Below are 82,137 nucleotides of genomic sequence, written 5' to 3'. Positions count from 1 at the left end.
CGCGCCGGGCCGTCGTGCCGCCCGCGCCGGGCCGTCGTGCCGCCCGCGCCGGGCCGTCGTGCCGCCCGCGCCGGGCCGTCGTACCGCCCGCGCCGGGCCGTCGCGCCGCGTCCCGCCGACCGGACGGGCGACGTCCGCCAGGGCCCTGTCCGGGCCGCCCCCGTCACGAGATATCTTGATGTCGAGCAATGTTGCAGACGTGGAGCGGAGCACCCGGTGACTGACTCGACCATCATCTACACGCACACTGACGAGGCCCCCGCCCTCGCGACGCATTCCTTCCTGCCCGTGATCCAGGCGTACGCCTCGACGGCCGGTGTGAGCGTCGAGACCCGTGACATCTCCCTGGCGGGCCGGATCATCGCGAGCTTCCCCGAGCGCCTGGAGGAGGGGCAGCGCATCGACGACGCCCTCGCCGAGCTGGGCGAGCTGGCCAAGACCCCGCAGGCCAACATCATCAAGCTGCCGAACATCTCGGCGTCCATCCCGCAGCTCAAGGCCGCCGTCGCCGAGCTCCAGGAGCAGGGCTACGCGCTGCCGGACTACCCGGACGACCCCAAGACCGACGAGGAGCGCGACATCCGCGCCCGCTACGACAAGGTCAAGGGCTCCGCCGTCAACCCGGTCCTGCGCGAGGGCAACTCCGACCGCCGCGCCCCCGCCTCGGTGAAGAACTACGCCAAGGCGCACCCGCACCGCATGGGCGCCTGGACCGGCGAGTCGAAGACGAACGTCGCGACCATGGGCCAGAACGACTTCCGCTCGACGGAGAAGTCCGTCGTGATCGAGAAGGACGGCGCCCTCAGGATCGAGCTGGTCGGCGACGACGGCTCCACCACCGTTCTGCGCGAGTCCGTGCCGGTCCTCGCCGGTGAGGTCGTCGACGCCTCCGTGATGCGCGTCGCCGCCCTGCGCGAGTTCCTGACCGCGCAGGTCGCCAAGGCCAAGGCCGACGGCGTGCTGTTCTCGGTGCACCTCAAGGCGACGATGATGAAGGTCTCCGACCCGATCGTCTTCGGCCATGTCGTCCGCGCCTTCTTCCCGAAGACGTTCGCGGCCTTCGGCGCCGACTTGGCCGCGGCCGGTCTGACCCCGAACGACGGCCTCGGCGGTATCTACAAGGGCCTGGAGTCGCTCCCGAACGGCGCCGAGATCAAGGCGTCCTTCGAGGCCGAGCTGGGCGAGGGCCCGGACCTGGCGATGGTCGACTCCGACCGTGGCATCACCAACCTGCACGTGCCGTCCGACGTCATCGTCGACGCCTCCATGCCGGCCATGATCCGCACCTCCGGCCACATGTGGGACAAGGACGGCGGCGAGGCCGACACCCTCGCGGTCATCCCGGACTCCTCGTACGCGGGTGTCTACCAGGTCGTCATCGACGACTGCCGGGCCAACGGCGCCTTCGACCCGTCCACGATGGGCTCGGTCCCGAACGTCGGTTTGATGGCGCAGAAGGCCGAGGAGTACGGCTCCCACGACAAGACCTTCGAGATCCCCACCACCGGCACGGTCCGCCTCGTCGACGCCGAGGGCAACGCCCTCATCGAGCAGACGGTCTCCGAGGGCGACATCTTCCGCGCCTGCCAGACCAAGGACGCCCCGATCAAGGACTGGGTGAAGCTGGCCGTCAGCCGCGCCCGCGCCACCGGCGACCCGGCCGTCTTCTGGCTGGACGCGACCCGCGCCCACGACGCCAACCTGATCGCGAAGGTCGAGGCGTATCTGCCGGAGTTCGACACCGAGGGCCTGGACATCAAGATCCTTTCCCCGGTCGAGGCCACCAAGCTGTCCGTGGAGCGCATCCGCGAGGGCCTCAACACGATCTCCGTCACCGGCAACGTCCTGCGTGACTACCTGACCGACCTGTTCCCGATCCTGGAGCTCGGCACCAGCGCCAAGATGCTCTCGGTCGTCCCGCTGATGAACGGCGGCGGTCTGTTCGAGACGGGCGCCGGCGGCTCCGCGCCCAAGCACGTGCAGCAGCTTGTCAAGGAGGACTACCTGCGCTGGGACAGCCTCGGCGAGTTCCTCGCGCTCGCGGTGTCCTTCGAGCACCTCGCGCAGACCACCGGCAACGCGCGCGCCCAGGTCCTCGCGGACACCCTGGACCGCGCGACGGCGACCTTCCTGGAGGAGAACAAGTCGCCGAGCCGCAAGCTGGGCGGCATCGACAACCGCGGCAGCCACTTCTACCTGTCTCTGTACTGGGCCCAGGAGCTGGCCAAGCAGACCGACGACGCCCAGCTCGCCGAGGCGTTCGGCCCGCTCGCCAAGACGCTGACCGAGCAGGAGCAGACGATCGTCGGCGAGCTGATCGCCGCCCAGGGCAAGCCGGCCGACATCGGCGGCTACTACCAGCCCGACCCGGCGAAGGCGTCGGCGGTCATGCGCCCGTCGGCCACGTTCAACCAGGCGATCGCCTCGCTCGCCTGACACACCCCGGCACACCCCGTGCGGGCCCCGGCGCCCGCACACCCCTCCGCCCCGGTCGGCAGCCGCCGACCGGGGCGGTCGTGCGCCGTGGGCGGCGGAACACCGCGCACCGGTCGTTCAGGCTGCTGAACGGTCAGCCGTCGCTGCCGGTCCGGGCGGCCCCGGTGCCATGATGGGCCGAGCGCCGATCGCCGCGGGGGACGGGATCGAGCCCGGTTCCGCGGGCTCCGGCGACTCCTCGCCAATGGCCTTCGTCCGGGGACGAGCCCACCCCTCATTGCATAAAAGTGCGGCGCAATGTATATTCATGCCATCCACGCAGGAGGAATCCATGACGGTACGCGCAGCGGTAGCAGGGGCCAGCGGGTACGCGGGCGGCGAGCTGCTCAGGCTCCTGGCCGTGCACCCCGAGGTGGAGATCGGCACCCTCACCGCCCACTCGAACGCGGGTGAGCGCCTCGGCGCCCTCCAGCCGCATCTCGCCCCGCTCGCCGACCGCGTCCTCGCGCCGACCACCGCCGAGAGCCTGGCCGGACATGACGTCGTCTTCCTCGCCCTGCCGCACGGCCAGTCCGCGGCCGTCGCCGAGCAGCTCGGCCCGGACGTGCTCGTCGTCGACATGGGCGCCGACTTCCGGCTGAAGGACGCGGCGGACTGGGAGAAGTTCTACGGCAGCGCGCACGCGGGCACCTGGCCCTACGGCCTGCCGGAGCTGCCCGGCGCCCGCGCCGCCCTCGCGGGCACCAAGCGCATCGCGGTTCCCGGCTGCTATCCGACGGCCGTCTCGCTCGCCCTCTTCCCCGCGTACGCCGCCGGGCTCGTCGAGGACGAAGCGGTGGTCGTCGCGGCGTCCGGCACCTCCGGCGCGGGCAAGGCGGCCAAGCCGCACCTGCTCGGCTCCGAGGTCATGGGCTCCATGTCGCCGTACGGCGTGGGCGGTTCGCACCGGCACACGCCCGAGATGATCCAGAACCTGAGCGCCGCCGCCGGGAACCGGATCACGGTCTCCTTCACTCCCACCCTCGCGCCGATGCCCCGCGGCATCCTCGCCACGTGCAGCGCCAAGGCCCGGCCCGACGTGACCGCGGAGAGCGTGCGCGCCACGTACGAGAAGGCCTTCGCCGACGAGCCGTTCGTGCACCTCCTCCCGGAGGGCCGGTGGCCCGCGACGGCGTCGGTGTACGGCTCCAACGCCGTGCACGTCCAGGCCGCCCACGACCCGGCGTCCGGCCGCGTCGTCGTGATCAGCGCCATCGACAACCTCACCAAGGGCACCGCGGGCGGCGCGGTGCAGAGCATGAACATCGCCCTGGGGCTCCCGGAGGAGCTGGGGCTTTCCACGATCGGTGTCGCGCCGTGAGTGCCATGACCGCGACCAGCAAGGAGACGCAGTGAGTGTCACGGCAGCCAAGGGGTTCCGGGCGGCGGGCATCGCCGCAGGGATCAAGGAGAGCGGCAACCCCGACCTGGCCCTCGTGGTCAACGACGGGCCCCGCGCGGCCGCCGCGGGAGTCTTCACGTCCAACCGTGTGAAGGCCGCGCCGGTGCTCTGGTCCGAGCAGGTCCTCAAGGGCGGACAGGTCACGGCCGTCGTCCTCAACTCCGGTGGCGCCAACGCCTGCACGGGCCCGCAGGGCTTCCAGGACACGCACGCCACCGCCGAGCGCGTCGCCGCGACCCTCGGCCTGAACGCGGGGGAGGTGGCCGTCGCGTCGACCGGGCTCATCGGTGTCACGCTCCCCATGGACAAGCTGCTGCCCGGCGTCGACACCGCGGCCGGGGCCCTGTCCACGCACGGCGGCGAGAAGGCCGCCATCGCCATCAAGACCACCGACAGCGTGCACAAGACGGCGGTGGCCGAGGGCGAGGGCTGGGCCGTCGGCGGCATGGCCAAGGGCGCGGGCATGCTCGCCCCCGGCCTCGCCACGATGCTGGTGGTCCTCACCACCGACGCCGACGTCCCCGCCGCCGACCTGGACCGGGCGCTGCGCGATGCCACCCGCCTCACCTTCGACCGGGTCGACTCCGACGGCTGCATGTCCACCAACGACACGGTGCTCCTGCTGGCCTCCGGCGCCGCCGGGGTGACCCCCGCCTACGCGGAGTTCGCCGACGCCGTCCGCACGGTCTGCGACGACCTCGCCCGGCAGCTCATCGGTGACGCCGAGGGCGCCAGCAAGGACATCCGCATCGAGGTCGTCGGCGCCGCCAGCGAGGACGACGCCGTCGAGGTGGGCCGCTCCATCGCCCGCAACAACCTCCTCAAATGCGCCATCCACGGCGAGGACCCCAACTGGGGCCGGGTGCTCTCCGCCATCGGCACCACGAGCGCCGCCTTCGAGCCCGACCAGCTGAACGTCGCCATCAACGGCGTCTGGGTCTGCAAGAACGGCTCCGTCGGCGAGGACCGCGACCTCGTCGACATGCGCTACCGGGAAGTGAAGATCACCGCCGACCTCGCGGCCGGCTCCGCGTCGGCCGTGATCTGGGCGAACGACCTCACCGCCGACTACGTGCACGAGAACAGCGCGTACTCGTCGTAAGCCGTCCCGCAGGCAGCGGTACGACCGTCTCCACCTGGAAAGCTCATGAGCACCCGCAAGCACACCGCACTGCCCAAGGCGCAGATCCTGATCGAAGCGCTGCCCTGGCTGACCCGCCACCGCGGCAAGACCGTCGTCATCAAGTTCGGCGGCAACGCGATGGTGGACCAGGACCTGAAGGCCGCCTTCGCCCAGGACGTCGTGTTCCTGCACCACGCGGGCCTCAAGCCCGTCGTGGTGCACGGCGGCGGCCCGCAGATCAGTGCCCAGCTCGACAAGCAGGGCCTGGTCAGCGAGTTCAAAGCGGGCCTTCGCGTGACGACGCCCGAAGCCATGGACGTCGTCCGCATGGTCCTCGCCGGACAGGTGCAGCGCGACCTCGTGGGCCTGCTCAACGAGCACGGACCGCTCGCCGTCGGCCTCACCGGGGAGGACGCGCACACCATCACCGCGACCCGGCACCGGCCGCTGATCGGCGGCGAACCGGTCGACATCGGCCAGGTCGGCGAGGTCACCGAGATCGACACCGGCGCCATCGAGGCGCTGCTCGCGGACGGCCGCATCCCGGTCGTCTCCTCCATCGCCCGCTCCCAGGACGAAGGTGACACGGGCCATGTCTACAACGTCAATGCTGATACGGCGGCTGCGGCTCTCGCTGCGGCGCTTGGTGCCGAGACGCTGATGGTGCTCACCGACGTCGAGGGCCTGTACGAGGACTGGCCCGACAACGACGACGTCATCAGCCGGCTGACGGCCACCCAGCTGGAGAAGCTCATCCCCGACCTCTCCAGCGGCATGGTGCCGAAGATGCAGGGCTGTCTGCACGCCGTGCGCAACGGCGTGAACACCGCGCGCGTCATCGACGGGCGCGTCCAGCACTCGATCCTCCTCGAGATCTTCACCGACGAAGGAATCGGCACGATGGTCGTGCCGGACGAGCCGAACCAGGGGGCATCGGCATGACCACCAACCACGACCTGACCCGGCGCTGGCAGGGCGCGCTGATGGACAACTACGGCACGCCCCGCATTCCGCTGGTGCGCGGCGCGGGCAGCACCCTGTGGGACGCGGACGGCACGCGGTACACCGACTTCGTCGGCGGCATCGCGGTGAACGCACTCGGCCACGCCCACCCCGCCGTGGTGGAGGCCGTGACCCGGCAGATCGGCGCGCTCGGCCATGTCTCCAACCTGTTCGTCGCCGAGCCGCCCGTCGCCCTCGCCGAGCGCCTCATCGACCTCTTCGGCCGCGACGGACGAGTGTACTTCTGCAACTCCGGCGCGGAGGCCAACGAGGGCGCCTTCAAGATCGGCAGGCGCACCGGGCGCACACATATGGTCGCCACCGACGGCGGTTTCCACGGCCGCACCATGGGCGCGCTCGCCCTCACCGGCCAGCCCGGCAAGCAGGAGCCGTTCCGGCCCCTGCCCGGCGACGTCACGCACGTCCCGTACGGCGACGTGGAGGCCCTGCGCGCCGCGGTCACCGAGGACACCGCCTTCGTGATCATCGAGCCGATCCAGGGCGAGAACGGCGTCGTCGTGCCGCCCTCCGGTTATCTGCGGGCGGCCCGCGAGATCACCCGCGCCACCGGCACCCTGCTCGTCCTGGACGAGGTGCAGACCGGGGTGGGCCGCACCGGCCACTGGTTCGCCCACCTCGCACAGGAGGGCGTGGACCCCGACGTCGTCACGCTCGCGAAGGGGCTCGGCGGCGGCCTGCCCCTCGGCGCGACCGTGGCCTTCGGCGCGGCGGCCGAACTCCTCACCCCCGGCCAGCACGGCACCACCTTCGGCGGCAACCCGGTGGCCTGCGCCGCCGGGCTCGCCGTCATCGACACGATCGTCGCCGAGGGACTCCTGGAGAACACCAAGCGCGCGAGCGAGAAGCTCCGTGACGGAATCGAGTCAGCCGGGCACGCGTTGGTCGACCATGTCAGGGGTGCGGGACTGCTGCTGGGTATCGTGCTCACCGAGCCACTCGCACCACAGGTGCAGCAGGCGGCTCAGGACGCCGGCTTCCTGGTCAACGCGCCCGCCCCCGATGTCGTACGGCTCATGCCGCCGTTGAACGTGCGCGACACCGAGGTGGACGCCTTCCTCCGGGCCCTGCCCGTCGTCCTCGACCAGGCCGTCACGGCCAACGCGGCCGACGGGGAAGGACGATCCGGGGAATGAGACGACGATGAGTCACGCGCAGGACAACGGGCCGGCCGAGCACGCGGGCCCCGCCGTGCCCCAGACCCGCACCGCACGGCACCGCCGGATCGTGGACATCCTCAACCGGCAGCCGGTGCGCTCCCAGAGCCAGCTGGCGAAACTGCTCGCCGACGACGGTCTGACGGTCACTCAGGCAACCCTCTCCCGCGACCTCGACGAGCTCAACGCCGTCAAGATCCGCAACACCGAGGGCGACCTCATCTACGCCGTGCCGAGCGAGGGCGGCTTCCGCACCCCGCGCGCCCCGCTCGGCGAGTCGGCCAAGGAGCAGCGGATGCGCCGCCTCTCCGTGGAACTCCTGATCTCCGCGGAGGCCTCCGCCAACCTGGTCGTCCTGCGCACCCCGCCGGGCGCCGCGCAGTTCCTCGCCTCCGCCATCGACCAGGCCGAACTGCACGACATCCTCGGCACGATCGCCGGTGACGACACGGTGATGCTGATCAGCAGGGAGCCGAGCGGGGGCCAGGCACTCGCCGACCATCTGCTGCGCCTCGCCTCCAACGAGCACTAGGGTCCAGCCGCCGGCGTTGCGGCGGGCAGCTCCAGACCGAACAGCGCCGCGTAGCGCCCGATACGGTCGGCGACCCACTCCTCGCTCTCGCCCACGGCGTCGGCGGCGAACCGGAGCTGCTCCCGCGTGACGGTCCCGCTCAGCGCCGGGAGGGCGCCGTCGGCGTGCACCGAGAGCACGATCAGGTCCTGCCAGCGGGGCAGTTCGTCCGGGACGGCGGCGGGGTCGATGTCCGGAGGCGCCGCCTCCAGGGGCAGATACGGGACGATGCGCCGCCAGGTGGCGGCGACCGGTTCGCCCAGGCGTCCGGCGAGGCTCAGCAGGTCGAGGGGGCAGAGCGGGGCGTCGGGCGCGGAGACGCGGTGGTCCGCGCCGAGAGCGACGACATCCCGCGCGGCGGGCTCGTCGGCGGGCAGGTTCGCGATGTCGGCCGGGGCCAGCTCGGGGATCTGCGCGCCCAGCTCCCGGAGGGGCGAGAGGTGTTGATACGCCGACCGGGCGCCGAAGTGGCGGCTGCGGGCGTACGTGACGAGCCGCTCCGCGGTCAGCGCGGTCCAGCACGGGGACTCGAACCACTCGTCGTACTGCTCGTCGTCGCCCCAGTCGAGCAGTGCTCGGCCCTCCTCGGGCTCGGGGCGGAATCCGGCCAGCGCGGCAGGAAGCTCGGGCACCGACAAGCCCACACGCTTCGCCTCGCGGCGGGCCGTCTTCCACATGGACGACAGAGGCGTCTTCAGGTTGACGCACGAAGCGAAGAGGACGTCGGCCGTCGGCAGGACGGGGTAGTCGGCGGCATCCCACGTGGGGTCGGTGCCGGAGAACGCGTACCGGCTCGGCACCGGCAGCTCATCCCAGGCCCGAAGAAGCTCGCTGGCCGCGGGCACGTCCGCCCCGGCCTCCCGCAGATCCTCCACCACGGCGGCGAGGTCGTCCCAGGACACCTTGTGCCGCCGGACGAACGCGAGGTCGCGCAGCGTCAGACCGGCTTCGAGGGAGAGCCCCTCCGTGTGCGCGACGCCGAGCACGTTCGCGGTCTCCGCAACCGGGATCACCCGGCCCGCCGCCGACTTCTCCCGATGGTGCCGGGTATGGGCGATGCCGAGGTACCCGGCCCAGCGTGCGAGCGCTTTCTCCGCCTTGCGCAGCGGCACCTCCCACTCCGCAGCGAGCGCGAACGTGGCCGCCCACGGCAGCGTGAGCCGACCGTCCCGGCCTGGCACGCAGTAGGCTTGCAGCACCACGAAGATGTCCCACGGCACACCAGTCCACCGCCGTACGGCATCCGCATCCGGGGTTGACCAGCCGAGCCACCCGAACTGGGCGACCCGTTCGCACACCTCCAGCGGCGAGAGCTGTTGCCTGTCCGCGACTTCGATGACGTCCCACGGCCACCGGACGGGACGCCAGCCCTGGGGCCCCTCCCGGTACAGCAGCGCGAGGTCCGTCTCGTCGCACACGTGGTCCGCGTGGTGGTCGGGCGCCACCGGCGGCGGAGCGGACAGGAACGGCGCGAACCTGGCGCACCGCTCGGCGAGGCGGCCGAGCGGCTGCCCTGTCGCCCGGGAGGCCCGGACGAGGCCGCCGAGGTCGTCCGGGACGTGCTCGTAGTTGTTCTCGTTCTTCAGCTCGCCCGCACGCTGCCAACCGTGGTGTGTGTCCCGCGCGAGCAGCCCCTCGACGATGCACGCGTCGGTCCAGTCGGGTGTCCAGTCCAGGTCGCCCCCGTCCTCGCTCGCAGCGGCGGAACGGCGCAGCACTGAGGGAGGCTTCAGGACCGGATGGACGATCCGCAGGCCGCGCGCGGCCCTGACCACCTCACGGACCGTCATGCCAGCGCCTTTCGCGAGGGCCACGGCCACCCGCCAGTCGAGCGGCTCCCGGTCGACCCTGGCCCGGGTGTCCTGGTCCGCCGGACCACCATCGGCGACGCGTGCCCAGCCCGGTGCGGGCACCGGGTGCCCCGCAATCGAGTCCGGCAGCGCCTGCTGAGCGGAGCGCGCGCCGCCGAGCACCACGGCCCGCCATGGCGCCGCGACCTCGGGCCAGACTTGATGGACGCCGCGTCGGGATCTCATCCGCTCGACCTGGTCGTCCCAGTGGAACCACCCCGTGGTGTCGAGGTCGAGGGCCGCACCGCCCCACGAGTCCTGGTCGCGCACCCGCACACCCCGCCCGCGCCACTGCTCCCACACCGTGCGCGCCGCGGCCAGGTTGCGCGCCTCCAGGCGCCACAGCCACGCCATGTCCAGGCTCTGCCAGTCGGCGAGCGCCGCTGCGCCGCGCGCCCACTGCTCCTTCTCCCAACTCCTGTCGTACGACTGGAGCTTCTTGCGGTTGAGGCTGAGCGTGCCCGCTTGCGGGCCGGTCAGGTTCAGTATGTAGCCGAAGGGCTTACGGTCGGTCCCGATGCCGTCGCACAGGATCGCGCCCGGCCCGGCCACCCACCACAGCACCCCCGGAACGGCCTCTACGCACGTCGGTCGTCCGTCGTCCGCGTGCTCGTAGCGCAGTACCCCCGGCGCCCATTCCCGCCCCCGACCTGCCGCGTCGCGCACCTTCAGCGCAAACTCGCTCACCACGACGAGGCGATCCAGTGTCTCCACCGCCGAGACCGCGGACACGGCCGCCGAGTTCCGCAGATACAGCCGCACCCGCGTGCCCCCTTCGAGCAGCCCGTCGCCCTCGGCCGCGAAGGAGTCGTCGTACTCCTGGATACGGAACAGATTCGCGCTGCCCGGAATATCCACACGCAGGGCCTTCCGCGCCGGAATGCCGTCCGTGCCGACGGGCCGGGTCACCACCGTCATCTCCTCGGCCAGCATGAAGTAGCTGAACACCCCGATCCCGAAACGGCTGTTGGGGTAGAGGCGCAACGCCGGGTCGTGGCGGTGCCAGGTCGCCTGTTCCTGGCGGAAGGCGCGGGACTGCTCGAAGCGGCGGCCCGCCTTGGTGAAGGTGTTCCTGAGCCGGTCGAGCCCCATGCCGACGCCGTTGTCCCGGCACTCGACGTAGCGGCCCCGCTCGTCCTCGCCCTCGGTGAGGACGATCCGGCCGGACCAGGGCGCGGGGTGTCCGCCCCTGCTCTCCAGGTAGCGGTGGCGCATCGCGCGGTGGCGGCAGGCGTCCATCGCGTTCTGGTACAGCTCCCGCAGCGCCAGGTCCGGTTCGCCGTCGTAGATGCGCTCGCCCATGAGCAGGTCGCGGACCTCGGTCTGGGCGAGCTGGAAACGCAGCAGCGGTACGTCGTACGCGCGCTGGCCGCGGTCCTGGGCCGGGCGGAGGCCGCGGTCGGTGACGCGGGCGGGCAGCCCGGAGAGGAGCGCGGCCCGGGGCGCGGGGAGTCCCCTGGCCGTGTCCCGCAGCGTGCCGGTGAGTTCGTCCGCCTGCTCCACGACGCCCGCGAACGTGGCGTGCAGGGCGGGGTGCGGGCAGGCCGCGTCGAGGTGGAGGCCACCGTCCGCCACCTGCCAGTCCGCGTCGCGCACGGCGTTGACGGCGTCCTGCGGCAGGATCGCGTCGCGTACGGCCAGGTGTTCGGCGAGCACCTCGGGCAGCACCCGGACGTCGAGGGCGAGCAGGCAGGCCAGGTGCAGCACCCCGGCAAGGTCGTCGGACCGCAAGCCCTGCCGGGCGCCGCCGAGCACGGGGAAGGCCAGATCCTGGCGCCGGGCACGGTCCGGTGCGGGCGGGCCGAGCGCGATGCCCGCGGCGAGGTGGGACAGCGCGGCGGACAGCTCACGGGCGCGCGGGCCGGGGCACAGCGCCTCCGCGAACGCCGCAGACTCCACCTCCGGCACCGCCGCCTCGTCCGTCACGAACCGCTCCGCGATCCACCGGTGGACCAGCCACAGGGCGATGCCGCGCGCTTCGTCGGGGCGGTCGCCCGGCAGGCAGTCCGTGAGCTTCTTCCTGATGTGCGGGTGGTGTTCGGCGACCTGCTCGTAGTGGCGGCGCCACGCGTCGCCGTCCTTCTGGTGCCGGGCGGTGTACGGCCTGATGTCGCGCGCGTGGCTGAGCCGCCGCGCCCACGCGGCCTCGTGCAGCAGCGGGGCGGCGATCAGGGCGGCGGCCTCCAGGGCCGACAGTGTCTGCGTCTTGCCGAGCAGGAGAGGCAGCCGGTCCCTTACGACCCGGACCAGGAAGTCGTCGTCGGTCCACGGGTCGGGCATCCGCTCCTGGGCGAGGTGCACGACCTGCGCGCACGTCTCGACGAGGTCCCCGAGGCACTCCCGCAGCCGGGGGACGCTCTCCGCGTCGTCCTCGGCGACGCGCTCCCACAGCGCGGTGCCGGACACCGCGTCACGCCAGGCCTCAAGGAGCCGGCGGCCCTCGCAGACGACCGCCGAGCGCGCCTGCGCCTCGCGTTCCGTGCCGTAGCGGACCTGGGGCTCCTGCTGCGCGGCGCCGTGCAGACGGGCGGCGCGCACCGTGTGCTGCCGTGCCGTCTCGAAGACCTCCTGCACCGTCCGCGCCTGCGTCAGCGGCCGGAAGGCCTCCGCGAGACCGAGGGTGAAGAAGCTGCCGCTCGCCGAGTACCCCGACCGCTGCCCGGCCGCGCAGGCCGTCATCAGCGCGAACCGGCCCGACGGCGGCCCCTTGAGGACACTGCTGCCGAACATCCCGTCGGCCGGCTCGCCGCGGCAGGCGTCGATCAGCCACAGCACGGTGCCCGCACGGCAGTGGGTGAGGTACGGGCTGATGTCGGCGGGGAGGAGCGTGTCCAGGTACGGCTGGGTCCACTCGGTGCCGTCGCCGTGCGGGGCGCGGGCGTCGGCCGGGACGAGGTGGTCGGTGTCGCCGACCCGGATGCCGTGCCCGGTGAAGTGGATCAGCAGGGTGCCGTCCTCGGGAACACCCCGCGCCACCTCGTCCACGGTCGTGATGATCTCGGCGCGGGACGCCCCCGGCACCGTGCGCACCTCGTACCCCGCGGCCCGCAACGAGGCACCGAACGCCCGCAGATCGGCCGCGACCGGCGTCTCCAGCGAGTCGAACCGGTGGGCGGCGTCCGGAGTACCACCGACACCGATGAGCAGTGCTGTACGTGCTGCCAATGCCGCCGCCCTCCCGTGTGCGAGGCCTCATCGTCGCACTCATGGGAGACGCCGGACGACGCGACCAGGGCCTGTCGTCACCTGGCAGGAGGGAGTTCGACGCCAGGCCCTGGGCGGGCGGCCGAGCGGACCGCGCCCGGTGGGACATCCACGCGGCGACCACCGCCCCGGACACGTTGTGCCACACGGAGAACACGGCGGCGGGCAGCGCCGCGAGCGGGCTGAAGTGGGCGGTCGCGAGGGACGCGGCGAGGCCCGAGTTCTGCATGCCGACCTCGAAGGCCATGGCACGGGACGCGGGCGGGCCGAGCCGGGCCGCCTTCCCCGCGCCGTAGCCGAGCGTGAGACCGAGGCCGTTGTGCAGGACGACCGCGACGAACACCAGGCCCGCCGCCGACTTGATGGCCTCCGCGCTGCCCGCCACGACCACCGCGACGATCACGGAGACGGTCCCCGCCGACAGCCAGGGCAGCGCGCCGAGCACCCGGTCCACGTACGCCCCGAAGCACAGCCGCACCACGAGCCCGGCGACGACCGGCAGCAGCACCGTCTTGAGGATGTCCGTCACCATCGAACCCGCGTCCACCGGCAGGTACTCGCCCGCGAGCAGCAGGGTCAGGGGCGGGGTCACGAGCGGTGCGAGGACCGTGGAGACGGTGGCCACGGACACCGAGAGGGCGACGTCGCCGCGCGCCAGATACGTGACGACGTTCGACGCGGTGCCGCTCGGCGCGCAGCCGACCAGGATCACGCCCGCCGCCAACTGCGGCGACAGGTCGAGCGCGTGGGCGATGAGCCAGCCGAGGCCCGGCATGATCACGTAGTGCGCCACCAGGCCGAGCGCCACGGCCCAGGGCCGCCGCGCGACGCCCTTGAAGTCCCGCGGCGTCATCGTCAGACCCATGCAGAACATGACCACGCCCAGCAGGTACGGCACGCTCTCCCGCCACCCCGCGAAGGCCGTGGGAGCGGCAAGCCCGAGCCCGCCGGCGGCGAGGACGAGCAGCGGGAAGACGGTGACGGCGCGGCGGGCCGCGCGGTCGGCGGCACCGGGCGCCTGCGCGTCGGGGGCGGGGTGATCGGTCTGCACGCGGCGATGCAACGTCGCGACGTGCCGCGCACGCAAGCCCGTCTCGGTACGTGGTCAGTACACGCACCCGTGCGTATGCCTGTATGCGTACAGGTGCCGACGTACGCGTACAGGTATATGTGCGGGTACGGGTCGGGCTGCCGCCCGGGGTTGTCGTGCAGGTCAGCCCGGAGCGTCGCAACTGGCGACAGGGGCGACCGAGTCGACGTCCCGCGCGGGCAGCGTGACCTGTCGCGGCGCGTCCCCCTCGCCGCCCTCCTCCACCTTCACCACGTACCCGCCGCGGCCCGCGCGGACCAGCTCTCCGCACAGCTCACCGGTGGGCGTGCCGACGCGGACCAGGTGGTCCTTGGCCTTCTCGGTGGTGCTCCAGGCGACCCCGACCCCGCCGCCCGCGAGCAGGACTCCCAGGAGACAGCACAGGGCGGCCCGGCGCAGGGTGCGGGAGACCCCCTTCACCTCCTTCTCGGTCCACTGGCGGAGGGCGTGTCCGGTGATGAGCATCTGCTTGTCCGAGTCCCTCGGCGAGCCGTGCGCGGCCCGCGTGGCGAGGACGGATCCGATGACGAGCAGCACGAACGCGCCGGCGATCAGCCCCATCGCCGTGTTCCGGGCGGCCGTGGGAAGGCCCGCGAGGTCGTCGCGGCCCTTGAGGACGACGAGGACCGCGAGCAGGGTGCTGAGCCCGGTGAGACCGGCGCGCCAGCCCTCGGCCCGCTGTCGCAGTTCGGGCAGCTCGCTGAACTCCAGTTCGCGGGCCAGCTCGGCCCAGCGGCGGTCCCGGCCGTTCACGGCGCACCCTCGACGATCAGGCTCCGCACCTGCCAGCTCGCGCCGCAGCCCACGAACACCGCGTTCCCGGGCAGCTGCGGATGCGGATGCCCGCACTCGCAGAAGTACGTCTCCTGGCGCAGCGTCTCGGTGACGGAGCCCGGATCCGGCTCCGTCCGCGCGGTGCCGGTCAGCTTGGACCACAGGCCCTTGGTCCCGGTGCCGGGCAGGCCGTACCGGTACTCCGAGGCCGTGCTGCCGTGACAGCGCGGGCAGTCGCCCGTCACGACGACACCGAGTCCGTCGGCCGACGCGCGGCCGGTGAAGGAAACCGTCGCGGCGTCCACGTCCTGCTCGGCGTAGACGATCTCGAAGTCATGGGACACGGTGCGTGCTCCGGTCATCGGCGGTGTCCCGCGTCGGGGTGTCCGTACGCAGGCCGAACAGGGAGGAGTAGAGGCGCAGCCTGCTGCCGATCCAGGCCTCGGACGCACCGGTCCCGCGGGCGGCGTGGGCGATGTGCCGGCGCGTCACCTCGCCCTCGACGGCCGGGAGCCGGCCGTCGAGGTGCTCCGTGAGCAGCGCCAGGTCCTGCCAGAGCGGCACGGTGTCCGGCGGGTCCGGCAGGGGCCGGGAGGAGGGCCACAGCGGGAGGTAGGGGGCGAGGCGCCCGAGGGTCACGGGAACCGGCTCGCCGAGGCGGGCGGCGACGCTGACGAGGTCCAGGGGCCCCGGGGCCTCGTCCGGGGGAGACAGCCGGTGCTCCTCGGAGAGCGCGACGAGGTCGCGCTCGTCGGGGACGCACGTGCGCAGTGCCTCCAGGTCCGGGGGCGCGAGCTCGGGCACGAGGGCGCCGATGCGGCGCAGGGAGGCGAGGCGCTCCAGGGCGGTGGCGGCGTCGGTGCCGAGGTTGTGGGCGTAGCGGGCCAGGGCGTGGGGCGTGAGGGACTTCCAGACGTGCGCGCTGTAGTTGCCGTACGAGTCGCTCGGCTGCGTGGTGAGGATGCCGTCGTGGACGGTCGGCCGGTAGCCGGACAGCGGGTCCGGCAGGTCGGGAACGGTGAGACCGAAGCGCAGGCCGTCGCGTTCGGCGATGTCCCACACCTCGCTCAGCGGCTCCTGAAGGGCGACCGCGGCACTGAACAGCGACGCGGTGGTGAGCTCGGCCGTCGGGAGGTTCTCCTCGTCGGACAGGACGTCCTTGCCGCCGGACAGCACATAGCGGCTGCGCAGGGCGAGGTCCTCCCACTCGGAGATGATGCTCGTGTCGCCCGGCGAGGAGACCCCGGCCAGCCGCAGCTCCGCGACCACGGCCGCCAGGTCCTCGTGGCCGACATGCGCCTTCTGGGAGTAGGCCAGGGCAAGACCCTCGAAGTCGAGCCCCGTCTCCAGATGGCGCCCGACGGAGGCCAGGTCGCGCAGGAATTGTGCCGTCTTGAGGGACGGCACGAGCGTCCCGGTGTCGGAACCCCCGGCGTAGCGGGTCTCGTAGACCAGGTCCAGTTCGGCCGCCACCGGGCCCAGCTCCCGCTCGGCCTCTTCGAGTGCGATGTCCCAGGTGTCCGCCAAGTCGAGCGTGGCGGCCCAGTGCAGCATCAGCCGCCCGTCGGGCAGCGGAGAGGTGAACAGGGTCAGGACCTCGTGGATCTCCTCGTCGAGCGCGAGCCACTTCGCGACCTCGTCGACCGGGGGAGCCGTCCAGCCCAGCCAGCTGAAGTCGTCGATCAGGCGGAGGAGTGCCGCGGGATCGGTCCCGGTGGCCAGGCAGACCTGCCGGATGCCCCGGAGTGCGCCGACGCGGTTGAGTCGCTGGGTGTACGCGCGCTTCGAGCCGAAGAGGCGCGTCATGTCCTCCTCCGTGCACACATGATCCTCGTGGTGCGCGGGGGCGAGGGGGATCGGGTGCGGAAGCAGCGGTGCGAAGCGGGCGCAGCGCCGGGCCAGGACGCCCAGCGGGACCGCGAGGAGATGGGATCCCACGACCAGACCGCCGAGGTCCCTGCTGTCGGCCGCTCCCTGCACGGTGGCCACGGGCCGACCGCGGAACGTTCCGCTCAGCAGCCCCGCCAGTTCGCCGTCCAGCTCGTCGGGGACCCAGTCGAGGTCGCCCTCGGCCACGGCTGGCGGGCCCTCGAAGGGGTGGACGATCCGCAGCGCACGCTTGCGTCGGAGCACCTCGGCGACGGTCATGCGGTGCTTGGCCGCGTACGCGACGACGCTGCGCCACGAGCGTTCGACCTTGTCGGACAGCTCCGCGTCGCCGGGCTGGGCCAGCGGATGCCCCACCAGGCTCGCCGGTGGCGCGAGGGCGGGAACGCCGTGGGTCTGCCGCAGCGCGGCCACCCGCCAGGGGAAGAGCCGCCGCTCGGGTGAGTGCGGTCGGTGAGAGGTGTTTCTGACGACGGTCCCGTCCAGGTGGAACACCCCGGTGTCGTCGAGCGCGTGGGTCTCCCGCACCTCACGCCTTCCTACCCTGACCCCCGTCCCGCGCCACTCCTCCCAGAGCACACGCGCCACGTCCCGCTCGACCCGGTCGAGGCTCCACAGCCACTCCATGGTCAGCCCCGGCCACTCGGTGAGCGCCTTCGCCCCCTTGCGCCAGTTCTCCTCGGCCCAGGTCCGGTCGAAGCCCTGGAGCTCCTTGCGGCTGACGCTGAGCCGCCCCGCGTGCGGCCCGGTCAGGTTGAGCACGTACCCGAAGGGCTTCTCGTCGGTCGTGATGCCGTCGGCGAGCACGGCCCCCTCGTCGCTCACCCACCACAGCACGCCCGGCACGGCCTCCAGGGGCGCCACGGCGTCGGTTCCGGGAGCCGACTGAAGGGCGCCCGCGGGCCACCGGTGCGCGTGCCCGGACGCGTCCCGCACATCGAGGTCGAACTCGCTGATCCGGACCAGGCCGCGCAGGGTGTTCACACAGGAGAGACCGTCCGCGAGGGCGCCCTCGCGCAGATAGAGCCGTACGCGCGTGCCGCCCTCGGGCAGGCCGTCGTCCGTGCCGTCGTGGCGCTGGATGCGGAACAGGCTGCCGCTGCTCGGGATGTCGACGCGCAGCGCGTGCTCGGCGGGGAAGCCCTCGGGGCTCACCTGCCGCGTGACGATCGTCATCTCCTCGGCGAGCATGAAGTAGCTGAACACGCCGATCCCGAACCGGCTGTTGGGGTAGAGGCGCAGCCCGGGGTCGTGCCGCAGCCAGCGCGACTGCTCGCGCCGGAACGCCTTGGACTGCTCGAAGCGGCTGCCGGCCCGCGTGAAGGTGTACTTCAGGTGCTCGGCGCTCATCCCCACGCCGTTGTCCCGGCACTCCACGTACCGGCCGCGCGCGTCCTCGCCCTGGATGAGGGAGATGCCTCCGGTCCACGGGGCGGGACCGGCGCCGCTGCTGTGCAGATAGGCCCACCGCATCGCGCGGTAGCGGCACGCGTCCATGGCGTTCTGGTACAGCTCGCGCAGCGCCAGATGCGGCTCGCCGCCGTACAGCTGCTCGCCCATGAGGAGTTCGCGCACCTCGGTCTGGGCCAGGTGGAAGCGCAGCAGCGGCACTTCGTACGACGGGTGGGCGCCGGCCCTGCTGGGACGCAGGCCCCGCGCGGTCACCCGGGTCGGCACGGCCGCGAGCAGGGCGGCCTCGGCCTCCGGGAGGCCCGCCGCCAGGCCCGTCGCCTCCTCGGCGAGGCGGTCGGCCTGGTCGGTGATCTCGGTGAGCGCGGCGTGCACGGCCTGGTGCGGGCAGACCGCGTCCAGGTGGAGGGTGTCGCCGTCGTGCTCCCAGCTCATGCTGTGCGCGATGCCGACGACGTGCTGCGGGAGCACGGGGTCGGTGACCGCGAGATGCTCCGCGACGACCTCGGGGAAGGTGCGGGCGTCCACGGCGAGCACGGCCCCGAGCCGCAGCAGGGCGGCCAGCGGGCGCACGCGCAGCGCCTGGTGCCCCTCCGGAAGGAGCACCTTGCCCGGGGCGAGGGCGTGGAGGTCGTCGGGGACCTCGTCGAGGCCGATCGCGGCCGCCGCCGTGCACAGCAGGCCGGACAGTTCACGGACGCGGTCCGGCGTGGCGAGGCGGCTGCCGAGGAGGGCCGCCGCGAGGGCGTCGGCGGCCGAGGCGGGCACCGCCGTGTCGTCGGTGTCGAAGCGGTCCGCGATCCAGCGGTGCACCAGCCACATGGTGACGGCCACCGTGTCCTCGGCGCGGTCGTGCGCGCGGCACTGGGCCAGCTTCCGCGCCACGCGGGCGTGCTGGTCCGCGATCTGTTCGTAGTGCCTGCGGTGCGCGTCGCCCCCCGCGCGCCGGTCCAGGACGTACGGGTCGATCTCGGCGGCCTGGCTCAGCCGGGCGGCCCAGGCGGCCTCGTGGAGGAACGGGGCCGCCACGAGGGTCGCCGCCTCCACCGCGGACAGCCGGGCCGACGGCGCGACGAGCAGCGGCAGCCGGTCGCGGAGGAGCCGGACCGCGAAGGCGTCGTCGGCCCAGGGGTCGGCGTGCGGCAGCCGCCCCTGGGCGAGGTGCAGGGTGCGCGCGCACTCCTCGACGAAGGCGCCGAGGCACTCCTGGAACCGCGGGACGCTCGCGGCGTCCCGCTCCTCGACGCGCTCCCAGAGGGGGGTGTCGCGGACGGCGTCCCGCCAGGCGTCGAGGAGCGGGCGCCCCTCGCAGATCTCCGTCTCCCTGGTCCGGGACTCCTCGTGGGTGCCGTAGCGGATGTCGGCGTTCTGGGACCGGCCGTGCCTGCGTGCCGCCCGCAGTGCCTTGGCGTGGGCCGCGGCGAAGACCTCGTGGACGCTGCGCGCCGGTGTCAGCGGGCCGAGCGCCTCGGCGAGGCCGCGGGTGAAGAAGCTGCCCTCGTCGGTGTATCCGCTGCGCTCCCCGGCGGAGCAGCCCGTCATGACGGCGTAGCCGCCGGCGGGCGGCCCGTTGTCGGTGCTGGCGCCGAAGGCGGCACCGCCGCCGGACAGATCCGTGCGGCAGGCGTCGATCACCCACAGGACGGTGCCCGCCGTGCAGGTCTCAAGCATGGGGCTGATGGCCGCGGGCAGCAGCGAGTCCACGTAGGGGCCCTGCCAGTCGCCGTCGCCGGGCGGCGTCGCGTCGTACGGCACGAGGTAGTCGGTGGTGCCGACGCGCACGCCGTGGCCGCTGAAGTAGAGCAGCAGCGTGCCGTCGGCGGGAACGCCGCGGGCGACCTCGAAGATCCGGGTGCGGATCTGGCTGCGCCCCGCGTTGTGCAGCGTCTCCACGGCGTACCCGGCGGCGTCGAGGGCCGAGCTGAGCAGCCGGAGATCGGCCTCGACCACCGTGTCGAGCGGCTCGAAGACCCCGTCCGCCGCAGGCACGTGCCCGATACCGATCAGCAGTGCCGTGCGCACCTGTCCCATCGCCCCTCCCACCTGCCGGAGGAACATGATGACACCGCAGGGGACGCCGCGTTGCGTGGAGTTGACGTTCACGAAGGGGTGCACGAGGGGAGTGCACGAGGGGTCCGCGTCCCCCGGGTGGCGGATTGACGAAACATACGGAGCAATGCATACTCATGCATGTCAGTGAATGAATGCACTGAGCGAGCGAATGCACTGTGAGGAGAAACCCCGTGACCGAGCGCGTCGTACTCGCCTACTCGGGCGGCCTGGACACCTCCGTCGCCATCGGCTGGATCGCCGAGGAGACGGGCGCCGAGGTCATCGCCGTCGCCGTGGACGTCGGCCAGGGCGGCGAGGACCTGGACGTCATCCGCAAGCGCGCGCTCGCCTGCGGTGCCGTGGAGGCGGAGGTCGCCGACGCCAAGGACGAGTTCGCCGAGGGCTACTGCCTCCCGGCGATCAAGGCCAACGCCCTGTACATGGACCGGTATCCGCTGGTCTCGGCCCTGTCCAGGCCCACGATCGTCAAGCACCTCGTCGCCGCCGCGAACAAGCACGGCGCCGGCGTCGTCGCCCACGGCTGCACCGGCAAGGGCAACGACCAGGTGCGTTTCGAGGCCGGCATCCAGGCCCTCGGCCCCGACCTCAAGTGCATCGCCCCCGTCCGGGACTACGCGATGACCCGGGACAAGGCCATCGCCTTCTGCGAGGACAAGGGCCTGCCGATCGCGACCACCAAGAAGTCGCCGTACTCCATCGACCAGAACGTCTTCGGACGCGCCGTCGAGACGGGCTTCCTGGAGGACATCTGGAACGCGCCCATCGAGGACGTGTACGAGTACACCTCGAACCCCGCGACCCCGCGCGAGGCCGACGAGGTCGTCATCTCCTTCAAGGAGGGCGTGCCGGTCGCCGTCGACGGCAGGCCCGTCACGGTCCTCCAGGCCATCCAGCAGCTCAACGAGCGCGCCGGGGCGCAGGGCATCGGCCGGATCGACATGGTCGAGGACCGGCTCGTGGGCATCAAGTCCCGTGAGGTGTACGAGGCTCCGGGCGCCATCGCCCTGATCACCGCCCACCAGGAGCTGGAGAACGTCACGGTCGAGCGCGAACTGGCCCGCTACAAGCGGCAGGTCGAGCAGCGCTGGGGCGAGCTGGTCTACGACGGCCTGTGGTTCTCCCCGCTCAAGCGGGCCCTGGACGGCTTCATCAACGAGGCGAACCAGCACGTCACCGGCGACATCCGGATGACCCTGCACGGAGGCCGCGCCGTCGTCACCGGCCGGAGGTCCGACCAGTCCCTGTACGACTTCAACCTCGCGACCTACGACTCGGGCGACACCTTCGACCAGTCCAAGGCGCAGGGCTTCATCGACATCTTCGGCCTGTCGTCGAAGATCGCCGCGAAGCGCGACCTGGCCTGAGGCCGCGAGCAGTACCTTGAGTTCCGCCTCCCCGAAGCGCACGGCGCGGGGGAGGCGGACGCACATCCCCCCTTCTCCAAGGAGCACGTGCAGTGAGCAGCAACACCGGCGACGTCCGCCTCTGGGGCGGCCGGTTCGCCGACGGCCCGGCCGAGGCGCTGGCGCAACTGTCCGCATCGGTGCACTTCGACTGGCGCCTGGCGCCGTACGACATCGCGGGGTCCCGCGCCCACGCGCGCGTGCTCCACACCGCCGGGCTGCTCACCGCCGACGAACTGGAACGCATGCTCGCCGGCCTCGACCGGCTCGCGGCCGACGTCGCCGACGGGTCCTTCACCGGCACCGTCGCCGACGAGGACGTGCACACCGCCCTGGAGCGGGGCCTCCTGGAGCGGCTCGGCCCGGACCTCGGCGGCAAGCTGCGCGCGGGCCGGTCCCGCAACGACCAGGTCGCCACCCTCTTCAAGATGTACCTGCGCGACCACGCCCGGATCATCGGCGGCCTGATCGCCGAGCTCCAGGAAGCCCTCGTCGGCCTCGCGGAGGCGCACCCGGACGTCGCCATGCCGGGCCGCACCCACCTCCAGCACGCGCAGCCGGTGCTCTTCGCCCACCATGTGCTCGCCCACGTCCAGTCCCTGTCGCGGGACGCCGAGCGGCTGCGGCAGTGGGACGCGCGGACCGCCGTGTCGCCGTACGGGTCCGGGGCGCTCGCGGGCTCCTCGCTCGGGCTCGACCCGCAGGCGGTGGCCGCCGACCTCGGCTTCGAGCACGGCTCCGCCGCCAACTCCATCGACGGCACGGCCTCCCGGGACTTCGCCGCCGAGTTCGCCTTCATCACCGCCATGATCGGCGTGAACCTCTCCCGGATCGCCGAAGAGGTCATCATCTGGAACACGAAGGAGTTCTCCTTCGTCACCCTGCACGACGCGTTCTCGACCGGCTCGTCGATCATGCCGCAGAAGAAGAACCCCGACATCGCGGAGCTCGCCCGTGGCAAGTCGGGCCGCCTCATCGGCAACCTGACCGGCCTCATGGCGACGCTCAAGGCCCTGCCCCTCGCCTACAACCGCGACCTCCAGGAGGACAAGGAGCCGGTCTTCGACTCCTGCGACCAGCTGGAGGTCCTGCTGCCCGCCTTCACCGGCATGATGGCCACCCTCACCGTCCACCGCGAGCGCATGGAGGAACTGGCGCCCGCCGGCTTCTCCCTCGCCACGGACATCGCCGAATGGCTGGTCAAGCAGGGTGTGCCGTTCCGCGTCGCCCACGAGGTCGCGGGCGAGTGCGTCAAGGAGTGCGAGGCACACGGCATCGAACTCGACCAGCTCACCGACGAGCAGTTCGCAAAGATCAGCCCGCACCTGACACCGGACGTCCGCACGGTCCTGAACGTCCCCGGCGCCCTGGCCTCCCGGGACGGCAGGGGCGGCACGGCTCCGTCGGCGGTGGCCGCGCAGCTGGCGGAGATCAAGACGGACGTGGCGGAGCAGCGCCGGTGGGCGGGCATCAGCCCGTCCGGCGTGTGAGGGCGAGCGCGAAGCGCGTTTCCAGCCCGTCTGGTGTCTGAGGAGGGGGCGTGGGGCGCGTTTCCAGTCTGTCTGGTGTCTGAGGAGGGGGCGTGGGGCGCGTTTCCAGCCTGTCCGGTGTCTGAGGACGAGGCGTGGGGCGCGTTTCCAGCCCGTCCGGTGTCCGAGGACGAGCACGGAGCGCAATCCCAGCCCGTCCGGCGCTTGAGGACCAGCGCGAAGCGCGTTTCCAGCCCGTCCGGCGCTTGAGGACGAGCGCGAAGCGCGTTTCCAGCCCGTCCGGCGTTTGAGGACGAGGCGCGGAGCGCCGATACGGGGTCTGGGGCGGAGCCCCAGGATCGCCGCGGGGGCGGGGCCCGGGACGCACCGTGAGCCCCCACCCCGCCCCCACCGCCCGCCGGGAGTTACGTTGAGGGAGTGCACGCGACCCGAGTGCACCCCTTCGCAGCGTGGAGCCCCCATGTCCTTCGCCCGCCTGGCCACAGCGACCACCCCCACCGCCCACCTGGGCGTGGGCCTCGCAGCCGTGGGCAGGCCCGGCTACATCACCCTGGGCAGGGAGGACGACCTCCCGCCCACCCGCAGCGTCGAGGCCCTCAGGGACCGCACCCTGGAACTCCTGGACGCCGCGTACGCCCTCGGGGTGCGCTACGTCGACGCGGCCCGCTCCTACGGCCGTTCGGAGGAGTTCCTCGCCGACTGGCTGCGCGTGCGGCCCGACGTCCGCGACGTGGTCGTGGGCAGCAAGTGGGGCTACACGTACACGGCCGACTGGCGCACCGACGCCGACGCGCACGAGGTCAAGGACCACAGCGTCGCCGCGTACGACCGCCAGCGCGCGGAGAGCGCCGCACTCCTCGGCGACCGCCTCGACCTCTACCAGATCCACTCGGTGACCCCGCAGAGCCCGGCGCTCACCGACAAGGAGCTGCACGCCAGGCTGGCCGACCTCGCGGACAGTGGCGTCACCGTCGGCCTCTCCGTGAGCGGTCCCGAGCAGGCCGCCGCGATCCGCGCGGCCCTCGACGTCACCGTGGGCGGCGAGTGCCTCTTCCGTACCGTCCAGGCCACCTACAACGCCCTGGAGACCTCGGCGGGCCCCGCCCTCGCGGAGGCACACGACGCCGGTCTCACCGTCCTGGTCAAGGAGGGCATGGCCAACGGCCGCCTCGCCGGGCCGCAGGCGCCCGAGGCCGTGCGCGCCGCCGCCGAGGCCACCGGGAGCGCCCCCGACGCCGTCGCGCTCGCCCTGGTCCTGCGGCAGCCGTGGGCGGGTGTCGTCCTCTCCGGGGCCGCCACCTCCGTACAGCTCGTGTCGAACCTGCACGCGGCGGCGGTCGACCTGGACGAGGAGCACACGGCCCGCCTCGCGGTGCTCGCGGAGGAGCCCACGGCGTACTGGGCCACACGCTCGGCCCTGCCCTGGCACTGATCAAGACCGCACGCGCTGCCCTGGCACCGACAGGGCCCCGCCCTCTCCCGTACCTGCCGTGAGACCCCGAGACCTCTCTTGAGACGAAAATGTCTCAAGTGGTCTATGGTTGTCTCATGTCAGTCGATCGCGACCAGGTGCTGCGCCGTGCCGCCGCCCAGCTCACCCGCAAGGGCTCCTCGACCATGGACGAGGTCGCCAGGGCCGCCCGCATCAGCCGCGCCACGCTGCACCGCCACTTCGCGGGGCGCGACGCGCTCATCCGCGCCCTGGAGGAGCTCGGCATCCAGGAGTGCGAGGCGGCCATGGGCGCGGCCCGGCTAGGCGAGGACAGCGCGCAGGACGCGCTGCGGCGCCTGATCAGGGAGATCGAGCCCGCGGCGGGCCTGCTCGCGTTCCTCGTCACGGAGAACCAGCTCTTCGAGGGCGACGCCCAGCACGAGGGCTGGGCCCGGCTCGACGTCCGGATCGCGGAGCTGTTCCGGCGCGGACAGGAGAGCGGCGAGTTCCGCATCGACCTGAGTGCCGCCTGGCTCACGGAGGCGCTGTACGGACTCGTCGGCTCCGGCGCCTGGGCCGTGCTCGACGGCCGCGTGGCGGCCAAGGACATCTCATACATGATCGCCGAGCTGCTGATCGGCGGCGCACAACGGAGAGTGGAATCATGACAGGCACCGAACAGCGCATACGGCCCCCGGAGGTGGCGCCGCACCCCGGCCGCTGGCTCGCCCTGGCCGTGCTCGTGCTGGCCGTGCTGCTCGTCGCGGTGGACGCGACCGTCCTCGGTCTGGCGACGCCGTACATCAGTGAGGACCTGAAGCCGTCCGGCACCCAGCTGCTGTGGATCGGTGACGTCTATTCGTTCGTGATCGCGGGCCTGCTCGTCTCGATGGGCAGCCTCGGCGACCGCATCGGCCGCAAGAAGCTGCTGCTCACCGGAGCCGTGGCGTTCGGCGCGGTGTCGGTGCTCAACGCCTACGCCACCACGCCCGAGCTGATGATCCTGGCGCGTGCGCTGCTCGGTGTGGCGGGCGCGACCCTGATGCCGTCCACCCTCGCGCTGATCCGGAACATCTTCCACGACCCGCGCGAGCGCAGCATCGCCGTCGGCGTGTGGGGCGCGATGGCGTCGGCGGGCGCGGCGGTCGGCCCGGTCGTCGGCGGCTTCCTGCTCGAGCACTTCTGGTGGGGCTCGGTCTTCCTGATCAACCTGCCCGTGATGGCGGTCCTCGTGCTCGTCGGCAGCAAGCTGCTGCCCGAGTCGAAGAACCCGGCGCCCGGTCCCTGGGACCTGATCAGCGTGGTGCTCTCGCTCATCGGCATGATCGCGGTCGTGTACGCCATCAAGGAGGCGGCGGCGCACGGCCTGCGCTGGGACGCCGTGGCGTCCGGCGTCATCGGCGCGGCCGCCCTGACCTGGTTCGGGCGCCGACAGCTCACGCTGCCCGCGCCGCTGTTGGACATGCGCCTCTTCCGCAACCGCGGGTTCTCGGCGGCCGTGCTCGCCGACCTGCTGACCATCCTCGGCCTGTCCGGGCTGATCTTCTTCCTCTCCCAGTTCCTGCAACTGGTGCAGGGCAGGGAGCCGTTCGAGGCCGGTCTCGCCGAACTGCCCGCGGCCGTGGGCGCGGTCACGGCGGGCCTGATCGCGGGCACGGTGGCGCGCCGGTACTCGGTGCGGGCGGTGGTCGCGGGCGGTCTCGCGGCGGTGGGCCTCGCGCTCGCCTCGCTGACCGTGCTGAGCCAGGAGACCGGCTATCCGCTGCTCGGCACGGCCCTGCTGGTCGTCGGTGCCGGCGCGGGCTTCGCCTTCACGGTGACCGCCGACGTGATCCTGTCCAGCGTGCCGAAGGAGCAGGCGGGCGCGGCGTCGGCCGTCTCGGAGACGGCGTACGAACTCGGCGCGGCCCTCGGTATCGCCCTGCTCGGCTCCGTCGTGACCGGCGTGTACCGCGACTTCACCGCACCGGCGGGCACCCCGGCCGACGCGGCGTCAGCGGCCCACGACTCCCTCGGCGGCGCCGTCGAGGCGGGCACGGGCCTCCCGGCCCACCAGGCCGAGCCTCTGCTCGCCGCAGCCCAGGACGCCTTCGTGGACGGCCTCCGCCTGGCGGCGGGCGCGGGCGCCGCGGTCCTCCTGGCGACGGCGGCAGCGGCCTGGTACCTCCTGAAGGGCCAGAAACTGGAAGACACCATCGAACACTGACACTCAGCCGGGGAACACCTGCTCGCGGCCGCCCCCGGCTGAGCCACAGCCGCCCCTCGCCGGCGGCAGCCACCCCCCCGCTGTGGGCAGGCGTTCCGCACGGCGGAACGGGTGGGCACAGCCCCCCGACGCCGGGTGCCGACAATGGAAGCGCCCGCCCCGGCGCCGGGGAAAACCCTCAACGCCGGTGCGGGCGAGCACACCGGGAAAAAACCCGGGCGGAGCCTACGCGGCCTTGGCCTTGGTGGCGTACATGTCCACGTACTCCTGCCCGGAGAGCAGCATGACCTCGGTCATCACCGAGTCGGTCACGGCCCGCAGCACATAGCGGTCACGCCCCATCCCGTCGTACCGGGAGAACTCCATGGCGGCGCCGAACCGCACGGTCACCTTCCCCGGACGGGGCAACCCCTTGCCCCCGGGCTGCAACTTGTCCGTGCCGATCATCGCGAACGGCACCACCGGCGCCCCGGTCATCAGGGTCAGCCGGGCGATCCCCGTACGGCCGCGGTACAGCCGCCCGTCGGGGGAGCGGGTGCCTTCCGGATAGATGCCGAAGACCTTGCCGTCGTCGAGGATGCGGCGCCCGGTCATCAGGGCGGCCACCCCGCCGCGACCCCCGTCGCGGTCCACGGGAATCATGCCGACGCCGGTGAAGAACCAGGCCATGAGGCGGCCCTTGAGGCCCTTGCCGGTGACGTACTCGTCCTTGCCGATGAAGTACACGGGCCGGTCGCAGACCAGCGGCATGATCATCGAGTCGATGAACGTCAGATGGTTTCCGGCCAGAATGACGGGGCCGTCACCGGGGATGTTCTCTGCGCCTTCGACCCGCGGGCGGAACATCAGGCGCAAGATCGGTCCAAGCACTGCCTTGATGAGCGCTAGACGGGACAACAGGTCCTCCGGTGTCAACGGGTCGACGACGAGTCTGTGCAGGTGAGGACCATACTCGCGGGCCCCCGTCGATTGCACATCGGGTTCATGCGACCGATACGCAGAGTTGACCTGTTTTTGCTCGCTGCTGCCCCCGCGAGGACCTCACAGTGACGACGTTATCGCTGTGCGAACTGCGTGGCTTGTCCGAGTGGTGCTTCTCACTCCGGGTTCCCCTTACGGCTGGAAGTCCGCTGGCGTTCCCGAGCCGGGGCGTACGCGCCGTCCGCACCGCCGCCGCGGGCGGGTGAGCCCGCGGGGTCACGGGTGCCCCCTGCCGCGAGACGTACACACGGCTCCGCCGCCCCCGAACGTGAGCGCGCTCGACACGCGGCGTCAGCCTTGCGTTCCGCCCCCGGCCTCCCTTTCGTCACATGATCACACCTACGATCGTGCCGCTTTGTCAGGTGCAAGGCGGCACACGGCAGTACCCGCGGTACACAGGGAGGAGCGCGCAATGGCGACGCAGGAATCGGGGCGACGGGGGACGGGCACGAGTCCGGGGCGGCGCGCGGTGCTCGGGGCCGCGGTCCTCGGGGCGGGCGCGGCGGCCATGGGGGCGCCCGGCGTGGCGAGAGCCGGTGAGCGGCACGGTCACGGCCACGGCGGACACCGGGACCTGCCGGTGCCGACCGTCGTCGCGCACCGCGGCGCGAGCGGCTACCGGCCCGAGCACACCATCGGCTCGTACCAACTCGCCCTGGACATGGGCGCGCACGTCATCGAGCAGGACGTGGTCCCCACCAAGGACGGCCATCTCGTATGCCGTCACGAGAACGACATCACCGGTACGACGGACGTGGCCGCGCACCCCGAGTTCGCGGGCCGCAAGACCACCAAGACCGTCGACGGGGCCAAGCTCACCGGCTGGTTCACCGAGGACTTCACGCTCGCCGAGCTGAAGACGCTGCGCGCCAAGGAGCGCATCCCCGGGACCCGTCAGCACAACACCCTCTACGACGGCCGCTGGCAGGTGCCCACCCTCGAAGAGGTGTTCCGCTGGGCGGAGAAGGAGGGGCGCCGCCGCGGCAAGCGCGTCTGGCTGCACATCGAGACCAAGCACCCCACCTACTTCCGGAAGCTCGGCCTGGGTCTCGAGGAGCCGCTGGCCAAGCTGCTCCGCCGCTACGACCGGCACCACAGGAACTCCCCGAACTTCCTTCAGTCCTTCGAGCCGAGCAGCATCCAGCGCCTGCACAAGCTCGTCGGCGCGCCCGGCGTCGTCCTGCTGTCCTCGGCCTCCTCGCGCCCGTGGGACTTCGTGGAGGCGGGCGACCCGCGCACCGTCGCCGACCTCGTCACGCCCAAGGGCCTCAGCTGGATAGCCTCCTACGCCAAGGGCATCGGCCCCACCCTCGACCTGGTCATCCCCAAGGGCCCCGACGGCAAGCTGCAGAAGCCGACCACCCTGGTCCGCGACGCGCACGCCAAGGGCCTGCTCCTGCACCCCTACACGATGCGGAACGAGAACACCTTCCTGCCCGCCGACTTCAAGAAGGGCACGGACCCGAACGCGTACGGCGACGCCTTCGGCGCGTTCAAGGCGTACTTCGCCACCGGCATCGACGGGATCTTCTCCGACAACCCGGACACGGCGCTGCTCGCCGCCGCGGACTTCGCCGGCCACTGACCCGCCCGTCCGGTCCGGCGCCGTCCTGTCAACAGGGGCGCGCCGGGTCCCGGTTGGGGTGAGGCGCGGCCGTTCCGGAAACCCGTACCGGAACGGCCGCGTCCACGTCGGCATGACCCCTTCGCTCTCCTTCGACCCGGTCGTCGCGGACCTCGTCGTCGCCCTGCGGCCGCTGCTCACGGCCGAGGTCTCCGCCGAGGCGCTCGGCAGCGGCACCGACCCCGGCGACATCGAGCAGGCGGTCTGGCTGCGCCTGCTCGAACACCTCGACGCATCGGGGCCGCCGGCCGACCCGCCGGCCTGGCTCCGCGCCGCCGTCCGCGACGAGGCGCGCCGCACCCGCGGCACCGCCCGCCGGGAGCGGCCCTATGCCACCGAGCCCGCCGACCCCCGCGGCGGCCCGGAGCAACGGGCGCTGCGCGCCGACCGGGACCGTTCGTTGTACGCCGCCGTGCGCAGACTGCCCGGCCGCTGCCCGCGTCTCATGTTTGCGCTTCTGTCGCCCAAGGACCTCACTTACCGCGAAATCGCAGGGGAGTTGGGAATGTCACAAGGATCCTTGGGACCGGAACGTTCCCGTTGCCTGGGATGCCTGCGCAGAATGCTCGCGCAAGAGGTTGCGACTCCTGACCCTTGGGGAAAGGAGTGAGGGACAACCGGCGGAGCAGGTGAGCGGGAGGCATGCACACATGGGCATGAGCGTGACCATCTCGGAGGCGGCGGCCGACGGCCGGACCGCCGAACAGATCCTCAAACTGCAGTACCTCTGCTACCAGAGCGAGGCCGAGCTGTACGGCGACTACTCCATCGAGCCGCTGACGCAGAGCCTGGACTCCATCAGGGCCGAGCTGGAGGCGGGCAGCGTCCTGGTGGCGCGCCTCGGCGAGGAGGTGGTGGCGTCCGTGCGCGGCACGGTCGACGCGGAGGGCACCGCCCGCATCGGCAAGCTCATCGTGCACCCGCGGATGCAGCGGCACGGCCTGGGCGGCCGGCTCCTGAACGCCATCGAGCTGCGGCTCGGCGGGGACGGCTCCGCCAAGCGCTTCGAGCTGTTCTCCGGCCACCGCAGCGAGAGCAATCTCCAGCTCTACCGCAAGCACGGCTACGCGCCGGTGTCCACCCGGCGCGTGGACGACCGGCTCACGGTCGTCACCCTCTCCAAGGACGCGGCGGCGGGCGCCTACGTGACCAGCGCCTAGTCCCGCGCCGGGCCCTCGGACTCCGGCGGGCCGCCCTGGCTGCGCGACGTGCGCAGCCAGAACACCGCGGTCACCGGCAGCAGCACCGGGATGAACAGATAGCCCATGCCGAAGTCCGACCAGACCGTGGCGTCGGGGAACGCGGAGGGCTCCGCGAGGGTCCAGGTCCCGACGGCGAGCACCCCGACCAGCTCGGCGGCGCAGCACACCAGCGCCGCCTTGCGGGCCGTCTCCCCGCCGCGTACGAGCGAGTACGTGATGAAGCCGTAGACCACACCGGCGATCGCGGACAGCGTGTACGCGAGCGGGGCCTTGTGGAAGTCCGTCGAGATCTGCACGGCCGAGCGCGACACGGCGCCGACGACCATCACGCCGTACAGCCACACGAGCAGGATGCCGGGACCGCGGATCAGCTTCTGCCGGGAGCGGGGTCCGTCGTCCGTCACCGTCACCTCAGCCTCCCCAGATGTCGTAGAGCCGTACTTCGAGGACGGCGAGGACCACGCCGCCCGCGGCGACGGTCCCCGAGCCCCAGCGGCTGCGCTCGGCGAGCGACATGAAGCCGGCCGCCGGCACGCACGCGAACGAGCCGACGAGATACGCCACGAAGATCGTCGTGCCCTGCTCGGGGTCCTCGCCCCGCGCGAGCTGGACGATGCCGACGATCAGCTGCACGAGCGCGAGCAGGGTGACCACACCCATGCCGATGAAGTGCCAGTCCTTCGTCGGCTGGTCCCGGTACGCGGCGAATCCGCACCAGGCCGCGAGCGCGAGCGCGGCCACGGAGGTCGCGACGGTCAGGGCAACGAGCATGCCGAGACCCTATTACGGGCCAAAAGGCCCGGTGTGCTCGGCCCCGGGGGCCCGGCATCCACAGGTGGACGCCACCGTGGCGTTGACCACAACGCGCCCGGCGTCCGAGCTGTCCGCCGACGTCGTGGTGCCGCTCCTCTCGGCGGTGTCCGCGCAGGCCACGGCGGGTGGAGCGGAGATCGTCGCGGGTCCCTGAGCGAGGGCGAGAAGGGGTGGGACCGCGCCTTTCGACGCCCTGTGGTGTCCACTCCTTGTCCGCTATACGGACAGCGGTGGTGGGACGCGAGCGCACGCGTGTTTTACTGGTCCGCATGACCACGACGAGCAGCCGCACCCTTGCGACCGAGGCGATCACGACGCCCGGTGCTCGTTGTATGTGTCGAATGTGCGCCTTCTGAGGGCCCCCGCACCACTGAGAGCCTCGCGCCCCGAAGCGAAGCCGCTGTGCCCCGCCACTACGCCACGTACGCCACAGAAGTCACGTACGCACCGTAGGAAGCGAGCCCGCCCCGCGCACACGTCCTCCGGTTCCTCCCGACATCGCGAGAACCGTGCCGCGTTCCGAACGAATGCCCCGTGCCCCGGCGACACCCCGCCGCGCACTCGACAGTGACGGAAACCCCAGTGATCACCACTTCCGGCCTTACCAAGGTCTACCGCTCACGCGGTCGTGAAGTAACCGCCCTCGACGGAGTCGATCTCCATGTGCGCGAAGGCGAGGTGTACGGCGTCATCGGCCAGTCCGGTGCCGGCAAGTCCTCGCTGATCCGCTGCGTGAACCTGCTCGAGCGCCCCACCTCCGGCACCGTGACCGTGGCCGGCCAGGACCTCACCGCCCTCGCGGGCCGCGGCCCGCGCGCCGGCAAGGAACTGCGCACCGCCCGCAACCGCATCGGCATGGTCTTCCAGCACTTCAACCTGCTGTCCTCGCGCACCGTCCAGGCCAATATCGAGCTGCCGCTTGAGATCCTCGGCCTGTCCGGCAAGGAACGCTCCCGCAAGGCCCTCGAACTGCTCGACCTCGTCGGCCTCGCCGACAAGGCGGGGTCCTACCCGGCCCAGCTCTCCGGCGGCCAGAAGCAGCGCGTCGGCATCGCCCGCGCCCTGGCGGGCGAGCCGAAGGTGCTGCTCTCCGACGAGGCGACCAGCGCCCTCGACCCCGAGACCACCCGCTCCATCCTGGGGCTCCTGCGCGACCTCAACCGCGAGCTGGGTCTCACCGTGCTGCTGATCACGCACGAGATGGAGGTCGTCAAGTCGGTCTGCGACTCGGCCGCGCTGATGGAGCGGGGCCGGATCGTGGAGTCCGGGACCGTCACCGAACTGCTCGCCACCCCCGGCTCGCAGCTCGCCGCGGCGCTCTTCCCGGTCAGCGGCGACGCCACCGGCGCCGACCGCACCGTCGTCGACGTGACCTTCCACGGCGACGCCGCCACCCAGCCGGTCATCTCCCAGCTCTCGCGCACGTACAACATCGACATCTCGATCCTCGGCGCCGCGATGGACACCGTCGCGGGCAGGCAGGTCGGCCGCATGCGCATCGAGCTGCCCGGCCGCTTCGAGGAGAACGTCGTCCCCATCGGCTTCCTGCGCGAGCAGGGCCTCCAGGTCGACGTCGCCGGTGACACGCCCGCCGGGATCCCCGCGCAGGACGGCCCGGCCGCCGGCGCGAGTGCCGCCACGCTGGTGAAGGAAGGTGCCAAGTGACCTGGTCGGAGATGCAGCCCCTGCTGGAGCAGGCCTGTTGGGACACCCTCTACATGGTCGGCTGGTCGGCACTCGTCGCCGTCGCCGCCGGGCTGCCGCTCGGTCTGCTCCTGGTCCTCACCGACCGCGGCGGACTGCTGCAGAACACGGTCGTGAACAAGGTGATCGGGCAGGTCGTGAACATCGGCCGCTCGATGCCCTTCATCATCCTCATGGTCGCCCTGATGGGCTTCACCCGCTCCATCGTCGGCACCACCATCGGCCGCGAGGCCGCGATCGTGCCACTGGCGATCAGCGCCATCCCGTTCTTTGCGCGCCTGGTCGAGACGGCCGTGCGCGAGGTCGACCACGGCCTGGTCGAGGCCGTGCAGTCGATGGGCGGCAACACCTGGACGATCGTCCGCAAGGTCCTCGTACCCGAGTCCCTGCCGTCGCTGATCTCGTCCACCACGACCACGATCGTCGCCCTCATCGGCTACTCGGCGATCACCGGCACCGTCGGCGCCGGCGGCCTCGGCGACCTCGCGGTCCGCTACGGCTACCAGCGCTTCGAGACCGAGCTGATGTGGATCACCGTCGGCATCCTCGCCGTGGTCATCTCGATCATCCAGTTCGCCGGGGACTACGCCGCCCGGAGGCTGCACCGGCGCGGCGGCCACTCCGGCGCCGCGCCCCGGCTCAAGCTGCTCCGTGCCAAGCCCGCCGCGGAGACCACCCCGGAGTCCGCCGCGCCGGTGAAGACCGCTTCCTGAGTTCCCCTTCCTGCGGCGCTCCTCCCGAGTTCCCAGGCACCACCCCGCACCACCACCGCGGGGGTGTACCACCCATGGAGAAAGGCACTTTTCGTGCGTAACACCATCAAGATCACCGCCGCTGTCCTGGCCACCGGAGCCCTCACCCTCGGGCTCACCGCCTGCTCCGACAAGGGCTCCGACAAGGACGGCCCGCTCGTCGTCGCCGCCACCCCGACGCCCCAGGGCCAGATCCTCGACTACGTCAAGAAGAACCTGGCGAAGAAGGCGGGCCTGGACCTGGAGGTGAAGGAGTTCACCGACTACGTCACGCCCAACACCGCCACGCAGCAGGGCGAGGTCTTCGCGAACTACTTCCAGCACAAGCCCTACCTGGACGACTTCAACAAGAAGAACAAGACGGATATCGTTCCCGTCCCGGGCGCCACGGTGCACCTGGAGCCGCTCGGCGTCTACTCCAAGAAGATCAAGAAGCTCGACGAGCTGAAGAAGGGCGCCACGGTCGCCGTCCCGAACGACACGACCAACGAGGCCCGCGCCCTGAAGCTGCTCGCCGACAACGGCCTCCTGAAGCTCAAGGAGGGCGTCGGCTTCGCGGCCACGCCGAAGGACATCGTCGACAACCCGCGCGGCCTGAAGTTCAAGGAGCTGGAGGCCGCCGCCCTGCCGCGCACCATCAAGGACGTCGACGCCGCGGTGATCAACGGCAACTACGCCCTGGAGGCCGACCTCAGCCCGGCGAAGAACGCCCTCGCCGCCGAGAAGGCCGAGGGCAACCCGTACGGCAACTTCCTCGCCGTGAAGAAGGGCGACGAGGACGACCCGCGCGTCAAGAAGCTCGTCAAGCTCCTCACCTCGCCCGAGGTCAAGAAGTTCATCGACGACAAGTACGACGGTGCCGTCGTCGCGGCGTTCTGACATGCGCCGCAGCGTCGCCGCGGCGGCCGGGGCCCTTGCCCTGTCGCTCGGTCTGACCGCCTGCGGTTCGGGCTCCGGCTCCGACGGCGACACGCTCGTCGTCGGAGCCACCCCGACCCCGGCCGGCGAAGTCCTCGCCCACATCCAGCAGAACCTGGCGAAGAAGGAGGGCCTGGACCTCCAGGTGCGGGAGTTCACGGACTATGTGACGCCCAACACCGCGCTCCAGGAGGGCTCCCTCGACGCCAACCTCTACCAGCACAAGCCCTACCTCGACGACTTCAACAAGTCCAAGAAGACGGACCTGGTACCGGTCACCGAGGTGTACCTGCCCCCGATGGGCGTGTACGCGGACAGCGGCAAGAAGCTGAAGGACGTGGCGGAGCTGCGCTCCGGTGCGACCGTCGCCGTACCCAACGACACCACCAACGAGGGCAGGGCACTCGAACTGCTCGCCTCCAAGGGCGTGATCGAGCTGAAGAAGGGCACGGGCGCGAACGCCACCCCCGAGGACATCGCGGCCAACCCCAAGAAGCTCACCATCAAACCCCTGGAGCCCGCGCAGCTCCCGCGTTCCCTCAAGGACGTCGACGCGGCCGTCATCAACAACAACTTCGCGCTCGACGCGGGCCTCAGCCCGAAGCAGGACGCAGTCCTCCTCGAGTCCGTGAGGAACAACCCGTACAACAACGTCCTCGCCGTCAAGAAGGGCCACGAGGACGACCCGAAGGTCCGCAAGCTGGTCAAGCTGCTGCGATCGCCCGAGGTCAGGCAGTTCATCGAGGACAAGTACAAGGGGTCGGTCCTGCCGGTCACGGCGGGCTGACCCACCCTCGTGCGCCGTCCCCGCCCCCGGGGTCCGCTCCGCGCGCCGGAGCGGACCCCGTGGTGCGTCTTCGCGCCGTCATGCTGCATGCTATGCACTTCAGCAGGCCTGGAGGTCCATGAGGCCCTTGACGACTCACGGAACGACAGGCCCATGAAGGTTATGGAGCGGCGCATGACTACAGCCTCGGGGTTCCCCGACATCTCCCTCAGTACGGAGCGGTTGGTGCTGCGCCCGTTCGAGGACGCCGACGTCACCGCCTACGCGGAAATGATGAACGACGAGCTCGTCACCGCCTGGACCGCCGCGCCCCAGCCCTACACCGAGGCCGACGCCCGCGACTGGATCACCCGCCTCGCCCCCGCCGAACGCGCCGAGGGCCGCGGAATCGTTCTGGCGGTGACCGAGTTCCTCACCCAGCGCCTGGTGGGCACCGTACGCGTGGGCCGCACCGACTGGCGGGTGCGCTCCGGCGAGCTCAGCTACGTCACCGCCCCCTGGGCCCGCGGCGAGGGCTACGCCTCCGAAGCCGCCCTCGCCACCGCTCAGTGGCTCTTCCACGATCAGAAGTTCGAACGTGTCGAGCTGCGTACGGCCGCCGACAACACCGCCGCCCAGCAGGTGGCCCAGAAGATCGGCTGCATCAGCGAGGGCGTCCTGCGCGGCGCCTGGATAGCACGTGTCAGGAACGGCGGCGACCCGCTCGGCGGCTGGATCGACCTGCGCACCGACCTCATCGTCTGGAGCCTGCTCCCCGAGGACCTGGAGGGCGTGACGGACCCGCTCGCGGAGAGCGGGTACACGGCGTTCTCCGACTGGAACTGACGTCGGCGGAAAGGGAACACAGCCCGTCCGGCGTTTGAGGACGAGGCCCGAAGGGCCGACAGGGGGAAAGGGGCGAAGCCCCATGGTGTCGGCACCAGGTACGCTCCGTCTGGCCGCACGCGGCCATCCCGCACCGTACGACCCAACCTCCACCCCGACCTCCAGGAGACAGACGACCATGGCCGACCGGGTCACGGTGATCGGCTGGGACGGCTCGCCGCTGACGTCCGCGGCGCGCGCGGCCCTCGGCGCCGCGACGCTGGTGGCGGGCGCCGCCCACCACCTCGCCCTGCCCGAGGTCCCCCGGACCGCCGAACGCGTCCGGCTCGGCAGCGTCGGCCTCGCCGCCCGCCGCATCGCCGCCCACCGGGGCACCGCGGTCGTCCTCGCGGACGGCGACCCCGGCTTCTTCGGCGTCGTACGCACGCTGCGCGCCCCCGAGTTCGGCCTGGAGGTCGAGGTGGTGCCCGCCGTCTCCGCCGTCGCCCAGGCCTTCGCCCGCGCCGGAATGCCCTGGGACGACGCCCAGGTCGTCGTCGCCCACCGCCGCACCCTGCGCCGCGCCGTGAACGTGTGCCGCGCCTACAGCAAGGTCGCCGTGCTCACCTCGCCCGGCGCCGGGCCCGCCGAACTCGGCCTGCTCCTCGAAGGCGTCCTCCGCACCTTCGTCATCTGCGAGGAACTCGGCACCGAGCGCGAACGGGTCAGCGTCGTCACCTCCGACAAGGCCGCCGACCACACCTGGCGCGACCCGAACGTCGTCATCGTCATCGGAGGCACCGGGACGCGTGGTGGCCCCGGTGGCCCCGGAACTCCGGGCGGTCCCGGCGGCCCCGGTGGTCCCGGAAACGGCGGCGGCGCCGGGGGATCCGGCGGCACCGGCCCCCACGACGGCTGGATCGCCGGCCGCGAGCCCGCCACGGAGCCCCGCGGCTGGGCGCTGCCCGCGGCGAGCTACGGCGGCGAACAGGAACTCGGCGAGGGCGAGACCGACCGCATCCGCTCCGCCCAACTCGCACGGCTCGGCCCGCGCGTGGGCGACCTCGTCTGGGACATCGGCTGCGGCACCGGCGCCTTCGCCGCTGAGGCCGCCCGCTTCGGCGCCGCCGTCATCGCCGTCGACCGCGACCCGGACGCCTGCGCCCGTACGACCGCCGCCGTGCGCCGCTTCGGCGTGCACGCCCAGATCGTGCACGGCTCCGCGCCCCACGTCCTGGAGAACCTGCCCGAGCCGGACGTCGTCCGCGTCGGCGGCGGGGGAGTGGCCGTGGTGTCCGCCGTCGCCGACCGCCGCCCCGAGCGCATCGTCACGCACGCCGCCACCCGCGACGACGCCGAACTCCTCGGCCGTGACCTCTCCGAGCATGGGTACGCCGTCGAGTGCGCCCTGCTGCAGTCCGTCGAGCTCGACACCCGCGCCTGGACGGAGCGGAAGCGGACCGTCGCCTTCCTGGTCTCGGCCCTGCTTCTCGACCGCACGCCCTGACCCTCACGAGCCCCCCGCCGCGCCGTGCGCGGTAGGCTGGCCGATCGTTGTGCCGCACGTGGGCGCCCGGCGATTCATCAGTCCGTGTCAGTCAAAGTCCGGAAAGCTCGCCCGCTTTGGGGGGTGCGTGTGGTACGGCGGACCGCGAGGCGCGCGACGTGGCGCAGTCCACAGCGGACCGTGGCCGATCAAGCTGCCACGGCGGCGGTGCTACCGCGACAATGCCTGTGGTCCGTACGCGGTGCGTGCCGCGCGGCACGTGCGCTCGTTGTGGATGACGGGCGGTCAAAGAAGGACTAACCGATGGGCGAGGGGTACGCATGACCGACACCGGCCAGGTCCCGGGTGAGGGACTGCCGGAGAGCGCAGGCAGGGTGGAGCAGCCGGGCGTCCCCGCGCCGGCCGCGTACACCTTCCTCGACCCTTCCGACAACCCCGCCGAGGACGACGACCTGCTGCTGATGCCGGGTGCCCAGGGCGCGTGGAGCGAGGCGCAGGTGCCGCAGGTGCCGCAGGGGCCGCAGGGGCGGCAGGGTGCGCCCGTGCGGGCTGGCGCCGGGGCGGCTCGGCCCGCTGGCGGTGCCGCTGGCGCTGGCGCTGTCGGTGCCGGTGCGGCTGGCGCTGCCGGTGCCGCTGGCGCGCAGGCCGGGCAGCAGCCGGGCGCCGCCCACCCGAACGCCGGGGCGGCTGCCGTCGGGCGGGCTCTCGCTGCCGACGGGCAGGGGGGGCGGTCGGGGTTTGCCCAGGTCCAGGGTGGTTCCGCGCAGCAGGGTGGTTCCGCGCAGCAGGGTGGCTCCGAGCAGCAGGTGCGGGACGCCGGGGCGCAGGTTGGTGACCCCGGTCAGCAGGCCGAGGGTGTCGCGCAGCAAGCGGGTGGCTCCGGGCAGGTTGCGGTCGGAGTTGCGCAGCAGGTGGGTGGTCCCGCGCACCAAGCTGCCAAGGCCGTGCAGCAGGCAGCCGGGTCCGCGCAGGATGTGGCCGGAGCCGCGCCGCAGGTGGGCGGTCCCGCGCACCAAGCTGCCAAGGCCGCGCAGCAGGCAGCCGCCTCCGCGCAGCAGACGCCCGCGCCCGAGCATGCGGTGGTCGGTCAGGAGCAGGCCGTGCATCAGCCCGGCCCCCACGAGACCTCCGGTCGAGACAGCGGCTCCGTCGACCTCACCGGGATGAACCTGCCCGGCGGCCACGGCACCAGGCCCGCGTCGCACGACAACGGCGCCGCCCCCGCCACGCACCAGAACCCCGTCCGGCGCCCGCTGCACCGCGGCCCGGCCGCGCCCGCGGTCCCCGACGGCTCCGCGAGCCCCGTCCGCTCCCTGGCCGACCGGGGCCCCGCGAGCGGCGCACCGCACCCCATGCCCGTACGGCACGCGGGCCCGCCTACGAGCGGCCCGGAGTACCTCGACGTCCCGCGCGACGACGCGGCCGCCGTCCTGCCGGGGCCCCAGCTCGGCGAGATCCCGCCGCAGGGCGCCGCCCCGTGGTCACCGCAGCCGCAGGAACCCCAGCGTCTACCAGCAGAAACGGTCGTCCCGGCAGGCGCAGAGGGCTCGCTGGTCACAGCGGCCACACCCGTATCGGAGGCTGCGGTCGACGGCGCTGTCGTGACGGAAGCCACGGCTCCGGCGGACGGCTCCGCTCCGGGCACCCCGGTGGACGGCTCCGCTCCGGGCACCCCGGAGGCATCGGAAGCACCCGCCGCCGAGGACACCCCGCACACGCCCCCGGGAGCAGAGGGCTCCGCCCCGGCGTACGAGGAGCCGACCGCGCACGCCCCGCAGGACCTCGCCACGGCAGTGGACGGTGCCGAGGCGAGCGCAAGCGCGGGCGTGGGCGCGAACACCGGCCCCGGTGTGACCGAACCCGGTGCTGCCACCACGGCTGATGTTCCTGACGCCGCAGGTCAGGGCGCCGTGGTGCCCTCCTCAGCCGCGGAGCCCTCAGCCGCGGAGCCCGCGGCGACGGCCACGCCCGAGCCCGCCCCGGAAGGCGCCGCTCCGCTCCCGCACGAGGCACCCGCAGTCCACCAGGCTTCCGCAGCCCACGAAGCACCCGCAGTCACGGCCCCCGCAGCCGCCGACCCCGCGCCCGCCGCGACCGCAGCCGCCGACCCGGTCGACCCGGCCACCCCGGTGGCAGCAGCAGCCCCGAGCACGCCCGCAACCGTCCCCACCCCGCCTGGCCCGCCCGTCGCGCCCGGCCCGCCCGGCGCGCAAGCCGACGGACAGAGCGCTCGGGCCGCCCACACCCCTCCGCAGCACGCCGTCGCGCCGCAGGCCCCCGACGCCGCGCAGCCGTGGCCCGACGCGTACACCGCGCAGGGACCGCACCTCGCGGGCGCCGGACTGCCGGACGCCGCAGGGCAGGCCTTCGCGGCCCAGGCCCCCGCGCCCCTCGGCCAGTTCGTGCCGGTCGAGGGCTCGGTGCCGACCACACCGCACCTCGCGCCGACACCGCCGAGCCCCCTCTCCGTACCGCCGGAGTACTTCACGCCGGAGCCGGAGGCCGCAGGCGACGGCCCCGACGCCCCGGCACAGCAGACCGCCGACGCCGACCGGGACCCCGCAGCCGTACCGGCGGGCGGGCTCCCGGAGCAGGCCGAGGCCGCGCCGGACACCCGGCCGGGAGCGGACTCCGCACCCGATGCCACCCCCGACGCCGGGCAGCAGCCCGCAGCCACCGTGCCCGCACCCCGCGACGGAGACCGGCCCACGGCCGGACCCGCAGGGGCGGCACCCGCACCCGTCGACGCGGCGGAGGACGGTTCGCCGTTCCCGTCCGCCCCGGCGACGACCGACCCCGACGAGCCGATGCACGCACCTCACCCGGCCGGACCCACCGACCCCGCGCACCAGTCCGGACAGCAGCCCGCTCCGGCCGTCCTCATCGAGGACGGACCCGAGGACCTGACGGACCTGACGGCGCCCGCCGCCCCGGCGGACACGGACGGCGGCCCCGAGCCCCTGCCGCTCACCACCGACACGGTGGATCCAGCAGTCCCGGCAGACGCCGCAGCCGCGACGGACGCGAACGCGACAGACGTAAACGCGACAGACGCGAACGCACCAGCGGACGCGGCAGACGCAACACACGCAACACACGCAACACACGCACCAGACACCACAAAAGCAGCGGGCGCAGCGGACACAGCAGCCGCCAGCGCGACCGACGCCGCAGCCCCGGACACCGCCGAGGCCGAGACCGAGACCGAGGCCGAGGACGCCGCAAGCGTGGCGAACACGGCGGTGGCGGCCGGTGCCCTGCGCGAAGCGGGCGAGGAGCCCGCCGCAGACACCCCGGAGCAGGCAGCGCAAGCAGCGCAGGCAGCGCAGGCCGAGCAGGCAGCAGCGCAGGCAGCGCCGGCAGCGCAGACCGAGCAGGCAGCCCAGGCAGCGCAGGCCGAGCCCCCTGCCCCTGACTCCCTCGCGGCCGACCCCGACGAGGCCGAGCCCCTCCCCGCCGACGGCTCCGTGGAACCCCTCGCCGACGGCTCCGTGGAACCCCCCGCTCCGGGCTACGCCGACGCCGAGCGCGAGGCCGTGCTCCGTGTGATGCGCGAGCGCCGCGACATCCGCAACGGCTTCCGCGGCGACCCGATCCCGCACGAGGTCCTGCTCCGCGTCCTGGAGGCCGCCCACACGGCACCCTCCGTCGGGCACTCCCAGCCGTGGGACTTCGTGGTCATCAAGTCCGCCGAGACCCGGCGCACCATGCACGAACTGGCCCAGCGGCAGCGCGAGGCGTACGCCAAGTCGCTGCCCAAGGGCCGCGCCAAGCAGTTCAAGGAACTGAAGATCGAGGCCATCCTCGACACCCCGGTGAACATCGTCGTCACCGCCGACCCCACCCGCGGCGGCCGCCACACCCTCGGCCGGCACACCCAGCCGCAGATGGCCCCGTACTCCTCGGCGCTGGCCGTCGAGAACCTGTGGCTCGCCGCCCGCGCCGAGGGCCTCGGCGTCGGCTGGGTCAGCTTCTTCGACGAGCGCGAGATGGTGCGCGCCCTCGGCCTGCCGGAGCACCTGGAGGTCGTCGCGTACCTGTGTGTCGGGTACGTGGACGAGTTCCCGGAGGAGCCGGAGCTGATGCAGGCGGGCTGGTCCAAGCGGCGCCCGCTGTCCTGGGTCGTGCACGAGGAGACGTACGGCCGCCGCGCGCTGCCCGGCGAGGACCCGCACGACCTGCTCGCCGAGACCGTGAGCAACATCCGTCCGCTGGACGCCAAGGCGCTCGGCGAGGCGTGGGAGCGGCAGAAGCGGATGACGAAGCCCGCGGGCGCCCTCGGCATGCTGGAGATCATCTCCGCGCAGCTGTCCGGCCTGTCCCGGATGTGCCCGCCGCCGATTCCGGAGCCCGCCGCCGTAGCGATCTTCGCGGGCGACCACGGCGTGCACGCCCAGGGCGTGACCTCCTGGCCCCAGGAGGTTACCGGCCAGATGGTCGCCAACTTCCTCGGCGGCGGCGCGGTCTGCAACGCCTTCGCCAACCAGGTCGGCGCCGAGGTCTGCGTCATCGACGTGGGCGTGGCCGGTGAACTCCCCGCGACGCCCGGCCTGCTGCCGCGCAAGATCCGGCCCGGCACGGCCGACATGACGACCGGCCCCGCCCTCACCCGCGAGGAGGTGAAGGCCGCCATCGAGGTGGGCATCGAGACCGCCCGCGACCTGGTCGCGGCCGGGAACAAGGCGCTGCTCACCGGCGAGATGGGCATCGCCAACACCACGGCGTCCGCGGCCCTCATCTCCGTCTACACCGACACCGACCCCGTCGAGGTCACCGGACGCGGCACGGGCATCAACGACGAGATGCACGCCCGCAAGGTCGAGGTCGTCCGCCGCGCCCTGGACCTGCACCAGCCGGACCCGGCCGACCCCGTCGGCGTGCTCGCGGCCATCGGCGGCCTGGAGCACGCCGCGATGGTGGGGCTGCTCCTCGGCGGTGCCTCGCTGCGCACCCCCGTCATCCTGGACGGTGTGAGCGCGGGCGCCGCGGCCCTGGTCGCCCGCGCCATCGCCCCCGAGGTCCTCGCGGCCTGCATCGCGGGCCACCGCAGCGCCGAGCCCGGCCACGTCGCCGCCCTGAACAAGCTGGGCCTGCGCCCCCTGGTCGACCTGGACCTGCGTCTCGGCGAGGGCACGGGCGCGCTGCTCGCCCTGCCGGTCGTCCAGAGCGCCGCCCGTGCCATGCACGAGGTCGCGACGTTCGACTCGGCGGGCGTCACCGAGAAGTAGCCCTCGGCCGGGCGGGAGTGGGGCCGGTGCGCCTCGGGCCCTGCCGTGGGACCCCCTCCGGGTGACGGAGGGGGTCCCGCGGTGGGACCGAGCACCGGCCCCACTCCCGCCCTACGCTGAAGCAACCTCTAAAATCCGCACGTCAGGGCCGCTCCAGAGCCGTAGCGCCCATCGCCCCGCGCCGACGAGGAGCCGCACCGTCATGGCCGAACACCCCGCCTATCCCGTAGGCCTCCGCCTCGCCGGCCGCCGTGTCGTCGTCCTCGGCGGCGGCCAGGTCGCCCAGCGCCGCCTCCCGGCGCTCGTCGCCGCGGGTGCCGACGTCCTCCTCGTGTCCCCGTCCGCGACCCCGTCCGTGGAGGCGATGGCCGACGCGGGCGAGATCACCTGGGAGCGCCGCCGCTACGCCGACGGCGACCTCGCCGACACCTGGTACGCCCTGGTCGCCACCAGCGACCACGCCGCCAACGAGGCCGCGTCCGCCGAGGCCGAGCGGTCCCGCGTGTGGTGCGTACGCTCCGACGACGCCGACGCGGCGACGGCCTGGACCCCCGCCACCGGCCGCAGCGAGGGCGTCACCGTCGCCGTCCTCACCGCCGAGGCCAAGGACCGCGACCCCCGCCGCACCGCCGCCATCCGGGACGCCCTGGTGGAGGGCCTGCGCGACGGCAGCCTGGTGGCCCCGCAGCACCGCACCCGGCACCCCGGCGTCGCCCTCGTCGGCGGCGGCCCCGGCGACCCGGACCTGATCACGGTGCGCGGGCGCAGGCTGCTCGCCGAGGCCGACGTGGTGATCGCCGACCGGCTCGGCCCGCGCGACCTCCTCGACGAGCTGCCGCCGCACGTCGAGGTGATCGACGCGGCGAAGATCCCCTACGGCCGCTTCATGGCCCAGGAGGCCATCAACAACGCGCTGATCGAGCACGCCGCGCAGGGCAAGGCGGTGGTCCGCCTCAAGGGCGGCGACCCCTACGTCTACGGCCGCGGCATGGAGGAGGTGCAGGCACTGGCCGATGCGGGCATCGCGTGCACGGTGGTGCCGGGCATCTCCAGCTCCATCTCGGTGCCGGGCGCCGCGGGCATCCCGGTGACGCACCGGGGTGTGGCGCACGAGTTCACGGTGGTCAGCGGCCACGTCGCCCCCGACGACGAGCGCTCCCTCGTCGACTGGCAGGCACTCGCCCGGCTGCGCGGCACGCTGGTGATCCTGATGGGCGTGGACAAGATCGGCCGCATCGCCGAGGCCCTGATCGCCCACGGCAAGTCGGCCGACACCCCGCTGGCCCTCGTCCAGGAAGGCACGACGGCCGCCCAGCGCCGCGTCGACGCCACCCTGGGCACGGTCGCCGAGGCGGTGCGTACCCACGGCGTGAAGCCCCCGGCGGTCATCGTGATCGGCCCGGTCGCCGCGATGAACCCCACCACACCCGACCGTACGTAACCATCGGTAACGGAACCGCTCCGCAGCCGTTGGCACCCTCTCCAGGACAAGGCAGTATCACCCTGTGGCCGATCTCCTCACCATCGACGACCCCGACGACCCGCGCCTGAGCGACTACACGGGCCTGACCGACGTCGAGCTGCGCCGCAAGCGCGAGCCCGCCGAGGGCCTGTTCATCGCCGAGGGCGAGAAGGTGATCAGGCGCGCCAAGCTCGCGGGCTACGAGATGCGCTCGATGCTCCTCTCCGCGAAGTGGGTCGACGTCATGCGCGACGTCATCGACGAGGTCCCGGCGCCCGTGTACGCGGTCAGCCCCGACCTCGCCGAACGGGTCACCGGCTACCACGTGCACCGCGGTGCCCTCGCCTCGATGCAGCGCAAGCCGCTGCCCACGGCCGAGGAGCTCCTCCAGCGGCACCGCCGCGTCGTGGTCATGGAGGCGGTCAACGACCACACGAATATCGGCGCGATCTTCCGCTCCGCCGCCGCCCTCGGCATGGACGCGGTACTGCTCTCGCCGGACTGCGCGGATCCCCTCTACCGCCGCTCGGTGAAGGTCTCCATGGGCGCCGTCTTCTCCGTGCCCTACGCGCGCCTCGGCTCCTGGCCGCGCGGCCTCGACGGGGTCAGGGAGGCCGGCTTCAACCTGCTGGCCCTCACTCCCGACGAGAAGGCCAGGACCCTCGACGAGGCGGCTCCGCACCGCATGGACCGCGTCGCCCTGATGCTCGGCGCCGAGGGCGAGGGGCTCTCCAGGCAGGCCCTGGTCGCGGCCGACGAGTGGGTCCGCATCCCGATGGCGCACGGCGTGGACTCGCTCAACGTGGGCGCGGCGGCGGCGGTCGCGTTCTACGCGGTGGCGACGGGCCGTCCGCAGGCCTGACTGGCGACCGGCCGCGCGCGGACCTGAGCACGGCGGTCGGGACAGCGTCGGCCCCGTCGGCCCCGTCGGCCTGTCCGTCGGCCGCGTCAAGCCACCGGTCCCGTCAGCCCGCCGGTCCTGTCAGCCCGTCAGTCCCGTGGGCCCGTCGGCCACGTGGCCCTGACCGGTGACCCGTACGGGGTCCTGCCCGGCCCCGAACCCGCGCGCGGGCCCCTGACACCCCTGGGCGGCGGCGATCCCCAGGGCGACGAGCAGCGTCACGACGACGAAGACGAACAGCCGCTGCCGCAGCAGCTTCGGATTGGCGGGCCGCCGTCCGGTGCCCGTGGTGCGCGGCCCGCCCTTGCGTCCGGCGCCGCTGCGGGGCCCGGACCTGCCGCCCGGACGTGAGCCGTCACGCGGGGCGCCTGGCCGCGCACCGGACTGCGCGCCCCCTGTGCGCGACCCGCCGCCGGTACGGGATCCGCCGGTGCGCGAGCCCCCGGTGCGGGATCCGCCCGTACGGGATCCCCCTGTGCGGGATCCGCCCGTACGGGGATCCCCGCCACGCGGGTCCCCGGTACGCGCGTCCCCGCCACGGGAGTCGCCGGTCCGGGGATTCCCCGTACGGGAGTCCCCGGGGCGGGACGAGCCCGTGCGGGAGGGTCCGGGGCGCGGCAGGGGAGTGCCGGGAGCCGTGCGCCGTTGCGTGCGCTGGTCGTCGTACGTGTCGTACGCCTCCGCGAGCCGGCCGGTCGGGCGGTCCTGGTCCTTGCGGGGCGCGGGCGGCCGTACGTCGCTGAGGCCCTGGGCCTCGCGGGCCGCGATCTCCTTGAGCCGCAGCGACAGTTGCAGCGTGCTGGGACGTTCCTCCGGGTCCTTGGCGAGACAGGCCCGCAGCAGCGGCGCGAGGGCGTCCGGCACGCTGTGCAGCTGGGCCTCCTCGTGCACGACGCGGTACAGCATCACTTCGGAACTGCCGTGCCCGAAGGGCGAGTCGGCCATGGAGGAGTAAGCGAGCGTGGCACCGAGCGCGAACACGTCGGTGGCGGGCGTGACGGCGGCCCCGCGCACCTGCTCGGGCGCGAGGAAGCCCGGGGAGCCGACGGCCGTGCCCACATGCGTCAGGGTCGAGGCGCCGGTCGCCCACGCGATGCCGAAGTCGATGATCCGCGGCCCCTTGGGGGACAGCAGGATGTTCGACGGCTTGAGGTCGCGGTGGACGACACCGGCCTCGTGCACCGCGACGAGCCCCTCGGAGAGCGCGGCGCCGATGACGGCGACCTCGGCCGCGGACAGCGGACCCTCGGTGGCGACCTTGTCGTGCAGCGAGGGCCCCGGGACGTACTGGGTGGCGAACCAGGGCCGGTCCGCCTCCAGGTCGGCGGCGACGAGCCGGGCCGTGCAGCCGCCCCGGATGCGCCGGGCCGCCGACACCTCGCGGGCGAAGCGCGAACGGAACTCCTGGTCCTCCGCCAGGTCCGGCCGGATGACCTTCAGGGCGACGCGCTGACCCCGGCGGTCGGAGCCCAGATAGACCACGCCCATCCCGCCGGCGCCCAGCCGCCTGTGCAGCCTGAACGAGCCGACGACACGCGGGTCCTCGCGCCTCAGGCGCATCATCGCCATGTTCATCCCCGCTGCCCGGTCCGTCTGACGAGCCACAGCTTACGTTTCCGCGGCCGGGCACGTGCAGAGGCCGCGCCCTCGCGGGCCGACGGATTGTCAGTGCCGGGTGGGAGACTCGAAGAGTGGTCAGGAGCCGCGGGAGACCGGGCATTTCCCGTCTCCGGGCCTGTCAACCGCCCGTCGCCGAAGGGGGATTGATCACGTGAAGGGTGACCGCGTGGAGATAGTGGTGGACGCCGGGGACACGACACGGACGTACGAAGTGGTGGCGAGCCGGGCCGGCCGCCGGGTGGAGACGGCCGTCCGCAGGGGGGTGGTGGAAGTGAGCGAAGTCACCCGCAGCGGCTCCGTGGTCCGCACCGCGCGGTTCATGTCGACCCGGGTCCTGGCCCTGGTGGAGCAGCCCGTCCCGCGCGAGGACAGCTCCGAGCGGCCAGGACGTCCCCTCCGGGAAGACCCCGAGACCTAGGTCCTCGTCTCCACCCACGGGAGTACTTGTGTGACGAGCGGTCATCCTCCGGGAGGCCCGCCAATCGGTACGAGGGCATGACGACCTCCGACCGCGATCGGCCTAAGTTTGAAGTCAAGCGGCGGGTGCAGCACTCGTCCCCCGAGGTCAGGCACTCGCCGCTACCCGATCGTGGGGTGCTCGCACCCCGCCTTCGCACCGATCCAACGCAGTAAGCGACAAGGTCAGGAAGGGAGCGAACCATGGCGGACACCGCGCCGCGGACGATGATCCGCACACAGGGACGCAAGCTCTCCACCCTGGGCGTCCGGCCGTCCGGAACGCGCCACCCGCTGGTGGCCACGCTCATGGTCCTCCCCCTGGCAGCCCTGCTCACGGTCGCCTTCGGCGGCTGGGAGGCAGTGGTCACACAAGCGTCGTCCGTGGGCGTGATGCTGGGGCGCTGAGCGGCGCCCCGGGCCCGGAAGAGCGGTCCGGGCGGGGACATCCGGCCATGAAACCCCGTGGGGACGGGGGTGCGGCGGACGGCACGACAGCCCGCGCAGCTGGGGAGCTGCGCGGGCTGTTTCTTTTCCCGTACGGCCCGGTGCTGCGGTCCGGTGCGGCCCCGTGAGACGTCGCGTGGTCCTGTGAGGTGTCGGTCGTACGGTCCTGTGAGGTGCCGTCCGGCACTGTGTGGCCCCGTGTGATTCTGTGCGATTTCGTGCGGCGTGAGCGGCTCCGACTTCTGGAAGCGCACGGATCCGGTCTCGAAGGGCGCGGCCCCGACTCCCGGAAGCGCACGGATCCGCCGCCCAGGACGGGACCGCTTCTCCGAGGTGGGCCAGGAGGGCCCGCGTGACCCCGTACGCTCAGCGCACACTTCGAGTACTCCGGGACCGATCCACGTGACCACCCTCATCCCCGCCCTGACCGCACAGGCCAGACTCAGGGCACGCCACAGCGAGGGCTGCGCCTGCAGCGAACCGCACGCCGTCCTGGCCGACCGCTCCGACGCCACGGTCGTCCGGCACGCCCAGGTCGTGGCGAAGGCGCACGCGCCCGGCACGCCCGAGTCCGACCTGACGGCACGCCTCGCGGCGGCCGCCCACCCCGGCCTCGCCGACGCACTCCTCGCCCCGCTGTCCGCACGGCCGACCCGCCTGGACGACCGCCTGGTCACGTTCTGGCCGTACGGCACCCCGGTCGACCGGGACGACCCGGACGCGGCCCCCTGGGAGGCCGCGGCCACCCTCCTGGCCCGGTTGCACCGCACCCCGCCCGCCTTGCTCCCGTACCCGCTGCCGCCGATGCGCGGCCCGGAGAAGGCGGCCCGCGCCGTGGCCCGGCTGCGGGCCGCCGCCCCGCACCCCGCCGCCTCCCCGGTGGAGCGCGCGTGGGCGGTGCTGCCCGCCTGGGCCCGCGACGAGGCGCCCTGGCCGGGCCCCCCGCTCCTGTGCCACGGGGACCTGCACCTGGGCCAGCTCGTCCGCGCCCCGCAGGACCCGCGCCTCGGCCGCCGCCTGCCGCACCCGCGCACGGACCCGCACCTGGACCGCCCCGCGGCCGCCGACCGCTGGCTGCTCATCGACGTCGACGACCTCGGCACCGGCGACCCGGCCTGGGACCTGGCCCGCCCCGCTGCCTGGTACGCCTGCGGTCTGCTCCTCGGGGAGGAGTGGACGCGGTTCCTGAACGCCTACCGCGCGGCGGGAGGCCCGGCCGTGCCCGCGGACGGCGCGGATCCCTGGCCGGTGCTCGACGTCCCGGCCCGCGCGCTGACCGTGCAGACCGCCGCCCTCGCGATCGCCAAGGCGGTGGCCGCGGGGCGCCCGCTCGACGAGGTCGAGGAGACGTTCGTGGACGCCTGCCGCCGGATGGCCGCCGTCCCGCCGGACTTGGCGCCGACGTGCACGAAGTAGGGTGCTCTGCACCGTAGCCGGGCAGACATCCGGCGAAGCAGTAGCGACCGGCGAGGAGTTGAGCCGACCATGCAGTGCCCCAAGTGTCACGCACCGATGCACACGTACAACCGCAATGGCGTCCAGATCGAGCAGTGCAGTGGCTGCCGCGGCATATTCCTCGACTACGGCGAGCTGGAGGCCCTGACCCGTCTGGAGAGCCAGTGGAGCGGGCACCAGGCACCACCCGCCCCGCCGGCGGCCCCGGCCTACCCGGCGGCGCCCGCGCCCGCGTGGGGCGCCCCGCACCACTCGGGCCACCACCACGAGCACCACGGCCACCACGGCCACAAGCGGCACAAGAGCTTCGGGCACATGCTCTTCTCGTCCTGACCCGGCGCACCGGCCGACGCGCCGACCGGGGTGTCTGCCGGTGCGCCGGCCCGTGCACAAGAAGAAGCCCCCGGCCGTGGAGACGGCCGGGGGCTTCTTGTGGCTGGTGCGCGATACTGGGATTGAACCAGTGACCTCTTCCGTGTCAGGGAAGCGCTCTCCCGCTGAGCTAATCGCGCGGGTCAACCTGCGACGCGGCCCCCTGAGGGGACCTGTGCGTGCGCGATACTGGGATTGAACCAGTGACCTCTTCCGTGTCAGGGAAGCGCTCTCCCGCTGAGCTAATCGCGCGGGGAAACCTCTACATGATCAAGAACTCATGATCAGAGATTCCAGTGGACGATACTGGGATTGAACCAGTGACCTCTTCCGTGTCAGGGAAGCGCTCTCCCGCTGAGCTAATCGTCCTTGGAGGTGGAGACGGGATTTGAACCCGTGTAGACGGCTTTGCAGGCCGTTGCCTCGCCTCTCGGCCACTCCACCAGGAGTCACGGGAGTTCGGGAAGATCCCCCGCGGTTCCTGCGAGCGGACGACCAGGTTCGAACTGGCGACCTCAACCTTGGCAAGGTTGCGCTCTACCAACTGAGCTACGTCCGCTTGTCTTTCCCGGTCCGCTTCCGCGTCCCGGCGACGTGTTGAACTCTAGCGGATTCCTGGGCCAGTACAAAAACGCGTTTGCGCAGCGTGCTGGGTTGTCGCCTCTCCGGTGGAGGCCCGGGGCGCCCTCGGGACGCCGGTCATAGACTCGCAGACGTGCACGACCTGTCTCCCATGGCGCGCTTCGGCGGCCTCCTCGCGACCGATCTCCGGGACGTGACCAGCGACCCTTCCGCCCTGGAGTCCGCCGGCTTCTGGGCGGTGTCCGCCGACTTCGAGGGCCGGTTCGTGTGCGCCCGCTTCGGGCGGGTGCGCGCGGAACCGGTGCCCGCGCCGGTGCCGGGCGCCTGGCGCGGCCCGGCTGCCGGTGACTGGAAGTCGTCGCTCGACCGCGCCGCGTACACGGAGGGCGTGTGCCGCATACGCGAGCACATAGCCGCCGGCGACGTCTATCAGGCGAACCTCTGCCGAATCCTCTCCGCGCCGCTCCGCGAGGACACCGCCCCCGCCGCCCCCGCCGACGTGGACGCCCTCACCGCGCTCCTGGCCCGCGGCAACCCCGCCCCGTACGCGGGCACCATACGGCTGCCGGCGCACGGCGTGGAGATAGCCACCGCGTCGCCCGAGCTGTTTTTGCGCCGTGCGGGCGACGTCGTGGAGTCCGGGCCCATCAAGGGCACCGGACGCACCGAGGCGGACCTCCTGGAGAAGGACCACGCCGAGAACGTCATGATCGTCGACCTCGTCCGCAACGACCTGGGACGGGTCTGCGCGCCGGGCACGGTGACCGTGCCCGACCTGTGCGTGGTGGAGAAGCACCCCGGTCTGGTGCACCTCGTCTCCACCGTCCGCGGCGAGCTGCGCACCGCCGCCGGCTGGCCGGAGCTCCTGGCCACCGCCTTCCCGCCGGGCTCGGTCACCGGAGCCCCGAAGTCCAGCGCCCTGCGCATCATCGACTCCCTGGAGACCGCGCCCCGCGGCCCGTACTGCGGCGGCATCGGCTGGGTCGACGCCGACCGGCGCACGGCAGAGCTCGCCGTCGGCATCCGCACGTTCTGGGTGGACCGCACCGCCGGGAACGACGGCGGGGGCGGTGCCGTGCTGCGGTTCGGTACGGGGGCGGGGATCACCTGGGGCTCGGACCCCGAGGGGGAGTGGCGCGAGACGGAGCTGAAGGCGGCCCGGCTGCTGGCGGTAGCCTCGGGCACCTACGTACCGGGCGCATGATCCGCCTCGCGCCTTATGCCCAGTACCTCATGCCTCGTACGTCATGCCCAGTACCGCATGGCTCGTACGTCACGCCTCGTACCTCGTACCTCCTGTGCGGACCGACATCTCAAGGTGAGACTCAGTGAAGATATGGCTCAACGGCGGGCTGCGGGACCTGGATTCCGCGCGCGTCTCCGTGCTCGACCACGGACTGACCGTCGGTGACGGCGTCTTCGAGACCGTGAAGACGGTCGCGGGACGGCCGTTCGCACTCACCCGGCACCTGGACCGCCTCGTCCGCTCCGCCCGGGGACTCGGCCTGCCCGAGCCGGACACGGACGAGGTCCGCCGCGCCTGCGCCGCCGTCGTCGACGCCAACCCGACGGCCCTCGGGCGGCTGCGCATCACCTGCACCGGAGGCGTCTCGCCGCTCGGCTCGGACCGCGGCGACCAGGGCGCCACGCTCGTCGTCGCCCTCGACGAGGCCGCGCGCAGGCCCGACTCCACCGCCGTGATCACCGTCCCCTGGACCCGCAACGAACGCTCCGCGCTGGCCGGCCTGAAGACCACCTCGTACGCCGAGAACGTCGTCGCCCTCGCCCGTGCCAAGGAGCGGGGCGCCACCGAGGCGCTGTTCGCCAACACGGCGGGGCAGCTCTGCGAGGGGACCGGCACGAACGTCTTCGTCGTCATCGACGGCGAGATCCACACGCCGCCGCTCGCCTCGGGGTGCCTGGCAGGCATCACCCGCGAACTCACCGTCCAGTGGACCGGCGCGCGCGAGACCGACCTGCCGCTCGACGTCCTCGACCGCGCCGACGAGGTCTTCCTCACCTCGACGCTGCGCGACGTGCAGGCCGTGCACCGCGTCGACGAACGCCGGCTTCCGGACGCCCCCGGCCCGGTGACGGCCAAGGCGATGCAGATCTTCGACGAGCGTGCGGGGAACGACCTCGACCCTTGAGGGACGGCATCGGGGCGCCCAGGGGGCGGCTTCGGGGCGCGGGGGGCGCAAAACCGGATGACGCCGGGGGCGCCCAGTGGGTAGAACTCCCGTGATGACGACGACTCTGCGGCCGTCCGGGCCGCTCCACGAGAGCACCGAGGGCGCCAAGTCGCGCGACTACGACGTCTGCGTGAACAGCCGCCCCGTCGGCCGGATCCGACTGGCCACCCACGCGCGCCTCGGCCCCCGCGTCGCGGAGATCCAGGACCTGCGCATCGACGAGCCGGACCGCAGGCGGGGCCGCGCGACCGTGGCGGCGCTCGCCGCCGAGGAGGTGGCCCGCGGCTGGGGCTGCGCCCAGATCGTGGCGGTCGTGCCGGTCACGGCCTCCGGCGGCCGCACCCTCGCCGCGGCGCTCGGCTATGTGGAACGCAGCCGCCGGATGGCGAAGACGCTGCCTCCCGCACCGCCCGCGCTGCCGCTGGGCGTGCGGGCGCGGGCGATGACACCCGAGGAGTTCACGCCCTGGGCCGAGCACTCCGTGCGGAGCTACGCCAAGGACTGGGCCGATCGCGGCGTCCCGGAGGAGCAGGCTCGGGCCAAGGCCGCGGCCGACTACGAAACGCTCCTCGCGGAGGGCCTGGCCACGCCCGGCAACCGGCTCAGCGTCCTGCTCCACGACGGCACGGCCGTCGGCACGCTGTGGCTCGCCGAGAGCGACGGCCACGCCTTCGTGTACGACGTCGAGGTCGGCCCCGAACACCGCGGCCGGGGCCACGGCCGCTCCCTGATGCTCCTCGCCGAACAGCAGTGCCTCGAGGCGGGCAAGGACCGCATCGGCCTGCACGTCTTCGCGGGGAACACCCCGGCGCTGCGCCTGTACGAGTCCCTGGGCTACGAGACGACCGAGTACGCGCTGTACAAGCCGCTGCTGTGACCGGCCTCGCCGGACGCGCCGGCCCCCCTGGACGCGTCGGCCTCCCTGGGCGCGCCGGACCGTGGCGGGCCCGTCCGGGCGGGACCTAATCCCGGTCTCTCGCGAGCAGCCGGTCCGCGATCTCCTCGATGCGGTCGCGCAGGCCCTCCTGGCTCTTGCCGCCGTCCAGGCGCTCGTCGCCGACGACGTACGTGGGCGTCCCGGTGACGCCGATCGCCTTGCCCTCGGCCTGGTCGGCGTCGACGATCAGGATGTGCCGGCCGTCCACCAGGGCGGTGTCGAACTCCTCCGCGTCGAGGCCGAGTTCGCGAGCCACCTCGATCAGGAAGGGTTCTCCCGTACGGTCGAGCTGCTCGACCCGGCCGAGGACGGCCTCCACGTACTCCCAGCCCTTGCCCTGTTCGAGAGCCTCCTCCGCGGCCTGGGCGGCGGCGAAGGCGTGCTTGTGCTTCTCCAGGGGGAAGTGCCGCAGCCGCAGCTCGACGCGGTCGCCGTAGCGGGCGCGCAGGGCGCGCACGTCGTCCAGGGCGGTGCGGCAGTCCGGACACTGCAGCTCGCACCAGACGTCGATGACCAGGGGCGCGGCGGGCCCGGCGGGGCCGGAGGGGGCAGAAGGAGGGGAGTCGTTCATGGTGCACAGTCTTCCAGGACCTCGGGGCGCGCCCCAGCCGGGACCTGGCGCGCCCCCCCGGTCGGTGCCGCCGACCGGGACCTGGGGAGGAGCCGCTACCCGGATATCTCCCTGATGTCCGCTGGGGCCGTGGCCTACGGCGCCGCACCCGGTGCAGGATGGAAGGGACACAAGCGACACTGCACCGTGCCCGTACGCCTGGAGGACCGGGATGATTGCCGAGACCATCTGCTCCGCCGTAGCCGCGGCCGGCCTCGGCATCGCGGCCGTCACGGCGTACCGCAAGCGTTTCCTCGCCGCGGCCCGTCTCGCCGCGTATGCGCTGGTCCCGATCGGCCTGGTGATGACCGGGGCGGTGGAGTGGGCGGCCGAGACGGCCTTCAGCCCCGTCGCCTGGGCCGGCTTCGGTGTGCTCGGCGCGGCCTGGCTGCTGTTCCTGGCCACGCGCGCGGTGGAGCGCCGCTCCGGCGGCACCCGCAAGGAGCGCAGGGCCGCGGCGAAGGCCGCCCGCCGCGAGGCCGTCGCCCCTGCCGCGTCCGCGCCGTCCCTCGGCTCGGCGGCCCGGCCGGGGGCCAAGCCCGCGGCCGGGCAGAAGGCCGCGCCCGCGGAGGACTTCAGCGACATCGAGGCCATCTTGAAGAAGCACGGGATCTGACCCGGGGCCCACGCCCGGCCCAGGGAACCGAACCCGCCCCCGGCCGCGGCCCCGCCCGGCGGAGCCACAGCCCCGCATTCCACATGTCGGGACTGCGTTCGAGCGTATCCACGGACTCCGCTCGCAGGTGCGCCGCACCGGACCCGCAAGGTCACGGAATGCGGCGAACTACCCCTCAGAACGTCCGTGTTGGTAAAGAGCGGGGTCCGCTCTGCGCCATCATCACCGCGAGATGCCGGACATCACCACACAGAGCGATCCCGCCCCGCCCGACGGCCGGGGCACCGCCGACAAGGGGCGCGGGACCGCCGACGAACCGCGAGGCTGCCTCTTCGCCCTCTCGCAACCCCCGCTGATGATCTTTCTGGCGGTGATCGGCACCTTGCTCCTCATGGCATCACTGCACGATCTGCTGCTGCTCTAGCCGCGGCTGCGCCGTGTGCCTCACGGGAACCGCGCGCCTCGTGGGTGCCGCGTGTGTCGTGGGTGCCGCGTGCGTCGTGTGCCTCGTGTGTGTCCCCTTCGAGGCCCGCAGCCTCCCTGCGGCGGGCCCGGTACGCGGCGACGTGCAGCCGGTTCCCGCAGGTGCGGCTGTCGCAGTAGCGGCGGGAGCGGTTGCGGGACAGGTCGATGAAGGCCCGCCGGCAGTCCGGCGCCTCGCACCGGCGCAGCCGCTCCTGCTCGCCCGCGACGACGAAGAAGGCGAGGGCCATCCCGCAGTCGGCGGCCAGGTGATCGGCGACGGAGGCGCCGGGCGCGAAGTAGTGCACGTGCCAGTCGTAGCCGTCGTGGTCGGTCAGCCGCGGCGTGGTGCCTGCGGCGGCGACCAGGTCGTTGATCAGGGCGACGGCCCGGTGCGGCTCCCGGGCCGCGAAGACCTCGGCGAACCGGGCGCGGATCTCGTGCACCCCCGCCAGATCCTTCTCCGAGAGCACGCCGACATCACTGATCGCGTGCCGCTGCACGAAGCCGTGCAGTGCCGCCAGGTCCGTGAGCCCGTCGGCGCTGTCGCCGTTCTCTTCGTCTGGCGCGGAGTTCACCAGATCGACCACGGCGTCGAGCGCACACCGGGTGTCGTGGGTGATCAGCACGATTCGCTCCCTGGCCTGGGGGTAGTGGGCTGCCTCCCCGCCCGTCGCATGCCCGTCGAAGGCCCGGGGAAGGTCGCCCGCCGATGCTGGCCGATGCTAGCGGCTCGTGCCGTGCACGCCACGGCGCCGGTGCCTGTTGCCTGCCGTTATGGCGTTGTGTGTCGCTTCCTGCTCGTTCGCGCGCGTACCCGCGCCGTCGCCCCGAGTCGGACGGCGCACTGCGGCTCCCGGACGTGGCCGGACTAGCTTTCGGCCAAAATGTGCGAGAGCTCCGTGTCGAGATCGAAGTGGCGGTGCTCCGTGCCGGGTGGCACGGCCGCGTCGGTACGCTTCAGGAACGATTCCAGGGCCCGCGCCGGGGCCTCGAGCAGAGCCTCACCCTCGGGGGAGCTCAGGGCGATGCAGACGACGCCCTGACCGTGGCTGCGGGACGGCCAGACGCGGACGTCGCCGGTGCCGGTGGGCCTGTGCAGGCCCTCGGCGAGGAGATCGCGGGCGAATACCCACTCGACGGTCTCCTCGGCTCCGGTGTGGAAGGTGGCGTGCACGGCATAGGGATCGGCCGTGTCATACCGCAGTCCTGCGGGTACAGGCAGTGAGGACTCGCTCGACACAACGAGGCGCAGGTGCAGCTCGCAGCTGACCGTGGTGTTCATAAGCGCCAGGGCCTTTCGCTCAGTGTGCGCTCGGGGATTCGCACGTCGGCGAAATCGACATGCCACCTACGGTGCCGTTGTAAACCCCTCTGAGAGTTTTGGGTGGCTTTAGGTGGCTCGTATGGCGGACTGTCCGTTTGCTTCGTACGCCCATTCCGGTGACGGGTTTCCGTCCGGTAAGGTTTGGCTGCATGAATACGGGGAGTGACGAGTCGAAGGCGGCGGCGGCCGTCGACGACGTGGCCGAGCAGGTCAAAGCCGAGAAGCCCTTCGGGTCCAGGGCGCCGGAGTTCATCAAGGCCCGGCGCACGCTGCACCTGAGCTGGCAGGTCGGCGTGTTCATCGTGGGTCTCGCCGTGGTCGTCGCCGGCATCATCATGCTGCCCCTGCCGGGGCCGGGCTGGGTGGTGATCTTCGGCGGCATGGCGATCTGGGCGACCGAGTTCGTCTGGGCGCAGCTGGTCCTGCGCTGGACGAAACGGAAGGTCACGGAGGCCGCACAGCGTGCACTCGACCCGCGGGTCCGCCGCCGCAACATCATCCTCACGGTGATCGGCCTGGTGATCGTCGCCGCGCTCGTCGGGATCTACCTGTGGAAGTTCGGCATCGAGATGCCGTGGAAGATCAACGATCAGTGACCCGAGCGCGGACCGTCCCGGCAGGGATGGTCGGGGGCACCCTCTGACATGGGGTAATGTTCTCTCTGCGCCCGGGGCGATTAGCTCAGTGGGAGAGCGCTTCGTTCACACCGAAGAGGTCACTGGTTCGAACCCAGTATCGCCCACCCGGGATTGTGGCCCGGAGACCGGAAACGGTCTCCGGGCCACAGTCGTGTCAACGCGGAGTGACCGCCGTGTCCGGAACTGTATGCGGGGCATGCCGGAACCATATGTGGCGCGTATGTGACGCCCATTCACGGAATTTCACACCCCACGCGAACCCTTGCGGAATAACTCGTTCCTATTTCTTCGAGTTGACGACCCGTCCGTTCTGTCGCGCGGTCGGCGCAGGGATATCGAACCGGCCGCACACTGTGGGCCATGGACTGGTGCCATTACCGTTTCCGCAGCGTCTGGAATCTGCCCGCCCCGCCCGCGACGGTGTACGACACCCTGGAGCGGGCCGAGGACTACGCGCGATGGTGGCCGCAGGTTCGCGAGGTGACCGCGATCGGCGAACGCGACGGCACCGTCCGGCTGCGCTCACTGCTCCCGTACGACCTCGTGATCACCGCTGCCGAACGCCGCCGCGACCCCGGCCGCGGCATCCTGGAGATCTCCATGACGGGCGACCTCGAAGGCTGGGCACGCTGGACCGTCACCGCCGCGGGCGGCGGCGCCCGCGCGGTGTACGACCAGGAAGTCGACGTGCACAAGCCCCTGATGCGGCGGCTCGCGGTGCCCGGCCGGCCGCTGTTCCTGCTGAACCACGCCCTGATGATGCGCACGGGCCGCCGGGGTCTCGCCGCGTACCTGCGAAGCGGTTTGAACGAACGCCGCCCGGACCTGTAATGTTCTCTCTGCGTCCGGGGCGATTAGCTCAGTGGGAGAGCGCTTCGTTCACACCGAAGAGGTCACTGGTTCGAACCCAGTATCGCCCACCCGGAGAATGCCGGTCCGTCCTTCCGACGGACCGGTTTTTTCATGCCCCCGGCTGCCCGAGGGCGTTGGAGCCACCCGCGCCCGCGGCTGCGCGCGGCAACGCTCAGGCCGCCGCGGGCAGTTCCGGCCGCAGCGGCCACGCCGGATCCACCGCCTCGGGCGAACCGCTGCGTGCGAACCAGGCCTCGAGCCCGCGCGCCTGGGACGCGTGCCACACCGCCTGCAACGTGTGCAGCTCCGCCGGGGACAGACGCTCCATACGACCCGAGAAACGGCGCCCCACCGCTCGTACGACATCCAGTGCGGCCTGCGCGTCGGCCGCCGCGTCATGCGCGCCCGACAACTCCACGCCGTAGTGCGCGCACAGATCCGTCAGTGTCCGCCGGCCCTTGCGGTACCGGTCCAGTTGCCGGTCCAGGACGCGAGGGTCGAGCACGCACAGCGGATGGCTCTCCAGATAGCGGGCGAGCGACGACGCGCGATGCCTGCGCAACTCCCGGTCGAACAGCGTCAGGTCGAACGGCGCGTTCATCACGACGAGCGGCCGGCCCGCCGCGCCCTGCTCGGCCAGCTCGCGCCCGATCTCCTCCATCACCGGGGCGGGCCAGCGGCCCGTCCGCTCCAGGTGCTCCTGCGTGAGCCCGTGAACCGCGGTGGCGCCCGCGGGCACGGGAATGCCCGGATTCACCAGCCAGCGGGTGACACGGGGCCGGGCCCCCGCGCCGTTCTGCACGACGACGGCGGCCGACACGATGCGGTCGGTCTCGACGTCGACACCCGTGGTCTCCGTGTCGAATGCGGCCAATGGTCCCTCGTACCAGCACGTCATCCTGACGCAACTCCTCGTTCCGCGTCGGCAGTTGACCTGCGTAACTGCCCACGCTGGTGATACCCGGGCCGTTTGCGCCGAACCCGGCCCGGAGACAACACAGTTACAGGGCGCGGTCGTCGACCCGCCCGAACGGGAACGTCCGGTTCGGAAGGCTTCTGGAACATGGCGCTCGCGCAGCCCGAACAGGGCGGGCTGCTGCCCGAGCGGATCGCACCGCCGCGCGGCAATCTCGCCACCACCGCCTGCATGGAGACCCTTCAGGTGGGCTATCTGCACGCCGTCGCCGCGGCGGCGGGGTGCTCGCTCTCCCAGCCGTTCCCGGACAACGGCATCGACTGGCACGTCAGCCACAGCGCTCCCGGGCACACCGTGGACGACGAAGTCACCATCAAGGTGCAGCTCAAGTGCACCTACCAGCTCCCGCCCCGCCCGGCCGGGCCCGCCTTCTCCTTCACCCTGGACAACGCGCACCTGGTGAAGCTCGCCCGCACCCCGGTGTCGGTGCACAAGATCCTCGTGGTGATGATCGTGCCCCGCTCGCGCGACGACTGGCTGCGGGCCGGGCACGACCGGCTCGACCTGCGGCACTGCTGCTACTGGACCAACCTCGCCGGACACCCGGTGACGGGCCGCCGAAGGACCACCGTCCGTGTCCCGACCACGCGGATCTTCGACGACTGGGCGCTCTGCGAGATCATGACGCGCGTCGGGACGGGAGGGAGACCCTGATGCACCGCCCGATCGACGAACCCGCGCCACCGCGCGCTCCGCGCCCCCATCCCGCCGACGCCCCGGCCCTCTGGTCGGACCCGCCCGAACCCGGGCGGGTCGACCCCGCCGTGCTCTGCGCGCTGCTCGCCCGGCACGGCTGGCACCGCCGCGGCGGCGCCCCGGGGCGCTACTCCCGCTGGACCCCGCCGGGGCCCGGCACGGGCGGCACCAGCCTGCTCGTGCCGGAGAGCGGCTCCTTCCCCGACAGCGAGGACCTGCTCGGCGAGGCCCTGACCGCGCTCGCCCGCAGCGCGTCCCCCTCCGCCCGCGACGTGCTCGTCGCCCTCGCCGTCCCGAGCGACGAGATCTCCTGGTGGCGGGACGTGCCGAGCGGCCCCGCGGGCACCGCGTCCTGGACGGCCGAGGAACAACTGCGCACCGCCGCGCGCCGGCTGTTGCTCGCCGGCGCGCTCGCCGTCCGCGCCCGAGCGGGGTACTACGGCGCACGGCACCGCCGCCCCGCCGCGGCCTCGCTGGAGGGCGTCCTCGTCGGCCCGGCCCACGGCGGCCACCGGCTCACCGCCCATCTGCCCGTGCCCACCGGACGGCCGCTCGCCGTACGCCTGCACCAGGCGCTGTACGCCGCCAGGGAAGCGGTGGACTACCAGCGGGCCACCGGCGGCATGGACGCCTTCGACGGCGCCGTCGGCGCGGGCGTCAGCCACGAACTGGTCGAGGCCGTCATCACCCTCGTCCGCGGCACCGAGGGCGCGAGGGTCGGCGTGCAGTGGTCACCCGCCGCAGGCGTCCCTCAGGGGTGCGCCGCGTCCGCCGAGCCCGTCGAGTTCTCGCCCGGCGACCTGCCCGTGCTGCGCGAGGCCGGCGCCCGCTATCTGCGCGCCGAGCCCGCGGTGCCGGTGCGGATCACCGGGACCGTGGTGCGCATGCGGCGCTCCGGACCGCGGGGTGCGGGCACCGTACGGGTACGGGTGCTCGCCGGGGCGGAGGTCCCGCACGTCAGGATGTCCCTGGACGAGGAGGACTACCGCATCGCCGGGCACGCGCACCTGGTCGGCCTGCCGATCCGGGTGCACGGCCGCCTGGAGAGCCGGGGCGGCTTCCGCAGGCTCACCGATGCCGCCGATGTGGTGCCCGTCCAGGTGGACGAGGCCGAGCGGGACCGCCTGATGAAGGCGATGCAGGAGAACCTGGACTTCTTCGAGGAGGCGTGCAGCGGGGACTGAGCCGGCCGCTCCGGACAACCGTTTCGCTCTGGGCCCCCCTGGCTCGGTACGATTCGTTGCGCGCGCAGGAGCAGATCTGCCGCAGGCCCCGTACCAGCAGGGCAGCCCCCTTCAGGCAGGAGAGACCGGTGTCAGACGTCCGTGTGATCATCCAACGCGATTCCGAGCGGGAAGAGCGCGTGGTGACGACGGGCACTACGGCCGCCGAGCTCTTCGACGGCGAGCGCACCATTGTGGCCGCCCGCGTGGGCGACGAGCTGAAGGACCTGGCGTACGCACCGGCCGACGGCGAGGTCGTCGAGCCCGTCGAGATCTCCTCCGAGGACGGCCTGGACATCCTGCGCCACTCCACCGCGCACGTGATGGCGCAGGCCGTGCAGGAGCTGTTCCCCGACGCCAAGCTCGGCATCGGCCCGCCCATCCGGGACGGCTTCTACTACGACTTCGACGTCGCCGAGCCGTTCACGCCCGAGGACCTCAAGCGCATCGAGAAGAAGATGCAGGAGATCCAGAAGCGGGGCCAGCGCTTCTCGCGCCGCGTCACCAACGACGACGACGCCCGCGTCGAGCTCGCCGACGAGCCGTACAAGCTGGAGCTCATCGGCCTCAAGGGCAACGCCGCGAACGCCGCCGACGGCGCGGACGCCGAGGTGGGCGCCGGCGAGCTGACCATCTACGACAACCTCGACGCCAAGACCGGCGAACTGTGCTGGAAGGACCTCTGCCGCGGCCCGCACCTGCCCAGCACCCGGAACATCCCGGCGTTCAAGCTGATGCGCTCCGCCGCCGCCTACTGGCGCGGCAGCGAGAAGAACCCGCAGCTCCAGCGCATCTACGGCACCGCGTGGCCGTCCAAGGACGAGCTGAAGGCGCATCTGGAGTTCCTCGCCGAGGCCGAGAAGCGCGACCACCGCAAGCTCGGCTCGGAGCTCGACCTGTTCTCCTTCCCCGAGGAGCTCGGCCCGGGTCTCGCGGTCTTCCACCCCAAGGGCGGAGTGATCCGCAAGGTGATGGAGGACTACTCGCGGCGCCGCCACGAGGTCTCCGGCTACGAGTTCGTGAACACCCCGCACCTCTCGAAGGAGAAGCTCTTCGAGATCTCGGGTCACCTGCCGCACTACGCGGACGGCATGTTCCCGCCCATCGAGTTCGACGAGCAGAACTACCGCCTCAAGGCGATGAACTGCCCGATGCACAACCTGATCTTCAAGTCGCGCGGTCGCTCCTACCGTGAGCTGCCGCTGCGCCTCTTCGAGTTCGGCACCGTGTACCGGTACGAGAAGTCGGGCGTCGTGCACGGACTGACCCGTTCGCGCGGCTTCACCCAGGACGACGCGCACATCTACTGCACCAAGGAGCAGATGGCCGAGGAGCTCGACAACCTCCTCACCTTCGTGCTCGACCTGCTGCGCGACTACGGCCTGACCGAGTTCGAGCTCGAGCTGTCCACCCGTGACGACTCCGACAAGTTCATCGGCGAGGACGAGGACTGGGCGGAGGCCACCGAGGCGCTCCGGCAGGCCGCGGAGAAGCAGGACCTGCCGCTGGTGCCGGACCCGGGCGGCGCCGCGTACTACGGCCCGAAGATCTCCGTCCAGGTCAAGGACGCGATCGGCCGGTCCTGGCAGATGTCGACCCTCCAGGTCGACTTCAACCAGCCGAAGCGCTTCGGCCTGGAGTACACCGCGGCGGACGGCTCGCGTCAGCAGCCCGTGATGCTGCACCGGGCCCTGTTCGGCTCCATCGAGCGGTTCTTCGGCGTGCTCCTGGAGCACTACGCGGGCGCGTTCCCCGCCTGGCTCGCCCCGGTGCAGGCCGTCGGCATCCCGATCGGTGACGCCCACATCCCCTACCTGCGGGAGTTCGCCGAGAAGGCACGCGCCCAGGGGCTGCGGGTCGAGGTGGACGCCTCCTCCGACCGCATGCAGAAGAAGATCAGGAACCAGCAGAAGGCCAAGGTGCCCTTCATGGTCATCGCGGGCGACGAGGACATGGAGAACGGCGCCGTGTCCTTCCGCTACCGCGACGGCTCGCAGGAGAACGGCATCCCCGTCGACGACGCCATCGCGAAGATCGCGAAGGTCGTCGAGGAGCGCGTCCAGGTCTGACGGGCGCGTACGCGCCAGTGCCGCCGGGGCCCACCGCCCCGGCGGCACGTTCCGGACGGGCGAAGTCATATGCTGCACAGCATGACGACTGAGCCGGAGCAGCAGATCGGAGTGGGGACTCAGGACGCGTTCCAGCGCCTGTGGACGCCTCACCGGATGGCGTACATCCAGGGCGAGAACAAGCCCAGTGGTCCCGGAGCGGACGACGGCTGCCCCTTCTGCTCGATCCCGGCCAAATCGGACGAGGACGGGCTCGTCATCGCACGCGGTGAGCACGTGTACGCGGTCCTGAACCTGTACCCGTACAACGGCGGGCACCTCATGGTCGTGCCCTACCGCCACGTCGCCGACTACACGGAGCTGACCGGGCCGGAGACCGCCGAGCTCGGTGAGCTGACCAAGCAGGCGATGACGGCGCTGCGCACCGCGTCCGGGGCGCACGGCTTCAACATCGGCATGAACCAGGGCACCGTCGCGGGCGCGGGCATCGCCGCGCATCTGCACCAGCACATCGTGCCGCGCTGGGGCGGGGACACGAACTTCATGCCGGTCGTCGGGCACACCAAGGTGCTGCCGCAACTGCTCGCGGACACCCGCAAGATGCTGGCGGAGGCCTGGCCGAAGGGCTAGGGCCTGTCGTCAAACTCCCTCCGTTGCCCGGAGGGCGGCCACGTGGCGTCAGGTGCGTGCTCTCGGCGTGCCGGGCACAGGCCCTCGTACTGGACGTACTTGGGTCTGGGCCCGGTGCGGCGAAAGTGCGTGCATGGCGTCACGTGGCAGGAGGGAGTTTGACGACAGGCCCTAGCCCCCGGGCGGTGCGGTACGCACGCTGTGCGCCGCACCGCCCGGGCTCTGCTCTGCGCCGGACCGGCGGTGAGCCCTACGCGTTGTACACGTCCGCCTGCTTCGGGGCCGGGTCCTGCACGGCGCCGCTGAGGAACGTGGCGCGGGCGCCGAAGCGGTCGGTGTTGACGCCGTTCTCCTCCAGGACCTTCAGTGCCGCCGAGTGCACCACGCGCAGCACCGGGGTGGCGGCGCGCAGCGCGTCGTCGGCCATGAAGCGGTGCCGCCAGGGCTTGTCCGCCCAGGCGTGCCGCAGGCCGAACGGCTCGGGCAGGACCAGCTTGCCGCCCAGGTAGTCGAGGATCGGCGGATACCAGGTGAAGGGGGCGCGGACCGCGAGACGCACCACTTCCTGGGCGTCGACGAGGGGCAGTTGCTGGGTCTTGGTCTCCCAGAACCTGATCGTCTTGCTGACCGTCTTCGTCTTGGGTGACGGCTTGCTCGTGAACAGGGAGTGGACCGGGCCGAGCGCGTGTCCGGTGACCTCGATGCGCAGCGTCTCGTGCAGCACCGTCACCGTGATCAGCATCGTGATCACGAGCTGGCCGTCCCAGAGCGTGAACTGCACGCCCAGGTAGTGGCGGTCGCCGCTGCCGAACTGCTGCTCGTTGCAGATCCGCTGTATCTCGTGGCCCTTGATCTGGAAGGCGTCGACGTCCGTACCGGAGGGGCGGGACACCGAGCCCGCGTTCTCCCCGATGGGGGTGACGATCCAGTGCCTTATCGAGGGCTTGGGGAAGCCTCCGGTGTGCAGGGGGCCGCGCTCCAGCATGCGGAGCTGGTCGTGCACCGCGCGCACCACGTCCCAGCTGCGGAACGGGTTGATCTCTTTGTCCTCGTCGCGGGCGGTGAGCTCCTCGGCGAGCTGCCAGCTTCCCCAGCGGGTGCCCATGCCCAGTATGCCCTTGGGGCCGGCGTAGAAGACCGAGTTGGACTGCTGCTCCGCGGACAGGCGGGCCAGGCCCTGGCGCAGACGTTCGGCAGCCGTCTCGCCGGGGCTGCCGGGGACCGCCTCGGGGATCTTCGCGCCGACGCCGCCGCCGGCGAGCAGGCTGTCCCAGCGCGCCCGCAGGTCCTTGGCGGTGCCCTCCGCCACGTGCTTGGCCCAGAACCAGCCGAGCACGGGCACGACGGCGCACAGCCGCAGATACCAGGCCCAGAAGCCGCCGAAGGGCAGCTTGATGAGCACCAGGGCGACCACGACGCCGAGGGCCACGAGCAGGGCCGTGGCGATGGCGTGGGTGCGCTTGTCCTTCTGCTTGGTGATCCATCGGCGGATCGTGAACACCAGGAGCCAGGCCAGGAGGCCGGGCAGGAAGAGCAGCCCGCACAGGGCCATGACCGCCGTCAGCCAGCTGTCGCGCTGTCTGCGGATCCGATTGGCCGCGAGGCAGTGCTCGACGATCACCTGGGGCTCCGTGCCGAAGGACTGGATGAGCGGCGCCCTGGCGCCGCCGAGCATCCGCACCTGCACGGTCCGTGAGAAGGCCTCACCCAGGTTGGGCTTGCACAGCGACCACAGACCGGGCTTCACCACGGATTTGTGCCAGTCGCTGTTGGCCTTGAGGATGTCGTCGACCTCGCCGTCGCGATACGCCGCCGACGCCAGGGCCTGCGTCGCCGCTGTCTGCCCCGCGGCGCCCGCCAGGGGCACCTGGGCCCCCGGCCTGAAGTCGAATACGTCGTCCGCCACCTGCCGCCCCCATCGCCGCACCGCGCTCGGCGCGGCGGCTCGTCCCGACTGCGTTGTCTCCAGAAATTCCCGACGCCTTCAGAAATTCCCGACTGCGTGGCCCGGCACACCTGTTGACCTGGCGGGCACGGCCATTGATCAGGTCATCAGCGTATCGGTGCGCACTGACATACGGCAGTGGGTCGCCGAATGCCGCCCGTCCGACGGGGGCGGAAGGGCGGCATCCGGCGGGTTCAGGCCGGTTCAGGCCGGTTCAGGTCACCTGTGCGCCGGTCATGAGGAGCCCTGGGCCTGTTCGCGGATCTTCTGGGACAGCTGCGGCGGCATCGGCTCGTGCCGTGCGTAGTTCCGGCTGAACCGGGCGGTGCCCTGCGACAGGGACCGCAGGTCGACGGCGTACCTGCCGATCTCGATCTCGGGGACCTCGGCCCGTATCACGGTGCGTCCGCCCGGGGCCTGTTCGGTGCCGACGACCCGGCCGCGCCGCCCCGAGAGGTCGCTCATCACCGAGCCGACGTGCTCGTCGGCGACGAGGACCTGCACCTCGGCGACCGGTTCGAGCAGATGGATCGTGGCGTCCGCGGCGGCTTCCCGCAGCGCGAGGGCGCCCGCCGTCTGGAAGGCGGCGTCGGAGGAGTCCACGGAGTGCGCCTTGCCGTCGAGCAGCGTGACACGGATGTCGATCAGCTGATAGCCGGCCGCGACGCCCTTGGCAGCCTGGGCACGGACGCCCTTCTCGACGGACGGGATGAACTGCCGCGGCACCGCGCCGCCCACGACCTTGTCGACGAACTGGATGCCGCTGCCGCCGGGCAGCGGCTCCACCGCGATCTCGCAGATGGCGAACTGGCCGTGGCCACCGGACTGCTTCACGTGCCGGCCGCGGCCCGCCGACTTGTTCGCGAACGTCTCGCGCAGGGACACCTTGTGCGGCACCAGGTCGACCTGCACCCCGTAGCGGTTGCGCAGCCGTTCGAGGGCGACGTCCGCGTGCGCCTCGCCGAGGCACCACAGGACCACCTGGTGGGTGTTCTGGTTCTGTTCGAGCCGCATGGTGGGGTCCTCGGCCACGAGCCGGGAGAGCCCCTGCGACAGCTTGTCCTCGTCCGCCTTGCTGTGCGCCTGGATGGCGAGCGGCAGCAGCGGGTCGGGCATGTCCCAGGGCTCCATCAGGAGCGGGTCGTCCTTGGCGGACAGGGTGTCGCCGGTCTCCGCGCGGCTGAGTTTGGCCACACAGGCCAGGTCGCCGGCGATGCACCGGCCGAGCGTGCGCTGCTGCTTGCCGAAGGGCGAGGACAGGGCGCCGACGCGCTCGTCGGCTTCGTGGAGGGCGCGGCCCTCGTGGCCGCGGTCGGCGAGGCCGTGCCCGGAGACGTGCACCGTCTCGTCGGGACGCAGGGTCCCGGAGAACACACGGACCAGCGAGATGCGGCCGACGTACGGGTCGGACGCCGTCTTCACGACCTCCGCGGCCAACGGGCCCTGGGGGTCGCAGGTGAGGGCGGGGCGTGCCGTGCCCGCGGGGGTGGTGACGGCCGGGGCGGGGTGTTCGAGCGGGGTCGGGAAGCCACCGGTGATCAGATCGAGCAGCTCGACGGTGCCGATGCCCTGGCGGGCCCCCTCGACGGCGGGCGCGGCGGCGAGCACCGGGTGGAAGATGCCGCGCGCGACGGCGCGCTCCAGGTCCTGCACGAGCGTTCCGTAGTCGATGTCCTCGCCGTCGAGGTAGCGGTCCATCAGGGACTCGTCCTCGCTCTCGGCGATGATCCCCTCGATGAGCTTGTTGCGCGCTTCCTGGATGACGGGCAGTTGGTCGGCGCCCGGTTCGGACTCCTTGCGTTCGCCCGACGCGTAGTCGAAGATCCGCTGCGAGAGCAGCCCGATCAGGCCGGTCACGGGCGCGTGCCCGTCGGGTCCCTGTTCGCCGTGCAGCGGCAGGTACAGCGGAAGGACGGCGTCGGGGTCGTCGGCCCCGAACGCCTCGGCGCAGGAGCGCGTCATCTCCGCGAAGTCGGAGCGCGCGGTCTCCAGGTGCGTGATCACGATGGCCCGCGGCATGCCGACGGCCGCGCACTCCTCCCACACCATGCGGGTCGCGCCGCCGATGCCCTCGGCGCCCTCGGCCGCCGAGACCACGAAAAGGGCCGCGTCCGCGGCGCGCAGACCGGCCCTCAGCTCACCGACGAAGTCGGCGTATCCCGGGGTGTCCAGGACATTGATCTTGCAGCCACCCCACTCGACGGGCACGAGGGACAGCTGCACCGATCGTTGCTGGCGGTGCTCGATGTCGTCGTAGTCGGACACCGAGGTGCCGTCCTCCACCCGGCCCGCCCGGTTCACCGCCCCCGCGGTCAGCGCGAGGGCTTCCACGAGGGTCGTCTTGCCCGATCCGCTGTGGCCGACCAGCACCACATTCCGTACGGACGCGGGGTGGTCGGCCGTCGCCGCCCTGCCGGCGGCTCCGGGGTGTGCGTTCGCCTTGTCGCCCATGCCTTGGCCTCCCGGTTGTGCGCATGGCTGAGGAGGCGCAGCCCCCTCAGGGATGCTGGCTGTGCGCGGACGCACGGGACCCGCGTGCGGGGGCGGCTCCGGCGACGCCCGCGGTGCTTTCGAGCTTTGCACTCGTGTCACGGTGCGTCCATACGTCGTACGCGATCGTGAGGGGGCGAGCCGGGGTGCCGCGGGCGTGACTACGATGGGCCAGCCGGTGGCCAACGGGGCCGCCACGGCACCGACCCTCGGGAAGGCCATGCTGAACAAGTACGCGCGTGCATTCTTCACGCGTGTCCTCACACCGTTCGCCGCGTTTCTCATCCGCCGCGGGGTCAGCCCCGACACGGTCACGTTCATCGGTACGGCCGGTGTGGTCGCGGGAGCGCTGGTCTTCTACCCCCGGGGGGAGTTCTTCTGGGGCACGGTCGTCATCACGTTGTTCGTGTTCTCGGACCTGGTCGACGGCAACATGGCGCGCCAGCTCGGCCGGTCTAGCCGGTGGGGCGCGTTCCTGGACTCGACCCTGGACCGGGTCGCCGACGGTGCGATCTTCGGTGGCTTCGCGCTCTGGTACGCGGGCCGCGGCGACGACAACGTGCTGTGCGCGGTGACGCTCTTCTGCCTGGCCAGCGGCCAGGTCGTGTCGTACACGAAGGCGCGCGGCGAGGCCATCGGCCTGCCTGTGGCCGTCAACGGCCTGGTGGAGCGCGCCGAGCGCCTGGTGATCTCGCTGGTCGCCGCGGGCTTCGCCGGGCTGCACAAGTTCGGGGTGCCCGGCATCGACGTGCTGCTGCCCATCGCGCTGTGGATCGTCGCCGTCGGCAGCCTCGTCACGCTCGTCCAGCGTGTGGTGACCGTGCGCAGGGAGTCCGAGGAAGCGGACCAGGAGGCCGCACGGGAGGCGCCCCAGCAGAGCGAGACGGCTTCATGAGCCCGGCCACGGAGAAGCTCACGGACGCGCTGTACGGCGTCGGCTGGAGCACGGTCAAGAAGCTGCCCGAGTCCGCCGCGGTGCGCCTCGGCCGGACCATCGCCGACCTGGCGTGGAAGCGGCGCGGCAAGGGCGTGCTGCGCCTTGAGGCGAACTACGCGCGCGTGGTGCCCGACGCGAGCCCCGCGCGCCTCGCCGCGCTCTCCAAGGCGGGCATGCGCTCGTACATGCGGTACTGGATGGAGTCCTTCCGGCTGCCCGCCTGGAGCCGGGACCGCATCCGCGACGGCTTCACGCCGCAGGACCTGCACCACCTCACCGACGGCCTGGCGTCGGGCAGGGGCGTCATCATCGCGCTCCCGCACCTGGGCAACTGGGATCTGGCGGGCGCCTGGGTGACCACGAAGCTGGAGATCCCCTTCACGACGGTGCAGGAGCGGCAGAAGCCCGAGTCGCTGTACGACCGCTTCGTCGCCTACCGCAGCGGCCTCGGCATGGAGGTCCTGCCGCACACCGGCGGCTCCGCCTTCGGGACGCTGGCCCGCCGCCTGCGCGCCGGAGGCCTGGTCTGCCTGGTCGCGGACCGCGACCTGTCGGCGTCCGGCGTCGAGGTGAAGTTCTTCGGGGAGACCGCGCGCATGCCGGCGGGCCCCGCCGCGCTCGCCCAGCAGACCGGCGCGCTGCTGCTGCCCGTGACGCTCTGGTACGACGATTCGCCGGTCATGCGGGGCCGTGTGCACCCGCCGGTCGAGGTGCCCGAGACGGGAACGCGTACGGAGAAGACGGCCGCCATGACGCAGGCCCTCGCCGACGCCTTCGCCACGGGCATCGCCGAGCACCCCGAGGACTGGCACATGCTCCAGCGCCTGTGGCTCGCCGACCTGGACCCGTCGAAGGCGCCCGCTCCGGAGGCCGCCTCTTCGAAGGGGCCTGCCACGGAGGACGCCTCTTCGAAGGCGACGCCGCCCGAACCGGCGTCCCCCAAGGCGCCGCCCGCATCGACGTCTCCGGAGACGACGGCCGAGGGGCCACCGTGAAGGTAGGCATCGTCTGCCCCTACTCGTGGGACGTCCCGGGCGGCGTCCAGTTCCACATCCGCGATCTGGCGGAGCACCTCATCCGCCTCGGACACGAGGTCTCCGTCCTCGCCCCCGCCGACGACGAGACCCCCCTGCCGCCGTACGTGGTGTCGGCGGGACGGGCCGTTCCGGTTCCGTACAACGGCTCGGTGGCGCGGCTGAACTTCGGATTCATCTCGGCCGCGCGCGTCCGCCGCTGGCTGCACGACGGCACCTTCGACGTGATCCACATCCATGAGCCGACGTCGCCGTCGCTCGGCCTGCTCACGTGCTGGGCGGCGCAGGGACCGATCGTCGCCACGTTCCACACCTCCAACCCGCGCTCGCGGGCCATGATCGCGGCGTATCCGATCCTCCAGCCCGCCCTGGAGAAGATCAGCGCGCGGATCGCGGTCAGCGAGTACGCGCGCCGCACCCTCGTGGAGCACCTCGGCGGCGACGCGGTGGTCATCCCGAACGGCGTCGACGTCGACTTCTTCGCCCGCGCCGAGCCCAAGCCCGAGTGGCAGGGCCAGACCATCGGCTTCATAGGGCGCATCGACGAGCCCCGCAAGGGCCTGCCCGTCCTGATGCGCGCCCTGCCGCGGATCTTCGAGGAGCGGCCCGGGGCCCGCCTCCTGGTCGCGGGGCGCGGCGACGAGGAGGAGGCCGTCGCCTCCCTGCCCGCCGAGCTGCGCTCCCGGGTGGAGTTCCTCGGCATGGTCACCGACGAGGACAAGGCGCGCCTGCTGCGCAGCGTCGACGTGTACGTCGCCCCGAACACCGGCGGCGAGAGCTTCGGGATCATCCTGGTCGAGGCGATGTCCGCGGGCGCCCCCGTGCTCGCGAGCGACCTCGACGCCTTCGCCCAGGTCCTCGACCAGGGCGCGGCCGGCGACCTGTTCGCCAACGAGGACGCGGACTCCCTGGCCGGCGCGGCCGTCCGGCTGCTGCGCGACACCGACCGCCGCACCGAACTCCGCGAACGCGGCAGCAAGCACGTACGCCGCTTCGACTGGTCGACGGTCGGCGCCGACATCCTCTCCGTGTACGAGACGGTGGCGGACGGCGCGGCAGCGGTCGCCACGGACGAACGCACGGGCTTGCGCGCCCGCTTCGGCCTGGCGAAGGACAAGCTGTAGCCCGCTGGACGCGCTGCCGCGGAGAACTCCTGCCGGACGGCCCGCCCGGTACCAACAGCCCGTCCGACGCCGCAGGGCGACGACAGCCGGTCCGGCGTTTGAGGATGAGCCCGGAGGGCGGCAACAGCCGGTCCGGCGTTTGAGGATGAGCCCGGAGGGCGGCAACAGCCGGTCCGGCGTTTGAGGATGAGCCCGGAGGGCGGCAACAGCCGGTCCGGCGTTTGAGGACGAGCCCGGAGGGCGACAACAGCTCGTCCGGCGTTTGAGGACAAGGCCGAAGGCCGACAAACGGCACCCCGCCGAACCCGAGGGAACCAGGGCGGGGGGCACAACCCCGCACCGCCCAAGGCGCCCCCGCCAGATACGGTGCGGGGGTGATTCCCACGTTGATCTGGATCGCCGCCGCACTCCTCGCGATCGGCCTCTACCTGAGCTGGACCGCGGGCCGCCTGGACCGGCTGCACGCACGCATCGACGCGGCACGCGCCGCCCTCGACGCGCAGTTGCTGCGCCGCGCGTCCGTCACCCAGGAGCTGGCCACCTCGGGGGTGCTCGACCCGGCGGCGTCCATCGTCCTGTACGAGGCGGCGCACGCGGCACGGCAGGCGGAGGAGGAACACCGCGAGGTCGCGGAGAGCGAGCTGAGCCAGGCGCTGCGTGCCGTCTTCGAGGACGCGGGGCAGGTCGACGCGGTCCGGGAGGCCCCGGGCGGCGAAGGGGCCGCGGCCGAGCTCGGCCAGGCGGTCCGCCGGGTCCCCATGGCCCGCCGGTTCCACAACGACGCCGTGCGCGCGGCCCGCGCCCTGCGCCGCCACCGCAAGGTCCGCTGGTTCCGGCTCGCGGGGCACGCGCCGTTCCCGATGGCCTTCGAGATGGACGACATGGCACCGGCGGCGCTGGCGGACCGCCCGGGAACGTAGCGGGCGGCGGCCTCAGCCGCCCCGCCGGAGCCGCCGCGCCAGGCGCACGACCTCCGTACCCCACATCACGAGGGCCGCGGCACCGATCAGCAGCACCGGGACCAACCACCACCGGAACCAGAATCGCGTGGCCAGCGAGGCCACGAAGATCAGGAAGACCAGATCCGTGAGCGCCCGGTGGGTGTCCCACCACCGGTTCGCCCGCTTCGCCGCACCGACGACGGGGGCCTTGGCCACCCGCAGCGTTCCCCACACCGCACGCATGGGCCCAGGATGAGGCACGCCGCGCCCCCTGGGGAGAGGTCGGCGCGCTCGGTGGCCCACGTACCGAAAACGATCCACAGCCTCACCATTGGCCCTTGCAGTGGCCTGGTCCCGGAACGTTTCCTCTGTACTGCGGAAACACAACGGAAGCCGAACGCAGGATGTCCCCCGTTCGTCCCGGTCCCGGTTCCCGCGGCCCCAGCCTTCGTCACCGAGTGAGGTCACCCGTGTCCAGCACGCCCCCCAGCACCCCCAAGACCGCCGAGGACACCGCCGTCGGCACCGCCCGCGTGAAGCGCGGCATGGCCGAACAGCTCAAGGGCGGCGTGATCATGGACGTCGTGACGCCGGAGCAGGCGAAGATCGCCGAGGACGCCGGTGCTGTCGCCGTCATGGCCCTGGAGCGGGTTCCCGCCGACATCCGCAAGGACGGCGGCGTGGCCCGGATGTCCGACCCGGACATGATCGAGGGCATCATCGAGGCCGTGTCGATCCCCGTCATGGCCAAGTCGCGGATCGGCCACTTCGTGGAGGCCCAGGTCCTGCAGTCCCTCGGCGTCGACTACATCGACGAGTCGGAGGTCCTGACCCCGGCCGACGAGGTCAACCACTCCGACAAGTTCGCCTTCACCACGCCGTTCGTCTGTGGCGCCACCAACCTCGGCGAGGCCCTGCGCCGCATCGCCGAGGGCGCCGCGATGATCCGCTCCAAGGGCGAGGCCGGCACCGGCAACGTCGTCGAGGCCGTCCGCCACCTGCGCCAGATCAAGAACGAGATCGCCAGGCTGCGCGGCTTCGACAACAACGAGCTGTACGCCGCCGCCAAGGACCTGCGCGCCCCCTACGAGCTGGTCAAGGAGGTCGCCGAGCTCGGCAAGCTGCCGGTGGTCCTGTTCTCCGCCGGCGGTGTCGCCACCCCCGCCGACGCCGCCCTGATGCGTCAGCTGGGCGCCGAGGGCGTGTTCGTCGGCTCCGGCATCTTCAAGTCCGGCGACCCCGCCAAGCGCGCCGCAGCCATCGTGAAGGCGACCACCTTCTACGACGACCCCAAGATCGTCGCGGACGCCTCCCGCAACCTGGGCGAGGCCATGGTCGGCATCAACTGCGACACCCTGCCCGAGTCCGAGCGCTACGCGAACCGCGGCTGGTAAGGCACTCCGAAGATGACGGACACCCCCGTGATAGGCGTCCTGGCCCTCCAGGGCGACGTGCGGGAGCACCTCGTCGCCCTGGCCGCGGCGGGCGCCGCGGCCAGGCCGGTGCGGCGCCCCGAGGAGCTCGACGACATCGACGGCCTGGTCGTGCCGGGCGGCGAGTCGACCACCATCTCCAAGCTCGCGGTCCTCTTCGGCCTGCTCGCACCCCTTCGCGCGCGCGTGCGTGACGGTCTGCCGGTGTACGGCACCTGCGCGGGCATGATCCTGCTGGCCGACAAGATCCTCGACCCCCGTTCGGGACAGGAGACGATCGGCGGCATCGACATGATCGTGCGCCGCAACGCCTTCGGGCGGCAGAACGAGTCCTTCGAGTCGGCGGTGGACGTCAAGGGGATCGGGGGCGACCCTGTGGAGGGTGTCTTCATCCGCGCACCCTGGGTGGAGTCGGTCGGTGCCGCCGTCGACGTGCTCGCCGAGCACGAGGGACACATCGTCGCCGTGCGCCAGGGCGATGTGCTCGCCACGTCCTTCCACCCCGAGCTCACGGGGGACCACAGGGTGCACGCCCTGTTCGTGGACATGGTCCGGGCGAAGCAGGCACCGCGATCCTTGTAGGATCTCTGGCGTTCGTACTGAGGTGGGTTACGCGAAGGAGACAGGCAGATGTCCGGCCACTCTAAATGGGCTACGACGAAGCACAAGAAGGCCGTGATCGACGCCAAGCGCGGCAAGCTCTTCGCGAAGCTGATCAAGAACATCGAGGTCGCGGCGCGGACCGGCGGCGCTGACGTCGAAGGAAACCCGACGCTCTTCGACGCCATCCAGAAGGCGAAGAAGCAGTCCGTCCCGAACAAGAACATCGACTCCGCGGTCAAGCGCGGTGCCGGTCTCGAAGCCGGTGGCGCCGACTACGAGACGATCATGTACGAGGGCTACGGCCCGAACGGTGTCGCGGTGCTCATCGAGTGCCTGACGGACAACCGCAACCGCGCGGCCTCCGACGTGCGCGTCGCGATGACCCGCAACGGCGGCTCGATGGCCGACCCGGGCTCCGTGTCGTACCTGTTCAACCGCAAGGGCGTCGTGATCGTCCCCAAGGGTGAGCTGTCCGAGGACGACGTCCTCGGCGCCGTCCTGGACGCCGGTGCCGAGGAGGTCAACGACCTCGGTGAGTCCTTCGAGGTGCTGAGCGAGGCCACCGACCTGGTCGCGGTGCGCACCGGGCTCCAGGAGGCCGGCATCGACTACGACTCGGCCGACGCCAACTTCGTCCCGACCATGCAGGTCGAGCTGGACGAGGAGGGCGCCCGCAAGATCTTCAAGCTCATCGACGCCCTGGAGGACAGCGACGACGTGCAGAACGTCTTCGCCAACTTCGACGTGTCCGACGACGTCATGGCCAAGGTCGACGCGTAGGCGCTCCGCCGGGCTTCCAGGGTGCCGCCGCGGGCCGCCCGTGGTCGCCCGCGCAGTTCCCCGCGCCCCTGTGGGGCGCGCTCGGGCCGACGGGACACACCCCGTCGGCCCCTCGCGTTGTCAGAGGGACCCGATAACCTGCACGGACAGGCGATTGGAGGGGCCACGTGCGCGTGCTGGGGGTCGACCCGGGGCTGACCCGGTGTGGTGTGGGGGTCGTCGACGGCGTCGCGGGACGCCCCCTGACCATGCGCGGCGTAGGGGTCGTGCGCACCCCGGCCGACGCGGAGCTCGGCCACCGCCTCGTCGCCATCGAGCAGGGCATCGAGGAGTGGCTGGAGGAGCACCGGCCCGAAGTCCTCGCCGTCGAGCGCGTGTTCAGCCAGCACAACGTCCGCACGGTGATGGGCACAGCCCAGGCAAGCGCCGTAGCCATGCTGTGTGCGTCCCGCCGCGGCATCCCCGTCGCCCTGCACACCCCGAGCGAGGTCAAGGCCGCCGTCACCGGCAGCGGCCGCGCGGACAAGGCGCAGGTCGGCGCGATGGTGACCCGCCTGCTCCGCCTGGACGCACCGCCGAGACCCGCCGACGCCGCCGACGCCCTCGCCCTCGCCATCTGCCACATCTGGCGCGCCCCCGCGCAGAGCCGCCTCCAGCAGGCGGTCGCCCGAAACCGCCTGGAGCAGGCCGTGGCCAAGCACGCATCGAAAGGCCGTACCGCATGATCGCCTTTGTCAGCGGCCCCGTCGCCGCCCTCGCGCCGGACACCGCGGTGATCGAGGTCGGCGGTGTCGGCATGGCCGTCCAGTGCACGCCGAACACCCTCTCCACGCTCCGCGTAGGCCAGCAGGCCAAGCTCGCCACCTCGCTGGTCGTCAGGGAGGACAGCCTGACGCTGTACGGCTTCGCGGACGACGACGAGCGCCAGACCTTCGAGCTGCTGCAGACCGCGAGCGGCGTCGGCCCGCGCCTGGCCCAGGCCATGCTCGCCGTGCACAGCCCCGACGCCCTGCGCCGCGCGGTCTCCACCGGCGACGAGAAGGCGCTCACGGCCGTGCCCGGCATCGGCAAGAAGGGCGCCCAGAAGCTCCTCCTGGAGTACAAGGACCGCCTCGGCGAGCCCCTCGGCACCGGCGGCCCCGCCATCGGGACGTCCGTCACCGCGGGCTGGCGGGACCAACTGCACGCCGCCCTGATCGGCCTCGGGTACGCGACACGCGAGGCCGACGAAGCCGTCGCCGCCGTGACCCCGCAGGCCGAGGCCGCCGAGGGCACCCCCCAGGTGGGACAGCTCCTGAAGGCCGCCCTCCAGACCCTGAACCGCACGCGCTGAGCCCCCCGGCCGCCCGCCGCCGCCCCAGGCACGGCACGGCGATCGCCACGACACAGCCGCAACAGAGCCACGACAGACCGCAGACCCCCGTACGGACGCGAGGCACACACCGCATGAACGAGGCACACACCGCATGAACTGGGACGACACGACCGACGAGGCCGCCTCCGGGCAGGAGGCGGCCGACGCGGCCGAGCGGCTCGGCGTGCCCGAGGCGGAGCGGCTCGTGGGCGCTGTCGCCGACGGCGAGGACCAGGCGGTCGAGGCCGCCCTGCGCCCCAAGGACCTCGGCGAGTTCATCGGCCAGGAAAAGGTCAGGGTCCAGCTCGACCTGGTCCTGCGCGCCGCCCGCGCCCGCGGCGCCACCGCCGACCACGTGCTGCTCTCCGGCGCCCCCGGCCTCGGCAAGACCACCCTCTCGATGATCATCGCCGCCGAGATGGGCGCCCCCATCCGCATCACCAGCGGCCCCGCCATCCAGCACGCGGGCGACCTCGCCGCGATCCTGTCCTCCCTCCAGGAGGGCGAGGTCCTCTTCCTCGACGAGATCCACCGCATGTCGCGGCCCGCCGAGGAGATGCTGTACATGGCCATGGAGGACTTCCGGGTCGACGTGATCGTCGGCAAGGGTCCCGGCGCCACCGCCATCCCGCTGGAGCTGCCCCCGTTCACGCTCGTCGGTGCCACCACGCGCGCGGGGCTGCTGCCGCCGCCGCTGCGCGACCGCTTCGGCTTCACCGCCCACATGGAGTTCTACGAACCGGCGGAGCTGGAGCGCGTGGTGCACCGCTCCGCGCTCCTGCTCGACGTGGGCATCGACGCCGAGGGCGCCGCCGAGATCGCGGGCCGGTCCCGTGGCACCCCGCGTATCGCCAACCGCCTGCTGCGCCGCGTACGCGACTATGCGCAGGTCAAAGCGGACGGCGCGATCAACCGTGAGATCGCGGGCGCGGCCCTCAAGGTCTACGAGGTCGACGGCAGGGGCCTCGACCGCCTCGACCGGGCCGTGCTCGAAGCCCTCCTGAAGCTGTTCGGCGGCGGCCCTGTCGGCCTGTCGACCCTCGCTGTCGCGGTGGGGGAGGAGCGTGAGACGGTCGAGGAGGTCGCCGAGCCCTTCCTCGTCCGGGAGGGGCTGCTCGCCCGCACCCCGAGGGGGCGGGTCGCGACGCCCGCGGCCTGGGCCCATCTGGGTCTCGTACCGCCCCGGCAGGGAGCGGGAACTGGACAACAGGACTTGTTCGGGTCGTGACGTGGCGCGTGGCGGCGCGGGGAGTCGCTCCATCAGGAACTGCGGTGCCATGCTGAGCGTTGTTCGTAAGGTGCGGACTCGCTTAGACTCCGCCGATGCCGCCCTTGTGGGCGGCGCCGCCCACCCCCATCCATCAGGCCGCTCCCTTACGCGGTCGTGCGAAGGAAACTCCGTCCCGTGAATATCGTGACCCTCCTCCCCTTCATCGTGCTCATCGGGGCCATGTTCCTGATGACCCGGTCCGCCAAGAAGAAGCAGCAGGCGGCTGCCCAGATGCGCAATGACATGACGCCTGGCACCGGCATCCGCACGATCGGAGGCATGTACGCCACCGTCAAGGAGGTCCACGACGACGCGGTCCTCCTCGAGGTGGCCCCCGGCGTCCACGCGGTCTACGCGAAGAACGCCATCGGCGCCGTCCTCGACGACGACGAGTACAACCGCATCGTGCACGGTGCGGAGGACGAGCTGACGTCCGACGACACCCCCGTGGTCCCGGACGACGCCTCCTCCCTCACCGAGACCGACGAGCGCGCCGCCGCCGCGGACTCTTCGGACGACTCCCGCATCGACCTCGGCAAGGACCTCGGCAAGAAGGACACGGCCGACGAGGCCCCCGAGGCAGCTGACGCAGAGCCGAAGAAGACCGACGGCGAGTCCGGCGCGAAGTAGTCACGGCCGGGGGACCGGCGTGCGCCCGCTCGCGCACCACCACCCCCGCCCAGGTGATTTCGCGCCGCGTCTCGACACAACTTCATGGCCGCCCGCCCGGGTCCCCTCCACGCAGGCCTCCGCTCAGCGCAGGTGATGGGGAGGCACTCCGCAGGCCGGACGGTTGGACAGGGAGAACGAGAAGGTGGCAGCACCCAAGAAGGGCCGCAAGCAGGCCGCCCAGGGGAAACCGGGCCGCACCCTGGTCCTGATCATGATCGCCCTGGTGGCGCTCACCGGAGGGATGTTCCTCTCCGGTCACACCACGCCCCGTCTCGGCATCGACCTCGCCGGCGGTACGAGCATCACGCTCGAGGCGAAGAACGAGCCGGGCCAGAAGAACGCGATCAATCAGACCAACCTGAACACGGCTGTCGACATCATCAACAACCGTGTCAACGGTCTGGGTGTTTCCGAAGCCGAGGTGCAGACCCAGGGCGACCGGAACATCATCGTCAACATTCCCAAGGGCACCAACGCCAAACAGGCGCGTGAGCAGGTCGGCACGACCGCACAGCTCTACTTCCGGCCCGTCCTGGCCCAGCAGCCGAGCACCGGCGCAGGCGAGAAGCCGACGCCCAAGCCGACGGACTCCGGCAAGGACAAGTCCGGCGACAAGTCGAAGGACAAGTCCGGCGACGGGTCCGAGGACAAGTCCAAGGACGGCGACAAGTCCAAGGAGAGCGACAAGACCAAGGAAGAGGCGACCTCGCCGAGCGCGACGCCCACGACCCAGGGCCGCTCCGTCACCGAGGGCCTGAAGGCCGACGCGAAGGACGACCCGGCCAAGGACAAGAAGGACGACGGCAAGAAGGACCCGTCGCCCACTCCCTCCGGCGACCCCACCGCGCAGCTCCAGGAGCAGTTCGCCAAGCTGGACTGCACCGACAAGAAGGCCCGCGCCAAGGTCAAGACGGGCGTCAAGGCCACCGACCCGGTCGTAGCCTGCGGTGAGAACAAGAACGGCTGGGACAAGTTCATCCTCGGCCCCTCCGAGGTCAACGGCAAGGAGGTCGATGACGCGAAGGCCGTCTACGACACCCAGGGTGCCGCTGGCTGGAAGGTCACGATGAACTTCTCCAAGAAGGGCACGAAGCAGTTCGCGGACATCACCGGCAAGCTCGCCAGCAAGCAGCCGCCGCAGAACGAGTTCGGCATCGTCATGGACGGCGAGGTCGTCTCCGCCCCGTACGTCAGCCAGGCGCTGACCACCGGTGACGCCGAGATCTCCGGCAGCTTCTCCCAGGACGAGGCCAAGGACCTGGCCAACATCCTGTCGTACGGCGCGCTCCCGCTGACCTTCAAGGAGCAGAGCGTCACCACGGTCAGCGCGGCCCTGGGCGGCGAGCAGCTGCGGGCCGGCATGATCGCCGGTGCCATCGGCCTCGCGCTCGTCATCATCTACCTCGTGGCGTACTACCGCGGTCTCGCGCTCATCGCCATCGCGTCCCTCTTCGTCTCCGCGGCGCTGACGTACACGATCATGACGCTGCTCGGCCCGACGATTAAGTTTGCGCTGAACCTGCCCGCGGTCTGCGGCGCCATCGTCGCCATCGGTATCACCGCCGACTCTTTCATCGTCTACTTCGAGCGCATAAGGGACGAGGTCCGTGAGGGCCGTACGCTGCGACCGGCCGTCGAGCGCGCCTGGCCGCGCGCGCGGCGCACCATCCTGGTCTCCGACTTCGTGTCGTTCCTCGCGGCCGCGGTGCTCTTCATCGTCACCGTCGGCAAGGTCCAGGGCTTCGCGTTCACGCTCGGCCTGACGACGCTCCTCGACGTCGTGGTGGTGTTCTTCTTCACCAAGCCACTGATGACGATCATGGCTCGCAAGAAGTTCTTCGCGAGCGGTGGCAAGTGGTCCGGCCTCGACCCGAAGCGTCTCGGTGCCAAGCCGCCGCTGCGCCGCGCGCGGAGCACCGGCCCGGCCGCCCCCGTCGACTCGACCCCGAAGGAGGCGTGAGATGTCGAAACTGGGAGATCTCGGCGCCAAGCTCTACCGCGGCGAGGTCGGCTACGACTTCGTCGGCAAGCGCAAGATCTGGTACGGCATCTCGATCCTGATCACCATCACGGCCATCGTCGGCCTGGCGGTGCGCGGCCTGAACATGGGCATCGAGTTCGAGGGCGGCGCCGTCTTCAACACGCCGAAGACCAGCGTGTCCGTCTCCAAGGCCGACGAGATCGCCGAGGAGGCCTCCGGGCACGACGCGATCGTGCAGAAGCTCGGCAACGACACCCTGCGCATCCAGATCGCCGGCGTGGACACGGACAAGTCCGACCGCATCAAGGCCGAGCTCGCCAAGGAGCTCGACATAAACGCGGACGACATCAACGCCGACCTGGTGGGTCCGAGCTGGGGTGAACAGATCGCCAACAAGGCCTGGCAGGGCCTGGCGATCTTCATGATCCTGGTGGTGATCTATCTGGCGATCGCCTTCGAGTGGCGGATGGCCGTGGCCGCCCTCATCGCGCTCATCCACGACATCACCATCACCGTGGGTGTGTACGCCCTCGTCGGCTTCGAGGTCACACCGGGCACGGTGATCGGTCTGCTGACCATCCTCGGTTATTCGCTGTACGACACGGTCGTGGTCTTCGACAGCCTCAAGGAACAGTCGAAGGACCTCGCCAAGCAGACCCGCTTCACGTACAGCGAGGTCGCCAACCGCTCGATCAACAGCACCCTGGTGCGGTCCATCAACACCACGGTCGTGGCGCTGCTGCCGGTCGCGGGCCTGCTGTTCATCGGCGGCGGCTTCCTCGGCGCGGGCATGCTGAACGACATCTCGCTGTCGCTGTTCGTCGGCCTCGCCGCGGGCGCGTACTCCTCGATCTTCATCGCGACCCCGCTGGTCGCGGATCTCAAGGAGACCGAGCCGCAGATGAAGGCGCTCAAGAAGCGGGTCCTCGCCAAGCGCAGGGCCGCCGCGGCCAAGGGCGAGTCCGCGGAGGCCGCGACGGAGCCGGTGGGCGACGACCCGCAGGACGACGACTCCGAGGACGCGGCGCCCGCCGTGGTGGGACCGCGCTCGGGACCGCGTTCCCAGCCCACCCGCAACCGCGGCCGCGGCCGCCCGTCGGGGAAGCGCCGATGACCGAGCTCGCCGACACCAGCGCGCTGCTGCTCAGCCGCATCCGGGACGTCGCGGACTACCCCGAGCCCGGTGTGATGTTCAAGGACATCACGCCGCTGCTCGCGGACCCGGTGGCGTTCGCGGCCCTGACCGACGCGCTCGCCGAGCTGTGCGTGCGCTCGGGGGCCACGAAGGTCGTCGGTCTGGAGGCGCGCGGCTTCATCCTGGCGGCGCCGGTCGCCGTGCGCGCCGGGCTCGGCTTCATCCCCGTACGCAAGGCGGGCAAGCTCCCCGGAGCGACCCTCAGCCAGGCGTACGAGCTGGAGTACGGCAGCGCGGAGATCGAGGTGCACGCCGAGGACCTCGCCGCCGGTGACCGTGTCATGGTCATCGACGACGTCCTGGCCACCGGCGGCACCGCGGAGGCCTCGCTGCGGCTCATCCGGCGTGCCGGGGCCGAGGTCGCCGGAGTCGCCGTGCTGATGGAGCTCGGCTTCCTCGGCGGCCGGGAGCGGCTGGTTCCCGCCCTGGACGGCGCCCCTCTGGAGGCGCTGCTCACGGTCTGAGGAGCACACGGAGACGGTGGGACGGTCCGGGTGCCGCGCGAGCGGCACCCGGCACCTCAAGAGCACACGGAGGCGGGTCCGGCGGAATCCGGCGCCCGCCTCCGGTGTTTCTCCAGTACAGGCACTCGCCTCCGGTGTTTCTCCAGTACAGAGGCGTCTCACCGGCCGGGGGCGAGCCGTTGGCCCAGGATCGATACCATGGACACTTCGGGGCCTGACCGGAGGACCCGATCGCGCACAGGGAGCGCTCTTGCCAGACGAGTCCCAGCCACTTGCCGCCGCCAAGTCCGCCCAGCAGGCCGAGCGGGCCGCCGCGCCCGCCTCCGCGCCCGTGCAGAAGACGCCGGGCGCGCCCGGCGGGACGTCCGCGCGGGGCGAGCAGGCGGCTCCGTCGGCCAAGGAGCCCCGCCCCGCTTCGGGAGCCGAGCCCCAGCAGGCCGCGCAGAGCCGCGCCACGCCCGCGGCCGACCCGGCGCCGCCGGTCCGCCAGACCCCGCCGGTCCG

At 72.1% G+C, this 82,137-nt stretch carries 69 protein-coding genes, 7 tRNA genes and 2 pseudogenes (1 of these 78 only partly in view); 55 read left to right on the top strand and 23 right to left on the bottom strand.

Annotation, left to right across the window (positions count from 1 at the left end; translation table 11 throughout):
• On the bottom strand, window positions 1-213 hold a 213-nt coding region (locus GPA10_RS42075; RefSeq protein WP_214660350.1), incomplete at its 3' end, for a hypothetical protein.
• Window positions 214-216: 3 nt separating this feature from the next.
• Here GPA10_RS42075 and GPA10_RS23245 point away from each other — a divergent pair.
• From GPA10_RS23245 to GPA10_RS23220, 6 genes are all read left to right on the top strand, one after another.
• Complete coding sequence (locus tag GPA10_RS23245) at window positions 217-2,436, top strand: NADP-dependent isocitrate dehydrogenase (protein WP_343041240.1); 2,220 nt, start codon at window positions 217-219, stop codon at window positions 2,434-2,436.
• Window positions 2,437-2,767: 331 nt separating this feature from the next.
• The gene (gene argC / locus GPA10_RS23240; protein ID WP_157167144.1) at window positions 2,768-3,796 is read left to right on the top strand and encodes an N-acetyl-gamma-glutamyl-phosphate reductase; all 1,029 of its coding nucleotides are present in this window, start codon (window positions 2,768-2,770) and stop codon (window positions 3,794-3,796) included.
• 31 nt (window positions 3,797-3,827) lie between these two features.
• On the top strand, window positions 3,828-4,979 hold the full coding sequence (gene argJ / locus GPA10_RS23235; RefSeq protein WP_343041239.1) for a bifunctional glutamate N-acetyltransferase/amino-acid acetyltransferase ArgJ: 1,152 nt from the start codon (window positions 3,828-3,830) through the stop codon (window positions 4,977-4,979).
• A gap of 45 nt (window positions 4,980-5,024) precedes the next feature.
• On the top strand, window positions 5,025-5,942 hold the full coding sequence (argB, locus tag GPA10_RS23230) for an acetylglutamate kinase (RefSeq protein ID WP_058851818.1): 918 nt from the start codon (window positions 5,025-5,027) through the stop codon (window positions 5,940-5,942).
• Window positions 5,939-7,156 carry an acetylornithine transaminase gene (locus tag GPA10_RS23225; protein WP_157167143.1) on the top strand — a complete coding sequence of 406 codons (1,218 nt, stop codon included), beginning with the start codon at window positions 5,939-5,941 and terminating at the stop codon, window positions 7,154-7,156. Before argB ends, GPA10_RS23225 begins: the two co-directional genes overlap by 4 nt.
• A 7-nt stretch (window positions 7,157-7,163) precedes the next feature.
• A complete protein-coding gene (locus GPA10_RS23220) occupies window positions 7,164-7,709 on the top strand; it encodes an arginine repressor (RefSeq protein ID WP_030356315.1) in 546 nt (181 codons plus the stop codon).
• Here GPA10_RS23220 and GPA10_RS23215 read toward each other — a convergent pair.
• From GPA10_RS23215 to GPA10_RS23195, 5 genes and pseudogenes are all read right to left on the bottom strand, one after another.
• Window positions 7,706-12,763 carry an HD domain-containing protein gene (locus GPA10_RS23215; RefSeq protein ID WP_157167142.1) on the bottom strand — a complete coding sequence of 1,686 codons (5,058 nt, stop codon included), beginning with the start codon at window positions 12,761-12,763 and terminating at the stop codon, window positions 7,706-7,708. The genes GPA10_RS23220 and GPA10_RS23215 overlap by 4 nt on opposite strands.
• 130 nt (window positions 12,764-12,893) lie before the next feature.
• Window positions 12,894-13,865, bottom strand: a pseudogene (locus GPA10_RS23210) (bile acid:sodium symporter family protein); the annotation flags it as partial.
• Between the two features lie 150 nt (window positions 13,866-14,015).
• On the bottom strand, window positions 14,016-14,645 hold the full coding sequence (locus tag GPA10_RS23205; protein WP_343041238.1) for a hypothetical protein: 630 nt from the start codon (window positions 14,643-14,645) through the stop codon (window positions 14,016-14,018).
• Complete coding sequence (locus tag GPA10_RS23200; RefSeq protein ID WP_157167141.1) at window positions 14,642-15,028, bottom strand: hypothetical protein; 387 nt, start codon at window positions 15,026-15,028, stop codon at window positions 14,642-14,644. Before GPA10_RS23200 ends, GPA10_RS23205 begins: the two co-directional genes overlap by 4 nt.
• Complete coding sequence (locus GPA10_RS23195) at window positions 15,000-19,994, bottom strand: HD domain-containing protein (protein WP_157167201.1); 4,995 nt, start codon at window positions 19,992-19,994, stop codon at window positions 15,000-15,002. The genes GPA10_RS23200 and GPA10_RS23195 overlap by 29 nt, the downstream gene beginning before the upstream one ends.
• A gap of 212 nt (window positions 19,995-20,206) precedes the next feature.
• Here GPA10_RS23195 and GPA10_RS23190 point away from each other — a divergent pair, with 212 nt between their 5' ends.
• The 5 genes from GPA10_RS23190 to GPA10_RS23170 all read left to right on the top strand — a co-directional run bounded on the left by GPA10_RS23190 (window position 20,207) and on the right by GPA10_RS23170 (window position 26,567).
• On the top strand, window positions 20,207-21,400 hold the full coding sequence (locus tag GPA10_RS23190; protein WP_058851823.1) for an argininosuccinate synthase: 1,194 nt from the start codon (window positions 20,207-20,209) through the stop codon (window positions 21,398-21,400).
• A 92-nt stretch (window positions 21,401-21,492) separates the two neighbouring features.
• Complete coding sequence (gene argH / locus GPA10_RS23185; RefSeq protein WP_058851824.1) at window positions 21,493-22,929, top strand: argininosuccinate lyase; 1,437 nt, start codon at window positions 21,493-21,495, stop codon at window positions 22,927-22,929.
• Window positions 22,930-23,389: 460 nt separating this feature from the next.
• Window positions 23,390-24,361, top strand: a complete 972-nt coding sequence (locus tag GPA10_RS23180) for an aldo/keto reductase (protein WP_157167140.1) — start codon at window positions 23,390-23,392, stop codon at window positions 24,359-24,361.
• Window positions 24,362-24,477: 116 nt separating this feature from the next.
• Window positions 24,478-25,029, top strand: coding sequence for a TetR/AcrR family transcriptional regulator (locus tag GPA10_RS23175; RefSeq protein WP_246259573.1), 552 nt, complete (start codon window positions 24,478-24,480; stop codon window positions 25,027-25,029).
• On the top strand, window positions 25,026-26,567 hold the full coding sequence (locus GPA10_RS23170) for an MFS transporter (RefSeq protein WP_058851827.1): 1,542 nt from the start codon (window positions 25,026-25,028) through the stop codon (window positions 26,565-26,567). The genes GPA10_RS23175 and GPA10_RS23170 overlap by 4 nt, the downstream gene beginning before the upstream one ends.
• A gap of 225 nt (window positions 26,568-26,792) precedes the next feature.
• On the opposite strand, the gene GPA10_RS23165 is transcribed toward GPA10_RS23170, so the two are convergent.
• Entirely contained in the window at window positions 26,793-27,482 is a 690-nt protein-coding gene (locus GPA10_RS23165) for a lysophospholipid acyltransferase family protein (RefSeq protein WP_079087009.1), read from the bottom strand.
• Window positions 27,483-27,960: 478 nt separating this feature from the next.
• Here GPA10_RS23165 and GPA10_RS23160 point away from each other — a divergent pair, with 478 nt between their 5' ends.
• From GPA10_RS23160 to GPA10_RS23150, 3 genes are all read left to right on the top strand, one after another.
• Window positions 27,961-29,133, top strand: a complete 1,173-nt coding sequence (locus GPA10_RS23160; protein ID WP_157167138.1) for a glycerophosphodiester phosphodiesterase — start codon at window positions 27,961-27,963, stop codon at window positions 29,131-29,133.
• A gap of 112 nt (window positions 29,134-29,245) precedes the next feature.
• Window positions 29,246-29,782 (top strand): RNA polymerase sigma factor, encoded by a 537-nt coding sequence (locus tag GPA10_RS23155; protein WP_157167137.1) that lies wholly within the window; start codon window positions 29,246-29,248, stop codon window positions 29,780-29,782.
• Between the two features lie 40 nt (window positions 29,783-29,822).
• The gene (locus tag GPA10_RS23150) at window positions 29,823-30,332 is read left to right on the top strand and encodes a GNAT family N-acetyltransferase (RefSeq protein ID WP_058851831.1); all 510 of its coding nucleotides are present in this window, start codon (window positions 29,823-29,825) and stop codon (window positions 30,330-30,332) included.
• Here GPA10_RS23150 and GPA10_RS23145 read toward each other — a convergent pair.
• Together GPA10_RS23145 and GPA10_RS23140 are read right to left on the bottom strand one after the other, a co-directional pair.
• Complete coding sequence (locus tag GPA10_RS23145; protein WP_058851832.1) at window positions 30,329-30,784, bottom strand: hypothetical protein; 456 nt, start codon at window positions 30,782-30,784, stop codon at window positions 30,329-30,331. The genes GPA10_RS23150 and GPA10_RS23145 overlap by 4 nt on opposite strands.
• A 1-nt stretch (window position 30,785) precedes the next feature.
• Window positions 30,786-31,145, bottom strand: coding sequence for a hypothetical protein (locus GPA10_RS23140; protein WP_058851833.1), 360 nt, complete (start codon window positions 31,143-31,145; stop codon window positions 30,786-30,788).
• A gap of 624 nt (window positions 31,146-31,769) precedes the next feature.
• Here GPA10_RS23140 and GPA10_RS23130 point away from each other — a divergent pair.
• The 6 genes from GPA10_RS23130 (at window position 31,770) to cbiE (ending at window position 37,659) form a co-directional block, all read left to right on the top strand.
• Complete coding sequence (locus tag GPA10_RS23130) at window positions 31,770-32,852, top strand: methionine ABC transporter ATP-binding protein (RefSeq protein ID WP_058851834.1); 1,083 nt, start codon at window positions 31,770-31,772, stop codon at window positions 32,850-32,852.
• On the top strand, window positions 32,849-33,604 hold the full coding sequence (locus tag GPA10_RS23125; protein ID WP_343041237.1) for a methionine ABC transporter permease: 756 nt from the start codon (window positions 32,849-32,851) through the stop codon (window positions 33,602-33,604). The genes GPA10_RS23130 and GPA10_RS23125 overlap by 4 nt, the downstream gene beginning before the upstream one ends.
• Window positions 33,605-33,697: 93 nt before the next feature.
• On the top strand, window positions 33,698-34,522 hold the full coding sequence (locus tag GPA10_RS23120) for a MetQ/NlpA family ABC transporter substrate-binding protein (RefSeq protein WP_058851836.1): 825 nt from the start codon (window positions 33,698-33,700) through the stop codon (window positions 34,520-34,522).
• Between the two features lies 1 nt (window position 34,523).
• Window positions 34,524-35,348 (top strand): MetQ/NlpA family ABC transporter substrate-binding protein, encoded by an 825-nt coding sequence (locus GPA10_RS23115; protein WP_157167136.1) that lies wholly within the window; start codon window positions 34,524-34,526, stop codon window positions 35,346-35,348.
• A 162-nt stretch (window positions 35,349-35,510) separates the two neighbouring features.
• Window positions 35,511-36,173 carry a GNAT family N-acetyltransferase gene (locus GPA10_RS23110; RefSeq protein ID WP_058851838.1) on the top strand — a complete coding sequence of 221 codons (663 nt, stop codon included), beginning with the start codon at window positions 35,511-35,513 and terminating at the stop codon, window positions 36,171-36,173.
• A gap of 178 nt (window positions 36,174-36,351) precedes the next feature.
• Window positions 36,352-37,659, top strand: a complete 1,308-nt coding sequence (cbiE, locus tag GPA10_RS23105) for a precorrin-6y C5,15-methyltransferase (decarboxylating) subunit CbiE (RefSeq protein ID WP_157167135.1) — start codon at window positions 36,352-36,354, stop codon at window positions 37,657-37,659.
• 296 nt (window positions 37,660-37,955) lie between these two features.
• Here cbiE and GPA10_RS43765 read toward each other — a convergent pair whose 3' ends face one another.
• Window positions 37,956-38,780 carry a hypothetical protein gene (locus tag GPA10_RS43765; RefSeq protein WP_343041236.1) on the bottom strand — a complete coding sequence of 275 codons (825 nt, stop codon included), beginning with the start codon at window positions 38,778-38,780 and terminating at the stop codon, window positions 37,956-37,958.
• On the opposite strand from GPA10_RS43765, the gene cobT reads away from it, so the two are divergent.
• The 3 genes from cobT (at window position 38,760) to GPA10_RS23090 (ending at window position 45,211) form a co-directional block, all read left to right on the top strand.
• The gene (gene cobT / locus GPA10_RS23100; RefSeq protein WP_425505802.1) at window positions 38,760-42,887 is read left to right on the top strand and encodes a nicotinate-nucleotide--dimethylbenzimidazole phosphoribosyltransferase; all 4,128 of its coding nucleotides are present in this window, start codon (window positions 38,760-38,762) and stop codon (window positions 42,885-42,887) included. The two genes, GPA10_RS43765 and cobT, sit on opposite strands and share 21 nt — an antisense overlap.
• A 202-nt stretch (window positions 42,888-43,089) precedes the next feature.
• Window positions 43,090-44,328: a uroporphyrinogen-III C-methyltransferase gene (gene cobA / locus GPA10_RS23095; RefSeq protein ID WP_058851841.1), complete on the top strand. Its 1,239-nt coding sequence runs from the start codon at window positions 43,090-43,092 to the stop codon at window positions 44,326-44,328.
• A 64-nt stretch (window positions 44,329-44,392) separates the two neighbouring features.
• A complete protein-coding gene (locus GPA10_RS23090) occupies window positions 44,393-45,211 on the top strand; it encodes a TrmH family RNA methyltransferase (RefSeq protein WP_058851842.1) in 819 nt (272 codons plus the stop codon).
• Window positions 45,212-45,331: 120 nt separating this feature from the next.
• Here GPA10_RS23090 and GPA10_RS23085 read toward each other — a convergent pair whose 3' ends face one another.
• On the bottom strand, window positions 45,332-46,825 hold the full coding sequence (locus tag GPA10_RS23085) for a serine/threonine-protein kinase (protein WP_157167195.1): 1,494 nt from the start codon (window positions 46,823-46,825) through the stop codon (window positions 45,332-45,334).
• 196 nt (window positions 46,826-47,021) lie between these two features.
• Here GPA10_RS23085 and GPA10_RS23080 point away from each other — a divergent pair, with 196 nt between their 5' ends.
• The 4 genes from GPA10_RS23080 (at window position 47,022) to GPA10_RS23065 (ending at window position 49,561) form a co-directional block, all read left to right on the top strand.
• On the top strand, window positions 47,022-47,288 hold the full coding sequence (locus tag GPA10_RS23080; protein ID WP_058851844.1) for a hypothetical protein: 267 nt from the start codon (window positions 47,022-47,024) through the stop codon (window positions 47,286-47,288).
• A gap of 242 nt (window positions 47,289-47,530) precedes the next feature.
• Window positions 47,531-47,734, top strand: coding sequence for a hypothetical protein (locus GPA10_RS23075; protein ID WP_016644343.1), 204 nt, complete (start codon window positions 47,531-47,533; stop codon window positions 47,732-47,734).
• A gap of 435 nt (window positions 47,735-48,169) precedes the next feature.
• Complete coding sequence (locus GPA10_RS23070) at window positions 48,170-49,189, top strand: phosphotransferase family protein (RefSeq protein ID WP_343041242.1); 1,020 nt, start codon at window positions 48,170-48,172, stop codon at window positions 49,187-49,189.
• Window positions 49,190-49,258: 69 nt separating this feature from the next.
• Entirely contained in the window at window positions 49,259-49,561 is a 303-nt protein-coding gene (locus GPA10_RS23065; protein ID WP_079086980.1) for a TFIIB-type zinc ribbon-containing protein, read from the top strand.
• 104 nt (window positions 49,562-49,665) lie between these two features.
• On the opposite strand, the gene GPA10_RS23060 is transcribed toward GPA10_RS23065, so the two are convergent.
• The 5 genes from GPA10_RS23060 to GPA10_RS23040 form a co-directional block, all read right to left on the bottom strand.
• Window positions 49,666-49,740: transfer RNA gene (locus GPA10_RS23060), tRNA-Val, on the bottom strand.
• 40 nt (window positions 49,741-49,780) lie between these two features.
• A tRNA-Val gene (locus GPA10_RS23055) sits at window positions 49,781-49,852 on the bottom strand.
• 45 nt (window positions 49,853-49,897) lie between these two features.
• Window positions 49,898-49,969 (bottom strand) — tRNA-Val (locus GPA10_RS23050).
• Between the two features lies 1 nt (window position 49,970).
• Window positions 49,971-50,044 (bottom strand) — tRNA-Cys (locus GPA10_RS23045).
• 42 nt (window positions 50,045-50,086) lie between these two features.
• Window positions 50,087-50,159 (bottom strand) — tRNA-Gly (locus tag GPA10_RS23040).
• 156 nt (window positions 50,160-50,315) lie between these two features.
• On the opposite strand from GPA10_RS23040, the gene GPA10_RS23035 reads away from it, so the two are divergent.
• The 3 genes from GPA10_RS23035 (at window position 50,316) to GPA10_RS23025 (ending at window position 53,251) form a co-directional block, all read left to right on the top strand.
• On the top strand, window positions 50,316-51,386 hold the full coding sequence (locus tag GPA10_RS23035) for a chorismate-binding protein (protein ID WP_343041235.1): 1,071 nt from the start codon (window positions 50,316-50,318) through the stop codon (window positions 51,384-51,386).
• 124 nt (window positions 51,387-51,510) lie between these two features.
• Entirely contained in the window at window positions 51,511-52,332 is an 822-nt protein-coding gene (locus GPA10_RS23030) for an aminotransferase class IV (RefSeq protein WP_343041234.1), read from the top strand.
• Window positions 52,333-52,426: 94 nt separating this feature from the next.
• Window positions 52,427-53,251, top strand: coding sequence for a GNAT family N-acetyltransferase (locus GPA10_RS23025; RefSeq protein ID WP_058851848.1), 825 nt, complete (start codon window positions 52,427-52,429; stop codon window positions 53,249-53,251).
• 85 nt (window positions 53,252-53,336) lie between these two features.
• Here the strand turns inward: GPA10_RS23025 and GPA10_RS23020 are convergent, their stop codons facing one another.
• A complete protein-coding gene (locus GPA10_RS23020; protein WP_157167133.1) occupies window positions 53,337-53,882 on the bottom strand; it encodes a DsbA family protein in 546 nt (181 codons plus the stop codon).
• Between the two features lie 211 nt (window positions 53,883-54,093).
• Between GPA10_RS23020 and GPA10_RS23015 the strand changes: the two genes are divergently transcribed.
• Both GPA10_RS23015 and GPA10_RS23010 read left to right on the top strand, forming a co-directional pair.
• A complete protein-coding gene (locus GPA10_RS23015) occupies window positions 54,094-54,537 on the top strand; it encodes a hypothetical protein (RefSeq protein ID WP_058851850.1) in 444 nt (147 codons plus the stop codon).
• 232 nt (window positions 54,538-54,769) lie between these two features.
• Window positions 54,770-54,961 carry a hypothetical protein gene (locus GPA10_RS23010; protein ID WP_058851851.1) on the top strand — a complete coding sequence of 64 codons (192 nt, stop codon included), beginning with the start codon at window positions 54,770-54,772 and terminating at the stop codon, window positions 54,959-54,961.
• Window positions 54,962-55,064: 103 nt separating this feature from the next.
• Here the strand turns inward: GPA10_RS23010 and GPA10_RS23005 are convergent.
• Together GPA10_RS23005 and GPA10_RS23000 are read right to left on the bottom strand one after the other, a co-directional pair.
• A pseudogene (locus tag GPA10_RS23005) lies at window positions 55,065-55,628 on the bottom strand (CGNR zinc finger domain-containing protein); the annotation flags it as partial.
• A gap of 242 nt (window positions 55,629-55,870) precedes the next feature.
• Entirely contained in the window at window positions 55,871-56,284 is a 414-nt protein-coding gene (locus GPA10_RS23000; protein WP_003959770.1) for an SsgA family sporulation/cell division regulator, read from the bottom strand.
• A gap of 191 nt (window positions 56,285-56,475) precedes the next feature.
• On the opposite strand from GPA10_RS23000, the gene GPA10_RS22995 reads away from it, so the two are divergent.
• The 4 genes from GPA10_RS22995 (at window position 56,476) to GPA10_RS22980 (ending at window position 57,884) form a co-directional block, all read left to right on the top strand.
• A complete protein-coding gene (locus tag GPA10_RS22995) occupies window positions 56,476-56,922 on the top strand; it encodes a TIGR02611 family protein (RefSeq protein ID WP_058851852.1) in 447 nt (148 codons plus the stop codon).
• A gap of 74 nt (window positions 56,923-56,996) precedes the next feature.
• Window positions 56,997-57,068, top strand: a tRNA-Val gene (locus GPA10_RS22990).
• A 256-nt stretch (window positions 57,069-57,324) separates the two neighbouring features.
• Complete coding sequence (locus tag GPA10_RS22985) at window positions 57,325-57,795, top strand: SRPBCC family protein (RefSeq protein ID WP_157167132.1); 471 nt, start codon at window positions 57,325-57,327, stop codon at window positions 57,793-57,795.
• A 17-nt stretch (window positions 57,796-57,812) separates the two neighbouring features.
• Window positions 57,813-57,884, top strand: a tRNA-Val gene (locus tag GPA10_RS22980).
• A 104-nt stretch (window positions 57,885-57,988) separates the two neighbouring features.
• Here GPA10_RS22980 and GPA10_RS22975 read toward each other — a convergent pair.
• Complete coding sequence (locus tag GPA10_RS22975; protein WP_058851854.1) at window positions 57,989-58,714, bottom strand: 3'-5' exonuclease; 726 nt, start codon at window positions 58,712-58,714, stop codon at window positions 57,989-57,991.
• Between the two features lie 165 nt (window positions 58,715-58,879).
• On the opposite strand from GPA10_RS22975, the gene GPA10_RS22970 reads away from it, so the two are divergent.
• The 4 genes from GPA10_RS22970 (at window position 58,880) to GPA10_RS22955 (ending at window position 63,410) form a co-directional block, all read left to right on the top strand.
• Window positions 58,880-59,446: a DUF4365 domain-containing protein gene (locus GPA10_RS22970; RefSeq protein WP_157167131.1), complete on the top strand. Its 567-nt coding sequence runs from the start codon at window positions 58,880-58,882 to the stop codon at window positions 59,444-59,446.
• Window positions 59,443-60,672, top strand: a complete 1,230-nt coding sequence (locus GPA10_RS22965; RefSeq protein WP_157167189.1) for a serine/threonine-protein kinase — start codon at window positions 59,443-59,445, stop codon at window positions 60,670-60,672. Before GPA10_RS22970 ends, GPA10_RS22965 begins: the two co-directional genes overlap by 4 nt.
• 128 nt (window positions 60,673-60,800) lie before the next feature.
• Entirely contained in the window at window positions 60,801-62,780 is a 1,980-nt protein-coding gene (gene thrS / locus GPA10_RS22960) for a threonine--tRNA ligase (RefSeq protein WP_343041232.1), read from the top strand.
• Window positions 62,781-62,849: 69 nt separating this feature from the next.
• The gene (locus GPA10_RS22955; RefSeq protein WP_058851856.1) at window positions 62,850-63,410 is read left to right on the top strand and encodes an HIT family protein; all 561 of its coding nucleotides are present in this window, start codon (window positions 62,850-62,852) and stop codon (window positions 63,408-63,410) included.
• Window positions 63,411-63,660: 250 nt separating this feature from the next.
• On the opposite strand, the gene GPA10_RS22950 is transcribed toward GPA10_RS22955, so the two are convergent.
• Both GPA10_RS22950 and GPA10_RS22945 read right to left on the bottom strand, forming a co-directional pair.
• Window positions 63,661-65,316: a hypothetical protein gene (locus GPA10_RS22950; RefSeq protein WP_058851857.1), complete on the bottom strand. Its 1,656-nt coding sequence runs from the start codon at window positions 65,314-65,316 to the stop codon at window positions 63,661-63,663.
• A 273-nt stretch (window positions 65,317-65,589) separates the two neighbouring features.
• Complete coding sequence (locus GPA10_RS22945; protein ID WP_058851858.1) at window positions 65,590-67,806, bottom strand: elongation factor G-like protein EF-G2; 2,217 nt, start codon at window positions 67,804-67,806, stop codon at window positions 65,590-65,592.
• A gap of 205 nt (window positions 67,807-68,011) precedes the next feature.
• Here GPA10_RS22945 and pgsA point away from each other — a divergent pair, with 205 nt between their 5' ends.
• From pgsA to GPA10_RS22925, 4 genes are all read left to right on the top strand, one after another.
• Window positions 68,012-68,740: a phosphatidylinositol phosphate synthase gene (gene pgsA / locus GPA10_RS22940; protein WP_058851859.1), complete on the top strand. Its 729-nt coding sequence runs from the start codon at window positions 68,012-68,014 to the stop codon at window positions 68,738-68,740.
• On the top strand, window positions 68,737-69,777 hold the full coding sequence (locus GPA10_RS22935; RefSeq protein ID WP_246259571.1) for a phosphatidylinositol mannoside acyltransferase: 1,041 nt from the start codon (window positions 68,737-68,739) through the stop codon (window positions 69,775-69,777). The genes pgsA and GPA10_RS22935 overlap by 4 nt, the downstream gene beginning before the upstream one ends.
• Complete coding sequence (locus tag GPA10_RS22930; protein WP_058851860.1) at window positions 69,774-70,940, top strand: glycosyltransferase family 4 protein; 1,167 nt, start codon at window positions 69,774-69,776, stop codon at window positions 70,938-70,940. Before GPA10_RS22935 ends, GPA10_RS22930 begins: the two co-directional genes overlap by 4 nt.
• A 374-nt stretch (window positions 70,941-71,314) precedes the next feature.
• Window positions 71,315-71,860 carry a hypothetical protein gene (locus GPA10_RS22925; RefSeq protein WP_343041231.1) on the top strand — a complete coding sequence of 182 codons (546 nt, stop codon included), beginning with the start codon at window positions 71,315-71,317 and terminating at the stop codon, window positions 71,858-71,860.
• Window positions 71,861-71,872: 12 nt separating this feature from the next.
• Here GPA10_RS22925 and GPA10_RS22920 read toward each other — a convergent pair whose 3' ends face one another.
• Complete coding sequence (locus GPA10_RS22920; RefSeq protein WP_157167130.1) at window positions 71,873-72,124, bottom strand: hypothetical protein; 252 nt, start codon at window positions 72,122-72,124, stop codon at window positions 71,873-71,875.
• Window positions 72,125-72,285: 161 nt separating this feature from the next.
• Between GPA10_RS22920 and pdxS the strand changes: the two genes are divergently transcribed.
• From pdxS to GPA10_RS22865, 11 genes are all read left to right on the top strand, one after another.
• Entirely contained in the window at window positions 72,286-73,275 is a 990-nt protein-coding gene (pdxS, locus tag GPA10_RS22915; RefSeq protein WP_157167129.1) for a pyridoxal 5'-phosphate synthase lyase subunit PdxS, read from the top strand.
• A gap of 12 nt (window positions 73,276-73,287) precedes the next feature.
• Window positions 73,288-73,896, top strand: coding sequence for a pyridoxal 5'-phosphate synthase glutaminase subunit PdxT (gene pdxT / locus GPA10_RS22910; protein WP_157167128.1), 609 nt, complete (start codon window positions 73,288-73,290; stop codon window positions 73,894-73,896).
• Between the two features lie 48 nt (window positions 73,897-73,944).
• Window positions 73,945-74,697, top strand: coding sequence for a YebC/PmpR family DNA-binding transcriptional regulator (locus GPA10_RS22905; protein WP_058851865.1), 753 nt, complete (start codon window positions 73,945-73,947; stop codon window positions 74,695-74,697).
• A gap of 167 nt (window positions 74,698-74,864) precedes the next feature.
• Entirely contained in the window at window positions 74,865-75,422 is a 558-nt protein-coding gene (gene ruvC, locus GPA10_RS22900; protein ID WP_058851866.1) for a crossover junction endodeoxyribonuclease RuvC, read from the top strand.
• Window positions 75,419-76,030, top strand: a complete 612-nt coding sequence (gene ruvA / locus GPA10_RS22895) for a Holliday junction branch migration protein RuvA (RefSeq protein WP_058851867.1) — start codon at window positions 75,419-75,421, stop codon at window positions 76,028-76,030. Before ruvC ends, ruvA begins: the two co-directional genes overlap by 4 nt.
• A 133-nt stretch (window positions 76,031-76,163) precedes the next feature.
• The gene (gene ruvB / locus GPA10_RS22890; RefSeq protein ID WP_157167127.1) at window positions 76,164-77,279 is read left to right on the top strand and encodes a Holliday junction branch migration DNA helicase RuvB; all 1,116 of its coding nucleotides are present in this window, start codon (window positions 76,164-76,166) and stop codon (window positions 77,277-77,279) included.
• Between the two features lie 177 nt (window positions 77,280-77,456).
• Window positions 77,457-77,951 carry a preprotein translocase subunit YajC gene (yajC, locus tag GPA10_RS22885; RefSeq protein WP_058851869.1) on the top strand — a complete coding sequence of 165 codons (495 nt, stop codon included), beginning with the start codon at window positions 77,457-77,459 and terminating at the stop codon, window positions 77,949-77,951.
• A 184-nt stretch (window positions 77,952-78,135) separates the two neighbouring features.
• The gene (gene secD, locus GPA10_RS22880) at window positions 78,136-79,953 is read left to right on the top strand and encodes a protein translocase subunit SecD (RefSeq protein ID WP_343041229.1); all 1,818 of its coding nucleotides are present in this window, start codon (window positions 78,136-78,138) and stop codon (window positions 79,951-79,953) included.
• Window position 79,954: 1 nt separating this feature from the next.
• Window positions 79,955-81,088, top strand: coding sequence for a protein translocase subunit SecF (gene secF / locus GPA10_RS22875; RefSeq protein WP_157167125.1), 1,134 nt, complete (start codon window positions 79,955-79,957; stop codon window positions 81,086-81,088).
• Window positions 81,085-81,633 carry an adenine phosphoribosyltransferase gene (locus GPA10_RS22870; RefSeq protein ID WP_157167124.1) on the top strand — a complete coding sequence of 183 codons (549 nt, stop codon included), beginning with the start codon at window positions 81,085-81,087 and terminating at the stop codon, window positions 81,631-81,633. The genes secF and GPA10_RS22870 overlap by 4 nt, the downstream gene beginning before the upstream one ends.
• Before the next feature lie 250 nt (window positions 81,634-81,883).
• On the top strand, window positions 81,884-82,137 hold the start of the coding sequence (locus GPA10_RS22865; protein ID WP_157167123.1) for a RelA/SpoT family protein. Its footprint extends 2,356 nt past the window's final position; the window shows 254 of its 2,610 coding nt (coding positions 1-254); the start codon lies at window positions 81,884-81,886; its stop codon lies off the right edge, out of view.

The sequence above is a fragment of the Streptomyces typhae genome (genome assembly GCF_009755605.1).
Taxonomy (GTDB): domain Bacteria; phylum Actinomycetota; class Actinomycetes; order Streptomycetales; family Streptomycetaceae; genus Streptomyces; species Streptomyces typhae.
Note: the sequence above shows the minus strand (reverse complement) of the source record. Positions and strands in the feature narration are given on the sequence as shown.

What these genes read in the sequence shown, in the direction of transcription:
- GPA10_RS22955 (WP_058851856.1), top strand. Translation starts at nt 62,850, where the DNA reads ATGCTGCACAGCATGACGACTGAGCCGGAGCAGCAGATCGGAGTGGGG.
- GPA10_RS23225 (WP_157167143.1), top strand. Translation starts at nt 5,939, where the DNA reads ATGACCACCAACCACGACCTGACCCGGCGCTGGCAGGGCGCGCTGATG.
- GPA10_RS23170 (WP_058851827.1), top strand. Translation starts at nt 25,026, where the DNA reads ATGACAGGCACCGAACAGCGCATACGGCCCCCGGAGGTGGCGCCGCAC.
- GPA10_RS23015 (WP_058851850.1), top strand. Translation starts at nt 54,094, where the DNA reads ATGATTGCCGAGACCATCTGCTCCGCCGTAGCCGCGGCCGGCCTCGGC.
- GPA10_RS23200 (WP_157167141.1), bottom strand. Translation starts at nt 15,028, where the DNA reads ATGACCGGAGCACGCACCGTGTCCCATGACTTCGAGATCGTCTACGCC.
- ruvA (WP_058851867.1), top strand. Translation starts at nt 75,419, where the DNA reads ATGATCGCCTTTGTCAGCGGCCCCGTCGCCGCCCTCGCGCCGGACACC.
- GPA10_RS23115 (WP_157167136.1), top strand. Translation starts at nt 34,524, where the DNA reads ATGCGCCGCAGCGTCGCCGCGGCGGCCGGGGCCCTTGCCCTGTCGCTC.
- secF (WP_157167125.1), top strand. Translation starts at nt 79,955, where the DNA reads ATGTCGAAACTGGGAGATCTCGGCGCCAAGCTCTACCGCGGCGAGGTC.
- GPA10_RS23180 (WP_157167140.1), top strand. Translation starts at nt 23,390, where the DNA reads ATGTCCTTCGCCCGCCTGGCCACAGCGACCACCCCCACCGCCCACCTG.
- GPA10_RS23025 (WP_058851848.1), top strand. Translation starts at nt 52,427, where the DNA reads ATGACGACGACTCTGCGGCCGTCCGGGCCGCTCCACGAGAGCACCGAG.
- GPA10_RS23010 (WP_058851851.1), top strand. Translation starts at nt 54,770, where the DNA reads ATGCCGGACATCACCACACAGAGCGATCCCGCCCCGCCCGACGGCCGG.
- pdxT (WP_157167128.1), top strand. Translation starts at nt 73,288, where the DNA reads ATGACGGACACCCCCGTGATAGGCGTCCTGGCCCTCCAGGGCGACGTG.
- GPA10_RS23150 (WP_058851831.1), top strand. Translation starts at nt 29,823, where the DNA reads ATGGGCATGAGCGTGACCATCTCGGAGGCGGCGGCCGACGGCCGGACC.
- GPA10_RS22920 (WP_157167130.1), bottom strand. Translation starts at nt 72,124, where the DNA reads ATGCGTGCGGTGTGGGGAACGCTGCGGGTGGCCAAGGCCCCCGTCGTC.
- GPA10_RS22945 (WP_058851858.1), bottom strand. Translation starts at nt 67,806, where the DNA reads ATGGGCGACAAGGCGAACGCACACCCCGGAGCCGCCGGCAGGGCGGCG.
- GPA10_RS22905 (WP_058851865.1), top strand. Translation starts at nt 73,945, where the DNA reads ATGTCCGGCCACTCTAAATGGGCTACGACGAAGCACAAGAAGGCCGTG.
- cobA (WP_058851841.1), top strand. Translation starts at nt 43,090, where the DNA reads ATGGCCGAACACCCCGCCTATCCCGTAGGCCTCCGCCTCGCCGGCCGC.
- GPA10_RS22935 (WP_246259571.1), top strand. Translation starts at nt 68,737, where the DNA reads ATGAGCCCGGCCACGGAGAAGCTCACGGACGCGCTGTACGGCGTCGGC.
- GPA10_RS23020 (WP_157167133.1), bottom strand. Translation starts at nt 53,882, where the DNA reads ATGAACGACTCCCCTCCTTCTGCCCCCTCCGGCCCCGCCGGGCCCGCC.
- GPA10_RS23075 (WP_016644343.1), top strand. Translation starts at nt 47,531, where the DNA reads ATGGCGGACACCGCGCCGCGGACGATGATCCGCACACAGGGACGCAAG.
- ruvB (WP_157167127.1), top strand. Translation starts at nt 76,164, where the DNA reads ATGAACTGGGACGACACGACCGACGAGGCCGCCTCCGGGCAGGAGGCG.
- cbiE (WP_157167135.1), top strand. Translation starts at nt 36,352, where the DNA reads ATGGCCGACCGGGTCACGGTGATCGGCTGGGACGGCTCGCCGCTGACG.
- argC (WP_157167144.1), top strand. Translation starts at nt 2,768, where the DNA reads ATGACGGTACGCGCAGCGGTAGCAGGGGCCAGCGGGTACGCGGGCGGC.
- GPA10_RS23110 (WP_058851838.1), top strand. Translation starts at nt 35,511, where the DNA reads ATGGAGCGGCGCATGACTACAGCCTCGGGGTTCCCCGACATCTCCCTC.
- pgsA (WP_058851859.1), top strand. Translation starts at nt 68,012, where the DNA reads ATGGGCCAGCCGGTGGCCAACGGGGCCGCCACGGCACCGACCCTCGGG.
- pdxS (WP_157167129.1), top strand. Translation starts at nt 72,286, where the DNA reads ATGTCCCCCGTTCGTCCCGGTCCCGGTTCCCGCGGCCCCAGCCTTCGT.
- GPA10_RS22995 (WP_058851852.1), top strand. Translation starts at nt 56,476, where the DNA reads ATGAATACGGGGAGTGACGAGTCGAAGGCGGCGGCGGCCGTCGACGAC.
- GPA10_RS22985 (WP_157167132.1), top strand. Translation starts at nt 57,325, where the DNA reads ATGGACTGGTGCCATTACCGTTTCCGCAGCGTCTGGAATCTGCCCGCC.
- GPA10_RS23085 (WP_157167195.1), bottom strand. Translation starts at nt 46,825, where the DNA reads ATGAACATGGCGATGATGCGCCTGAGGCGCGAGGACCCGCGTGTCGTC.
- GPA10_RS23140 (WP_058851833.1), bottom strand. Translation starts at nt 31,145, where the DNA reads ATGCTCGTTGCCCTGACCGTCGCGACCTCCGTGGCCGCGCTCGCGCTC.
- GPA10_RS23195 (WP_157167201.1), bottom strand. Translation starts at nt 19,994, where the DNA reads ATGGGACAGGTGCGCACGGCACTGCTGATCGGTATCGGGCACGTGCCT.
- GPA10_RS23160 (WP_157167138.1), top strand. Translation starts at nt 27,961, where the DNA reads ATGGCGACGCAGGAATCGGGGCGACGGGGGACGGGCACGAGTCCGGGG.
- argB (WP_058851818.1), top strand. Translation starts at nt 5,025, where the DNA reads ATGAGCACCCGCAAGCACACCGCACTGCCCAAGGCGCAGATCCTGATC.
- GPA10_RS23220 (WP_030356315.1), top strand. Translation starts at nt 7,164, where the DNA reads ATGAGTCACGCGCAGGACAACGGGCCGGCCGAGCACGCGGGCCCCGCC.
- GPA10_RS22970 (WP_157167131.1), top strand. Translation starts at nt 58,880, where the DNA reads ATGGCGCTCGCGCAGCCCGAACAGGGCGGGCTGCTGCCCGAGCGGATC.
- GPA10_RS23065 (WP_079086980.1), top strand. Translation starts at nt 49,259, where the DNA reads ATGCAGTGCCCCAAGTGTCACGCACCGATGCACACGTACAACCGCAAT.
- GPA10_RS22870 (WP_157167124.1), top strand. Translation starts at nt 81,085, where the DNA reads ATGACCGAGCTCGCCGACACCAGCGCGCTGCTGCTCAGCCGCATCCGG.
- GPA10_RS23155 (WP_157167137.1), top strand. Translation starts at nt 29,246, where the DNA reads ATGACCCCTTCGCTCTCCTTCGACCCGGTCGTCGCGGACCTCGTCGTC.
- GPA10_RS22975 (WP_058851854.1), bottom strand. Translation starts at nt 58,714, where the DNA reads ATGACGTGCTGGTACGAGGGACCATTGGCCGCATTCGACACGGAGACC.
- GPA10_RS23000 (WP_003959770.1), bottom strand. Translation starts at nt 56,284, where the DNA reads ATGAACACCACGGTCAGCTGCGAGCTGCACCTGCGCCTCGTTGTGTCG.
- GPA10_RS23175 (WP_246259573.1), top strand. Translation starts at nt 24,478, where the DNA reads ATGTCAGTCGATCGCGACCAGGTGCTGCGCCGTGCCGCCGCCCAGCTC.